Origin of the sequence: Endozoicomonas sp. ISHI1 (assembly GCF_024606225.1) — a bacterium.
In the GTDB taxonomy this organism is placed as follows: Bacteria; Pseudomonadota; Gammaproteobacteria; order Pseudomonadales; family Endozoicomonadaceae; genus Endozoicomonas_A.
On sequence record NZ_JAGRPU010000001.1, the window covers coordinates 57672 to 173014 of the forward strand.

A 115343-nucleotide genomic window follows, 5' to 3' on the forward strand; every position below is an offset into this window, starting at 1 on the left:
GTTTTGAGTTTACAGCCATTGCACTGGTAGTTCTGATCGCTGTGCTGATTGGTACTGGTGTCAGAATGGTTCCACAGGGCTTTCATTACACTGTAGAACGTTTCGGTAAGTACACCCGAACACTTTCTCCCGGTCTGCACGTCATAGTGCCTATCGTTGATAGGGTTGGTAAGAAAATCAATATGATGGAGCAGGTTCTTGATATACCTTCACAGGAAATTATCTCTTCCGATAATGCTCAGGTAACGACAGACGCCGTTTGCTTTTACCAGGTGCAGGATGCCGTTCGTGCGTCCTATGAGGTCAATGAACTCTATCGGGCGATGCAAAATCTGGTGATGACAAACATTCGTGCTGTTCTCGGGTCTATGGAACTGGATGAGATGCTGTCCAACCGTGACCGTATCAACAACATGCTGCTGGTCAAGGTTGATGAAGCCACCAGTCCCTGGGGGGTGAAAGTGACTCGAATCGAGATTCGGGATATTGCTCCTCCGGGTGATCTTGTGGAGTCGATGGCTCGCCAGATGAAAGCGGAGCGTGAGAAAAGGGCTCAAATACTCGAAGCAGAGGGCAGCCGGGAAGCTGCTATTAAGGTCGCAGAGGGTGAAAAGCAGGCTCAGATTCTGCAAGCAGAAGGAGAACTGGAAGCAGCCAAGAGAGAAGCTGAAGCCAGAGAAAGACTGGCGGAGGCGGAAGCACGGGCAACTGAGGTGGTTTCCCAGGCTATTACTAACGGGGACGCCCGGGCTATTAATTATTTTGTTGCGCAAAAATACGTGGATGCATTGCAATCTGTTGCTGCTGCGGAGAACAGCAAGACCATCATGATGCCGCTTGAAGCTGGTAATGTGATTGGTTCGCTGGCGGGTATTAAAGAACTCGTGGATGACTTGAAGAAAACACCCTGAGAGGATCTGATTGATCAATGAACTTTCTGAACACTCTTCAACCCTGGCACTGGCTGATCGTTATGTTTCTGTGCCTGGGGCTGGAAGCTCTTGGGGCAGGTGGCTTCCTTCTGGGCAGTGCTGCAGCGGCTTTATTATTGGCAGCGATAGTATGGCAGCTACCTGAAACAAGCTGGGCCTGGCAGTTGGTCTGGTTTGCACTGGGCAGCCTGGTCTTTACAGTGGCTTACTGGAAGTTTTTCCGCCGGGTGAATGAAAAAAGTGATTACCCTCAGCTGAACCAGCGTTCTGCCCAATTGATCGGTCGGGTGCTGGTTCTGGAAAATGACCTGCCAGGCGGACAAGGGAAGATCCGGATAGGTGATACCCTTTGGTCCGTGAAAGCGCCCGGAGATCTTGAGAAAGGCTGCTCAGTGATCGTCACCGGCACAGAGGGGATGACACTTCTGATCGATAGACGTAGCTGAACATGGAGGACAGGCATTGGGAATGCTGAAGACAAGCCTGCATTTTATTAGTCAGAATCTGATGAAGTTGAGCTGGCTAGCTCTGCTTGTTCTTTTGCTACTGCTATTTCTTGGCAGCTGGTTGTTAATGTTTCTGTCCGGAGAAGCCGAACTGAGTGCTCCGGAGACCTGGTTTTATTATTTTGTGACAACGGCGACTACGGTGGGTTATGGTGATTTCAGCCCACAGACATCGGGCGGAAAAATGGTTGCTTCACTCTTGGTCATGCCGGGCGGCTTAGTGGTTTTTGCCGGTTTTCTCGGCAAACTGTCTTCATTTTTTGTTGAACTATGGAGAAAGGACATGAAGGGGAAAGGCGATTATTCAACATTGACCGGGCATATCGTGATTCTGGGCTGGCATCCCGAAAGGACAGCCAAAATGATTAAACTAATTTTTGGGGATATCCGCAGAGAAGACCGTAAGGTGGTACTCTGTGCCACAGAAGAAATGGATAACCCTTTTCCTGATCAGGTGTTGTTCATTCAGGGTAAGAGTTTGAGTGATTATGAGCTGCTCAGCCGGGCAGGAGTGACCGCCGCCGACCGGGTCATCATCTACCGTTCCAACGATGACAAGACACTGACTAGTTGTCTGACCGTGACGGCACTGACCAAATCCGCCCATATCGTGGCCTGGTTCGAACGGGAACATATGGTAAAACTGCTCAAGTCCCATTGTCCGCAAGTGGAATGCCATACCAGTGTTTCCATGGAAATGCTGGTGCGATCAGCCCAGGACCCTGGTTCATCTCGCATCCAAGGACAGTTGCTGTCAACACTGATTGGTCCGACACAATACAGTGTTAAAGTCCCTGAAGACTTTGGTGGAGTGAGTTTCAATCGATTGCTGGAATTTATGAAGAAACAGCATGAAGCTATTGTTCTGGGAGTCGCTGAAACGGCTACCGGTGATGATCTGGTTCTTAACCCCAATGGTGAACAGCGAGTCAGGGCAGGTCAACTGGTGTATTACATGTCGGCACAGAGAATTCGCTCCGGAGAAGTTCGCTGGAGCGATATTCATGAATAAATCCCTATCCGGATCCGTGATGGGGAGATCCGGGTCATTGATTCACTCATGGTGGTAATGAACCTGGCCTTTCCGGAACGCAATGAACTCTCCGGATTTCATAATGTTCCAGTTCTCGTTGGTGGTCAGGGGTTCGGTGGCGACTACGGTGACAACATCGTTTTTTGTTGTCACCTGCTTAAAATCAACACTCAACGTATCATCCTTCAAAGTCGCTTTTTCAAAAGGCGCCTTCCGGGTGATCCAGCTTAGTTTGGTTGAGCAGAAACAATAAAGGTGTTTTGAATCCGTTAACAACATATTGAACACTCCCAGCTCTCTTAGTTCCAGTGCCAGCTTGTGGATATAGCGATGCAGTGTTGCAGCCCGGGCAGGGGGGCTGGGAAAGCGTTCCCTGAGCTTGCACATTAGCCAACAAAAGGCATATTCGCTGTCAGTGGTGCCTACGGGACGGTAATAGCAAAGCGGTTTTTTCTTGATGCCTTTAAGCTGGCCATTATGAGCAAAGGTCCAGTTTCGTCCCCAGAACTCCCGGGTAAAAGGGTGGGTGTTTTCCAGAGCAACCCGTCCGGCATTCGCCTGACGGATATGGCTGATCACAATATCGCTCTTGATCGGATAATTCCTGACCAGCCTGGCAATTTCTGACTTACAGCTGGGATGGGGGTCTCGAAATTCACGGACCCCCGCTCCCTCATAAAAGACGATACCCCAGCCATCACTGTGGGGACCGGTGCGTCCACCTCTCTGCATCAAACCACTGAAACTGAAGCAGATATCGGTTGGTGTATTGGCACTCATGCCCAGCAGTTCACACATTTCAACGGTCCGTTCTTATTGTTTCTTCGCACTTTCCGTCCCAGGGGGCACGAAATTTGATCAACAGGTGGGTTCCTGCCTTTTGGATTGTTTCCGGTTGCCAGAAGGCTCTGGTGCTTGTTCATTTGTTTTCTTGTCTTTACCTGTTTTTTTTACCGGCAGAATAATGGCAACCAGAGCCGCCGACCCAGCGGTGATCGCAGTGATCAGTCCTGCTCTGGTCATGGTTTCAAAGCCGTGGGTCATGCCATCGTATACCATCGTCAACAGTGCAGGAGAAAGCAGATCGGAACCTCTGGTTAACCACCAGGGTGTATAAAGCAGGACGGCGGTTGTTAAACATAATAAACGCCTGAAGCGGACCGGCAGTCTTCCCGTAATCATAATCAGGGACACCAGACAACCCGTTGCACCTGCCAGGTAGGCTGCCCAGCCTAGTATAAATTGTGAACTTGTCATCCTTTCTCCTATTGGCGATGGCACCGGGTAAAGCCCAAGCTGGAATGAAAAAAGCCGATAAGAAAAATTCAGGTGGTCGATCCTGAGGTGCCGGCCGATAAAACTGAAACATTAGTCTATATTAATGCTGGTGTTAACCAGTGAACGCTGAGCCCGAAGCAGTCATAGAGTCTCAAGTTGAGGCCACTTTAACATATGTTTTCGGCATTTTGATCTTTTCCGGGCCAGAGGCTGGTGTTGATTTCGCTGTCATGACCATCGGGATGCATTAGACAAACTGTCTTATCGAATGACAACAATAACCCAACAGGATGGACACTATGGTCAATCTATCTGGGATTGCCTCCTGGTTTGACTGGCTGGCTCTCCTCTCGCTGATTTTACTCTGGGTAGGGTATACCGTTTTTGCCTATCGCAAAGGACAAGCGACGTCCTGCCTGGCCAGCGTGCTGGCACTCTACAGAAGGGACTGGATGTACCGATTGCTTGGCAGGGATAATCGAATAGCCGATGCGAGTCTTCTCGCGAGTCTTCGGGCATCTGTCAGCTTCTTTGCTTCCACCAGTATTCTGGTCATGGCGGGTCTGGTCACCGGCATTGCAGCATCAGAAGAAGCTGTAGGTGTTCTGTCGAGTATGCCTTTTGTGTCGACCAATACCCGTGAGCTATGGGAACTCAAGGTATTGGTGATGCTGATTATATTCGTATACACCTTTTTCGAGTTCACATGGAGTCTCAGACTATACAACTTTACTTGTGTTCTCATGGGGAGTGCTCCCCTGATGCAGGATATCAGTGGTAATAAAACGGAACAGAAAGTATTTGCGGACAAGGCGGGTTTTATTATGACGCTGGCGGCCAACCACTTTAACTATGGTTTGCGTGCCTACTATTTCTCTTTGGCCACACTGTCCTGGTTTATTCACCCGTCTCTTTTTGTTATCAGTACGGTTATGGTGGTGGTCATTCTCTATCGTAGGGAGTTCCATTCCAAAGTGCTCGATGCGCTGTCCGTCAACGAAAAGGAGTCGTAAACGAAAAGGAGCAGGGACTTAGATTAATATTCAAAAAAATCCATAATTCTGTCTTGAAATCAAAAAACCTGTCCCCACATTAATTTCAAAGTAATTTATGATCAGGCTGAGCGCTCAGAATAACTGTTCTGAACGCTGGCCTCTGCCAGAAAACAATGTAGAGGGTCAAATGACTGTCGAAGCTAAAAAAGAAACACTGGGTTTCCAAACCGAGGTCAAGCAACTTCTTCACCTCATGATCCACTCCCTGTATTCCAACCGCGAAATCTTTTTACGGGAGTTGGTCTCCAACGCTTCAGATGCTGCTGATAAACTGCGCTTTGAAGCATTGCATAACGATGGCTTACTGGAGAGCGATCCTAACCTGGATATCCGTGTGGATTTTGACCAGGAAGACAAGACCATCACCATTGCTGACAACGGCATTGGTATGAACCGTGAAGATGTCATTGCTCACCTGGGCACCATTGCCAAGTCCGGCACCGCTGATTTCCTGAAACAACTGACCGGTGACCAAAAGAAAGACTCACAGCTGATTGGTCAGTTCGGTGTCGGTTTCTACTCTGCTTTTATTGTTGCGGATAAGGTGACTGTAGAAACCCGCAAGGCCGATGCATCTGCTAAAGAAGCCGTTCGTTGGGTATCTGATGGTTCTGGTGAATTCACCGTTGAAGGCATCAGCAAGGAGAAGCGTGGTACCTCCATCATCCTGCACCTGAAAGAGGATGCTGAAGAATTTGCCGACGGCTGGCGTCTGCGCAACATTATCCGCAAGTATTCTGACCATATCTCCATGCCGATTCTGATGGTCAAGCAGGATATGTCTTCAGAAGAAGAAAAGCAGGAAGACCAGGCGCCTGAGTGGGAAACGGTGAATACTGCCAAGGCCCTGTGGACCCGTTCCCGTTCCGATATTTCTGAAGACGAGTACAAAGAGTTCTACAAACATATCAGCCATGACTTTGCTGATCCCATGAAGTGGAGTCATAACCGTGTTGAAGGCAAGCTGGAATACAACAGCCTGCTGTTCATTCCTGCCAAGGCCCCCTTCGATCTGTATAACCGTGACATGCAGAAAGGGCTGAAACTCTACGTTCAGCGCGTTTTCATCATGGATCAGGCTGATGAGTTCCTGCCCATGTACCTGCGCTTTATCAAGGGTGTGGTGGATTCTAATGATCTGTCTTTGAACGTATCCCGTGAAATCCTTCAGAAAGACCCGGCTGTAGACAGTATGAAAGGGGCATTGACCAAGCGTGTTCTGGACATGCTGGAAAAAATGGCCAAAAAAGAAGAAGAGCAGTATGCAGAGTTTTGGAAAGAGTTTGGCCAGGTTCTGAAAGAAGGTCCTGCTGAAGACTTCGCTAACCGTGAGAAAGTTGCCAAACTGCTGCGTTTTGCGTCCACTGAGAGCAAGGGTGTAGAGCAGGATCAGTCGCTGGAAGGTTACGTTTCCCGGATGAAGGAAGGTCAGGACAAGATCTACTACATTACTGCCGAAACCCACAATGCTGCAGCTAACAGTCCTCACCTTGAAGTCTTCAGGAAGAAGGGGATCGAAGTTCTGTTGTTGAGCGATCGTGTAGATGAGTGGCTGATGTCCCACCTGAACGAGTTTGATAGCAAACAGTTTGCTGACATTGCCCGTGGTGATCTGGATCTGGGTCAGCTGGACGACGAAGGCGACAAGAAAGCCCTGGAAGAAAGCGCCAAAGAGAAGGAAGACCTGCTTAAGCGTATCAAGGATGCTCTGGTGGATCAGGTTGAAGAAGTGCGTGTAACGCACCGTCTGACGGATTCACCCGCCTGTCTCGTCGTGGGTGAGCATGATATGGGCGCCCAGATGCGAAAGATCATGGAAGCTGCTGGTCAGGCCATGCCTGAATCCAAGCCTATCTTTGAAATCAATCCGGAGCATCCTCTGATTAGCCGTCTTGATCAGGAAGCTGATGAAGATCGTTTTACTGACCTGTGTCGTGTGGTCTTCGATCAGGCTAACCTGGCTGCGGGCGGCCAGCTGGATGATCCGGCCAGCTACGTTCAGCGTTTGAACAAGCTGCTGCTGGAAATGGCGGGCTAAGACAGTGTTGGAGCCGGAACTTTATGTAAGTTCCGGCTCCTGACTGTTACTTGGTCAGTTTTTTCAATGCTGCCTTTAACTCCTCTCTGATATCCAACAAGCCGTTTTTCAAGCCGTGCTTCAGCTCATTCACCTCTTTTCTCACCGTCAATTTAACGCGCTCAGATCTTGAGTCCGTTTTCTTCCGTTTAAAATCAATGCTGGCCTGATTTGCCTCGTACCTGAGATCGCTGGCGGATCTCATGAAGTTCTTAAGCGTGAGCACCTGACAAAGGTAGTCGCTGACGGGCTTGAACTCCATGGCTACGTCCTCAAAAAACTCAGCTAGTTGATAAAGCAGGCTGCCCAGGCTCGGCATCAGTTCAACATTACGACTTTGGAAATGCCCTCTGACGGGTTGTTGAAAGTTGTTAGTCTCAGGATGCAGCCTTCCGGTGGGTTGACCTTCTACTTTCATAAACGATACCTCCCTGTTCGTTTTAATTCCTATTTGATTATAGAGCTGTTTAACGCTGTTTTGATGCTGTTCCGTTAGTTCAGATAACCAGTTGGTTATCATTATGCCGGTTAAACATTTAGATAACCCAGCTAAAATATACGGTTATAGTCGTAAGTATTAAGGCTGACTTCGCTAAATTACTTCAAGTTCAGTTCATCTTTCCGAGTTTTGATCTACGCTGTATTGAGTCTGATACAGGTTTTTCTGGTCAGTTCCCCTGTGACAGTGGCATTCATTCATGAAATCCTGTCGTAATGTTTTATTGTCAGAATGGCTGGCGATTCTGTTAGCACTTCTTGTGTTGTCGGGCTGCAGTATGCAGTCTTCTCCCATTCTTTATCCAAAAGGGCCGGTTTCAGAAACTGAACGGGATTTGTTGCTCTTGGCCACAGCCATCATGCTATTTACTTTGCTGCCCGTTTACCTGATTACTTTCTGGTCATGCTGGCGTTATCGAGCCAAGGGTAAGGGGGCCTATCAGCCAGATTGGCACAAGTCCATTTTTGTAGAAGTGTTTATTTGGGCCGGTCCGCTGGTCATTGTCGTTGCGATCAGTATTCTTGTTGTCATATACACTTACCGACTCGACCCCTACAAGCCTCTGGTCACTGGTGAAAAAGCGTTCAGGGTTCAGGCTATAGCACAGAACTGGAAGTGGCTTTTTATCTACCCGGATCAGCAGGTAGCGGTAGTCAATGAGCTGGCTTTTCCCAGTGAGAGGCCGCTGAATATTGAAATTACATCAGACACCGTCATGACGTCGTTTATAATTCCAGCCTTGGGTGGTCAGATTTATGCCATGGCCGGAATGACTACCTACCTGAATCTCAGGGCCTACGAACCAGGTCGTTTTTCTGGAAGAAATACCCAGTTCAGCGGTCGTGGCTTTCCCCATATGGTGTTTGAGGTCCAATCACTGTCTGAAGGCGACTTTTCGCAATGGCTCGATAAGGTCAAAAAAGCCAATAAACGACTGGATTCGATCAGTTATCAGAAGCTGCTCAAACCTGAGAGAAAACACCCGGTGGAATATTACTCCTGGGTTGAACCGGAGTTGTTCCGTCAAATCATTGCTAAATACACCGGAGCCAGTGGTGCCTTGCCCCTGCAAAAGCCCAGAAGTCTGGAGTAAACCATGTTGGGTAGACTGACCATTGACGCACTGCCACTCTACAGCTGGATCGCTGTGGGAGGTGCTCTTGTTACCGTGATGGCTGTGCTTTTGACGGCTCTGATCGTGACTTGGGCTGGCAAATGGCGCTACTTATGGGAAGAATGGCTGACCAGTGTTGATCATAAGCGGATCGGCATTATGTACATTCTGCTGTCGCTGGTTATGCTTGTCCGGGGTGTTATTGAAGCCATCATGATGCGAACCCAGCAAGCTATTGCTCTCAACAATGAAGGGTATTTACCGCCAGAGCATTTTGAGCAGATTTTTACAACTCATGGCACCATCATGATCTTTTTTATGGCTATGCCATTTCTTACCGGCCTGATTAATGTCGTCGTTCCCCAGCAGCTGGGTGCCAGAGATGTGGCCTTTCCCTTTATGAATTCAGTCAGTTTGTGGCTGACTGCTGCAGGGGCCGGACTGGTGGGGATTTCTTTGGTACTGGGCAAATTCTCAACGGCGGGTTGGACTGGGTATCCGCCTTATTCAGGCATTGGCTTCAGTCCGGGTGTTGGGGTGGATTACTGGATCTGGGCACTGCTGGTCAGTGGTGTGGGCAGCACCATGACCGGCATCAATTTCATAACGACCATTTTGAAATGTCGGGCTCCCGGCATGGAACTGATGCAAATGCCGTTGTTTGTCTGGACCGCCTTTTGCACCAGTATCCTGATGGCATTTGCTTTTCCTGCGCTGACGGTGGTGGCGGCTCTGCTTGGGCTGGACCGGACGTTAGGGATGCACTTTTTTACCAATGAGCTGGGTGGCAATATGATGAACTTTGCCAACCTCATCTGGATCTGGGGACACCCTGAAGTCTATATTCTGATTCTGCCAGCGTTTGGTGTTTATTCTGAAGTAACGGCGGTATTTTCCAAGAAAAGGCTGTTTGGCTACCGCTCTTTGGTCTACGCCACCATGGCTATTGGACTGTTGTCGTTCACGGTATGGTTGCACCACTTCTTCACCATGGGCTCCAGTCCAAACGTCAATGCCATATTTGGTATTGCAACGATGATTATTGCCGTTCCCACTGGTGTTAAAATATTTGATTGGCTGTTCACCATGGTAAGGGGGCGGATTGTTTTTCATCCTGCCATGCTGTTTACCATCGGTTTTATTATTACCTTTGTAATAGGAGGTATTACCGGAGTATTGCTGGCCATACCTCCGGTAGACTACCTGATGCACAACAGCACCTTTTTGGTGGCGCATTTTCATAACATGCTGATACCCGGTGCCTTGTTTGGCTACTTTGCCGGCACTCAGTTCTGGTTCCCAAAGGCCTTTGGATTCAAGCTTAATGAGTTCTGGGGCAAGGTGGTGTTTTACTGCTGGTTTATCGGTTTTTACCTCGCCTTTATGCCGCTCTATGCCCTTGGGTTATTGGGTATGCCAAGAAGGCTTGAGCAATATACTCATCCTGATTGGCAACCTTTCTTGCTGGTGGCCTTTACCGGCGCATGTTTTGTCTTGCTTGGCCTTTTCAGTGTCTTTATGCAGTTTTATGTCAGTATCAGAGACCGTAACGAAAACCGGGATCTGACCGGCGACCCATGGGATGGGAGAACCCTTGAGTGGGCCACCTCCTCACCTGCAGCACCCTACAACTTTGCTGTGATTCCAGACGTTAGCAACGTTGATGCCTTTTGGGAGATGAAAAATAAGGGGGAAGCCTATCATTTTCCTGATCAATACAAACCCATCATAATGCCCGCTAATACCGGAGCAGGCGTTTTGATTGGTCTGTTCGGGTTTTTAGTAGGATTTGCTTTCGTCTGGTATATATGGTGGCTCGCTATTCTCGCCATGATCGGTGTTATCGCAACACTGATCGTCAGAAGCTGTAATGATTATGGCGAGGAGATCATCACATCAGAAGCTATCATGGCCATCGAGAGTCAACGTAAAGCCCAATTGATGTCTCAGGGCAAATTGTGATTGTACGAAGAGCCCTCAGCCAGAGGAAAGCCTTAAGCCAAAGGAAAGCCTCATGAATCAGGATATGCTCCGACAAGTTATGTCTGAACACCGTGAAGACTGCCTTGATAACCGGGAATTCGGATTCTGGCTCTATCTGATGACAGATGCGATTATCTTTGCTCTGTTGTTTGCAACCTATGTCAGTATGTTCAGAAATACTGCCAATGGTCCTGAACCCATTCATCTTTTTGATCTCAAACATGTTTTTTTTGAAACCGCCTGTCTGTTGATCTCCAGTGTAACGTTTGGTTTTGCCTGGTTGGCTGCTATGAATAAAAAACGACCATCAGTGATACTATGGTTAATCATCACCATCGTTTTTGGTGTTGCTTTTGTCTTTCTCGAAGTCGTTGAGTTTTTAGAAATGATTCAAGAGGGAGCAGGCCCTCAAGCCAGTGGTTACTTGTCGTCATTTTTCACGCTGGTTGCTACCCATGGTATTCATGTGAGTATTGGCATGATCGGTATCCTGACGATGACTCTACAGGTCTTCATGAAAGGGCTGACGCCTCAGGTCTGCTCCAGATTGTTTCGCCTTGGTTTGTTCTGGCACTTCCTGGATATTGTCTGGATCGGGATTTTTTCTGTGGTCTACCTGCCGGTGTTCATATAGGAGGCAATCGTGCAAGCACATGAGCATAGCCTGAAGGACTATCTCAAAGGGTTGGTTCTGGCGATTATTCTGACGGCCATTCCTTTCTGGGTCGTCTGGTCTTCGGCTTTCCGGGCAAGAATACTGTTTGCCATTATCGCCATTTGTGCTCTGATTCAGGTGATGGTCCACTTACGCTTTTTTTTGAACATAAGCCTTAAAAATACGGGCAAGGACTATCTGACAGCCCTTTTTTTTGCTGGAGTTCTGATATTCATCATGGTGGGTGGAACCGTATGGATACTGTTTGATCTGAACTTCAGAATGATGTGAGTGAAAAGAGGGCAGAAGTCGTTTTACTACTTCTGCCGTCAGGCTGCCTCTGCGCCAGAAATAGAAGCATTCATTTTGATCAGTGAGCCAATGGCTGCCGCAGTAGCAACAAAGTCGCGGATGCCCCGGGTATTATTGCGGGAGATGAATCGAGTGTAATAAGCGAGTACCGCCGGGATAACACCGGCTGCACCATTATTAGGTGCAGTGACAACCCGGCCTCCACAGGCATTTTCTTCATTGACGGACATGGCAAACAGGGTAACCCAGTCCAAGAGGTTGGCCATTTCGGGAGAACGATCAAAAGAATAGTTGCAGTGAAACTGTGTCCTATCCTGATTCAGGTTATAGAAGCAACAATAGAGTCAGGGTGATTATGACACCTAAACCAGTAATCTTTATGGCTTTGCCCGCAGATGAAGTGGGAACCTTGGTGGTACTGGAAGTCGAAATGGTACTGGAATTCATAATGAAACTGGAATCCGTCTTGTCAACTTGAGCGTACTCTGCAATGAGTGACGAGCAGACTTCAGAGTCAAAGAATAAAAGACCTTCCAGATTGACCAGTCCACTACAGGCAGTGGCTGTTGAGCCATTGATGGCACTCCAGATATTCGCGACCTGACCGGTTGTATAGAGGGTAGGTGTTGCTGTTAATACGGTTGGATTCAGGTTTGGCATGACAACGGATGAACCCATCAATTTTGTGCATTCAACTGCTGCCTGTGGCCATGGATGAATGGCTTTCAGACTGAATTCTTGTTTAAATTGTTGCCACGGAATGACGGCCTGCAGGTGATTGCAAGCCAGGGCCAGTTTAAGGGGGGTAAAGACGGTTATAGCTGTTCCTTTTACCCAGATCTCATTGCCTGCCAGATTATAACGAGAAAGTTCTGCATTAATATCTTTATGTCCTATAAAAACGAAACCTCCCTGTTGGGCAATAGCGCCGAGTAATGTGGAGCTGGCAATGTAGACCGTGTTTCTGAAGATATCCATACTGGTTCCGGGCCCAAGCATAAATTCACCCGCTTTTGCCATTTTGCCCCGGAAAGTGTTCCCAATAACAGCAATCCTCTTTGACTGGTTCCTGATGGCAGGAAGGTTAATATTTATCACCTCATCGGGAATGTATTCGCTGGTCGGCGTGTTGATAGTAGTACCTATGGCCGTGTTATTGATGAACCGCAGGCCCGGACCCGGGCGCATTGGATGAGCCGACGCATCCAGAGGTTCTTTGCAATCAAGGTCAACTGCCGCCTGGTTAGGAAGATTGAACTCGTTGTTTTCTAAAATCAGTCTCCGATTAAAACACTCTGCGAATAAAATAGTGTCAACTGGCCTGCGATTTCCGGTTCCAGTTGGCAGGAAAGTAATGTGTCTTATATGGCTGTCTTTTGTTTTTCTAAAATGGAAGTTGTCAGTGGCTCCAGCCCTGACCATATATTTTTTATTATAAGTTGGGTGAAGCATGATAACGATTTCAAAACCGTCATCAGCAGCGCCAAGAAGATCCTGACCATCCTTCAACACTATTTCTCTTCTAATAAAGTACTTAACCTGGATTTTTTCCGTCACGGGAGAAGCTGATGGAGAAGGTGTCACTGCCTGGACAGTACCGGACGAGAAGAGTATAACGGTGTTCTCAGGAATCTGTTTTATCTTCTGGTCCAAATCATCATCCGGGTTGGGAGTGAGAACAACGCACTGTCGATTGCGAACAAGGTGGCTGTATTGTTTTAACTGCTGCTCAACTCCCGGCGTTTGCTTTGTAAGAGACTGGCAGGAAACCGTTGGAAAGGGGTTCGTGGTTGGGGATTGAGTCGTAGCCTGAGCCCGTATGTTCAATGCCTGTAACAGGAGTATAGGAGCCATCAACCTGGTCAGATAATGCTGCCGCTTGATCATATACACGACTCCCGGGAAAGTGCGATAGGAGATCGGGAAGGCTGAACGGTTCCCCCGATTGGACGACCCCGTAGCGAGAATGGCAGAAAATTGAGCATAAAATTCCGACTTGTTAAGGTGAATCGTGGATCAACTTGCTGAACTAGGAGGGATTTTTAGACCAATCTGATGTCGCCGCAGCAGAGCAGTCTATTCTTGGTCGGTCTCCCGGATGCTGTCTTCAAACTTCTGCAATGGCGCATGACCAGCTCCAAGAATAGTATAAACAGCAAGAAGTACAAAAAGAGTGAACAGCGTTCCCTGGCCAAGCCCTGCAAAGATAAAAACCCCTCTATACATCCTTGATATGGTCCCGACCTCTGTAGGGGACAATTTCGAGACAAAGCTTGATATGAAAGTGCGAATAATCAGCCCCCGGGGCTCGCTGGGTTTACGGGGGAGCTCCCTGCAAAAGTTGCCCGTTAAAAGATCAGTGCACAGTGAACAAAATGAACAGGCGAAGAATAATTCGCTTTGCGGTGGATAACTATAAAGATGCCTTAAGGGAAATCAAACTACACCCGGGGGCTAAAAAGGTATTCAAGCAAAGAAGGACAATGCCTGAACCTCATTACCTTATGTCAGTAGAGTGGGGGCAAGTCTGGTAAATGGCTTCACTGAATTTGATCTTTTCAGGCAGGGGTTTAAAAAAGCATTGTCATTTGGTGTGTTCTCCCATAAAATAACGTCATATTTCGGAAGTTATTGGTTTTAAAGGCTTTTATCTGAAATTAAATCTGTAGAGGCGAGTTAGCAAAGCGGTTATGCAGTGGACTGCAACTCCATTTAGACCGGTTCGACTCCGGTACTCGCCTCCATTCTCTCTAAAATATCGCTTTACTAATCACTCCCGAACAATGCATGCCATCTTAGTATGTATGACTATTATCTATTTCTTTTTTAACCTTTCGATAAGTTTAACAAGAATTGCGCAGCCATTCAGTGATAGAAGAAGGCAGACCAACGGGTAGGAAACTCTCGCCGTTCCTTGATAAATTGCAACAGGGTTTTCAAGGGCATTAATTTCAGGGAGGCTCTGGCTTTCTGAAAACCGAGACCGTAGATAGGGTCGTCACTTGTTTCTATGGCTATTCTCCGGAATTCTGCATCTTTTGTGGCCTGATTTTTCAACCAGATGTACTCCATCATGACACACATGCCTTCTTCGACTTCCAGTGGCAGGTCACGATAGTTGTTATAGAAGAGCCAGGCGTGGGTTAACTCATGGATGGCTACGGTTCGAAAATGTTCCTCCGGCAAATGCTTTTGAATCAGAATATCGTTGAACTCTCTGGCGATCACCTGGCCATTGGGTGTTGTAGAGGTACTCCATCGGGTTAGTCCCAGTATCGGCCTTTCATTATGAAAGTTATGTCGGCTGGCTTCCCGAAGTTCATCACGGCCACAGAGTGTTAGTGGGGTATTGGATTGATGTAGATTCAATCCTACAGAAGATAGGGCAGAGCGCATCTGCTCCATGATTCTGTCTCCCTGTTCCTGGTTGACTACGCCGCGTAGATTGCAGAGGTTGCAAATCACCAGTCCATCCGGGAAGGACATTCCGCCATCGGTGATGTTTTTGCACACTATCCGACTGCAACTTGAGCAAGTGGTGTAGTCCTGGTGTGTGTCGCAAAAGGTATTACCCCAAAAATCCATTAAATAATATTCATGGAGGGGCTTGCGACAGACGGCACAGAGCGGGTTATTCTGTTTTTGGTAGCAGTCCGGATGCCAGGGCATACCATCGTTTTCTATGTATCTGTCGTTGATGGTTTTTCGGCATCCGGGGCATTTCAGGCAGCGTGGATGGAAAGGTCGGCCATTAAAGCCAACAAATGATTTGTTTAGCAGAGGCTTTTTGCAGGTTCGACAATTAAAACAGTGCAGGTGCCAGTGACTGCCCAAGGCTTCCAGGCCATTTCCATGGATTGGCTTTCGGCAGCTCTTACAGAAATTCATGTCCTTCCCTGGCCATGTGATGCTCTCTCAATAACTTTAGCAGGAGCGGATTAAGGCTGTTGGTGATTCAGAGAAAATGAGTTTCCGTCATTTGTTTCAATCTCTTGGCCTCGGTGTGATAGTACTGGCTGGTGGTGTTGATGGAGTCATGGCCCGCAAAAATGGCCAGATCCTCTATCTTCATGTGACGGGCAAGGTGTGTCAGTGCAGTATGTCGCAGAGCATGGAAAGGCATAACTTTAAATCGGGTTGCCTGCTGGCTGTTGTCTGATTCAGAGGCGCAGAAATCCATAAAACTTTGCCACCAGAAACGCAGACCTCTGGAGGAAAGTCCGCCTATTTTGCCCTGAATTCTGCGCGTCCTTGGGGCCAATGGGAAATTGTCCCCTGACAGACCTTCACACTGAACACTATGTCTGAATGCCCTGATCTCTTCAATGAGCTTATTGTTTAGTGGTAGCTGACGGCGCTTTCGACCTTTCCCCAGGATGCTGAGAAAGTAGCCTCCCTCAATACCTGGATGAATATCATTACAGCTGTGTTCGGTCATTTCAGACTCTCGAAGCCCGAGGCTGTAGCCCAGCATGATGATATAACGTGTTCTTGCTGACTCTGATTTGGATACGTGCTCACTTTGCGTTTGTAGCTCGAGGCAATTCAGCAAGTGTTGCCATTCTTCTTCATGGAAGAAGCGGATAGTAGAAGTACCTCGGGCCAGCTTTTCTCCGGAACGAATCAAAGAAACAGCGGGATTGCCCAGCGTGTATCGATTTTTCTCCAGGAAAGAAAAGAAAGATGAGAGTACATCAATCACCTGATCGGTGCTTTTTCCGGGTTTGATAGACGCTTTAAAGAGTATTCTTTCGGGTTGCCCGGGGAGAACACCTTGCTCTAACCAGCGATCCGGCAGATTTTGTATATGATGAAGATACATCTGAAGATGCTTTAGACGAACTTCCTTATAGCTCGCCCCAATATCTTGATATAACCAGGCGCTGAAACGCAGGATTTCTCTCTCGTAGCGTCTGAGTGTCTCGTTAGAACGAGCTGCGGATTTGTTCAAAAACAGAGTAAGAATTTCACTGTCATTGACAGCGCCTGTCATATCAGTACTTAACGATGATGGGTTGTACTGATGGTCACTCCCGGGAAGATTCAGAAGTTCTGAAAGAGCAGGTAAGTTCATGACTTATTTTCTTTGTTTTGTTCAATGGTGAGTTTTAGGGCATCGTTATAGCCCTTGAGCCGTGCAACTTCATGCTCCAGTGTTCTTGTTGAATCAAGCTCTTTCTGTAATGACAGGTTTTTGAGCTCAAGGGCTGCTTGCTGCTTCCTGCACTCTTTAATAGCATCCTGATCATGCCGGGCCTTATGTTCTGCATCTAATAGCTGCCGCACTGCGCTGGAAAGGGCCTCGGCAGGGAGGTTCAGAAGCAATGTTATTTCCTTGATAACTTGAAGCAGTGGCTTTGATTCTTTGACGATGGCCTTGTAATGATTCCTTTCTTCGCAGGCTTCGAGATGAGCTTTGGACTTGGCTTCCAATCGATATTGGATTTCATTATGCGCCTTTTCGGCAGTCAGCCCGGACTCTTTTTGTTTCACAAGCTTTGATTCAACATTGGCTCTTAGTCGACGCTCATTGTCGACGGTTTTGATCCAGTGATTGATTTGTGCCTGGTACTGGCTGTCAAGCTTTGTCTCCAAAGAGGCGAGGGCTTGGGTATGTTCTTCTTTGCTGGAAGCAATCACTGCCTCATGCTTCTTATTTTTTTCGATCTCTGTGTTTAGCTGTTCCTTCAACTGAATGATGCTTTTCTCATGCTCAGACTGTTGTTGATTTAGCCTCTCTCCACTTTCTCGTAACACCTTATTTTCATCCGTCAACTGCTCCAACTGCTGTTTTAGATTCATTCCTTCCTCAGTCAGCTTCTGTACTACTTGTTGTAGTTCATCAATTTCCTGGTTGGCCTGATCTTCAAAATCACGTTGCGAGGCGGTTGCATCATGTTTCCATTGGATGAGTGAGCGTTTTAGCACACGCACCAAATCAGCAGGGAGCTCATCATCGACCTCTTTCTGGGCATCATCCAGAAAGCGCCATTCATTGTAATAGGGCAACACCGTCTGTTTCCCCATTTTGGCAATTCGGGCCAGCTTATCGGCATTAATACGTTCGCCTCTGGTTTTGAGGTCGTCCAGAACTCTGAAAACAAGCTCTCTACGCTGAATATCCTTCTGATTCTCGCCGTTGGCCTTGTTATCCATGATTTCATACCCGTTTCTGAACCATTAATACCAGTATTATAATACTGGTATTAATGGTATTAAAGTTTTTTAATTACTACCGGTAACTGAACTTACCGGTAGTAAGAAATAGTTTTTTAGAGAAAGAAAAAGATCTGCTTTGAATTGGATTGCGTACAAAAGAATTCTGTCAAACGACACACGATGAGGACTAAAAATGGATAGAAGAAAGTTTATCCAACTGGGACTGGTTTGCGGCTTAATCCCTTTAGTTGTAATCGACACTGCTGCAGCACCAGCCCCTACAGACGAAGTTCAGGAAGACGAGCCACAGGCTAAAGCACTTAACTACGTAAAGAAGGCTTCTGAGGCCAAGGGTAATCCAAAATATAAGGAAGGGGATGTCTGTAAAAACTGTATGTTCTTTGAGTCCGCTAAGAATAATGGCTGTACACTGTTTGCCGGTCGCAGAGTAGAAGAGGGTGGCTGGTGCGCAGCCTGGGCGGCAAAACCCAACTGATCAGACTGACTGGGTATACGCTTTGATGATTAGGGCCTGCTTAAGAGAAGCTCGGGAGAGTCATGAATTAAGCAGGTACTAAAGATCCATCTGGTGGAACCAACAAAAAACGGGCGTAAGGCATACAGAATTGAGGGCTCAAGCTGGAATATCGTACTAGTTAAAACACCCATCAGCAGCATTCCTGAGCCCAAAAGGAAGCGTCATTTAATATAGCGCGCTTTTGATTTTATTTTCTCGACCAGCTTTTTACCTTTGGGGGTTAAGGTCAGCTTGAAATAACGTCCATCGTCCTCATGTTGAGCTTTTTTAATAAGACCCAGACCAGGACGGTCGTGACGACCTTCACCCAGACGCTTCACACTGACAGCGATATCACTGGGCGTGCCGCAGGTCAGCTTTTCAGCATTCACCAGGTCAGTTATAGTTTCACCGGGATTTTCAGCCACTACCAGTAAGATTTGCCACTGGATAATAGTTAGTGGGTATTCCTGAAGTAGGTGGGTAAGTTTAATCAGACCTTTAAGTGTCATTATTAATCTACCTTTAAGTTAGGTTATGGGTACGCTGTGAGCTTAAGGCGTCGTATACTTCTTTTTCTTCGGCCTCTAAAGCAATACTGCACAACGGGTGCAACAACAGAGGTACCAGAACAAATATTAGACAGTTTTATACTGATCTGGCAAATTTTAAGAGTCAGGTCGTCTATTTTAATACAAAGATAACGTGGCTGTTATGCTTTGAAACAACCAAGGGCACTGTTAACCCATGATCAAGAAATGCCTTTTTCCTGCCGCTGGTTACGGTACGCGCTTCCTGCCTGCGACCAAGTCTATGCCTAAGGAAATGATGCCCATCGTCAATAAACCCCTGATTGAGTATGGCGTTGACGAAGCCTTACAAAGTGGTCTGCATGAGATTTGCATCGTTACAGGCCGTGGTAAACGGGCTCTAGACGACCATTTCGATATTAATTATGAACTGGAACACCAGATTCAGGGAACAGCCAAGGAAGAAACCCTTTCGGGTATTCGAGGCTTGATGGACGAATGTACGTTTTCCTATACACGTCAGCGTGAAATGAAAGGACTGGGTCATGCCATCCTGACCGGAGAAACCCTGATTGGAGATGAGCCGTTTGCTGTCGTTTTAGCCGATGATCTTTGCATTAATCTTGAGGGAACAGGTGTTCTGTCCCAGATGGTTAAACTTTACAAGCAATTCCGTTGCAGTATCGTCGCCATTGAAGAAGTGCCTGTCGACGAGGCTTGCAAGTATGGGGTCATCAGCGGTGAAATGATCAAGCCCGGGCTTTACCGTGTTGAAGATATGGTTGAAAAACCAGCTCAAGGTGAAGCACCCAGTAACATGGCCATTATTGGCCGCTATATTCTGACGCCTGACATCTTCGATATAATCAGAGAAACTCCGCCTGGCAGTAATGGTGAAATCCAGATTACAGACGCTCTGCGTGAACAATGCAAGACCGGTCTGGTTCTCGCCTATAAGTTCAAGGGAACTCGCTTTGACTGTGGCAGTATTGAAGGTTACATAGAAGCGACTAATTTCTGCTTTGAGAATGTCTATAAGGCAGAGTCCAGGTAAATCGGTGAAGTGGAAGTTCATCTTTTGAGATCGGCAAAGACTGAGAGTTAAGAGAAATTCCAGATAATGACACCGGCATGCAGTGCCGGTTTCTTTGATAATCATAAGTTCGCATAATATATATTATGTTAAATAACTAATATCAGCCGAAAACTGATTTCCCCGCAATGTTCGTCAGACATTTCTTAGTAACCAGTCCCATCAAGTCTGCCATGGCTCAGTGTCAAGCGTTTCGTACTTGGATATATTCAAGACACCAGATTCTCTTCTTCTGCTCAACCGTCAGTTCTGCAACTCTTTTTTTTGGAACTTTCGTTTAATTCACTGGTCGATATTTACAAGCACTCTTTGAAAGTAACTTACCTTCGTACTGAGTAAAAATTGGAGAAAAACGATGGATCGATTAGCTAATACCCCATGTGATCAGAGAAAAAATGCCTCTGCTTACACTGCTAAAGGTGCTGCTACAGTTGATGCTACAGAGAGTACAGGCAATCTCTCCGGTAGACCTGTCAGCACTGTCGGTGATGAGGCATTTGAAGTCAATCGCGTAAATTTCGCACCAGATACCGTAACAGGAACATCCTCAACGAATGCAGACTCGAAAGCTGCGGTAAGCCAAACGCCCTCTCTAAAGGTGTTTCACCAATGGTTTGAGGAGAAACATGTTAAGACTGCGCTGGAGATGCGCAAACTTGAAAGGTCTGAAAAAATACTGCTGAAAATGAGTCACAAGCAACTTGATACCAGTGAGGACAGGCTCACCCAGCCCTGTGGGGATTTTAAAATCGACTCGGCTCTGGTGGATCTCTGGAAGTCGATGGACAAACGTGAAAGGGCTGCAAAACTGCAGCAGAACATGATGGCAAGCACATCGCGACAATGAGGACAGCCTGAGCCGGTCCTGTCTTACTGAGAACCCACCTCCTCTGCCTGGCCTGGCCCACTGAGGCGTGGTAGATACGTACATCTACTCCATCGTCAGAATCATCAGGGCGAAAGAACCCACTTGTTTTGCTACCCCTTTGTTGTGGAACTTTCGTTAAATTTGCTGGTCAATATGACACATGTTCTTTGTTCATGAATAAAGACAAATAAAGATGGAGAAAAAAACGATGGATCAATTACCACCATATCAGGGACAAAGTCCCAAACCGAACAGCGTTGAAGCCAGCACTTTAGATTACACTGCCATGAGTCAAGGCAATGCCTACGGCAAAACCGTCAGCCTTTTCAGAGGTGGGCCATCTGGGGTCAGTCAGGCAGATTTCACATCCGATCCTGCAGCAAGACAAAAAGATCAAAAAGAGACCGGAATTTCCTCCAGAGCAGTTGCTTTTGGTGTAAACGCTTTTGAAGCGGCTGAGCGCAAACCAAAACTGGACTTTACCGATTTAAAAAGTATTGTCCCTATTTACTGTCAAGGGATTTTTAAGGCAGAAGCTCATCCCGGCAAGAAGTCTGAGGTTAGTAGTAGACCAACTGAATGCCGTGATATTTGCGATATTTCAGAAGACTCAATAGTTGGATTAATCAATTATCATAAGTATATGGTTAAGCCTAAAGATCGCTTAGCCGGTGACGTCGTAACATATGTTCCATTATTGTCGTCAGAGTTTGATAAGGTTCGCAGTTTTCTTGAGGACGACTTAAATCTTGATCCAAAAGACACTGTTATCATTGATGCAGGATCAGGGCCTTTTTGTTATCACAGTGCGCTATTTGCCGTGGCTGGCTTTACTGTAAGACCTTACGACTATTCACCTGCCCGAAGTCTTTACTGTAAAGAAGATCATGGCGTAGCAGAGAAAAATCTTTCTCCATTTCTTAAGGTCAATGATAAAGATTTGACGAGCGATGATATCACTCCCTCGTTTTTTGATAAGAACTCAGTATTATTTATGAGTTTCCCTGACCTGCCAGGGCATCCTATTAGCTTGCCTCTGGTAAAAAAATACACTGAATCGGAAGCATTGAATAAAGTAGTTGTTCTTCTTATTGGCATTGATGACGAACATGAGTGTAACTTTGGTTCCGTGTCAAAAGAGACAATGGATTTTCTCAAAGAAAACTATGAATTACGTTGTAATTGTCCTACGCGAGGGGTTTTGTTACAGAGTTCACTGGCGCAAATCTATGTGAAGAGAGGAGTCAATCGCGCAGATTTCACATCGTGTCCCGTAACAAGGAAAAACACGAATATCGCTAAAGATAGAATGCGTAAAGCTTTCATAGATCTAGAAAAACAAAATTTTGGACATGCGGAAGGATTATTCCGAGAACTCTTGAGCGAAGACCCGCTTCAGCTGAATGATAGTGAATGCCAAAACATTTTCATAGGGCTTGCAAGTTCGCTTAAAGAGCAAACCCATGAAAAAAAGATGCAAGCCTCCTTTATTCTGGAAAAACTAAGGTTGATAACGATAGACTCGCTAAATAAATTCGGAGCCTCAACTATTCCCAAGCTTGACCTGGCCCTGAGACTTTGTGAACAGGCACTGGGACGGTACTGTGTGGCTGAAGCACGGCTGTTGGCCTTGAGAAATAAAGAACCCGATGCCAATGAGAGCGCACAATGTGAGCCATCTGGCAATTTTGACTTTGACCAGGCTCAGGTAAAAGTGTGGAAGTTGATGCATAAATATGAATTGGCTGAAAAACTGCAGCAAAACATGATTGGCAAGCTTCCGGGTGACAGTGAGAGCAACCCAAGCCAGTCCGCTGATAACGATCGCCCTGAATAAAGATTGGAGAAAAATTTAAATGGATATTTCATCTACGTCAAATCCAGGTGCAAACGCCCTGAATGAAAGTTTCTGGTTAGTAGGTGTAACTGACTCAGAGGAGAATGCTGCACCAACAACCGGAACTTTTCACTCACGAAAAACCACGAAAGAGCCACTTGGACTGCAGAATTTGAAGATCCGGGGATTTTCACAAAGGGAAATTAGTGCGGCAGAGAAAACACTTAAAGATAGAAACATCTCCCCCACCTATGAGGCCATATCCAACTTTTTGGGTGAAGGCTGGCGCAGTAACCGGTTTCCTCTTTTTCACCAGCTTAGTGAAGTCATTGAACAGACACCTGGCGTTCAGGGTAAAGCTCGGCTGGCCCAGACACTAATAGAATTTGTAGGATCATTAAAAGATGATGCAGTTAGAGAACTCGACCAACATTATGCATCCTTGTGGCCCGATAGACAGGAAATTGCAACTATCGTTGACCGCTGGCCTCCAGAGCTCAAAGAGCAAGCTCAATATATTAAAAGAAACTGGCCAGAACTGGTCGTAAAAGGCGACATGAAGTTTAACTTCGGTTCTACAACAAAGGTCTGCTCCAGCCACTATCGAGGCTATAGAAAAGCACCATCAGAGTTAGGATATCTGGCATTTTTCCGTCTTATCAAAGACATCTGGTTCGATGCTCTAAAAACGGACAATGCATGCACCATGAACAGAGTCTGTCATCTGCTGATTTCTTTCACCAAGGAAATATCAGGCAATACCATCCTGTATGAAGGTGCCAGTCGAAAAGAACAATTCGAAAATGTCATTCAAAGAGAGCTGAAAAAAGGCATCTCATCGACCTATGATATCGGCGCTTTTGCTTTTCTGCTGGTCGCAAATCCAGCATTATGGAGTGACCATAAACATGAGACGTTTCAGTTGATGACCAGCAGGGCTTTTAATAGCAAGGCCGATGAACTGGCTCACCTATATTCGCACTGGCAGGAACCAGCTAAGCAAGATCAGGTCTGCAAAACTGTCGAGGCCGAGGTCATCCCTGAGATTGCCATTACCTTGCATTACCTTGGTAGCATTTATAATTACCTGATGAGCTATAGATCACAGGTTACCTGGAGGAACAAAACACTCAATGAAGAACTAGCCAGTGGAGACTATTTCGACAGCACCACTAATCAGTTGGTGCACCCAATTCAAGTAGCTGAATGGAAAACATTACCCCCTCTTACTGAAGTAAAAGAAATACTTTCTCAATTTTATAACAATCCCAGCCATCAGAAACTGTTTTTAGGAACAGAAGAATTCAAAGCATTCCAGCAAGAACAAAGGCGACTGAAAGCCAGACAACGGTTTGCTGAGGCCATTCAAACCACAACAAATCAGATTAAAAAAGAGAGAGCAGACCTGATTAAAAAGCAGTTCAAAGAACAGGGATTTACAGCAAGAAAGGATGATCAGGGTAATATCAGCTATGGAGAGGCCTATTATCAAGCGCGCAAACAATACATGAGTCACCTTAAGGAGCAAAAACTGGCCGTTGAACAACACATTGGTGTCCCTATTCCTTTTAAAGTGACGGCTTTGCAGTTGAACCAGACGCTTGAGGCATTTGATGAATTACCCACTGCTGAGCAACGATACTGGAAAATGAGCCGAGCTTACGCTGAGAGCACTGCCATTCCAGAATTATTAGCTGACTTATCGCTGACGCAGGATTGGGAAGATACCGAGTCTTCGGGAATGCTGGCCCATGAACACGAAAAACTGAAGGAAAAACAAAGCAAATTTATCACTTGCCGCTGTTCAGAATGCACCGTCTGCGAAGCGACCCGTTATCTCTGTGAATGCCCGGATGGGTTGAACCAGAGAATTGCCAGAAGAGAGAACAAACAAAAAGATTACATCCTGAAAAAAAGAATTATTAAAAGCGTTGAGGCTTATTATGCTGAAAATTTCTGTAAAGAAGGAACCCCTGTGTTGGCGGAAGATAATCAGACAGCCATTCCCGCAGTACAGACGCAAAACCCGAAAAAGAGAAAACGCGAAAATTTCCTTGTTGATCGTGATATAAGCCCCCTTTCCCGTCCAGCTAAAATGCCTCGTTTTGAGCACACACTCACGGATGGAAGCCTGTGTGAGAAAAAGCACCACTCAGAATCCTTGATCGATAGGCACAAGCGCGATTTTATAACCAAGGTAATACATAAAAAAGTGTATTCTCCAGAAAAATTTCACCGGCGTCACCAACGATCAGCAGAGCCTGCCGGGCAACGAAAATATAATAAAGTGCTGAGGCAACTCTATAAAAGCTATGCTGACAACCCCTCCTCCCGAATAAGCATTACTGAAATCCTTGACTGCTTTGATAAAAACCCGAAACAGGCAATCGCTGCTGTTAACGATTTAAAGGAAAAACCACAAGAGATAAGGTCACTGTTTAAACCGGGCACTCTGGAGTTGGCTATACCTAAATCACTAAAGGCCATTCCATGTCAGGTGATCTATCACAATATTGAATCATTTAATAATCACCTCCATGATCTGGCAGCGGGAAAGGATAATAATTTCATTCCTCTGGATAAAAGGAAAGTGAAGGGGTTATACCTCCATAAAACATTCTGCCTTGCCTGCCGGACTAATTTTGGCCAGAAGCGCGAGCTTCAGGCCCATTTAAAAGAGACGCATCAGGCAACCATGGAGAACACGTTTGAGCGTATTCGAGCAGGGCGACTTGAGCCGACGAATGATGCCGCCATTGCCCCCCCTGAGTCGCCCATCGAAAATAGGGAGCCTCAAACCATTGAACAGATGCCCTTCGATCAGCGACTACAGGCAATCCCAGCGCTCTTCGAGCATGAAAGCGTATAGATATGCGATCTATCTGTATCTATCATGATGTAGAAATCAGCGAACTGTACGAGCTTGCCATTTCCGGGAGATCATCAGTAAACAGGGGGTTACCAGCAGTGTTAACAGCGTGGCAAAGGTTAGCCCCCCTGCTATCGAGGTCGCCAGCTGATTCCACATCTGGGTGGAGGGCGCTCCAATCTCGATTGAATGGTCGAACATATTAATGTTCATCGACAATACCATAGGCATCAGGCCCAATACGGTCGTGATGGTGGTCAGCATGACGGGTCTGAGACGCTGGGCACCGGTTCTGAGAACCGCTTCCCGGGTACTGTGCCCTTCTTTTCTCAGACTGTTAAAGGTGTCAATCAAGACTATGTTGTTGTTCACAACAATACCCGCCAGGGCAATAATGCCGATGCCGCACATTACGATGCCAAAGCTCTGATCGGTGATCATCAATCCAAGAAAGACACCCCCTGTGGCCAATATCACGGCTGACATGATTAATGCAGCCTGGTAGAAACTGTTGAACTGGGTTACCAGGATCATGGCCATGACAAACAGCGCAATACTGAATGCTTGCATCAGAAATTGTCCGCTCTCTTTCTGGTCCTCTTCTTCGCCCTTAAAGTCAAAGCTGACACCCTCGGCAAAATTGGCCGCTGCCAACTCCTGGGTCAACAAGGGGATTTGCTCTGAAAGCAGCGCTCCATCGATCAGGTCAGCTGAAAGTGTGATGGTTCGTTTACCGTCTATACGCTTGATGTTGTCGAGCTTGCTGCTGACTTCCCGTTCCGTATAGTTACCAATGGGCACCAGTCCGGAAGAGGTCATTAGACGCAGTTGGTCAATACTTTCCAAGTGTCGTTCACTTTCAGGGTAACGGATGCGTATGTCCACCTCATCGTCAGAATCATCAGGGCGATAGGAGCCCACTGTTAATCCGGATGTCACCATTCTTACCATGCTGCCAGTGGTTGCAACGTCGGCTCCGTAGCGAGCAGCTTCAGCACGATCAATACTCAGACGCCATTCGTAACCGGGTGCAGTCCCTGAATCCTCAATATTGGTAAAAGAACCAACATTCTCGAGCAGGTTTCTTGCCTTAGCCACTGAATTGTAAAGAGTTTCGAGATTATCGGCTCTGACAATCAGCTCCAGAGGCTTACTGCCTGGAGGGCCATCCTTGACTCGTTCAACGGCTATATCCAGCCCCGGGAAAACGGCCAGTCTTTGCTCAGCATCCTGAGCTACGGCCAGTGTTGTGTCTCGGTATTGCCAGCCTTCAAGATTGATTCTTAATGTCCCCACAACCTGGTTATCTCCGGTTCTGGCATAAAGTGTTTTCATGCCAGGCAGGTCTAGCAGGCGGGTTTCTATCTTTTCCATCAAGGCATCTTTTTCATCAACAGAAAGGTTTCCTGAGTTCACTTTCACGGTGATGATGATGGCGTCAGTATCCACATCAGGGAAAAACTCGACGCCACGGGAAGTCTTAATAAAGAGCGTAAAAATCAGCACGACCGTCATGCAGGTAAAGAGTAAAACCCTGCCAGGGTTTTCTATCGCACGGGCTAAAACCGACACATATCGTCCGGTAAAGCCGGTTGTCTGAGCAAATTCGCCTGACTCAACAGCCATCATGGATGCTTTTTCTCTGGCACCCAGTGAGCGGGGTTTGCCAATCATGGCACCCAGGGTCGGGATGAAAATCAGGGCCATGATCAAAGAAGAAGCCAATGTGGCGATGAGAGTAAGGGGTAAGTACTTCATAAATTCCCCCATCATTCCCGGCCAGAACATCAGCGGAAAGAATGCTGCCAGTGTTGTGGCAGTAGAGGCAGTGATGGGCCAGGCCATTTTTCGAGAGGCTTCGAGATAAGCCTGTTGGCGATGAATCCCCTCCCCCATTCTTCTGTCAGCATACTCAGTGACAACAATAGCGCCATCAACCAGCATGCCTACCGCCATAATCAGTGAGAAAAGCACGACCATATTAATGGTCAGGCCCATGATTTGCAGAATCAGGATGCCCGACAGGAATGAACCGGGTATTGCGATGCCCACCAGAAAGGCACTCCGAGCCCCAAGAGCACCAATAATAATGATAACTACGAGAATCACTGCAGACAGGACGTTGTTCTGCAAGTCAGTCACCATCCTTTTTACTTCTTCGGACTGATCACCCACGTAGTCCACTTTCAAGGTTCCGGGTCCCAATGCAATGCCTTGATTGATGATGGCCTTTGCGATTTCTATGGCTTCAATAATGTTCTCACCGGGTCGTTTTTTTATTTCCAGGGCAATACTGTTTTCGCCATTCAGGCGGGCATAACCGCCGCCCTCTTTAAACGTGCTCAGGACGGTAGCGATATCTGCAAAAGTCACCACCCGGTTCTCTTCTGCTTTTACCGGCTGGGAAAGAATATCCGCCGGCGTTTTGTAGACGGCAGGCACTTTAATGGAGTAGCTGCCCTGACCAGTATCCAAACTGCCTGCGGCAACCAGCTGATTATTCTGTGAAACAAGGTTAATGACATCAGCAGGAATCAGGCCATAACTTTCCAGTTTCATCGGATCGATAATGACGTCTACGACTTCTTCCCTGTCACCGGCGATGTCTACTTCCAGGATCTCCTTTCGGGCTTCCAGCTTATCCTTGAGAGCTCGTGCAATCTTTACCATGGCTCTTTCAGGAAGATGGCCAGAGAGGATAGCCGTTATCACAGGGTTTACACTGGCCATGGTAATCTGTTCAATGACAGGCTCATCGGTACCGTCGGGCAGTTTACTTTTTGCCAGGTTTACTTTGTCGCGTACATCGGCGAGAGCTTTATCAAGCTCTACCCCAGCCTCAAACTCAAGCGTGACAGAGGCGTGGGATTGAGAAGCGGTTGCCGATAGCTCTTTGACGCCCTCAAGTCCCTGAAGCTCTTTTTCCAGAGGCAGGATCAGTAATCTTTCTGAATCTTCTGGTGAAATGCCTTCATAGTTAACGGAAACATAGACGTAGGGAATAGGAACATCAGGCGAAGATTCCCTGGGAATCGTCAGATAGGAGAGCATCCCTGAGATAAGAATCAGGAAAAACATCATCAGAACCGTACGACTGCGGTTCAGCGAAAGGCCAATCAGACTGCTCATGGTGTATCCCCTGCTAGCTTGTCTCTTTTAACAGCAAGAGTCTGCACAGGGTCAACAATTACCCGGTCCCCTTCTCTGACAAAACCATGCCCTCGGGTGATGAGCCTGGCACTGGCAGGAATACCGGTAAGCCAGATACCGCTGGCTTCAGATTTGACAATATCGACGGCAGTGAAGTTCACCTGATCCCTTTCATCCACCCACTTGATGCCGGGATTACCGGTCTCATCCAGACTTAACAGGGCCGGTGAAACCTTGATGGCTTCAACTTGCTCCAGTTTAAGGTCAGCTTCAACACTCAAACCGGCTGGAGTCTCCATGGCTGTATTCGCCAGACTGAGTTCTACCTTAAAGGTTCGAGTGCCTGACTCAGCCAGTCGGGCGATGTTGCGAACTTCTGCAGAGGCTGTTTTTCCGGTAGCAAAACGGATATCTGCTCTGTCACCCAGGGTGACTGAAGCGATGTACGACTGGGGAACATTGACAGAAACCACCAGAGGATCAAGATCGAGTATCTCAGCGACGGGTTTCCCCATTTCAATATAATCGCCCTGCTCAACAAACCGGTTGTTCAGGATGCCGGTCACCGGAGCACGGATTCGGGTGTTATCGAAATCGATTTGCAACGTTGAAAGCGCTGACCGAGCCTCACTCAGGGCCACTTCCAGTTGCGGTAACTCATTCTCAGCAATCAGGTTTTTAGTTTTCAGTGACAATGCCGAGTTATAGTCCAGCTCAGCTTTTCGGACTCTGGCTTTGGCAGCAGCAATCCGGGCCGGTAATGCCCCCTCTTTTAAGGTGACGATAGCTTCTCCACTTTTTATGAACTGCCCTTTCTGACCCGATGCGGCCAGGACTCTGGCAGAAATTTCTGCACTGATCGTTACTATTCTGTCAGGCTGAGTTTCTCCAAATAAGGATAGGGTTCGGTGAATGGATTCAACGGGAAAAATTCTGGCTGAGACCCTGGCCAGTGGTAATTCGACAACAGGCTCGCTTTTCGCACGAAATGAGGAATTACCTTTATCGGACATGGAAGTTATATCCGCCGTCAGCAGATAGACGCCTAAAAGCCCCGCCATTCCTCCAGCAAGGATCCAGGATCGATTAATGTCAGGCATAGAGTGTTCGCAATGTGTCGTGATTGTTCCTATGATCTCGTACGGCCCTGTACGATTCTGTAATAGAAACTATAAAGAAGCTGGGTGGTAAGCAGCAAGTAAAGGCCAATATTTTTCCATTCTCTGACCTTCGAGCCAGATGCTTCGGCTTATAACCCGAAGGCTTTTCAGCTATGATGCAGCTCATACTCCTCAAGGAAGCCGTTTCAAGGTCATGAAAGTCATCACATTTAACGTCAATGGAATCCGTGTTCGCCTGCATCAACTCAAGGCTCTGATCGAAAAGCATCAGCCGGAGGTCATTGGACTGCAGGAGATCAAAGTCACTGATGAAGATTTTCCCGTCGAAGCCATTGAAGCTTTGGGCTATCACGTTGAGTATTTCGGACAGAAAACACATTATGGTGTTGCTCTGATGAGTCGTCAGAAGCCTGTCAGGGTTGAGAAAGGTTTCAAAACTGAGGGTCCTGATGCCCAAAGACGCCTTATCACTGCAGAATATCAGACACGCAGCGGCCAATCCTTTACTGTCATTAATGGTTATTTCCCCCAGGGCGAGAGCCGTGACCACCCTACCAAGTTTCCTGCCAAACAAGCTTTTTATCAGGATCTGATGACCACCCTGGATACGGAGTATTCACCGGATCAACCTTTGCTGGTCATGGGTGACTTCAATATCTCCCACAAAGATAGCGACATTGGTATTGGTCCCGAAAATGCAAAGCGCTGGTTAAAAACAGGGAAATGCAGTTTCCTGCCGGAAGAAAGAGAGTGGTTTGACCGTCTTCTGGCCTGGGGATTCACTGATTGCTTTCGTGTATGCCCTGAAAAGAGCAGTGAAGAACTCTATAGCTGGTTTGACTACCGCAGTCGTGGATTTGACCGTGAGCCCAAAAGAGGCCTTCGAATAGACGGGGTTATCGCAACGGACTGCCTGATGAAGCACTTCAGGGCAACGGGCATTGATTACGATATTCGTGGCCTGGAGAAACCTTCAGATCATGCCCCTCTCTGGGTGAAATTCGACCTCTGATTATCGTTGTCCGATACAAAATAGCCTCTTACATCAAGAGGCTATGGTATTTTATTGATGTTCTTTGAGACTATTCAATAATCTCAACAGCGTCGCCTAAACGGATAATGCCTTCTGATTCATGGATCAGGTTTTGTCCAAAAATGACACCCATCTCTGTTCTTCTGTAGCCTGACAATGTCATTAACGGATCTTTTCCTGTCTTAACGCCTTTTACCGGATCAACCGTTGTCATGACACATCGACTACAAGGCTTGGCTACCCGGAAAACCACTTCACCGATTTTGATTCTTTTCCAATGATCTTCTGCGTAGTAACCGGCACCCTGAATGACAATATTAGGCCTGAAACGATCCATAGTGATCGGAGTATCAAGGCGGCTGTTAAGCTCCTGCAATGAAGCTTCTGTGGTAAGAAGAAAAGGGAAACCATCGGCAAAAGCTGTGTTGTCGCCTTTGTTGGCAAAACGAAGATCCACCTGACGATTCACCTGCTCTGAGAACTTCACCATTCTGCATGGTACGCCAAGAGATTCAGTGAGCCACTGGGATGCCGCCTCACCTGCATCAAGCGCTTGCAGTTCATCTTTCCAAACCACAACCCGCACTTGAGAGACCTCAGACTGTCGCTCCGGGTCTTTGATAATGAGATCATCCATTCCTGAAGCTGACAGGGTTAATCCATCTTCGTGGGGAATGGCAGAAATCAACGCCATTTTTGGATAGTGGCGCTGGGTCATAAATTTGCCATCAGGTTCGACGACCAACCAGCGTCGGTCATTCACAAATCCCATACGATCAATGACAGCCTGGTCCACCGAAATCTTCTTGAGTGACTTCACCGGATGAATAGCAAGATGGGAAACAGTCAGGGAAGAATGAGTCATTAAAGTCTCACTATCATTTTTGTACATTTAGCGAATTGGCTTATTGCCACGCCCATCAGATTTTGGAGAGAATGTACCAGATTTTTACCTGACACTTCGAGTTATTATGAAGCCTAAGCTGGTGGACATCGGTGTAAATCTCACTGATGAGCAATTTTCAAAGGATCGGGATCAGGTCATGGAGCGTGCCATTGATGCTGGCGTAAATACGATGATTCTTACAGGAACCTCTGTTAATGAGTCTCAGCAAGCTTTGGAGCTGGCCCAACAGTATTCAGATTACTGCTATTCAACGGCTGGCATTCATCCCCACTATGCCAAAAATACTACAGACTCCTGTTACGAAGACCTGAAATTGCTCTTTCAGGCACCGAAAGTGGTCGCTGCGGGTGAAATGGGCCTGGACTTTAACCGGGATTTTTCTCCCAGACCGACTCAGGAAACCGTTTTTCAGAAACAGTTGCAACTGGCTGTTGAATCGGGCCTTCCCGCTTTTTGCCATGAGCGCGATGCAGCAGACCGTTTTACAGCCATTGCCAGAGAGTTCAGAGATTATCTGGGTGGACTGGTTGTTCACTGTTTTACAGCAGACAAAAAAGCGCTTTATCAATACCTGGATTTGGATTTGCACATCGGTATAACCGGCTGGGTCTGTGATGAAAGGCGTGGTACTCACTTGCATCCATTACTGAAAGATATTCCGGCAAACCGTTTAATGATAGAAACAGATGCCCCATGGCTTTTGCCCAGAAGCATGGACAAAAGACCAAAGAACAGAAGAAATGAGCCTGCCTATTTGTCCTGGGTAGTGAAAACCATTGCTGAGCAGACAGGCAAAACCTATGAGCAAGTGGCCAGAGAGACATCAGAAACGGCCAGAAACTTTTTCAATTTGGGTCCAGATGGACAATCACGTCGGCATTGGGAAGGAGTGCGATAATGGCATCTTCCGCTGCCTGCCCAATATCATGCGCATCGTGTAAGCTCTGATCACCATCAAGGTCAATGTGCATCTGGATAAAGGGAACCCGGCCAGAAATACGGGTTCTCATCTCATGAATGCCCTGTACCCCTTCAATGGCCCGCACAATGCGCTCAATGTCCTGAACCTGCTGCTCTGGCAGGGAATGATCCATGAGCTGCTGAACCGCACTCCATGCCATCTTGCCAACACTAACTAGCATATAAATCGCTATCAGGAGAGCAAATCCCGGATCAATATAGAAATAACCCAGACTGGCACCAAAAAGCGCGATAATGACAGATACATTGGTGAGCAGATCTATCCGATAATGCATCGAGTCGGCAGCAATGGCCGTAGATCCGGTTTTCTTCACAACATAAGTCTGTATGCTCAGGAGTATCAGAGTAGCCAGAATCGAGAAAAGCATGACAACCATGCCCACTGATTCATTGCTAACGCTGCCCTCCCTCACCAACAACTGATCAATGGCGTTGAGAAAAAGAATAATAGCCGAACCTGAAATAAAAGCTGACTGAGCCAGAACAGCAAGAGACTCTGCTTTGCCATGACCAAATCGGTGCTCTGCGTCGGCGGGTTCAAGAGCAATTCTGACAGCTACCAGTGTAATAACTGAGGCGATCACATCCATGACTGAATCCAACAGCGTTGCCAGAACGCTAAGAGAGTCGGTCATAAACCAGGCGGCAATTTTAACGAATATGAGGACGGCGGCAGTTGTGACAGAAGCCATTGAAGCCAGCTTCATCAACTTTTCATGGTTTTCGGAGATGTTCTTGGAGGGTGTAGACATACGATCCATCGATGATTAAGTTGATTCCCTGATTCCAGAATACTGAAACTGCACTGAAAATCCTAGCTGCCTGTTGGACTTAAGACTGTCCTGCCCGGCAACTGCTCCTGCGTTGCTCTGGCTCCTGCATCCATGCAGTTGTGAGAAAAGGGTCTAAAAATTCCTGCTCTCTTGTCAAATAGCTCGCTATTCCCCTCGGAATCAGAAATTTTTATCCTAAATTTCTCACAATCCTGGTTACGGAGACGCTTAAGTCCGACAGGCTTCCAGAAGCCCGACTAAATTGTCATTAGCACTATGATGAATGTTCATTGAGATGGTTATAGATCCACTCACCAAGCTGCTCCATTTCAAATGGCCAGCTTATCTCGTCACCCTGTTCAGTAGCGATCACCGGGATCTTGACACCGTATCGTACGATTAAATCCTCAGATGCACTGATTTCAACCGCAGACCATCGGAATTGACTATTAAGTTGAGGATGTCGGCCGAGAATATTAAGAAATTCTTCAGCATGATCACACAGGTGACAACCAGATGTGGTATAGAAAGATAAGTGCAGCACAAATTTTCCTGAACAGCGGGAGATTAAGTCGGATACAATTGTAACCGTTCATTCAGCTCACCCCAAACTATTGAGGTGCTACAGAGCTGCATTTTCACTGTAAAAAAGAATAATCAGGCCTGATAAACGATGGACTTTACCTTTTTCAATCAATTGATGTTAATCCTGGCTCTCTCCGTGGGAGCCATTGCACTGTTTCATCGCCTGAATCTGCCAGAGAGTCTTGGCTACCTGGCCGTGGGTATCGTACTTGGCCCTACCGCCACAGGTTTGATTGATCATAGCTTTGATATCAGCCTGCTGGCCGAAATTGGCGTGGTTTTCCTGTTGTTTACCCTGGGTCTTGAGTTTTCGCTCAAACGAATGAAGTCCATGAAGCGGGAAGTGTTCGGACTTGGGGGCGGGCAGGTCCTGTTATGTGGGGCAGGAATATTTGCGGTTCTGCTGTTGGTTGGAACATCAGTAAAAGAAGCTTTGATCGTTGCAGCCGCTCTTGCTCTGTCTTCTACTGCGATTGTTTCTAAAGAGTTGACCCAGAGTAATGAAATTCGCAGTCGTCAGGGCCAGATGGCGATTGGCGTGCTGCTATTTCAGGATATTGCAGCGGTTCTATTCCTGATTCTGGTACCAGCGCTGGCGGGTGCGGGTGATAAGTCAGTTTTCACCACCATCAGCATGGCTCTGGCCAAAGGCCTTCTTTTTGTTCTTCTCATGATGGCTGTTGGTAAATGGATTCTGCCCAGGGTCTTCAACGAAGTGGCCAGGGCTCGTTCTGAAGAGCTATTTGTATTGACTGCGCTCATGATTGCCCTGATGGCTGCCTGGCTAACCCATGTTCTGGGTCTATCTATGGCTCTGGGTGGCTTTATTGCCGGGATGATGATGGGAGAGAGTAACTATAAGCATCAGGTGGAAGCGGATATTCGTCCTTTCCGGGATATTTTACTGGGACTGTTCTTTGTCTCCGTTGGGTTGATGCTTGATCTGAATATTCTGCTGAAGTTCTGGCCAGCAATTATTCTGGGTACCTTGGGTCTGGTTCTCTTCAAACTGGGTATCATTACGCTACTGGCAAGAATGCTTAGAGAGAAAAAAAGCACTTCACTAAAAACTGGCCTGGCGCTGGCTCAAGGGGGCGAATTCTGTTTTGCCCTCATTGCCCTGGCTACTCAATATGGTCAGACGGGAGGGGAGAGAGCTTCTGTGGTGTTGGCTATTACCATTCTTTCCATGATTCTGGCGCCGTTGCTCATCAGAAACAGCAGCAAAATTGTCAATCTTCTATACAAGAAACAAGAAGCTAAACAGTCTCAAATTGATCAGGGCGATATTGAGCAGCAGGTCTCTCACATCAGGCAGCATACCCTGATTTGTGGCTACGGGCGCGTGGGACAGACTATAAGCCGATTCCTGGGGCAAGAAAAGCTGGCTTTTGTAGCAATCGATAATGACCCTCTGCATGTTCATGAAGCCGGGCTTGCAGGTGAACCCGTCTTTTATGGTGATTCTCGTCGATTAGAGCTTTTGGAGTCGGTCGGTTTGAAACGTGCCAGACAAGTGATTATCTGCATTGATCGCAGTGAGAATGCTCTGGAAATCGTCAAAACGATTCGCTCCCATTATCAGGATATTCCTATTCTGGTAAGAACTCAGGATGACAGTCTGACAGCCTCACTTAAAAACGCTGGTGCCACAGCGGTTATTCCCGAAGTGCTCGAATCCAGCTTGTTGATTGTGAAGCATGTTCTGTTAATGTTGGGCATGGATCCCAATCAGGTTAGGGGCAAGATCAATAAAGCCAGAGAACAACAGTACGATATTCTCAATGGTTACTATCCGGGCTATGAAGATGTTCTGGCAGATAGTGAAGAAACCTCTCTGCGCCATGCCGTTAACGTTTGTCGGGGTAACACCTGTGAAGGATTGGATCCCTGTGATTTACCACTTGAACAAGATGTTTCTGTTGTTGAAGTGAAACGAGACGGCCAAAGTTTGGATCCGGAAGATGTGGATGCTCTTAAACAAGACGATATTGTTATTCTGACGGGACCTCTCGCACCCATGCAGCAATCTGAAAAGAACCTTATCTGATCCTGTGGCAGCCATGAAATATGGGCTGCCACTTTCTTAAAAAAATCTTAAAATTCTTTCTCGAAATTAAACTCTGTCCAGAGTTAGATAACTGCCTAACGGTAGAAATAATCCACAATATAATAAAAATAAGTTCATTAATTTCAATATGATACAAGAATAACTTAATAACCGTTCGAACAGGCACTATAATAGTATTTGTGAAAGGAATCTCGGAAAAAACAGGCGGTTAACAATAACTTATATAAATAATACAGGTGAACTACTATGGCCACTCGATCGACTCAGTGCTCTCTCTCTTTGCTTTTTATGCTGGTGTCGGTCCTGACTGTTAAACCTCTTGATAGTCACGCCTTCTTCCTTGAGTTCTATATGCCTCCCTACTTTTCAGGTATGGAAGCGCGCCCAATTGCTTATAAATCAGAACCGCCCCAGAATGCTTCTCTTATTCAGCAGGAAGAGCCTTTTTTCTGCAATGACTACGAGACAAATTTTAATTATTTTAAAAGTCTGCCATCCACTGCATTAATAAAGCTTGGTGGCTTTGGATTATTGGGAACAGCTTTAACCCAATCAGTATCAGGCGGAGTGAATCCTCGTAATTACTGGCACAAGCCTATTTTTCTATTGAACCTGGTCACAATTCTTTCCTGGTCCATACCTCAGGCAAGCTATACCAATGAATACACTCTATCTGCTGCGCAATACCAAAAAGCTGAAAACAAGTCAGATCGCACAACAACGGCAAGCAGCAACAATACTCAGCTTTATGAGGAAGAGCCTTTCGCCGGTTACGCGATGACAAGCCTGTCATTTGTCAGCCTCAATTTACTCGCTGAATTTTATAATGCCAACAATCCGTCCCCAGGACCCGGGGTGAATATACTGGAAAATTTTGCCATCGGTGCGAAATCGATTGGTGTTACCAGCAACGTGGCGTCAGCCCTGAGAACTCACCTCAAAAATGGTTATCTAAGTAAGGGTTATACAATCTATGAAGCTGCTGCTGCTGCATCAAGAGATGTAACCATTATCTACACAGCTGTTCTGGCTGGAGTGGTAAAAACTGGTCTGCTTAACTCAGCAGCTATGGACGGCGTAAACGCCAAAGATATTGAGCAATATTCATGGGCCATGGCTCATTACGTCGGTCGAAAATACTACCATGTATCCCTCTCAGCAGGAATGATGATCAGTGCGGCCTATGAATCGATTGGCTCTCTTGAAAATTACTGCATGGCAAACTTTGATCAGGTTTTGCCCCATGCTCACTATGATGAAGCAGAAAAGCTGGTTTTTTGTAAAGGTGTAGCTTCTGTTTCGATGGCCAGCATCGGCGGTCTGGCTTTATTGAAATATTCCAGTGGTCTGACCTGGATTTATCTCGTAAATGCTGTTGAAGCAGCGGGTCTGATTAATACAGAAATGGCAATCACTCTGGGTCGAAATCTTTTCGATCACCCGGCCGCTAAAGATACAGCAGGACTTACCCTGGGAGGAACAATTACGGCAGGTTCGCTTTTCCTGAACCTCTATTACTTCCCCGGAATAGTTATGACGAGCCTATTCCAGGGCTCCGGGCTAATCATGATATATGAAGGCGGTTCTACACTGGTCAGTCATTCTTATCCTGCTGCAGGAAAAATATTGGCTCTTGGACACAGCTTAATGGGGAATTATGACTATGTCTGTAAACCAAGAGCCAAAGGTCTCAACCATCTTGACCCATAACTATTTGTGCGGTTCTGTTATTTAGGGATGCTACATGCAATCATTGATCAAGCAGTTTTTTTTTCTGGTTTTATTGTTTTGCTTCACCTCTCTTTGTGCCGCTCAGTCGAAGTTCAATCTCAGCACTTCTCTTTACACTCCTTCCCTGAATTCTGACCCGAAACCAGGGCTTGAACCAGAAGTGAATGTGAACCTTTTCTGGTCTCATCAACCATTCAGCGTGGAGCTTCAAAAACAGCATGAATCTGGAGAATTTATAATAACTGAGCTACCGGAAATGGATTTGCAAGAGGCAAGAACATTTCTGGATACGACATTATCCAACCAGCTTAAGGAAAGAAGTCTGGATCATGAAATTCGAGTACCCTGTAATAGGCAAAGTCGCAAATGTGATGTTGAGGTTTACCTGTTCAATCAGCGGGAATCATCAAAGCAGCTGACAGAGATTATACGATTTACGGTACTTCTGAATTTAAGGCCAGCCACAGTAAACACAGACTCTTATCACTCATCGAAAATCGATAAATCAGGTAGTAACGCACATTCTGGCTTAGAAGAAGAATCTGATTCACACTGTATTGCAAGTATGTCTTGTCCTTCTGCTTCTGTTTCAACAACAGAAACAGCTTCATTACAAGAATCAGATCTACCTGACCTTGATCAGGACTGGATGGATCGAGTTCATGTCTATCGAAATCAAGAGAATGGAGACAATCTGGTCATAAGGGATAACATTGTCTACTACACCGGTAAATCACTGACTGTTATTCTCAGTCTATTCAATACGCTGCTATTCCAGTCGGGCCCCATTGATACCAGTGACGGATATTATGGGCATTTCACCAACGCCCACGTATTGGCAGAGGCCCTCGCAATGGGGGATACAATACCGCTTTTGATCAGAGATCATAAGTTGGCTTACGTTACACCTCAGTTAGATGCTACCGGCTTCGCTCTGAGCCTCGCTATTTATGTTACCTACGTATATTACTGGGATAATTTGACTCTGGACAAGAGAAAGATGTCGGGGGCAGATGTGCGGGTATTTTACGCCTGGAAGCTGTTTGCAAATATTGCGACCAAAGCGATTGGCGAGGTCGCAGAACAGAGAGTATTTGCTAATGAGACCGACAGTGATATTCATAAAATAAAATCCTCGCTGTTTACCAGCCTGATAACAGCCCTTCCCTACGGGACAAAGTTACTGGTAACAGCTTTTACAGGAAATAACTATGCCAACCACTTATTGATGGCTGTACCGGCCGATCACCTGCTCTCATGCTCGATCAGTGTGAATGGCGTCTGCATTCAACTGTTTTTCCATCGTATTCTGGGAGAAGCTGATATGACCATTGTTCCTGCTACATCACTGGAACCGGCTAAAAAAGTGACATCTGGCCTTTCTTATATTCCGTCAGCGATGACACAGGTTGCCATAGGAAAAGCTTTGAACGCGCTGGGGATGACTGTATGTGGTGGACATTACATAAAAGGCGCCGGGTATGCATTGGTTGACGGTGTCGATAAATATCTGATTGCCCAAGGTGCCAGCGATCTTAGCCGGTATACAGCGTTAACGGGTGGTGCCCTTTTTATGAGTTACAGTAACTATTCATTCAACAGGGCATTTGCGTCTGGATTCAGTTACCGCTACGCAAAATATCTGATGATTTTGGCAAGTACGGCTTTTATGACACTGTCTGAGTTTTACTTTCATACAACTATATTAAGGTGATTTTAACTTGATTGCGTCATGGTAGGTCTTCTCTTGTCAGATCACTTGTGATTTCATCGCAGGGATGCAATAAGATGACACAGGCACGGAATGGAGAACTATGATGGCAAATGGCACAGGCTTTCTTTCAACGTTGCAGAGCACTCTGGCGTCGGCGTTTGGTGTACAAAGTGAAAAAAAACGGAAGCGTGATTTCTCTCAGGGGCGTCCGGCGCACTTCATCATCGCCGGTATGATTGGAACACTTGTTTTTATTCTGATCTTAATGCTGGTGGTGAAACTGGTGCTCAGTCAGTCTGGGTAGACTTATTGATGACTGACCCAATATACGGCAGTAACAACAACCAGCATCACGATTGAAACAGCTGCAATAGCATCAACAGTACTGTCTTTCGTGGGTTTTCCCTGAGCCATTCATCATCCCCTCAATCAGTTACTTGACATTCAGTTATTTGATAGCGCTACTCCAAGCTAGCCGATTATCAGTCTTTGGGCAACTAGCAGTTGCCCGGCTTGATGATCCTTTTCCACAACATAGGTCTTGATTGAGGCATTCATCTGAAATAGTGTACCCGTAGCTTGGAATCGGATCGGTATCATCAATCTCTCTTATGCATAGATTCGTTCGGATATGCTGTTTTCATCTAGTTATATAAAAAAATTTTTTATTACAAATTCAAAAATACTGGTATCTTTTGTATTCTCGGTCGTGGCTGGAATCTGCATCGAGCCTGAAACAGATTTCCTGAGGCCTAACGGAGACAGGCCATTGGATAGCTCGCCAACTCAATTAGAAAATTATTCCCATGTATAAATACGATGAGTACGATCAACGCATCGTCGACGAAAGAGTGAGTCAGTTCAGAGACCAGACTCGACGTTACCTCGCCGGTGAGATCGCAGAGGACGATTTTTTGCCCCTGCGTCTGCAGAATGGCCTCTATATCCAGCGTTTTGCTCCCATGTTGCGGATCGCAATTCCTTACGGTTTATTGAATACCCGCCAAGTCAGAAGACTCTCTGAAATCTCGCGCAAATACGATAAGGGCTACGTGCACTTCACTACCCGTCAAAACGTTCAGTTGAACTGGCCTCTGCTTGAGCAGGTTCCTGAAATTCTCGCTGATCTTGCGGAAGTTGAGATGCATGCAGTGCAGACCAGTGGAGCCTGTATTCGTAACACGACTACCGATCAGTTTGCCGGTGTTGCCCGAGATGAAATTGTAGATCCAAGACCCTGGTGTGAAATCATCCGTCAGTGGTCCACATTCCATCCGGAATTTGCCTTTCTGCCCCGAAAATTCAAAATCGCCGTTTGTGGTTCTGAAGAAGATCGTGCTGCCACTATGGTTCATGACATTGGTGTTCATGCCTTCCGAAATGAGAATGGCAATGTTCGATTCAAGATACTGGCCGGTGGTGGACTGGGACGAACACCCATGGTGGCAAGTGTCATCAGGGAGTCCATAGAGCCTGAGCATTTGTTGACCTATCTGGATGCCATTCTGAGGGTTTATAACCGCTATGGTCGTCGTGATAACAAATACAAGGCGCGCATCAAGATTCTTGTAAAAGCAATGACACCTGAGGTGTTCACCGAGAAAGTGGAATCAGAATGGGAGCAGATCAAAGACTCTGCATCTCTCTTGCCTGAAGCCGAAATAGAGCGTGTCAGCCAGCACTTCATTGATCCGGAATACAAAGGTCTGGTGGATCAGGACTTTAATGATCTTGCTTTGCAAGCACCGATAGGTTTCCATTCCTGGCTGAAGCAGAATGTATTTGCCCATAAGAAACCGGGTTACTGTGCCGTTACTGTGACATTGAAAGCTACCGGGGAGGCTCCTGGTGATGTCTCTGCAGAACAATTGGATGTGATTGCTGATCTTGCCGATCAGTTCAGTCTTGGAGAGCTCAGAGTCAGCCATGAGCAGAATCTGATATTTGCAGACGTCGAACAAACGGCACTGATTGAACTTTGGGAAAAATTGTCAGCTGTCGGTCTGGCGACGGCCAATCGTGGCCTATTAACCGACATGATCTGCTGCCCGGGTGGTGATTTCTGTGCACTGGCCAATGCTCGATCTATTCCCCTGGCAGAAGAGATTCAGCGCAAGTTCGACGATATCGACTTTCTGCATGACGTCGGTGAGCTGGACCTGAACATTTCAGGTTGCATGAATGCATGTGCCCATCACCATGTGGGTCATATAGGTATTCTGGGTGTTGACAGAAAAGGCATTGAATATTATCAGGTTCAGGTCGGTGGCTCTGCTTCAAAAGGGGCAACCCTGGGCAAGATTATTGGACCGTCCTTCAAGCGTGAAGAAATTCCTGACGTGCTTGAGAAAATCCTCAATGTTTACATAGAGCAGCGTCGTGAAGATGAACTGTTTATTGATACCTGCCAGCGCATTGGCATAACCCCTTTCAAGGAGCGTGTGTATGCCCAGGCTGCTTAAAAATAACGAAGTTTTTGAGGATGATTACCAGATTCTGGATTCTGAATCTGAAGATCTGGCATTTACAGGGACACTGTTGATCCCGGCCAGGGAACTCGATCAACATGAGAAACTGCTTGAACAAAAGCAGCAGCCAACAGGCTTGTTCCTTGATAGTGATGACAATGTCGAAAGTTATGCTGACATACTGTCCAGCTTCGACTTGATCACCATTAATTTTCCCAAGTTTATTGATGGTAGAGGCTATTCTCTCTGCCGCATCCTCAGGGACCGTTATCATTACAAAGGGGATATCAGAGCCGTGGGTGACGTGCTTATCGATCAGATTTTCATGTTGCAGCGTTGTGGCTTTTCAAGTTATTACCTGAGAGAAGACCAAAAAGCAGAAGATGCTATCAAGGCATTGGATACTTTTAGCCTCAGGTATCAGGGAAGCAGTGATGACCCTGAACCACTCTATAGAAAAAGAAAGGTATCTTAGAAGAGCCTGATCCATCTTGTTAAGGGCTGCAATCCAATCTGCAGCCCTACCCTTCTCTTGTTTACCGGACTCCCAACCTTGGGTATATACTTGGTCTTTTAGCTTCAAGCAAAATGCGGGCTGGAATAGCCCTTTTATAAACAATCATTTATCTGGCGAGTCTAATGGAAAGTGGTTCCCTGCTCTTCTCTTTCTTTCTTATCTTCAGTGGTGCTGCAATACTCGCTACTGCCGCGCTATTTACCCGTCAACCTCTTCTGGTTGCCTACATCGTACTGGGTGCCTTCCTCGGCCCCTATGGCATGGAAATGGTTACGGATACCGGGCTTTTAAATGATATTGCTCACGTCGGAATTATATTCCTGTTGTTTTTGCTTGGACTGGATATGCAGCCTGCTCACCTTGGTCATCTGCTCAAGAAAACAGCTACGGTAGGACTCATCAGTTCGATCATATTTGCACTAACCGGTTATGGACTGGGGCTGGCATTTGGTTTCAGCCAAAAAGAAGCCGTCATAACCGGTGCTACAATGATGTTCTCCAGTACGATTATTGGTATCAAATTATTGCCAACCACGGTACTGCATCACAAACATACCGGAGAGATTCTTGTCAGTCTGCTGCTTTTGCAGGATCTGCTGGCGATTCTGGTTCTCCTGTTGCTTTACAACTTTGATGGTGGATTTGCTAACAGTAGAATGGACGTTCTGATGGCTCTCGCCGCATTACCCATGATCATAGCTGCGGCTTTTCTGGCAGTTCGTTATGCTCTGTTGCCATTGATGGCACGCTTTGACCGGTTTCATGAATACATGTTCCTGTTAGCCATTGGCTGGTGTCTTGGCTTCGCTGAACTGGCCCATGCCTTGAATCTTTCCTATGAAATTGGTGCCTTTATTGCCGGGGTCAGCATTGCTACCAGCCCGATTTCTCAATACATTGCCATTAATCTAAAGCCATTGAGAGATTTCTTCCTGGTTCTGTTCTTCTTCTCAATCGGTGCCAGCTTTAACCTGAATTTGTTTGGAGATGTTTGGCTACCTGCCCTGATCATGACAGTTATTTGTCTGCTTCTTAAACCCGCCACATTTGGTATTTTGCTGAGAGCCAATGAGAAAAAATCAACGGCATGGGAAGTAGGTTTCAGATTGGGCCAGACCAGTGAGTTTTCTATTCTGATTGCAGTACTGGCAACGGGACAGATGTTAATCGGGGAGATAGCAGCTCACGTCGTCCAGGCAACTGCCATACTGACTTTAATCATCTCTTCCTACGTTGTAGTGTTTAATTATGAATCACCCATAGCTGTGTCGGAAAAGCTGAGAAGAGACTAAATCGGGATAGGGCGTAGCCTCACAGCTACGCTCTATCCCGATCAGACAACTTTGGAGCAGTTAAGAAAAGTATCGACCCTGAGACAATCTTTCCCAGATTTTTCCAAAGGCATTATCGAGAGTCGTTTCAGCGGCCAGGCCCAGTTTGCTGGCCATTCCCTTTTTCACTTCATAGCTGACCTGAATAATGTCTACTGAGTCTACCTTGCTATAGATATATTCATCACTGGTCATGACTTGATCAATCAGGTTTTTCGCAATTGCCTGACGGCCATACCAGATTTCACCGGTGGCGATCTCTTCTATGTTCACCTGCTCACGTTCTTCCTTGATGAAATCTTTGAACAGCTCATGAGTATCCTGAATATCCTGCTTGAACTTATCACGGCCCTTTTCAGTGTTTTCACCAAGAACTGTCAGAGTGCGTTTAAATTCACCGGCAGTGTGCAGTTCAATATCAACGTCATGTTTCTTAAGCAATTTGTTGATATTGGGCAGCTGAGCCATAACCCCTATGGAGCCAATTATGGCAAAAGGCGCAGCAACAATCTGATTAGCCGTACAGGCCATCATATAACCACCACTGGCAGCCACTTTATCGACTGCAATGGTGAACTTAACACCACGATCTCTGATACGTTGTAACTGGGAAGCCGCAAGACCATAGGCGTGAACCATGCCTCCAGCACTCTCCAGCTTAAGAAGTACTTCATCCTTATCTGTGATAACAGAGAGTACTGCGGTGATCTCTTCCCGAAGAGACTTGACCGCAGAAGCTTTCATATCGCCATGAAAATCAAGGACATACAGGCGTGGTTTTATTTCCTTTTCTTTATCCTTTTTCTTTTCCTTGTCAGCTTTCTTTTTTTCCTTAGCCAGCTGCTTCAGGCCTTCCTTGTCGAGAGTCGCATGCTGAAGATCATCCTTCAGGTGCTGAAAGTGTTCATTCAGTTTCTTGATTTCAAGATGCCCTTTACTGATCTTTTTGGATTTTTCTCCCATTGCTGCTACGGCAACAATGATGATCAGCAGTGCCACAACAAATGTGACCACTTTGGCAAGGAATAAGCCGTATTCCGCCAGATACTCCAAGAGAGCCTCCCATGATACATGTCAAAATGAGTGCTTAAGGATACCTGAAAAAGAGAATTTGTTTTATGGGTTTAGGCAATGGTTTACATTTCCAGTTGTCCAGACCAAAAACAGACACCTCTGAAGCTCTTGTAAGCAGCGAGCCCAAAAATAACGTTATCAGCGTCGATCACATGAGATGGGCAGCACAGGATTCATCTGCACAGGGGCCACAAGAGCGATAAAAAATCCTATAGATCCCGAAGATATTCCCTGAAAAGTGCTCTGATTTAACGTAAGCATGAAACTGTCGAGTGGTTCAGACCTCACTCTCAAGTTCCTTAGTCTATGCTACGTGCAGGCACTAAACATGATTTAGTTGAGTGACTATGATCAAACGACACATGTGTACCGTTCTGCTTGTCTTAAGCTTACTTTGTAATCACGCCCTTGCTGACACAGCTTGTGAAGTTAATAATGGCAAAAATCAAGACTTCAGAAATTTTCCTACAACGCCTGATGATACGATCTTAAACAGCCGTAATGACGGGGTTGCAGACATTTGTGTTATAAACGGCGAACAAATAAGAACATTTGACTATAGCAGTGGCCTCACCGTTAATATCACCAAATCACCCATTCAATTGCTTTATATGAACACATATATTTTTGGTGGCCTGACCGTTAATGGCAATGACTCCAGCAATGGTCTGTTTATCATTGGTTCTGAATTTGGATCTACTATCGAAGGTGACGTCAACATTATAAACAAAGGTAAATTAGAGCTTGTCAGCTTCAATAATAGCTCTTCAACACCTCGATTTCATTATGATAACGCCATTATTAATATTGAAAATGACTCAGCCTTACAAATTGATTACAACACATCGAATATAACTGGTTACTACATGTCATTAAGGGCTATTACAGGTGAAGGTGAAACCGTCATGAATAACTTTGGCCCTAAAAGGGATTTCGAGCAAGGGAGCTTATATATACACACAAAAGATAATGACAATTATGTCTATAATGGCGATTTCGTTACTTCTAATGGCAAGCCCATAGAAAGTTTACATATCGACGGCCCAGGAAAGTGGACATTTACAGGTGATATTAGAAATGCTGGAACTGGTGGCACCATAGGTTTCACAGATGGTTTTGAATATATTGAAGTGAACCGGGGCAGTACATTAGAGATCACCACAAAGCCTTTTATTTATGGCAGCAGAGTCGATATTGGTGGCACGCTGATCTTTAATCAAAGTTTTGACGGCACTGTATCAGGCGCTGAGTTCAATGGTGACGGGAAAATTATTAAAAAAGGGACATCCAATGTCAGTTTAGCGGGAATTAACAGCAGTTTTCGTGGTGATATTCATATTGAAGAAGGCACTTTAAGCTTGATAGGCAGCGCCAACCTTAGCAATTCGGGTTGGCTCTATATCAACGATGGCACCACTCTCAATGTCAGCCAGGGAGGCAATACCCGTGCAATTAACAGGATTGCCGGCGCAGGGCGTATTGAGTTAGGCAATAGCACTGTATATAGAATCATTCAATTAGCCCCTGGCGATAACGGCATAGGTGTTTTATATGTCAATGGGTCAGGCACACTTGATTTTTCAAATACTAAAATTTCCATTGAATTAGATCCGACTTTAAGTGCTATCCCAAAAGAAGGCCTGACTCACGACAGCGTCATAGCTAACTCAAAAATCAATGTAAATAAAACGACCACAATCGGTCTATATAACCTGCAAACAAATGCTTCACCTGATGAATTTCTTCATGGCAAACGGTTTACCGTTTTAAGAGCTGGTTCAGGACTATCATCTTTGACCGAGACTCAGATAAATGAAGACCCCCAAAGCTTTAATCCCTTTATAGAGGTAGACACATCTAAAACCACAATCACAGATACTGATGTCACTGTAGAGTTTGGTGTAAAAACCGTTCAACAAGCCACAGAAACCATAGCTAGGATTGATACAAAAGCAGTTAATGGAGCTTCAAAAAATAAACAATTGGCTGCTGCTCAGTATATCGAAAAAGTTACGGGCTTAACAGGCACTCAAGCCCCTTCAGAAAAACAGATTGAAAACAATAGTTTTTTTCAAGGGCTGACTGGCTTGGATTTAGCTAATATGGCTTCTAATAATAACCCTGAAGCTTATGCCTCTAATATGAGTGTTGCTCTTGAATTTAACAGTTTGGTTGCTAACGCCGTCTTTGATAATGGCTTGAGTAAAATCACCTCACGCAACCTTACCCAAGTGATTAACCCTGACACCAAAAAACGTTTATGGCTTTCTACATTAAACACCAACGGTAAAGTCGATGGGGACTCAGGAAAAACTGGGAATTATGAATACAGTCAAAGTTTATTGCTTCTTGGTTTAGACGCTTTCAATCAAAGCCAACAGACTCTTGGTTTTTTTGTAGGCACAGGAAATCCCGAATTAAAAGAGCACGATCATATCAATCAAAAGTTCAACGCTGATAGCTGGCTAGTAGGCAGCTATTTTAACTGGCAATTTAACTCAAGATATAGAATGAACACCATGATGTTTCTGTCCCAGAATGACTTTGAATCCAAAAGAGCTAATATCAATACAAGTGGGCAAAGCACAAGCGCTTCTGAATCACAATACAAGCAAACTCTTCTCACCCTGGGCATTCAAGTTGAAGATGTATTTAAACAGTCTGACAGCTTACTGTTGGCTTCAATATTTGGGTTTAACTACACCTACCTTGATCAAGGTGCTATTAAGGAAAGTCGCGGAGGTGAAGATTATGACTATGAAATCGATAGTGCAGACGCTCAATCTCTAGTTCTGGTAGCCGGGTTAGATACTTTGATTGAAGCTTCAATTGCAGAAAAACCCGGTTATGTCGACTTTAGAATTCGCTATGAGTTTGACATAACAGCTAATCGAAAAGAAACTCATGACTTAGATGCAGGCTTAGCTGGCCAGAACAAGGACGAATTTTCCGGGCAGAACCGAGGCCCGCATGCTCTGATGTTTGGAGCAGGCTATAACATCAATCTGACAAAGTCATTTAATCTAGGTACTGATGCAAGTTATACCATTAGATCGGAGGGGCATGATTATCGCGCTGGGCTTAATCTGGCTTATTTATTCTGATTATTGAATCCTCTCAAGGTAGATCGTTGCAATGGTTTTATCAGTCCCATGTTTGGTTTGATTGCCAATCCTTCACATTGGACTCAGACGACTGCGTGCTGTTTACTATTGGTTCGACAGTATTTTCTGACTGTTTAGATTTTTCACGGAGCGTTTAGTTGTTATTCTTTAAAAGTATGATTGTATAATATTATTTATCTATTAAATGCCTGGCTATTGTGAATTTAGGCGGAACGTCCGGTAGGTTATTTCTCTGGAACCATTCAGCGCTCACAAGTTCTTTCTCTTCAAGAAAAATCTCCCCTGATTTATATTCGGCGTGATAGCCCAGCATCAAGGCATGAGGAAATGGCCAACTCTGACTGAGCTGGTACTTTATTTCACCGACCTCCAGACCGACTTCTTCCCTGATCTCTCTCACTACAGCTTCCTCTGCACTCTCTCCTGGCTCTATAAAACCGGCGATAACCGTATGCATTGTCGTATTTCGCAAATGTCGTCTATGACGAACGAGCAATATTTCATCACCTTTGTGAATAAGAACAATGATGCACGGAGATATCCTTGGATAGTAAGTCATCTCACAAGCTGGGCAAGACATTGCCCAGTCCCCTTCGCCTGACATGCACGGGCTACCGCAGCGGCCACAGAATTGGTGGTCTCTCCTTGATCTCAAGATTTGAGCTGCATGGCTGTATAATGCCACCATTGATTCAGGCTGCATTGCCATATACTGTCGGGCGTCAATGGCACTGCCCTCATCTGGAATACGGTCTGTTTTTATAACCGAGACCGAATACTTGTCCAGTGTTCCGGTTCTGATCGCTTCGAGGCCATCCATCCAGGAGCGATTCTCCCAGAGGAACCCGCCATCAGGATTCATCACGATGTCATGACCAGAAAGAATCAAAAAACGATCAGACTGATCTCCTTTCTGAGTCCAGCCACTTGCAGGTTGGTATGGCATAAATGTCACAGCTCTCGTTGATGAATCAATCGTTGGCCATTGCAAACTTCATTTATCAAAAGCAATCACCAGTCTTGCTGACCTATTTTTTGCAGTTTTTCCTGATGCAGTTTTAATTCAGCATCGGTCGGTTTGATGATTTTCAAGGCAGGCCTGTCTGAAGATAAACGTCTGATAACCGTTACATCATCCTCTGTCCCCTCTCCTGCTCCACCCAAGAGCAGCGAAGTCTGGCCACCGGTCATGGCGAGATATACTTCAGCCAATATTTCAGAGTCAAGAAGCGCCCCATGGAAGGTACGGGCTGAGTTATCGATAAAATAACGTTTACACAGTGCGTCCAGGTTATTTTTCTGACCTGGGTGTTTCTTTCTTGCTATGGCAAGGGAGTCGGTAATTTTACTGTAGTCCTCTACCTGTCCGAGGCCGGGGTCCAGCCACTTGAGCTCATGGTTGAGAAAGTTAACATCAAAGGGGGCGTTATGAGCAATCAGTTCAGCATCCTTGATATAATCCAGAAAGTCTTTGGCCACTGCTGCAAAGAGCGGTTTGTCCCGAACAAATTCGTTGGTAATACCGTGAACCTGAATAACCTCATCATCCATATGCCGCTCAGGATTGATATAGACATGATAGGTATTGCCCGTCAGCTTCCTGTCAATCATCTCCACACAACCGATTTCGACAATTCGGTGGCCCTGTGAAGGGTCGATACCGGTGGTTTCCGTATCCATTATGATTTGGCGGCTCATTGATTCTTACCTTCAATAATCTCTTGGGCACCGCGACAGGCGAGTTCATCGGCCATTTCATTTTCCCGATGTCCTGCATGCCCTTTCACCCAGCACCATTCAATCTTATGGCGGGTATTCTGAACATCAAGCCGCTCCCATAAGTCCTTGTTTTTTACGGATTTACCTGCTGCTGTTTTCCAGCCTTTGCGTTTCCAGCCATTCAGCCATTCGGTAATACCCTTTCGTACATATTGGGAATCTGTCGTGACACGGACCGTACAGGTCCGTGTCAAGGTTTCCAGTCCCATAATAGCGGCCATCAATTCCATACGGTTATTGGTGGTTTCCTTTTCACCGCCATACAGTCCTTTTTCAGCAGTGCCATAACGCAATACCACCCCCCAACCTCCGGGGCCAGGGTTTCCTTTACAGGCACCATCTGTAAAAAGCTCAACTAGCTTGCTCAACGATTATCTCCCACCCGGCTGGACCCTGTAATCGGCTTTCCGACCAGGGATTGCCCCACTGAGGACCACACAGGCTTGATCGGTGTCATGCCTGGCACTTCCCGGGTAGCAACTATGATGTAAAAACTGCCAAAGGGCAGCATCCAATTGTGACAGCGTTGTTCAATCACTTCCGTCTTCAAACCCATTGCAGAGTGGTTGGAGGGGAACAGATAGGCACCATGAATCACTTTCTCAACACTGAATCCCAGCAGGGTTAACCAGTCTTTCATCCGGCTGGGACTGATGAACTGAACCCCACGGAACAACTTTCGATAACCCGGAAGTATCATCCGCTTGATATTGCAGAGACTCAAAGGGTTAAAACCCACTACAATCATCTTGCCTCCGGGTATGATGGTATGACCGGCTTCGCTGAGAAGCCGGTGCGGACGATCAGACACTTCTACCATATGATGCAGCAAGACTAGATCCAGGCTGCCCGGAGCAATCGGCCAGTGGTAAGGATCAAGCAGTAATGAAGACACTGGTTCAGTGTTCAAAGGGTGAAACCGGAAGTTCCGGCTGACTTGAGAGCCTGACAGCAGAGAAGAAGTCGGGGATACGGATAACTCGACAGCGTGATAACCAAAGATATACTTTAACTCATGTTCTATGTGACAGCCTTCTGCCTTGAGCACAAACTCTCCTGCGCCGGACTGCATCCACTCCTGCAGGGCCCGCAACTTTTGAGGCATTTCAGGTCCGGTCGATTTTTTAAACCATTGCATCAGGCTTTTTCCATGTATGCTGTAGTCAAATCAGCAAAAACCTCGAGCCAGAATATAGTCCTGCTCAATTACACATCTTATCTGGCACGGCAGGATTCGACCAGCATCGGTGTCATCCCTTATAACAATGGTAAAGAAAACAGTACAGACTTTATACGCAAAATCTGTAAAATTGATTGTCTGGCCATTCCAGACATTAGAATGTTATTGACTATCACCCGACAGAATGTCCTATGATCCACATACAAGCTATCAAGGCTTTTCAAGATAACTACATATGGCTGCTTTCTGAAAGCGGCAGTCAACAGTGCCTGGTTGTTGATCCCGGTGAAGCTGACGTGGTTGAGAAAGCAATGAAAAGTCTGAATCTGGCGTTATCGGGCATTCTGATTACCCATCATCACTGGGATCATACGAATGGTATACAAGCGTTGACAAAAGACCGTAATATTCCCGTCTATGGCCCTGATAATGCTGAAATTTCCGGTATTACATACCCCCTGAATGGCACAGAGACACTGACAGTGCTCGGCACCGAATTCAACATTCTGAAAACGCCTGGTCATACGCTTGATCATATTGCCTATTTCGCCAATCCAGATCAGGACGACCCCATCCTGTTTTGTGGCGATACCCTATTTTCAGCTGGCTGTGGTCGACTGTTTGAAGGGACTGCTGAACAGATGCTGAGCTCATTGAATAAACTCCGTTCTCTGCCCAAAAACACCCGGGTATACTGTGCACATGAATACACTCTGGCTAACCTGGCTTTTGCCCGGGCCGTAGAACCCGCTAACCCCTCTATTAAGGAGTATCGCAATAAAGTCATTCAGCTTCGCGAACAGGGCAGGCCAAGCTTGCCTTCCAGCCTGGAGCTGGAATTTACCATCAATCCATTCCTGCGTATTGACCAACATAGTGTCATTACTGCAGTAAAGGAGCACGCCCCATGTACTGTCCTGTCAAACGATGCAGAGGTATTTGGAGCATTACGTCATTGGAAGGATCAGTTTTGATGACGATAAACATTGTGTTCCTTCACGATAAATAAATTTTTTATGTCTGAACCTTTGAATACAGAGCAGGCGTCCGGTCGTTATACCGGACCTCAAGTTAAACCCCTGGTTCGAGTCCTTGGCGCCGCCACACTCGTTATGACTCTTACAAGCTGTATGAGTACTTCTACAGAACAAGCGGGTACCAGTTCACCGGTCAAAGCTGAGCAAAATGTTACCAAAGGCAAAATGGCCAAGAAAGCGGTCAGAAAGCAGGTAGCCAAGCAACCAGCAACTGACCTTTGGGACAGGACCCGTCGAGGTCTCGCCATGGACCTGGATAATAATCATCCCCGGGTATTGGCAGAATTGCGCTGGTATAAGAAAAACCAGGGCTACTTTGACCGGGTTTCTGATCGCGCCAGTCCCTATTTCTTCTTCATCCTGATGGAAGCCGAGAAACGTGGCGTTCCTCTGGAACTGGCATTAATGCCCATAGTGGAAAGTGCCTTCGATCCATTTGCTTATTCCCATGCAGGTGCATCCGGCTTGTGGCAATTCATGCCAGCTACTGGAGAACATTACGGACTAAAGCAGAACTGGTGGTATGACGGTCGTCGTGATGTGGTTGAAGCTACCCGCGCAGCACTCGACTATATGGTCAGTCTCAACAATATGTTTGATGATTGGGAATTAGCGCTGGCTGCTTTCAATTCAGGGCCCGGACGGGTTATGAATGCGGTCAACAAGAACAAGAGACAGGGTAAATCGACTCGCTTCTGGCATCTTGACCTGCCAAGTGAAACCACCGCCTACGTCCCTAAGCTGATCGCCTTGGGCAAGATCGTTCGTAATCCGGCAAAATACGGTATCAAGCTGAAGCCTATTCCGAACAAACCACATTTTGCCAAGGTTAAAACCGGTGGTCAGCTTGACATGGCCAAGGCAGCCAAGTTGTCAGGTATTAGTCTGAATGAGTTATATCGATTGAATCCCGGGCTTAATCGCTGGTCTACCCCACCTTCTGGTCCTCACTATCTACTGATTCCTATTGCAAGGGCCGAATCCTTCCAAACTGAACTGGCTCGATTGCCTACGGAGAAACGTATGCAATGGCGCCGTTATTCCGTGAAGTCGGGTGATAGCCTCAGCAAGATTGCCAATACCTTCAATACCAAGTCCAAATTCATCAAGGAAGTTAACAAGATGGATACAGACTTGATCAGGGTTGGGCAGAGCCTGTTGATTCCTGTCCCCGCCAGAGAGAAGGAAAAGTATGCCCTGACAGCATCACAGCGTCGCATCGCCAAACAAAACACCCAGCGCACCGGTCGGCAAAGATTGAATTACTCCGTTAAATCAGGAGACAGCTTCTGGAGCATAGCTAAAAAGTACAACACTGGCGTTCAGGAACTGGCTCGCTGGAATGGCATGTCACCCAGAGATAATCTCAGAATCGGACAGAAACTGGTGGTATGGAGCAAAACCAATGCTGCCCGGAACGGTGTTGTTCGCAAGGTCAATTACAAGGTTCGCAGTGGTGACTCCCTGTCCCGTATCGCTGACAAGTTCAATGTAGCGGTAGCTCAGATCAAAACCTGGAACACCTTTGACAGCAAATACCTGCAGCCCGGCCAACGATTGACTCTCTACGTTGATGTGGCGCGCGCTTACGAATAATCAGCCAAGATGCCCAGACCCGATTTTTCACGGGTCTGACATCCTTCCCTGTAAAGCGCTCCCTTGAATTGTCGATGTCAAGTTCATTCGGTTTAATATTACCGGGGAGCATCATTGAAACCACTGACGCTATTTTTACTGCTCTATTTACAAGGAATGCTGGCAATTGCCAAAAGTGAGCAGTGGCAACACCATCTGTCCATCATGGACGAACCGCTCTATAAAAAAGATTTTAAGCACTTCCAATACGTCAACCCTGAAGCCCCCAAAGGTGGCCATTTGCGATTAGCAGCCCTGGGAACCTTTAATACTCTGAATCCATATAGTGCAAGTGGAATAGCCCCCACACAGGCAAACAATACTTACCGCTTCGGCTTTCTGGAGTTAAACGAGCCCTTGATGGTGGGCACTGGCCCTTATGCCCCCTCCATGGAACATAAAAGTACGGCTTATGGTCTGATAGCTGAAGCGGTGGCCTACGATCCGGAAAAACAAAAGCTCTCATTCAAGCTGAGAAAAAATGCCCGTTTCCATGACCAGCACCCGATTACCACCGAAGATGTTGAGTTTTCCTACAAGATACTGCTGGAACAGGGACACCCAAACTTCAAACTCGCACTGGAGCAGGTTGAACGCATCCAAATTGAAGATCGGTACATCATCCACTTCTTTCTGAAACCCTCTTCCTCTAAAGCACTCCCACTTAAACTCAGTGAGCTGCCTGTGTTACCAAAACATTACTGGCAGAATCGTGATTTTTCAAAAACCACACTCATACCACCTTTACTCAGTGGTCCATACAAGATTGCCAGGGTCAGACCGGGTGCAACCATCGTCTACGAGCGAGTCCCGGACTATTGGGGAGCCGAGCTAGCTGTTAACAGAGGCCTTTATAATTTTGACAAAGTCACTCTGAATTTTTACCGTGACCGTCATGTCAGCTTCCAGGCTTTTAAAAAAGGCGAGATTGATGTCCACTACGAAGGTGAGGCGAAAAACTGGGAAACAGGTTATGACTTTCCAGCCATGCAACAGGGCAAGGTTATCAAGCTGAATATTCCGGACAAAATGCACTATGGCAGAAGGTTCTTTGTTTTTAATCTCAAATCCCCACTGTTTCAGGATCGAAGAGTCAGGCAGGCTATCAGCCTGTTGTTCGACTGGGAATGGTCTTCAACAAAGCTCTTCTATAACGCCTATATCCGAACCACCCATTTCTTTAGTGCCCATGAGAATAATACTTCTGCCCTTCCCACACAGAACGAACAGGAACTGTTTAAACCTTTTCGATCGATATTGCCACCGGAGCTCTGTTCCAGGCCATTCGAGCTCTCAAAAACAAGCGGGGATGGAAATATCACAGCTCAACGAAGACAAGTCCTTAAACTCCTGAAAGAGGCCGGCTGGCATTACCATCAGGGGCAATTATTAAACGCTCGAAATGAACCCTTCCACTTTACATTTCTTCACTACTCAAAACTGGCTGACCGTTTCATACTCCCTTTTGCCGCCAACCTTGCCAGTGTAGGAATCAAAATGGATTTTCGGGCTACAGACCTGAGCCAATACCAGCGAAGACTGAGAGAAAGGGATTTTGATATGGTTCAAACAACCCTGATGGTACCTTATCTCCCCGGCGAACACCTCAAAGGATTATTTCATTCAGAATCTGCAGATATTAAAGGCAGCCAGAACCTTGCCGGAATTCATAACCCGGCCATTGATGCCTTGATTGATCATGCGCTCTCAGCCCATAGTAAAAAGGATCTTTATACCGCGATGCAGGCTTTGAATCGTCTTTTGCTCTGGGAGCATTACTTCATTCCTAACTGGCAGGGTCGTTTTATAAGAATCGCATACTGGCAGCACCTGCAAACTCCTGAAACTTTCCCACCCTTTGGTATTCGTCTTACGTCATGGTGGATGAAACCCAAATCTTCAGCTGGCTCAAAACAGAGAACAGAATGACTATTAAACCATGGGCACATACTCTTATTGCTCTGATTCTTGCCTGCTTTTACGCTTCTGCTCAGGCCGGTATTCAGCAACCTTATCACAACAGTCATGCTATTAACCTGATCGGCACTCCCAAATATCCTGCTGACTTTCAACACTTTTCCTATATCAATCCTGATGCTCCCCGTCAGGGCAAGGTCAGACTCGCTGCTCTTGGTACCTATGACACTTTTGACCTCTTTAGTGCCAAAGGACTACCTGCAGCCGTTGGTCCTTACATCTATGACAGCCTGATGTATGCCAGTCGGGATGAGCCCGGCAGTCTTTATCCTCTGATCGCCGAACGTGTCGAATACCCTGATGACAATCGCTGGATACGCTTTGTTATTAACCCAAAAGCCCGTTTTGCCGATGGCAGCCCAATTAATGCCGAGGTCATAAGAGATACCTTTCTTCAATACAAAAATGGTGATTTCTCCAACTTTAAACACCTTTTAAAGGATGTTGATCAAATAAAAATTGAACCCGGAAACCGGGTAAAACTTACCCTGAATACCCCTGAAGACAAGAAGTTGCCCTTTCGACTGGCCCAGTTACCCGTAATTCACAACAGCTACTGGCAACAGTCCCGGGGAGACGATCATACGATCCATATTCCTGTCAGCTCAGGCGCTTACAGCATCAGACAATACGAGCTTGGCAAGAGCGTGTTTCTTGAGCGAAACAAGCATTACTGGGCTGAAAAACTGCCAGTGAATATTGGTCGAAATAACTTTGAGCAGATCAAATTGGAGTATTTCAGGAACTCTACCCTCTCTCTGGAAGCTTTTCTTGCTGGGCAATATGATATCCGAGTCGAGAATCTGGCTAAAAACTGGACTTATGCATACAAGGGAAAAGACATAGATACCGGGAAGATTATCAAGAAAAATTACCCGCGCAAGAGCTTTCAGGTTCAGTCGTTTATCTTTAACAGTCGAAAAGACCTCTTTCAGGATCAACGCGTCAGAGAAGCGATCAGTCAGGGTTATGATGCAGCCTGGACCAACGCTAACCTCCTTTATGGTATCTATTCAGTGCCCGGGAGTCTTTTTGCCGGTACGGAGTTTGCCCAAACAGGAATACCCGATAAGGCTGAAGTCAAACTGCTTGAGCCTTATCGAAATATCCTTCCTGAGAGACTGTTTAAACAATCCTGGACAGGCTTAAAAACGGATGGCACTGGTAATATTCGGAAGCAACTCAGTTATGCCAATCGCCTTCTAAAACAGGCAGGCTGGGAACTCAAAAATGGCAAAAGGGTCAACAAGGAAACCGGCGAGCCACTGAAGTTCGAACTGATGCTGGCAGTGCCAGAACAGGAACGTGTTGCCATACCATTCAAGAGTAATCTGAAGATACTCGGTATTGATATGCAGATCGTCTCGGTGGATGTCTCCCAGTACGTTCGAAGAGTGCGCAATCAGGATTACGATATGCTGCTCAGAACCTTCCACCAGCCTGATCTGCCTGGCAACGAGCAAAGAGAATACTGGAGCAGCAGCAGTGCCAATGAGCAAAGCACCCAGAATCTGGCAGGTGTCAATCACCCTGCTGTTGATGCCATGATTGAGCATATTATCAAGGCTGAATCGATCGACCAGTTACAAACAGCCACAAGGGCTTTGGATCGTATCTTGCTCTGGGAAAATTACACTATTCCCCAGCTCTATCATCGTTACTGGCGGGTAGCACACAGACACCGTTACAACTATCCTGAAAACGAAGGTCTATACGGCCCCATAGACTTGAGTATCTGGTGGGAGGAAGAGCCAAAATGACACGTCTGGTCATGGGTATACTCCTGATAGTAACAGCCTGTTTCGCATGGGGATCTGACAAGATCCCTCTGAAGCATGCCATCAGTCTCTATGGCGAACCAAAGTACCAAAAAGATTTTGAACACTTTGACTACGCCAACCCGCAGGCCCGAAAAGGCGGTGAATTCAGACAGGCAGTGATTGGCCAGTTTGACAGTCTTACACCTTTTGTAGATCGCGGTTCAGCAGCTGCTGGCAGCGACTTGCTCTATGACACCCTGCTGCAAAGATCCTGGGACGAACCTCTAAGTAAATACGGTTTGATTGCTCAAGCCATTGAGTTAGACCCGGATAACCACTGGGTTGCCTACTACATTAATCCCAAGGCCCGCTTTAACGATGGCCACAGTGTGTCAGCCAGTGATGTCAAATTCACTTTTGATCTCTTAAGGGAGAAAGGCTCAACGTTCTACCGTCATTTCTATGATGATATCGAGAAAGCTGAAGTCACAGCGCCCATGAGGGTTCTATTTACCTTTAAAAACAACAAAAACCGTGAGTTGCCACTGATCCTGGGGCAAATGCCCATACTTCCCGAACACTACTGGAAAGACAGGGTTTTTCCGGCGCCCGGGCTTGAAGTCCCCATCACCAGCGGCCCTTATCAAGTGGCTAAAATCAATCCCGGACGATCCATCACTTACAAGAGAAACAAGGATTATTGGGCTCGTGAACTGGCTGTTAACCGGGGTCGGTATAATTTTGACCGTATGGTGTACGAATATTACGGAAACGAATCTGTGCTCCTCGAGTCACTCTTCAGTAATCAATATGATTTCAGACTGATCACAGATCCAACGATCTGGAATACTCAGCTGAGCGAGAACCGCATTAAAAAATACCGTCTGATACAAGAAGTTATAAAGAACCATAACCCCCAAACCCTGACGTTAACCTACAATACACGGCGACCTTATCTAAAAGATGCCAGAGTCAGGGAAAGTCTGGGATATGCTTTTAACTTCGAGCAGATCAACAACCATCTTTTCTTTGGGATGTATCGACCTGCTGAAAGTTTTTTTGCAGGCTCTGAACTGGCGGCCAGTGGTACCCCTTCTGCTGATGAACTCAAATGGCTGACTCCCTGGCAACAAGAACTTCCGAAAGCTCTCTTCCATGAACCTTTCAAAGTACCTGATAGTCGACTGGCATCGGGCGACCGATTGAACAATGCAAAAGCGCTCACGTTGTTAAAACAGGCGGGCTGGCAGATAAAGAATAATCAGCAGGTTAATGCCAGGGGTGAACCACTGGTTCTCAATGCTCTGGTGGCCAGTGAAGAGCACGAAAAAGTTCTGCTTTCCATTAAGGATGGACTGAGTCATCTTGGTATTACCTTGAATGTTCAGCGTACAGACCCACTTCAGATGGTAGCCAGATTACGTGAACTGGATTTTGAAATCATACTGCACACCTATCGACACACCGCGTCACCCGGAACTGAACAAGCATCTTTCTGGGGATCGGAAACCGTTCAGCAACCAGGAACCAGAAATCTCTCGGGCGTGCATTCACCGGTAGTCGATCAATTAACTAACCTGATTCCATCGGCTACCAGCCGTAAAGAACTGCTTTCCATGGTTCATGCCCTGGACAGAGTTCTGTTATGGGGACACTATTCTCTGCCTCTCTGGTACTCTCCTTCCTGGAATGTCCTCTACCGGGACACCCTGAGGCATCCTGTGATTACACCGCTCTATGCTCTGGATCTGACTACATGGTGGCATGAGACAGAAAAACCACCAACAGCCTCTGCTAATGATGGTCCGAACCATCACTAATAGTCTGAAGACGACTTTTTTAGAGTGTGAATCGGCTGGGTATCCGGCCTGAAAGATTGCTTTTAGGTCACATTACAACTTTAAATGCCATCCAAAGATATCAATAATTTTTTTCTGTTGAATTAGACCTTGCCTGTAGGGATTGATCGGTGTTTAAAATACTGTCAGGAATCGAAATAACTCCGCAACAAGCAATACCTATAGTCAAGGAGCCGACTATAGTTTAGAGGCAAAAGTTATAACAATGCGATCCAGGCGAACCATGAATCATACAGTGATGATAAAAAAATCGTTAAAGACAACGATTTTCCAAGCCCTTCCCATTGCGACCCTCTTTCTTTCCCTGTCCATGATGCCTGTCCTGGCAGAGGCAGAGAACGCAGTTAATAAATCCCCTTCCCTTTCCTTATATGGCGACGGTAAATACTCAAAAGATTTCAAGTATTTTGACTATGTGAATCCCAATGCTCCCAAGGGGGGGACACTGCGGATGGCCAGCATGGGGACTTTCGACAGCCTGAATCCTTTCATAGAAAAAGGGACTCCGGCTGAGGGGATAGGTCTGATTTACGACACTTTGATGACCAGCAGTGCGGATGAACCTTTCTCCATGTATGCCCTGGTGGCTGAATATGCAGAGCCTGCCACTGATAACAGTGGCATCACTTTCCATTTGAATTCTAAAGCCCGGTTTCACGACGGACAACCGATCACCGCTAACGATGTCGTTTACAGCTTTGAACTGCTCAGGGATAAAGGCTCACCGTTTTACCGGGCTTACTATGGCGATATTGCCAAGGCAGAGAGCTTGTCCAAACGCAGTGTCCGCTTCGTTTTCAAACACAACCGTAACCCTGAACTTCCCCTGATCATTTCCCAACTCCCGGTACTTCCAAAACACTTCTGGGAAACACAATCGAATAACTTTGAAGAGGCCAACCTGACTCAACCTTTGGGCAGTGGCCCCTACAAAATCCGTTCTGCCGAAGCGGGTCGCAGCATTGTCTACGAAAGAGTTGATGACTACTGGGGTAAAGATCTGCCGGTCAGCAGAGGCCGTTACAACTTTGATGTGCGTCGTTACGACTATTACCGGGATGCCAACGTAGCACTGCAAGCCCTGAAAGCCGGCGAATACGATCTTCGCTTTGAAAATATTGCCAGGAACTGGGCCACCGCCTACGACTCTCCGGCGGTTAAAAAAGGTGACCTGATTCAGGAGTCCTTTCCAACCAAAGCCCCTCAGGGGATGCAGGGATTTGTTTTTAACCTGCGCAGAGATATTTTCGAGGACGTGAGAGTTCGAAAAGCTTTGAATTACGCTATGGACTTCGAGTGGCTTAACAAGAATCTGTTCTACAACAGCTACACCAGGACACAGAGTTATTTTGCCAACTCTGATATGGAAGCAACGGGTATTCCCGAGGGTAAAGAACTGGCTTACCTTGAGCCCTGGCGAGATCAACTGCCCGCTGAGTTATTCAGCGAGTCCTTCAAACTGCCCAACACGGATGGCAGTGGCAGAATCCGAAGTCAGCTGAGCCAAGCTCTCTCTTTGATGGCACAGGCAGGCTGGAAACTGGAAAACGGTTCTCTCAGGAAAAATGGCAAGCCTTTCGAATTTGAGATTCTTCTATACGATTCAAGTATGGAGAAAGTAGCCCTGCCTCTGAAGAAAAACCTTGAGGCCATGGGGATCAATGCTAGTCTGCGAATCGTGGATATTTCACAATATATAAACCGGCTCAGAAGCTTCGACTTCGACATGCTGGTCAGTCGCATTCCTCAATCCAGTTCGCCCGGAAATGAGCAAAAGGACTTCTGGAGCAGCGAATCAGCGGATCAGCCAGGAAGCCGAAATCTGATAGGCATTAAAAACCCGGTGGTCGATGGTCTGATCAAGGAAGTGATTAATGCCGGGTCCAGAGAAAATCTCGTTGCCGCCGTTAAAGCTCTGGATAGGGTTTTGCTCTGGAATGCATACATGATTCCCCAATGGTATCTGGCCAGTAACAGAATCGCCTATTGGAAACCGCTCAAGCATCCCCTGAGCACTCCTGATCAGGAACCACTTTACCAGTTTGACCTGGACTCCTGGTGGATGGAACCAACAATCATCAGGGCTTCAGACACAACCGACGATGGCTCAAACAAAGATGAGGACAATAAAGGCATGCCGGTCTGGCCTGCTGGCATTCTGTTAGCCATCCTGATTCTGGGTTGGTTGATACGTCGTTCAAAGCGTCAGATCTGATTATGAAAAGCTATATTCTGCGCCGACTGGCGTTAATGATTCCGACACTATTCGGTATTTTGTTATTGAACTTTGTCATCATTCAGGCCGCACCGGGTGGACCTGTTGAGCAGATGATTGCCAAACTGGAAGGTTTTGAAATCAATGCCATCAGCCGTATCGGAGGTTCAGGCAGTGCTGAGATCCAACAGGTAAGCGTGGACGAATCCGGTGAGTACCGCGGACGGCGGGGACTGGATCCGGAACTGATCAAAGACATTGAAAAGCTTTACGGCTTTGACAAACCGGCCTATGAGCGTTTTATCCAGATGGTACTCAACTATGCTCGCTTTGAGTTTGGCGACTCTTTTTTCAGAGATGCGAAAGTCGTTGACCTCATCAAAGAGAAATTACCTGTCTCCATCTCTCTTGGATTATGGAGTACCTTGCTGATCTATCTGATCTCCATTCCTATGGGGATTCGAAAAGCATTAAAACATGGTAGCCCGTTCGATGTCTGGACCAGCGCGGTCATCACTACGGGGTATGCCATTCCGAGCTTTCTACTGGCAATCCTGCTCATCGTGCTCTTTGCCGGTGGCAGTTACTGGAATTTCTTTCCATTGCGCGGATTAACATCGGAAAACTTTGACCAGCTTAGCCTTATTGGCAAACTGGCAGATTATGCCTGGCATATGGTTCTTCCGGTTTTCTGTATTGTTATTGGTGGCTTTGCAACATTAACAATGCTGACTAAAAACTCTTTTCTCGATGAGATTCATCGCCAGTATGTACAGACAGCCCGGGCCAAGGGTCTGGATGATCATCAAGTACTGTACGGCCATGTTTTCAGAAACGCCATGCTGCTGGTGATATCCGGATTCCCGGCGGCTCTCATTGGCATTCTGTTCACCAGCTCGCTGCTGATTGAAATTATTTTTTCACTGGATGGCCTTGGCCTGCTCGGATATGAAGCCGCCATTAATCGAGATTACCCCGTGGTCTTCGGATCTCTCTTTATCTTCACCCTGATAGGCATGGTGGTAAAACTGCTGGGAGATCTGACCTACATGCTGGTTGACCCGAGAATTGATTTTGAGGCGAGGGATTAAGATGGCATCGTCTCAAATCATAAAACCTTCCCGTATAAGCCCTCTTAACCAGCGACGCTGGAAAAGCTTCAAAAGCAATCGACGGGGCTATTACTCTCTCTGGATTTTCAGTTTCCTGTTTTTCACCACTTTATTTGCCGAGCTGATTGCCAACGATAAGCCGCTTCTGGTTTATTTCAAAGGTGAAATCTATACCCCCATTTTCCATATCTACCCAGAAACAGCGTTTGGTGGCGAGTTTGAACTGGAAATGGATTATCGTCAGGACTACGCAAAAGAACTGATCGAGCCCCACGGCTGGATGCTCTGGCCACCAATTCATTACAGCTACGACACGATCAACTATGCCCGTGTTGCCCCGGCACCTCCCACGCCAGAGAATTTGCTGGGGACCGATGACCAGGGCAGAGATGTTCTGGCCCGAGTCATTTACGGTTTTAGAATTTCTGTGCTTTTTGGACTGATTCTAACGCTGTTCAGCTCTCTCATAGGGGTTGCCGTTGGCGCTATGCAGGGATTTTACGGCGGAAGAACAGATCTTATCGGGCAACGGTTTATTGAAGTCTGGTCAGGTATGCCCAGCCTGTATCTGCTGATCATTCTTTCCAGTTTTGTCGAACCCGGCTTCTGGTGGTTGCTTGGGATTATGCTGATGTTTTCCTGGATGGCTCTGGTCGATGTGGTTCGTGCGGAATTCTTGCGCGGACGAAATCTGGAATACGTCCGGGCCGCCAGGGCACTTGGGATGACCGATGGCAGACTTATGTTCCGCCATATTCTACCCAACGCCATGATAGCAACGATCACTTTCATGCCCTTTATTCTCACCGGAGCCATCACCACCCTGACGTCACTGGACTTCCTGGGTTTTGGCCTGCCAGCCGGATCGCCTTCATTGGGTGAGCTGATCGCCCAGGGCAAGAACAACCTTCAAGCACCATGGCTGGGAATTACAGCCTTCATGGTGATGTCAGTGATGCTGACCCTGCTGGTGTTTATTGGGGAAGCTACCCGTGACGCCCTTGATCCACGCAAATACGTTACAGGTCACTAAACAATGACAAGTTCCCTGCTCGAGATCAAAGACCTGAAAATTCGCTTCAATCAGGGCGGCGGCAGCAGCGATGCGGTAAAAAGCATCAGTTTTGAACTGTTTCCGGGAGAGACGCTGGGTCTGGTGGGCGAGTCCGGCTCCGGTAAATCCATTTCTGCCCTGAGCATACTGCAACTGCTTCCTGAAAATGCCAGTCACCAGGGTGAGATTCTGTTTGATGGTACAAACCTGTTGGCCTTATCAGAAAGGGAGATCAGAGGCGTTCGTGGAAACCAGATCGGTATGATTTTTCAGGAACCCATGACCGCCCTTAACCCTCTGCACACGATAGATAAACAGATCTGTGAAGTACTCAGTCTGCACCTGGGCATGCATCCTGAACAGGCCAGTCAGCGTGCTTTGGAGCTGCTTGAACTGGTGGGCATTCAGGAGCCAGCCAAAAAGCTTTCAGCCTATCCCCACGAACTGTCGGGTGGTCAGCGTCAAAGAGCCATGATTGCTATGGCTCTGGCCTGCGAGCCAAAAGTCCTGATTGCCGATGAGCCCACAACTGCACTGGACGTGACGGTACAAAGACAGATTCTGTCGCTGCTGGCCGAACTACAGCAGAAAATGGGTATGGCCATTTTGTTTATCAGTCATGATCTAAACCTGATTCACCATGTTGCTCATCGAATCTGTGTCATGAAAAACGGAGAACTGGTGGAAACCGGTGCCACGGGAGAAGTGTTCAATCAACCAAAGCATCCTTACACCGTAGAACTGCTCAATGCCGAGCCATCCGGTGAACCGGAACCTGTGTCCCGGGCGCAGAATAAAATCATTGAGGGGCGGGATATAAGGGTCTGGTTTCCGGTAAAAGCCGGATTCTTCCGCAAAACCGTCGACCATATCAAAGCTGTAACGGACCTCTCTATCTCAGTCGCTGAAGGTGAAACACTGGGTATTGTAGGTGAATCCGGTTCCGGAAAAACCACACTCGGGATGGCGCTCCTGAAACTGCAGGAGAGTCAGGGTCAGATCTACTTTAAAGGTGATGCCCTTCACTCCCTGAGCCAAAAACAGTGTCGTCCTTACCGACGACAGATGCAGGTTGTTTTTCAGGACCCTTACGGCAGTCTGAGCCCGAGAATGACCATCGCTGACATTATTGGCGAGGGGCTGGATATCCATCAGCTGGCTAGCAACGGAGAACGAGACGAGCTGATCATAAAAGCCATGACAGAGGTCGGTCTTAATCCTCAATGGCGACACCGTTATCCCCATGAGTTTTCTGGCGGACAGAGGCAGCGCATCGCCATAGCCAGAGCTCTGGTCCTCAAGCCCAGACTGATCATTCTTGATGAGCCCACCTCTGCTCTGGACAGGACTGTCCAGTCTCAAGTCATAAAGCTATTAAGAGATCTGCAGAAAAAACACAATCTTAGCTATATCTTTATCAGCCACGACCTTGCGGTTGTAAAAGCCATGAGCCACAGGATTCTGGTGATGAAGGACGGTGAGATTATTGAGCAGGGCTCAACCGAACAGATCTTTCACCATCCTCAAACGGAATACACCTGCGAGCTGCTTGAAGCCGCTTTCGAAAGCTACTAGCAGCCTGTCGGACTTAAGCGTCCGTAGCGAGGATTGCAACCGCAGTAGGACAGCCTTAAGTCCGACAGGCTGCTAGATAATGTCTGCATGTTGAGGGTATTTCATCATTCTCCCATCGAGCGGGTGAAATACTTCTCTCATTAATTAATTGTTATCAGTCGCTTTTCAACTATCTTCACTTCACCTGCAGACGAATTCCGTTGGAGTGAGCAACATGTCCCTGTTTGAACATTACCAGCAAAGATATGACTCAACCCTGGAAGAAGAGATGAGCCTTCAGGCTTTCCTGGAGCTATGCAAGCAAGAACCCGGAACCTATGCCAGCGCAGCCGAGCGCGTGCTTGAAGCGATTGGCGAGCCAGAACTTGTCGATACTTCAAGAAACCCGAGACTCAGTAGAATATTTTCCAACAAGTTGATCAAACGGTATCCAGCGTTCAGCGGGTTCTTTGGTATGGAAGAATCCATTGAACAGATTGTTTCTTATTTTCAGTATGCTGCCCAGGGGCTGGAAGAAAAGAAGCAGATTCTCTATCTGCTTGGCCCGGTTGGTGGTGGTAAATCCTCGCTGGCGGAAAAACTGAAAGAACTGATTGAAAAAGTACCCTTCTACGCCATCAAAGGATCGCCAGTGTTTGAATCACCTCTCGGTCTTTTCAACCCGGAGCAGGACGGAGAGCTACTTGCGAAAGAATTCGGTATACCCGACCGCTGTCTGAGATACATTATGTCCCCGTGGGCCGTTAAGCGCCTCGAGGAATACAAAGGTGACATTACTCAGTTCAGGGTCATCAAACTCTATCCTAACCGACTGAAGCAGATTGCCGTTGCCAAAACCGAACCCGGCGATGAAAACAATCAGGATATCTCCAGCCTGGTGGGCAAGGTGGATATACGACAACTGGAAGAATATTCGCAGGATGATCCCGATGCCTATAGTTTCTCGGGGGCACTCTGCAGGGCCAATCAGGGCATTATGGAGTTTGTCGAAATGTTCAAGGCCCCGATCAAGGTACTCCACCCTTTGCTGACAGCCACCCAGGAAGGTAATTACAACAGCACTGAAGGCTTGGGCTCTATTCCCTATGAAGGCATTATTCTCGCTCACTCGAACGAATCGGAGTGGCAAACATTCAGAAACAACAAAACCAATGAAGCTTTTATTGATCGCGTCAACATTATCAAAGTGCCCTATTGCACCCGCATGAGTGAGGAAATCAGAATTTATGAGAAGCTGCTTGAACACAGTTCTCTTAACAAAGCTCCCTGTGCCCCGGATACATTGCGGATGCTTGCTCAGTTCAGTGTCCTTTCCCGGATAGCCGACCCGGAAAATTCCTCTATCTACTCCAAGATGCGGGTCTACGACGGTGAGAATCTCAAAGACACCGATCCTAACGCCAAATCGCTTCAGGAATACAAGGATGCGGCTGGCGTCGACGAAGGGATGGAAGGATTATCGACCCGATTTGCTTTCAAGATACTCTCAAAGGTCTTTAATTTTGACCCTACCGAAATAGCTGCTAACCCGGTTCACCTGTTGTACGTTCTTGAGCAACAGATTGAACAACAACAGTTCCCCGAAGCCATTGAAGAGCGATACATCAGCTTCATCAAGGGGTATCTGACGCCAAGATACGTGGAGTTTCTGGGTAAAGAGATTCAGACAGCGTATCTGGAATCGTACTCAGAGTACGGTCAGAATATTTTTGATCGCTACATCACCTACGCCGATTTCTGGATTCAGGATCAGGAGTTCAGAGATCCTGATACCGGACAGATACTCGACCGGATAGCTCTCAATGATGAGCTGGAAAAAATTGAGAAGCCCGCCGGAATAGCCAACCCGAAAGACTTTCGCAATGAGGTGGTCAATTTTGTGCTCAGAGCCAGGGCTGATATGCAGGGCAAGAATCCCATCTGGCTCAGTTACGAAAAGATGAGATCCGTGATTGAGAAAAAGATGTTCTCCAACACAGAAGACCTGCTGCCTGTCATCTCATTTAATGCAAAGGCTTCCCATGACGATCAGAAGAAACATGCCGACTTTGTGGACCGCATGGTACAGCACGGCTACACCGAAAAGCAGGTCAGACTGCTGTCTGAGTGGTACATCAGGGTCAGGAAGTCCCAGTAACCTGTCTACCGGGTCTTCCGTCGTCTTTTCGAAAAGGAAGTGAAATAGCCATGAATAGCCAGTACCTTTCAACCGGCTCCGAGTGGACCTTTGAGCTACTTGACGCTTATGACAGGGCCATTGGCCAGCTGGCAGAAAAGTTTGAATTGGATACTTACCCAAACCAGATTGAAGTCATAAACTCGGAACAAATGATTGATGCCTACACTTCGTTGGGCATGCCGCTCATGTACCATCACTGGAGTTTTGGTAAAAAATTTCTTACGAATCTTCAAAACTACAGACGTGGTCGAATGGGGCTTGCCTATGAAATTGTCATCAATTCAAACCCCTGCATCGCCTACTTGATGGAGGAAAATTCCATGGCCATGCAGGCTCTGGTGATTGCCCATGCCTGTTACGGTCATAACTCTTTTTTCAAAGGTAACTATCTATTCCGTCAGTGGACCAATGCAGACTCGATTGTCGATTATCTGCTGTTTGCCAGGAACTACATTAATCAGTGCGAGGAAAAATACGGTGTTGACGCTGTTGAAGTGATTCTGGATGCCTGCCATGCGTTGATGAATCAAGGAGTCAATCGATATATGCGCCCTTCCGCCATTTCAGCAGAAATGGAAAAGAACCAGGCGAGGGAGAGAGAAGAATATATTCAGAGAAACATCAATGATCTCTGGCGAACGGTCCCAAGCAAAAAGGAAGACCCTGCCAAAGTGAGAAAACGATTCCCTTCAGAGCCGGAAGAAAACATTCTCTACTTTGTTGAAAAAAATGCACCACTGTTGAAAACCTGGCAACGGGAACTGATTCGAATTGTCCGTAAAATAGCCCAGTATTTTTATCCTCAGCGGCAGACCCAGGTGATGAACGAAGGTTGGGCCAGCTTCTGGCATTACACGCTGATGCATGAACTCTATGCAAAAGGTCTGATCAACGAAGGCTATGTGCTCGAGTTTCTGCATTCTCACAGTAATGTCGTGTTTCAGCCGGATTTTGATGATCCACGTTATTCCGGCATAAACCCTTATACTCTGGGCTTCAATATCTATCGCGACATTCGCCGGATATGCGAAAATCCTACTCAGGAAGACCGGCTATGGTTTCCTGACCTCACGGACAGCGACTGGCTGAAGGCCCTTCATCACGCCATGGCCCAGTACAAGGATGAAAGCTTTATCCTTCAGTTTCTTTCTCCCAAAGTGATGCGGGATATGAAGCTCTTCTGCATTCACGACGACCATTCAAAAGCCTTTCTCGAAGTCAGCGCCATACACGATGAGTCAGGTTACAAAGCACTCAGACAGTCACTGTCCAACCAGTATAATCTGGGTAATCAGGAGCCTAATATTCAGGTTTTTGATGTTGATGTAAGAGGAGACCGCTCCCTGACACTGATTCATTCCATGCATAGGGGTCAGAACCTTCACGCTGATAGCGCCATGGAAATCCTCAAACACCTGCACCTGTTATGGGGATTTGACGTACGACTGAATTCTCTGGACACTAAAGGCGAAGTTCAGCACAGTTACTGCACCTCGGAAATACACGATGCATCCTGAAAAAGCGCATATGATGGCTTTTTCAGGATAGGGTCCATTCCATCAGCTATTGCCATGAATGACGGATGGCCAATGCCTGCTACTGAACAGGCACTGTTTTGTGATGATTTCCGGTCATATGCTGCAAAATACGGTTAACCTGACAGCTGTATCCAAACTCATTATCATACCAGACGTAAAGTACACAGCGGTTGCCATCAACAATGGTGGCCTGACTGTCAACAATGCCCGCATGACGGTTGCCGACAAAATCACTGGATACCACTTCAAAAGAGTTCACATAATCGATCTGCTTCTTCAGATCAGAGTACAGCGCCATCTCACGGAGATAGCTGTTTAGCTCGTCTACAGTGGTGTCCTTAGACAGATTCAGGTTCAGAATGGCCATGGACACGTTGGGTGTTGGCACCCGGATGGCATTACCAGTCAACTTGCCTTGCAACTGCGGCAGTGCCTTCGAAACAGCCTTGGCCGCTCCGGTTTCGGTGATCACCATATTCAAGGCTGCACTGCGACCGCGGCGAGAACCTTTATGGTAGTTGTCAATCAGGTTCTGGTCATTGGTGTAGGAGTGAACGGTTTCGACATGACCGTTCTCAACACCAAACTTGTCACAGATCGCTTTCAGTACCGGAGTGATCGCATTGGTGGTGCAGGAGGCAGCAGAAATGATCTGATCTTCATCATTGATGATGTCATGGTTAACGCCAAACACAACATTTTTCAGGTCGCCCTTGCCAGGCGCTGTCAGCAGAACCCTGCTAGCCCCGGTAGACTGAAGGTGCTGACTCAAACCCTCCTGATCACGCCACACACCAGTATTGTCTACGACGATGGCATTGTTAATACCATAGCTTGTGTAATCGATAGAATCCGGAGAGTTGGCATAGATAAACTTGATAGCTACACCGTTGGCGTAGATGATGTTGCTCTCTTCATCTACGCTGATGGTGCCATTGAAAGAACCGTGCACCGAATCACGTCTCAGCAAACTGGCACGCTTTTGCAGATCGTTTTCAGCTTTCCCCTTCCGAACGACAACCGCTCTCAGGTTCAAACCGGAGCCACCTGCCCGTTCAATAAGAATACGGGCCATGAGGCGACCGATACGACCAAAACCATAGAGGACAACATCTCTGTCATCATGGCCATGGCCATTTTTGCCATCCACCAGTTCGGAAACCTGACTGCGAACGTAATTTTCCAGAGTCTGCTTGCCTTCACTCTTCTCGTAGCCGGATGCAAGCTTGCCAATATCAATGCGGCCCGGAGCCAGGTTCAGCTTGCTCAGCACTTCAATGACGGGGAATGTTTGACGTACACACAAGGCAGAGCCTTCTACCTGGCGAACGTACTTGTGAGATTTGAGGATATCAATTACAGAACGATTGATGATTGAGCGGCCATAGACCGAAGTCACAACGTTATTTTCACGATACAAGCGGCCGATCAATGGAATCATGGATTCGGCTAAGGCTTCACGTTCTCTCCAGTCCTGAAAATGGTCTTTTTCCATGGTTCCAATCCTGTATTTTTTATGTGCTCAAGGCTGTTAATCAGCTCAAGGCTGTTCACTTCTGTCAGACTGCCACTCTCAAGCAACTGGCTGGTTACTTCAGGCGGCACAGGTCACGTTTATATGCCCTTAGGCTTCGGGGCTATTATCCAGAGTTCATCCTCACTTGGCAACAAAGTACAACAAACTTTAACACTTCATTTAATCATTCTTTGTTTGTACGAGGCTGCAAAGACGCTATTGCATGGTATATGCCGTTCTGAACAGCTACAATTGCGGGTTTAGCGTATCCAGAACAAAACACCTTTCATGTCGCAGGCCAATTTGAACTCATCTTCCTTCCAGCTTCCAGAGACTCCGGGGCATAAAACCTTCTGGGGTCAGCTGAGCCAATCAACCAGCTCATTCGCCATAGCCAGTGCCGCCCGGTTAACCCGTCGCCCGCTACTGGTTATTACACCTGACTCCGCTCAGGCAAATGCTCTTGAAGAAGAACTGAGTTTCTTCCTGAAAGATGATCAGTCTACCCGCATCCTGCACTTTCCCGACTGGGAGATATTACCCTACGATGCCTTTTCGCCCCATCAGGACATCATTTCCCAGCGGTTGAAAACCCTGTACCGACTACCCCGCAGCGAAAAGACCCTGTTGATAATATCGGTTTCCACCTTGCTGCACCGTCTGTGTCCCCGTGATTACCTGGAATCCAACTGTCTGGTTTTGAAACGGGGTGAAACCTTTCTTATTGCCGAGAAAAGGCAACAATTGGAACAGGCGGGTTATCGCTGTGTTGATACAGTCTACGAGCATGGCGAGTTCGCTATCCGGGGTTCACTCATGGATATCTTCCCCATGGGATCTGATACCCCCTACCGGATTGACCTGTTTGATGACGAAATCGATACGCTGAGAATCTTTGATCCGGAAAGCCAGCGTTCCATTAATCAAGTTGATCACATAGAACTGCTCCCGGGACATGAATTCCCGATGGACAAGACCTCCAGGGATCGCTTCCGAAGCCTGTTCAGGGAAGCGTTTGACGTGGATCACCGCGAGTGCCCCGTGTACCAGGATATAGGACAGGGGCTGGCAAGCCCGGGTATTGAATACTACCTGCCCCTGTTTTTCGAGCAGACAGCCACCCTGTTTGATCATCTTTCCAGTGAAACAACGATCATTCAATATCAGGGCGTGCAGGAAGCGATAGAGCAATTCTGGCAGGATCTGACAGAACGCTACGAGAACCGGAAAGTCGATCCCAACCGCCCGCTTCTGCCTCCCGTAAAGGTTTTAATGCCTTCTGAAGAAATCAATCGAGCTCTGAAACAATACCCTCGCATTGTGCTGTCAGACCAGATCGTTGATTCTTCTGACGGCTTCAACCTTAATCACCAGCCATTACCTGAGCTCACTCTGAATGCCCGTGCCGATCACCCTTTGCAACCTCTTGAAGATCTGATTGAATCGGGACCAAGGATTCTTCTGGTGGCTGAAAGTGCGGGTCGTCGGGAAGTTCTGCTGGAAATGCTCGCCCAGTCTGACATTCGCCCCAATACTTTCAATAGCTGGTCCACCTTCCTGAGCAGAAAAGAGACGCTGGGTATTACCGAAGGTACGTTAGCGTCAGGCTTTTTTCTCAACGACCTGAATATTGCCCTGATTCCAGAGTCTCTGCTGCTGGGTCAGAGGGTCATGCAGCGCCGTCGGCGAAAAGGAGAGACAGAGACCGACACCGATCAAACCATCCGTAATCTTACCGAGCTGAGAGAAGGTGCTCCAGTGGTGCATATTGATCACGGTGTAGGACGGTATCGTGGTCTTGATACCTTGTCTGTTGATGGTCAGGAGACAGAATTCCTGACTCTGGAATACGCCAGCGAAGCCAAGCTTTATATTCCGGTAGCCTCTCTGCATCTCATTGCCCGTTACACCGGTACAGATGATGAGCATGCTCCGCTGCATCGTCTTGGTAGCGAGCAATGGACCAAGGCACGTCGCAAGGCGGCTGAGAAAGCCAGAGATGCCGCGGCAGAGCTGCTGGATATCTATGCCCGACGAGAAGCCAGAAAGGGTTTTGCCTTTTCGGCACCGGATCAACAATATCATGCATTCTCTGCCGGCTTTCCTTTTGAGGAAACGCCTGATCAGCAGCAGGCTATTGTCAACGTGATAAAAGACATGTCCAAAGGTAAGCCCATGGATCGCCTGGTCTGTGGTGATGTCGGGTTTGGTAAGACCGAAGTGGCCATGAGAGCCGCCTTTCTGGCAGTACAAAGTGGCAAGCAGGTGGCGATTCTTGTACCGACTACCCTGTTGGCTCAACAGCATTATGAAAGCTTTCGTGACCGTTTTGCCGACTGGGCCGTTGAAATCGACGTAGCTTCACGCTTCAAGTCAGCAAAACAGGTTCAGGCACTCAAAGAGAAAGTCACGGAAGGCAAACTGGATATTATTATAGGTACCCACAAACTGATTCAGGGTGATTTCAAGTTCAAGAATCTGGGTCTGTTGATTATTGATGAGGAGCACCGTTTCGGGGTCAGGCACAAGGAAATGCTGAAATCCATGCGTTCCGAAGTCGATATTCTGACCCTGACGGCAACACCTATCCCGCGGACACTCAATATGGCTATGTCGGGTATTCGTGATCTCTCGATTATCGCAACTCCACCCGCACGACGCCTGTCAGTTAAAACCTTTGTTCGACAAAGCGACAAATTACTGGTCAAAGAGGCTATTCTTCGTGAGTTACTGCGCGGTGGTCAGGTCTATTACCTGCACAACGAAGTTTCCAGTATCGATAAGGCTGCTTCTGATCTGCAGGAACTTATTCCTGAGGCGCGTATTGCTGTGGGTCACGGTCAGATGCGTGAAAGAGAGCTGGAGCAGGTCATGTCCGACTTCTATCACAAGCGACATAACATCCTTGTCTGCACCACCATCATAGAGACAGGCATTGATATACCTAATGCCAACACCATTATCATCCACCGTTCGGACAAGTTCGGTCTGGCACAGCTGCACCAGTTGAGAGGACGAGTTGGCCGATCTCATCATCAGGCCTATGCTTATCTGCTGACACCTGCGCCAAAGTCCATGACCAGGGATGCACTGAAAAGACTGGAAGCCATTGCCGAAGCTCAGGACCTGGGAGCTGGATTTATGCTGGCATCCAATGACCTGGAAATTCGGGGAGCAGGAGAATTGCTGGGTGAAGATCAGAGCGGGCAGATTCAGAATGTTGGCTTTACACTTTACACCGAAATGCTTGAAAAAGCGGTGGAAGCGATCCGTAACGGTGAAACACCGGATCTGGACAAACCTCTGCATCAAGGCAGCGATGTGAACCTGCGGCTGCCGGCCTTGCTACCAGAAGACTATATCCATGATGTCCACAACAGGCTGATTCTCTATAAACGAATTGCCGCTGCGAGTAACGGCGAAGACCTGAAAAACCTTCAGGTTGAACTGATTGACCGCTTCGGCCTGTTACCGGACCAGGCCAAAAACCTGTTCCGACAGACCCGTCTCAGGTTAAAAGCTGAAAAAATGGGTATTATTAAAATCGATGCCGGTGCCGGCAGTGCCCGAATTGAATTCAACAGTCAGCCAGCCATCGATCCCGTTGCGATCATTCAGCTAATCCAGTCAGAGCCGCACCTTTACAGACTGGAAGGTAGTAGCGTGTTGAAGTACAGTGGCCCAATGGAAAAAGCCGAAGCGCGATTCAAGCTGCTTGAACAATTACTGGATCGACTGGCCACATAATCGCCCCTGGAAGCAGTCTTAAATTTTCTCGATCTATGATTGCTTCTGCGTCTCTGAGTCTTTAAAACTGTATACGAAACTGCATGATCACACTTTTGAAATCCACCTCTCAGATATCTCAGCGGCGGCGTATAGCAGCCCGCCAGACTGAAGGTCAACGAGGCACAGGATTGAGCGGGGATTTTATGAAAAGCCTTGAGCTAAAAAAAATGAGTGTTAATCACAATGTCGCCTTTTGCAGAATTCAAAGAGCGATCGGTAGTCTGCTTCTGAGTTCGGTCTCGATGATGGCCATGGCGGAAGGTCAAAAGGCAGAGACTCAGTGGTATCAGGCCGACATGATTGTATTTCTGAACGAACAAAGCATGAATAGCAGTGAGAAATGGCCAGAAATAACAACTCACTCTCTACCCGCTAACGCCGTCAAACTGAAATCGTCCGACTCTGTAACAGACACTGGTAACCTAACCAATAGGCTGGGTCAGTCTGAAAAAAAGCCCGAGATAGATCTGGAACGGGATGCCTTTGTCTCCCTACCCTACCCATCACAGTTGTTACAAAAGGAAAGCAGTGCCCTGAGCAGAAATGGCAGCTACCGGATTCTGGAGCAAAAAGCCTGGCTGATGCCAATCAAGGACGGCAAAAGTACGAAGCCTGTCACAATTAGAACTTATACTACACAAAGCAAAAAGCCCGGTATGCTGGAAGGCACCGTTACAGTCAGTTCCAGTCGATATCTGCACGTAAAAGTCAATCTCTGGTACAGTGAATTGGCGTGGGAAGCACTGGCAAAAAACATGGGAGGATCTCAGTCGAACCCAGACTCTCAGAAGAAACCGACCACAGATGGAAAGTTACAACTGGTCAAAACGCCTGACGGCCAAACCATGAAAATTTCCCGAAATTTTCATATGCAGGAAAGTCGCAGAATCACAAACATTGACGAGGTTCAGTACCTGGACAGCCCTGTCATCGGTGTTCTGTTCAAACTGACGCCGTATGAAAAGCCCGACAAACCTTCACTGCCAGAAATGGAATCTGATCAGGATAAAAGCCCGGAGCTGGGTATTTTACCAGGAATCTTCGAACAGGAAGACAGCTGATCCAAAGTAAAAAAGAGCTGTCAGTGGCGCAGCTCTTTTTTCATGATAAAGCTATTCTTGTCCTGGTTTGACTCATAGGTCACCTGGTCCATAAGCTTGTTCACAATATGCAGGCCCCGACCACTGCATAACCAGACTTCCGGCTGCTCCGGATCAACCACCATTTCAGTCTTATTCTGCATGACATCATCGGGAATGCTCTGCCCCCAATCACTGACAGAAATATTCATCGTAGTCTTGTTCATACTGACACATACTTCTACCGGATGACCCGCTTCATTGTCGTAGGCATGTTCAATGGCATTATTGACAATTTCTACCAGACACAACTCTAACCGGTTTATTTCAACAGGAGAAAGCGTTGTCATAGCGCAGACTCCTCTGACCGCCATAGCCACCAGTCTTGTATTGGATAACTGGCTGTCGATTTCCAGCTTCAGCACCTGTGACATGTCAACTCCCTTTAACGGCCTCAGCCACAGAACCATGGAGTTTGAACAATTTATCCATGGACGTAAGATCAAACAGATCTCTCACCGCAGGCTGAGCACAAGCCAGACTGAATGAACCATTACCCGACAATTTCTTGAGACCCGCTACCAGCACACTCAGGCCAGTACTGTCCATGAAACGCACTTCAGCAAGATCGACAACTATGTTGGACCTGCCCTCTTCAATCAAATCAAACACATAGGTTTTAAACACTTCGGCAACGGAAGCGTCAAGACGGGACTCATCAATCCGGACCACCGTAAAGTGGCCTTCCTCGTGGTTTTCAAACGCCATGCCATCCTCCTGGCTTTCAGGGTTTCCATTCCAGTAAAAGGTAAGTTACATCGTCATCGAAACGGTCGAGTTCACTCCAGTCTCTGACATTTTTCTCTACCTGGTCAATAACTGATTTTAAATCATCATTTAAAGTATCTTGCAGACATTGCAGCAATCGGGTTTCACCAAACTGCTCACTCTCAGCGTTTTCACATTCTGTCACGCCATCAGAGTACAGAAACAGACGGTCACCCGGCCGAAACTGCAAAGTGCAGGAGGTGTATTCCATGTCGGGCATCATACCAATAGGCACTCCTCCACCTGCTACAGGTTCTACGTAGGCCTTTTCACGATGAATCCATAAAGGTTTCGGGTGACCCGCCTGAGATAAGGTGACTTGACCTGTGCGACTGTTAATGAGTCCATAGGCAATAGTGAAATAAAGCATTGATTCCGGTGTCACCTGAAACCGCCTGTTCAAAGAGGCCAAAACCTTTTCGGGCGCACGCACTTTATAAAAAGGCTCATGATCCAGTGTTTCTTTGATGATGGAGCCCCTGCCCGATGTTTCTGAAAGAATGTTATTCAGGGTAAATGAGAAGAGCGCAGAGGGAATGCCATGCCCAGCCACGTCCAGTTGATAGAACCCCAAAGTTTCACCGTCTATGGCTTGGTAACCAAACATATCCCCACCCAGGATTTTGCTAGGTTTGAAAAACCAGTCAAAGGCAACATGTTGAATAGTTGTCGGCTGAGCCAGCAGAACTTCCTGAGCTTTGGCGGCTGATTCAAGATCTTTCTCAACGGTCTGAATCGCTTCAATCAATTGCTTGTTCTGTTGTTCAAGCTGCTTCTCAAGTTCAATGATACGAATCCCTGCTTTGAGGCGGGCAGCCAATTCATCAAAATTGACCGGTTTGGCAAGAAAGTCGTCCGCCCCATCATTCATACCTTCGACAACAGCTTCATGATCGGCATTACCAGTGAGCAGAATGAAATAAATATAACGACCAAGATCTGTTTTTCGGGTCTGCCTGAGCAGTTCCAGGCCATCCATCCCGGGCATCATCCAATCGCTGATGATGATTCTGACATCCTGATATTCCTGAAGAATCTCCAGAGCTTTTATGCCATTCTCAGCTTCAAGCACCTGATGCCCTTGTTTTTTCAACACTATGGAGAGCATTAAACGCTGGTCACGGGCATCTTCAACAATAAGAATATTCATCCAGTCCTTATCGGCCTGCTGTTATTTCATCTTAATCAGCGGATCTCCTTATTTGGAGATTTGCTTACTTCCTTTTCAACATTCGCCTCATGAATCACTTTCATTACCGGATAGGCAAACTCTGCCCCTGCTTTTTGTACCGCAGAAGCAATGATCAACATGACACCTTCCTGAACTCTGACAAAGTCAACTCTTCCCTTGGGAATCACATGTACTCTGACTTGACACTCCAGTGATGAATCTCCGTATTTGAGAAAACGCGCATAATAGGGCTCTGAGCAATCCAGCTCAGGATGCTGTAGAAAACCTTCCGTGACCTGATTCATGATGGCTGGAATCTTATCCAGATCCTCATAACGAATACCAAAGTTTTCAACAACCCGTCGGTTACGCATCCTGGATGGGTTTTCCAGGACAATACTGGTGAAGACCGAATTCGGCACAAACACGGGCCTGCGATCAAAATTTCTTATCTGGGTTAACCGCCAACCAATATGTTCTACGTGCCCTTCTATCTGTCGGTCCGGAGAACGAATCCAATCGCCTTCCTTAAAGGGTTTGTCCAGCATCAACATCAAACCGCCAAAAAAGTTTGCCAACCACTCCCGGGCAGCCATACCTACAATCAGGCCACCCACCCCCCCAAAGGTCAGCAGCGCAGAGAGCGAGTAGCCTAACTTTTGCGCCAGAATCATGACTGCCAGAACAATCAGAACGATATGAATAAACCGGGACAGGGTTCTTGCCAGGTCGAGATCTTTATCCTGAACCCCGGAGATTATGGCAATGTTCGGTATTTGCCTGGTGAGTCTCAGGACAATCCAGAGAGGGAGTAATACAGAGGTGACAGTTTCTGAGATCTCCAGCCAGTCATGGCCTTCCTCTTCAGTGTGATCAATAAACCAGTGGGCATAATAAAAAAAACAGATAAGCCAGGGCAGAAGCAGCAGCGGTGGACGAAAAGCCGAGGCCAGACAGGCCCTTATCGATTGATTCTCGGATTGAGCCCATCGGCTGAGGAAAATGTGGCTAAACCAGGAAACGATAAGTGCAGCTAAAGGCGCTGTTAGTAGATGGACGTTATCCCCCTTAAGAAGATCTTCCCAGAACATTGCCTGCTCCTCGTACAAGAAAAACCCAATGGTAAGGGGAATATCGGCTGTCACCCTCCCAGTTATATTTAGACCATTGAAATTATTCTTGAGGGGTAAAATCTGAAAGCATTTTACCCCGCTTGATTTCACTGCATAAACAGAAGAAATTAACTGGCCGTACTCAGAAGGTTAAGCCGGTTTTGCTGGTGCCTGCTCTGAATAACTGAGCCACTCTTCCGGAAGATCAAGCGTTTGGGTCGGGAAGGCAATATCAGCATCATATGAATGGATAATACCCATTATCCTGACCAGAACTTCCTGTTTCACCCTGAGGTACTCTGCCCAGTCTGTGGTGCAGGTAAAGCAATAGATAAAGATATCAAGGCTAGAAGGACCAAAGGCATTAAACGACACAAGAACTATCTTGTCTTTGGCGATTTCATTGTTATCTTGCAGGTACTGACGAATTTCCCCGACGATCGCTTCCACCTGATGGCCGTCCTGATACCTCAGACCGACAGTTTCCTTGATTCTTCTATTTTCCATACGTGAAGGATTCTCAACGGAAATGCTGGCGAAAGTGGCATTGGGAACATAGAGTGGTCGCTTTTCAAATGTCTTGATGCGGGTTTGTCTCCAGCCAATGTATTCCACATAACCTTCAATGTTTTTATCCGGCGAACGAATCCAGTCACCTACGCGGAAGGGTTTATCAAGATAGATCATCAGACCACCAAAAAAATTGGCCAGCATATCCTTGGCAGCGTAACCGACCGCCAAACCACCCACACCACCAAACGCCAAAAGACCTGAAATACTGTAGCCAAGTGACTGTAATATAAAGAGAACACAGGTAATGATGATCACGATTCTGATTAACCTGCCAATGGCTACAACGGTGGTTGGATCATTAGGTTTATTAGAAGTCAGATCAGGATTCAGGAAGTTTCGTTCCAGCTGACGAATGAAACGGATTATGCTCCAACCCACCAGAGTGATGATAATGACATCCCTCAGATTACCCAGTCCGTCCAGCAACACAGCATCCGTAGCCTTGGCAATAACATCGACAGCCCAGGAGAAACCGATGACCCAAATCAGCAGTGTCACAGGGGTTCTGAGCCCCCTGATAACTGCATCATTCCAAGGTGTTAGATGAGTGCGATCATCCCTTGAAAGATGGGCAAACACTCTGGAGGCGATTAGATTGATAACACCTGAAATGAGCACGACAATAACGACCTGGATAACCCATTGAGGAATATCCAGTTCCTTAAGAAAAGGGAGAGAAAAAGACATTATTCGACTTCCGGATAGTAAACAGCACACTTAACAGTGAGCATGATTCTATCCCTATGAGAGAAATCATTCTATCAAGTCTGTATCTTGGAGAGCGGAAAATAACCACCCTATGGAGCACAGAATACAACAGAAAATTGATCTCGTAATGACTGTTCACAGTGATGTGCGAGCTGCACTGCAGAGAGAAGTTTTTGCTGGTTTGCGAAGCCAGAAGCAACTGGAAGAATTTGATGAAAAATTCCCAAGCCCTAAACCTTATTCAATTCTACGGATCTGAATCGCTTAAAGTAAACGACTACGCCCACTGTCACAGCCGCCACCAAAATGCTCACAGCGGCCAGTGTGCCGATTACAACCCCGGTCGTGCCGCCCGCTGACATACTACTGTCGTCAGATTCTACAGGGAATGGGGTGCCGGTAAAGATCACCGACGTCACCAACGACACGGGTACTGTATTGGGGGGCATGGCTTCGCTGGAGGTACTGCTTATGGCTTCGCTGGAGGTACTGCTTATGGCTTCGCTGGAGGTACTGCTTATGGCTTCGCTGGAGGTACTGCTTATGGCTTCGCTGGAGGTACTGCTTATCACTTCACTGAAGGTGCTGCTTATGGCTTCGCTAAAGGTACTGCTTATCGCTTCGTTGAAGGTGTTAACCGAGGTGGCTTTAGGCGTCACAGAGGTACTGCTGACGGCGTTATTTTTTTCTGCCACCTGATAGATCCTGACCTTTCCATCAGCCCCTCCAGCCACCAGCAGGGTTCCGTCGGGGTGGTAGGCCAGGCTTCGTATCCAGCCTGTTGCATCGTCCAGAGTGTACAAAGGCATGGCCGGGTCGGTGCCATTATAGAGTCTGACTTTTCCGTCATGCCCTCCAGCCGCCAGCAGGGTTCCGTCGGGGTGGTAGGCCAGGCTTCGTATCCAGTCTGTTGCATCGTTCAGAGAAAACAGAGGCATGGCCGGGTGGGTGCCATTATAGATTCTGACTTTTCTGTCTTTCCCTCCAGCCGCCAGCAGGGTTCCGTCGGGGTGGTAAGCCAGGCCTCGTATCAAGCCTGTTGCATCGTTCAGAGAAAACAGAGGCATGGCCGGGTGGGTGCCATTATAGATTCTGACTTTTCTGTCATCCGCTCCAGCCGCCAGCAGGGTGCCGTCGGGGTGGTAGGCCAGGCTTTGTACCCAGTCTGTTGCATCGTCCAGGGTGTACAGAGGTATGGCCGGGTGGGTGCCATTATAGATTCTGACTTTGTCATCCTCTCCAGCCGCCAGCAGGGTTCCGTCGGGGTGGTAAGCCAGGATTGCTATCAAGTCTGTTGCATCGTTCAGAGAAAACAGAGGCATGGCCGGGTGAGTGCCATTATAGAGTCTGAGTTTTCCGTCATCCCCTCCAGCCGCCAGCAGGGTGCCGTCGGGGTGGTAGGCCAGGCTTCGTATCCAGTCTGTTGCATCGTTAAGAGTGTTCACCAACAGGGGGCTCTGAGGGTCGGTCATATCAAAGATCAGCACAGGGCCTGTATAACCACATTTGCGATCCCCTGAACCTGAACCTACCCCCACCGCCATGTACCTGCCGTCCTGACGCCAGACAATGCTGAAAGCTCCGTGTGGTGCGCAATGGTTCTTGTTAAGAGTGGGCGGTGTGATGGGTGGCTGATTGGGGTCCAGGGTAAGGGTGTGGATCAGAACCGGGTCGATGGGTACCGACGCAATCGCGGTCGGTGCCGGGCACAAAAGGGAAATAGCCAGAACCGGAAAAAAAGCGTATTTATACAGGCTCATGTAAACAACGCATTATAAAAAGAACCAGATTTTGCGATTAAAGTTAGGATTTCGCGTTCAGTCAAATTTTTCCCATATATAGCGATCTGGAACTATTTTCAACAATACTGGCTTCACCTTTTTCCTGCGATGTCCAGTCGTTCACAGTGTGTTCGAATCCACCGCAAGATAGAAACCGTCATAAGTCAATTGGCCAAGTATTTTGATAATGAGTCCTGCCGCTGTCGGAACACCTGAAAAAGTCACACATGGTGTTATAAAACTGAAAATGTGCTGCTTTTTATCCGACATAGGGTCATAGCTATTTTCAGAGGTTGAGCGATAGTTATGGTGAATAAAGAGAGAAAGGAATGAACATGGACACCAAAGACAACACCCACTGCATATGACGCATTATGAACAATCATTTGAATCGTTCAGAAAGGTAGTCCAGTCTGTCCTTACAACTCAAATATCGATCCAGAGTAACCAGTTCTTCCAAAGCTCGACCGCCGCTGGCCTCAAGTGAAGAAAAATCAGGCGGACAGAAAGAAGACTCTTCAAGCCAGGGCAGAACTTCCCGGACCCCCTTCCTATTGCTGAGTAACAAGAGATCACAACCCGCATTCAAGGCTTTTTCAACCCGGAGAGTATAACTTCCCGCTGAAGCGGCACCTTCCATAGTCAAACAGTCGCTAATAACTACTCCACTAAAACCAATCTGCTCTCTAAGAATATCTTTCAACCAGATTGAAGAAAAACCACAAGGCTGATCATCCACTTCAGAAAAGACAATGTGAGCGGGCATAATCGCTTCTATACCCTGCTCTATCAACGTTTTGAATGGCACCATGTCTTGCTGCCGGATGGCGTTTAGCGAACGGTTGTCCCGAGGCAGGGTCAAGTGAGAGTCTTCGTTGACACTGCCATGGCCTGGAAAATGTTTACCGACACAGGCCATTCCTGATTCATGGACACCGCTGCACCATGCAGTAGCCAGTTTAATGACGTTTTCAGTCTCACTGCCTAACGCACGATCGCCCACTATTTCGGTCAGCCCAAGATTCAAATCCAGTACTGGAGCCAGACTGAGGTCAAGACCGCAGGAAAGAAGCTCTTCTGCCATAAGCCAACCGCAATCTTCAATCAACTCGAGCGCTTTCTGAGGATCGCAATTGAAATATCTGGCGTAATGTTCTGCCGGCGGCAGACGGGTAAAGTCGTTCCTGAAACGCTGCACCCTGCCACCTTCCTGATCGACCATCAGAATCAGATTCTGCCGGATACTTCTGATGTCACTGACCAGGTCACACAACTGTTTGCGATCTTGAAAATTTCTGGCGAAAAACAATACGCCAGCAACGCCAGGATGCAGGAGTAATTCCCGCTCTTCGGGTTGGAGTGTCTGACCTTCAAGGTCAATGATCAGAACACCATTATTTTTCGCATCGTTTTGACCATGCGTATTCATACTTTTCCTGTTCTCCTGACCTGACTGCATGCGATAAGACTACTCTGGCAGAATATCAATGGTAGTTCCCGGAACAACCCGGTCAAATAAATCAATCATGTCATGACCATGCATCCTAACGCAGCCTCTTGAACCCGGCTCCCCCATCACAGCGGAATCAGGCGCTCCATGGATATAGATATATCGTCGCATAGTATCGACATTTCCCAAACGGTTGTAACCGGGTTCCAGGCCACTTAGCCAGAGAATGCGGCTTAAGATCCAGTCCCGACGTTCAGAGTATTGTTGTTGTAGTTCCGGAGAATAAATCTCACCCGTGTATCGCCTTCCTACAAACACTGCATTGAGAGGAAGGCCGTCACCTATTTTAGCTCGAATAATATGATGACCAAGGGGAGTCTGCCAGCTACCTTCCTGCTGACCTGTCCCCTTACTGGCAGTGGAGACAGAGTAACAGATCGTTTCTACCCCCTCCTGCATCAACTCCAGAGTCTGTGAGGCAATTCGAACATTAATATGCACAGCTGAATCTCGTATTGATTGGCTTCGCAGTGCCTCAGGCTTAAGAGCCTGCATGCAGAATAAACATTATCGGCCACTATCATGGGTGGCATGAGCACGCAGACCGGCTGCCATAAACGGCACCATTCTTCTCATGATATTCTCAAGATTGTCATCAATGTCGTAGTCTCTCTTGGCGATGGACAGGAGCGCATCAGCACCGGATACGGAGAAGACAGCAGAACCGAGACTAAAGTAGGTACGCCAGAATTTATCGGCAATCGGAAGGTCAGGACAGGCCCTGAACAGTAACTCAAAGTATCGACTGAAGACAGTTCCATAGGTTTCGGTCAGATAACGTTTCAGGTGCCCCTGGTTCTGGGTGAATGCCAGCCCCATGAGTTTCATGAAAATAGAGATGTCATCCGGCCTTCTGGGTTTCACAGCAAGAATATGGTCAACCAGTATCTGAAGCACTGTTTCAAGATCAGGTTGCTCACTGTGATCTGACCACTCATCCAGAGTGGTATTCAGCCCCTCCATAAATGGAGCCAGAAAACGCGCAAATACTGCCTGTATCAACGCTTTTTTGGAGCCAAAGTGATAGTTCACTGCAGCCAGGTTAACCCCTGCCTGTCTTGTAATGGTTCTTAAGGAGGTTTCTGCGAAGCCATGTTCGGCGAAGAGCAGCTCGGCTGAATCCAGAATTCTCTCTACGGTTGAAGGTTGTGCCATGATCCGGGGAATTTTATAAGATTAATAAACGACTGTTTAGAACCTACGTTTCTTACCCTCAGCTGTCAAGGCCACTAGTAGCAAAGCCTCATCGAGTTAACCCAACGAGTCAGTGGTACGGACCATTGCTCAACACTATTACAGGGTGCAAATTGTTGCCATCACTAACTTATCGGTTAGTGATTTCATCGACGACAAACACTTAACTAATAGTAATCAGGCAACCCATAATCTACGGCAATCTGCAAAGCATGTTCTTGCCGCAAAACAGGGAAGCACAAAGCATGGAAGCAGTGAGTTTATTCACGCTAATCAATTATTATCAAGTGATGGAGAAACGACTATGACACCTATTGGACACTCAATCAAATCAATATCAATGTCTTCGCAGCCATTTAATCTGCAAGACACACACACCGGGACCACACTACAGGCTTCTGATATTGCTAAAAAACTCATTGATAAAGTATCATTCGGGATTCTGAACAGTGAGGGCAAAAAAAGCACGGTAGCGTCTCCTACCAGCCTGACTCCGGTTTTGGGCATGCTTCTGGCGTGCATAGATGACAATGCCAAAAAGGAATCAATTTTGGGAATCCCCAAAGGAACCTTGACTGAAGAGCTGGAAACTGAAATCCATAAAGAACTCGGTAAATTCAGCAAAGACAACCCTTACGGAGGCCATCCTGAACAGTTAATCTCTTGCGCTAACTTTATCGCTTCTGCTTTTCATGTCAGGGATGAGCAATTAGAAAAAATACTCTCTGAATGTTATCAAACCCAAAAGCTGGAAAGTAATCAATGGAACGTTGCTGAAGTCACAGAAGATTTTGTCAAGGAGAAAACCAAAGGAAAAATTAAAAATTTGTTTGATGACATGAATGAAGTTACAGCGACAATAGGTAATGTAATGGAATTCCGGGGTGTCTGGGAGGATAGTTTTTCTCCAGATAAAACCGCTCCTCAAAGCTTTCTATGCGCAGATGGAACTCGTATTAACAACGTAAAAATGATGGTTAAAACTGAAACGGTTCAATGTGCTTCTAACAGCAAATTTGCTGCCATCGCCAAGGAATTCAAATCTTTGAATGGAGAAGATCTTAAACTGGTCGCAATAAAACCGCGTAAAGAAAGTGCCACAGCGATTAACAATCTTGATTCTGAAACGATTAATGAGCTGACTAAACAATTAAATTATAAAGAAGCGAAATATCAGCTATCGCTACCCAAAATAAAAGTAGAAGACAGTTGCGACACTCAGTTACTCGAGAAAATGTGTGAGGCATTAGGAACCGACATAGTAGCAGGAGATCTGACAAAACTAGGCCTACCGGCAGATCAGGATCTGGAGGTGCTTCAGAAGATCGTATTATCTGTTGATGAAGAAGGTGCTAGCGGTAAGATGGCGACTGTTGCAAAAATTTTAACAAGGTGCGTATCTGGAACTTCTCATTTTGATTTTGACTGCCCTGGCTACATTGCCATTGTAGACAAAGAAGGTAATCGGTTAATTGAGCTGGTCATAAAGGATGGCAGCTTTTTGGAGTTTGATGGTGATCCTGTAATCAGCACCGCTGGAAAACAGAGTTCTAATTCTAAAAAACTGGCAAGTTCCAACCCTTTTGATATGTATGATAGTGATGATGATCTATTTGATAGCGATGATGATATATCTGATAGCGATGATGATAGTTCTAATAACCCGTTCTTAAATAAACAGGAAGAAGTACAAAAAAACTTATCTCTAATAAAAGATCTGTCTTTTAGAACTTTTGAAACTGTTGATGTGAGCACTTATATAAATAAATTTTATAATCCAAATGGGTATTTAGATATTCAAAGTGCTGATGCAAACAATACTAATTTAACAGTCAGTTTTTCTTCTTTGGATAGTGCTAAAAAGTTTAAAGAAAGTGTATTAGAATCAATTGGTGAAAAAAATGGGAATTTAATTCGGGTTAACAAAAGCTTTTTTTCTATTGAAGTATATGTTTCAATTAGAGAATGGGATAAAATGATTGATAAAATAACTTCTGAATCCACTGATTTTTATATTTCTGACAGCAAAGATAATCCTACAATTATCCCTGCTGAAAAACCGAGCTCTGATAATCTGGTAACTTTTAACGATTATGATATGTCTGATAGTGAAGATGACAGTTCTGATAGCAAAGTTTATACGTCTGATGATCAATTCACATCTAAAAAAGAAGTAACCGATCAAACTCCAATGGGGAGTGTAAGTACTTTAATACAACAGAACTATAATCCGAATGGGGAGTTTGATATTCAGAATACTAAATCAGATCATATACAGCTAACACTCACGATGTCTTCTTTGGAAGAGGCTAAAAAGCTTAGAGAAAGAATATTAAAATCAATTGGAGACAAACATTTTAAATTTGTCAGGATTTTTGGTCGTGATTCTCCTTTTCAATTAGAGGTTTCTTTTCAAGCCTGGGACGCGCTGCGTGAGAAGTTAACTTTTAATCAACCATGAATCAATACAATGCTAAATCCGGAGATTAATCACCTCCGGATTTTTTTTAACAAAAGCCTCACAGAATCAGTTTGCGAATATCGGTCAACCATTCACCAGTAGGAAGGTAAAGCTTGCCACATGCATCATTGACGGCCCTTAGTTCAATTGCTGCTCATCATCGCGGCCCGACCTGCGCGGCCCGACCTGCGCGGCCCGACCTAACATAATGACTTGCCAGAGCAATATTACTGTATATAATCACAGATACTGTATAAAAAAACAGATTGAGTGACCATGATCAAACTGACTAAACGGCAATCCGAAATACTGGACCTGATCAAGTCTCATATCGAAGAGACAGGTTTCCCACCCACCAGGGCAGAAATCGCCAAGACCTTCGGTTTTCGTTCACCCAATGCGGCAGAAGAACATCTCAGGGCACTGGCCCGTAAAGGCGCCATCGAAATTACCCCCGGTGCTTCACGAGGTATCCGAATTCCAGACAGCCAGCCTGAAGGCCTTCCGATCATTGGACAGGTGGCTGCCGGTAACCCGATCCTCGCCCAGGAACATATCGAAGACCACCTGATGCTCAACCCCGGCTTCTTCACCCCAGCCGCTGACTTCTTGTTAAGAGTCAAAGGGATGAGCATGAAAAACATCGGGATTCTTGATGGTGACCTGCTGGCCGTTCACAAGACTACAGAGGTTCGAAACGGTCAGGTTGTCGTCGCCAGGATAGAAGACGAAGTCACCGTTAAACGATTCGAGAAACAGAAAAACAAGGTATTACTCCATCCGGAAAACGACGAGTTCGAAACCATTGTCGTCGATCTCACTCATGATATTTTCGCGGTCGAAGGTTTAAGCGTCGGGGTGATCAGAAATCAGTCCTGAAACGGATGTTGTATGAGCACCTGTACACTTGAGTGAGAACACCGAAAAGCGACCGGACCATGCCAGGAGGAAGGATTCATGCTGTACCGAACAAGCAGTGAAAGGCACAATTTTTCAACATCAGGCTTTCAGAGCAACACAGTTCGCATAAACCGCTCCAGCCTGAAAAAAACGTTACCAGAGAAAAATAAAAGCTCTCCCAGTCCCAGTATTAATGAGCTCATTCTGTCAGGACAACCCTGGCAGGCCGAACAACTCCTGACACCAATGCTCAGTCAGCTTTCCAGTGACAGTGAACGCTGGTTGACTCTGATTCTGGCAGACAAATCGGATACCAGAACCTTGCAATGGTTAAAGAATTGCAACCTGAACCATGACAAGGTGCAAATTTTTAGCGCTAACGATGATCACCAGACACTGGAACTCACCCGGAAAGCACTGGCATCCGGAACCAGCCACACCGTCATTAGTTGGCTGGGACACTTGGATAAAGGGTGGCTAATCAAGCTTGAAAGCGCTGCCCGCAATGGACAGTGTCAGGGACTGGCTATTCGCAGCAGGCAGGTTGCATGAAAACCTGTCACTGCCTTGAAGATAGAGTCAATGCAGCACTCTGTTCTCAGGAATCTCTTCTTCAGAGGATTGGGGACGAGTCAGTTCAGCAACTTCCCGCATTCCGGCGTCAAACATGACCTTTGCCACTTGTAGATACTCTCCTTCAAGATACTCCTTGGCTTCCCCGGAAAATTTCATGGTCAGCAGGGGCTCGCCCTCTTCATCACTGCGTCGCAAAACAATCTCTCCTGTTGGAAGTTCCACAATTTCCAAAAACGATGCAGCCATATTTCGTCCCATAAATAGCGAGTAAGAGGTGGAAATCATGCAGCATTGTGCATCATGATGCAACAGGTCAATGCAGAGTAATGTGAAAGGATGATTAACCAGCATACTGGTAGACATACCTGCAGAACAGCACAGCATGATCTTTGTCATAGGGTACCTCTGTCAAACCTGTCTGAATCGCACCTACAGAGCCCCCCCCTGGCTCATTGAGTGTTGACCCCGGCTTATATAAGACTTTGTACCTATATCCCTCCCTGGGCACAAGATACTCCCCAGTCTATGGCGATCCCAACGGTTGAACGCAGAATGAGCAGTAAATGATTAAGTCACCATTCGAGATTGAAATTTCTGAAGTGGCCCACCAATTCCTTGAGGGAAGCAAGAATACTTTTGGCACTTTCCGGTGTTTTAACACCTCTTGTACTTCCAGCACTGTCCGAAGCAATCATGGCAGTATTGATTTTATTAGAATATGATTGTATATCATCGTCTAAAAGTGAAATTTCGCCATAAGCTTTGAGTAAATCTGCCAGCCAGCTGTCAGACAACTCTAATTGTTTTAGCTGCTCGAGTTCAGAAACATCACCTTCCTGCTCACTTACCAAGTTGTAAGCTTCTTCCAGAGACATCAGACGGCTTAACTGATGACCATAAGGAGACAATATCTCTGCCAGCATGGAGAAATATGCCTGACGAGCATGCAACAAAAATGCTTCGCGAAAAGCTTCCTGCTCGAAAGGTTCTGCTCTTTCCCAAGTACCCAATTGTAAACGGGCATAGTGCAACTTCTTATTGGTATAGGCTCGCCACTGCTCAGACATAATCATTCTCACAAATAGAAAGACCCTCACGGATCACCGCGAAGGTCTTGTTTTTGAACAGGCCAGATCAGGATTTTTTGCGCTTTCTGGTGACTTTTTCTTCCCACTTACCTTCCTGGAAGGTAGCACTCCACCCCGTCGCCTTACCTTCTGACTCACTCATAACATACTGAGTCTTGGTTTTACGACTAAAGCGGATTATCGCTGGATTGCCTTCAGCATCCTGTCTCGGAGCATCCAGAAGATAATGATATTTAGGATCAATAGCCGCCTGATGAGGGATCAGTTCACTGACCAGAGGAGCACGGGTCTCACGATTCTTTGGAAATTGGCTGGCGGCCAGAAAAAGTCCGGAGGCACCGTCCCTGAGAATGTAGTGATCATCCACTTTCAGACACTTAAGTTCGGGCATGGGCACCGGATCCATTTTTGGGGGGGCCGCTTCCCCACTCTTCAGCAGTTTACGGGTGTTTTTACACTCACTGTTGGTGCAACCAAAGTATTTGCCAAAACGTCCCGATTTCAGCTGCATCTCGGAGCCACATTTGTCACATTCAAGCACAGGGCCATCATAACCTTTGAGCTTGAACTGACCTTGTTCCACTTCATAGCCGGAGCAGTCCGGGTTATTACCACAGACATGAAGCTTGCGCTGCTCATCAATCAGATAGCTTTCCATCGCTGTAGAACACTTGGGACAACGATGCATAGCTCGCAAAGCGTTAACTTCAGCATTCTCATCGTCAGCATCTTCAACCTCTTCTCCAGGCACCAGATTAATCGTACATTTACAACGCTCCTTCGGGGGGAGCGAGTAACCGGAACAGCCCAGGAAGACGCCAGTACTCGCTGTACGAATCATCATATCCCTGCCACATTCAGGACATTTGATGTCGGTGGGAGAAGGGTCATTGGATCGCATGCCATCACTGTCGTTTTCAGCCTGCTCCAGCTTGTTGCTGAAATCACTGTAGAAATGGTCCAGCAGATCCTTCCAGTTCTTGCCACCTTCAGCCACCACATCGAGATTTGACTCCATATTGGCGGTAAAGTTGTAATCCATAAGATCATGGAAATTTTCAACCAGCCGGTCTGTGACAATATCGCCCATTTTCTCGGCATAGAAACGACGATTTTTCAGAGATACATAACCACGATCCTGAATGGTCGAAATTATGGAAGCATAAGTCGAGGGTCTTCCAATTCCGCGCTTCTCCAGCTCCTTAACCAGAGCCGCTTCACTGAAACGGGCCGGCGGCTTTGTAAAGAGTTGTTTCGGGTCCAGTTTTTTCAGATCCAGGGGGTCACCTTTGTTCAGGGCGGGCAGAATGATGTCTTCACCCTTCTTGGCAATAGCTGCCATGACACGAGTGTAGCCATCAAACTTCAGGGTTCTGCCTCTCGCCCTCAGATCAAAGTCATCCACTCTGACCGTCAGGGAAGTGCTCAGGTACTCCGCGGGCGTCATCTGACAGGCAACAAATTGTCTCCAGATCAGCTCATAGAGTCGCTCTGCATCCTTCTCAAGTCCGGATATAGAACCCGGCTGAGCAGTCACAGAGGAAGGACGTATTGCTTCGTGTGCCTCCTGAGCGCCTTCTTTGCTGGAATACCGGTTTGGCTCCTCTGGCAGATACTTCGCACCGTAGGTACCATTAATAAACTCCCGGGCACTCTCCACTGCTTCCTGACTCAGATTGGTGGAGTCAGTACGCATATAAGTAATATGACCCGCTTCGTAGAGGCGTTGAGCCATCATCATGGTTTTCTTGACACTGAATCCAAGACGGGTGCTGGCTGCCTGCTGTAGCGTTGAGGTAATAAAAGGGGCAGAAGGACGACTGCGGGTCGGCTTATCTTCTCGCTCTGTCAGCTGGTAATCAGCACGTCTCAGCTTTTCCAGAACAACTTCAGTGGAGGCCTCACTGGTAGGTCTGAAGGCGTCACCGGCTTCTTTGGCGACTTGGAAGCGAATAACTTCCCCACTCCCGGTAGTCAGGTCAGCATAGACTTCCCAATACTCTTCCGGGATAAAACTTCTGACTTCACGCTCCCGCTCAACAATTAACTTAACCGCTACAGACTGGACTCGCCCTGCCGACAGGCCACGGGCAATTTTCGCCCAGAGCAATGGGGAAACCATATAACCCACTACGCGGTCGAGGAACCGCCTTGCCTGCTGGGCATTGACCCGGTCAATATTGAGAATACCCGGCTCCTTGAAGGCTTCCTGGATGGCATTCTTGGTAATTTCATTGAAAACGACCCGCCGATATCGATCAGGCTCTCCCCCTATGGCCTCCTGAAGATGCCAGGCTATAGCCTCTCCCTCACGGTCCAAATCCGTTGCGAGGTAGATTTTGTCAGCAGACTCGGCAAGGCGTCGAAGCTCATCGACCACTTTCTCTTTGCCAGGCAAAATTTCGTAACGGGCTTTCCACCCTTCTTCAGGGTCAATGCCCATTCTTTCAATGAGCTGTTCTTTGGCTTTGCGCTTCTTATGGATGATTTTCTGCTCAGGAGATAGCTTACGTGTCTCAGCAGCGGCCCTTGCCCGAGCTTTGGGATCCACAGGCTTCTTGGAGCCACCCGCGGTGGGCAGGTCACGAATGTGACCAACACTGGACTTAACAACAAAGTCCTTGCCCAGATATTTGTTTATAGTCTTCGCCTTGGCCGGCGACTCGACGATAACTAGAGATTTACCCATGCTACCTTACACGTCCTGTAATCAGCTCCATTGTTCCGGTTATGCTGACAAGCCTGGAAAAAAGATTAAAAACACTCAGTGCTGCCTGCGACCAAAACAAGAAAGGTCGGGAATTGAAAATTGTTTCAATATATAAGGTCAAGAAAAACATCGGTCAAGCAAAACTCTTCAGTGATGGCAATTTTTTCTTGAACGACCCTCTTATTTATCGTTTCACAGCCACAATGATTAATCCACCCGGTTATAAGCAATAATTACCTTGAATATCAAAAGATTATTTAATTACTGCGAAGCCTGACAGATTTCAGGATGATTATTCACGGGAAAAAACCGGCTTTTTTTGTCGACAAAGCGACTCAAGCAAACCTTGTCAGAGATCCCCATCAGAGAAGTAGAGCCTCTGCATAAAAATACATAAAAGCAGGATACCCCGAAATGACATTCCGGGGTAAATACGTTCAGGCAGGATAAGCCAGGCAGGCACGCCTGGCAAAGGCCGACGTATTACAGACGCTCAAAGACCGTAGTAATACCCTGACCCAGTCCTACACACATCGTAGCCACACCGATCGTACCGTTGTTTTGCTTCATCACGTTCAGCAGGGTACCGGAGATTCGGGCACCGGAGCATCCGAAGGGGTGACCCAGAGCTATTGCCCCACCGTTCAGGTTCACCTTCTCGTCCATCTTCTCCAGCAGGTTCAGGTCTTTCAGAACAGGCAGAGCCTGAGCAGCAAACGCCTCATTCAGCTCAACATGATCAATATCATCGATAGTCAGGCCTGCACGCTCCAGTGCTTTTTTGGTGCTGGGTACAGGTCCATAACCCATGATGGACGGATCAACACCAGCAACCGCCATGGAACGAATCACGGCCATTGGTTGAAGACCCAGATCCTGAGCACGCTGTGCGGACATAACGATCATGCAGGAAGCCCCATCGGTAATCTGGGAAGAAGTACCAGCTGTGACTGTACCTTTCGGGTTAAAGGCTGGCTTCAGTTGAGCCAGTCCTTCAAGCGTGGTTTCAGGACGGATCGTCTGATCTTCGGTGAAGACTGCCAGGTTGCCATCATCATCATGCCCCTGCATGGGGATGATCTCATCCTTGAAGTGACCGGCTTTGGTTGCTTCCCAGGCTCTCATATGAGATCTGACACCAAATTCATCCTGGGCTTCACGAGTAATACCGTGCATCAACCCCAGCATTTCTGCGGTCAGACCCATCATGCCTGCCGCTTTGGCAGCATATTTTGACAGACGTGGATTAGGATCCACTCCATGCATCATGCCTACATGTCCCATGTGCTCAACACCACCTACGACAAAGACATCACCGTTCCCGGTTTGAATAGCCTGAGCAGCAGTGTGCAGTGCACTCATGGAAGAACCACACAGACGGCTGACAGTCTGGGCAGAAGAAGTATGAGGGATCGGAGTCATCAGGGATGCCATACGGGCAACGTTCCACCCCTGCTCCAGAGTCTGGTTAACACAACCCCAGATGACATCTTCAACTTCTTCAGGGTTAACACCAGGGTTACGGTTCAGAACCCCTGTGATGAGGTTTGCAGACAGATCATCGGCACGGACATTTCGATACATGCCACCCTTGGAACGACCCATGGGGGTCCGGCCATAGTCTACGATTACGGCGTCTCTCGGATTAAGGCTCATAGTCAATTCTCTCTTAAATCTGTTGATCGTGATTAGCCACTTTTTTTGTGGCTCAAGGCTGTTTACGCGCCGTAAAACGTTTTGCCTTCACGGGCCATTTCCCGCAGCTTTTCAGTAGGCTGGTACAGAGGACTGATATGAGCGTACTGATCAGCCAGCTCTACGAACTTGTCGACACCCATGCTATCGATGTACTTCAGGGCACCGCCACGGAAAATCGGGAAGCCGATGCCGTTGAGCAGAGCCAGGTCCGCCTCTGCTGGGGTATCAACAATGCCGTCTTCCAGTGTGCGAACGGTTTCCATACACAGTGGAATCATCATGCGATCAATAATTTCCTGTGTTTCAAACTCACGGCTTTCACCTGCCACTTCAGAGAGAAGCTGATAAGCCGTTTCGTCAACCACTTTCTTGGGCTTACCTTTCTTGTCCTGCTCGTATTTGTAAAAGCCGACGTTGGTCTTCTGTCCGTAACGCCCCTTCTCATACATCACATCAATAGCGTTCTTCCAGTCACGGGACATACGATCCGGGAAGCCTTCAGCCATCACTTTTTCAGCATGGGAGCCTGTATCAATACCGACAACATCAAGCAGGTAGGCAGGACCCATTGGCCAGCCAAACTTCTCCATAACTTTGTCGACTTTCTGGAAGTCAGCACCGTCTTTCACCAATGAAGCGAAGCCGCCGAAGTATGGGAAAAGCACACGGTTAACCAGGAATCCGGGACAGTCGTTAACAACGATAGGCACTTTGCCCATCTTCTTGGCATAGGCGACAACGGTTGCAACCGTTTCTTCGCTGGTTTTCTCACCACGAATCACTTCAACCAGAGGCATGGCGTGAACCGGGTTAAAGAAGTGCATGCCACAGAATTTTTCCGGTCTTTTCAGATCCTTAGCCAGTTCTGTTATAGAAATGGTTGAAGTATTAGAAGCCAGAACAGCGTCTTCACTGACGTGATTTTCTACTTCACCCAGTACCGCTTTCTTGACATTGACATTCTCGACAACCGCTTCCACAACGACATCGACATCACCAAACTCACTGTACGACAAAGTTGGAACAATGTGATTGAGAACCTCACCCATTTTCAGAGGGTCCATACGACCACGGGCTACTCGCTTGGACAGCAGTTTGCTGGCTTCGGCCAGTCCCAGGTTCAGACCATCCTGAGCGATGTCTTTCATCAGAATAGGAGTGCCCTTGTAAGCAGACTGGTAAGCAATGCCACCGCCCATGATACCGGCACCCAGAACAGCGGCCTTCTCAACTTTACCCGCCTGCCTGGTCAGTTCCTTGGTCTTCTTCTTGAGCATCTGGTCGTTCAGGAACAGTCCCACCAGAACATCAGAGACAGGTGTCTTGGCCAGTTTAATGAAACCTTCAGCTTCGACTTTCAGAGCTTCATCTCTTGGCAGCTCAGCATGCTTTTTGATGGCTTTAACAGAAGCCGCGGGCGCTGGCATATGTGGACCGGCCTGCTGCTTGACAACCGCCATGGTTGTTTCAAAAGCCATCAGAGATTCCAGCAAAGGTAGCTTGAGTGGTGAACGTTTTTCATCTTTACGGGCATTAAAGTCCAGTTCACCTGCCAGACAACGTTTGATAATGGCTACAGCAGAATCCACTAGCTTTTCGGTTTCAACCACTGCATCTACAGCCCCTACTTTCAGAGCTGCTTCAGGCTTCTGCTCGCGACCAGCAGCAATCCACTCGACAGCGTTATCTACGCCGATCAGACGTGGCAGACGGACAGTCCCACCCCAGCCCGGGTAGATGCCCAGTTTGACTTCAGGCAGACCGACACCACCTTTGTTGGACAGTACACGATAATCAGCGCACAGGCAGATCTCAAAACCACCACCCAGAGCGCTGCCATTGATAGCGGCAACCGTTGGCATATCCAGATCTTCAAAGCTGCTGAAGACCTGGTTAACACCCATGACCATTTCCAGCAGCTCACTTTCTTCCTGACGGAAGTTGGAGGTAAACTCCTTGATGTCGGCACCAACAATGAAGACGCCTTCCTTGCCACTGGTCAGAACGACACCCTTGATGGAGTCGTCCGCCTTGATGGCCTGAACTGCACCATTCAGATCTTCTATGGCCAGCCGGTTGAACTTGTTCACCGACTCCCCTTCCAGGTCAAACCTCAACTCAGCGATGCCGCTTTCAAGTGCCAGAACCTTGAATGCTTTCCCCTGATATATCATTTATCTCTCTCCGGACGGATTGAAAAAGGTTGCGTTAATGACTGACGTCTGTACAAATGGCGTCAGGAGCCAGACTGAGAATAGCGGCCCTATGGATAATGGCAGTTTATTCTCAGTCTGGCTCCTGATGGATGCATCTTAGACAGTGCTCGCCAGAAATTCATACAACCGTTTGAATTTTTGAGCCTACCTTCTTTGAATTCTGTGCCAAAGTCAAGAAAATGAACACCAATAAATCCGCAAATATACTGATTCAGAGCAAATACTTACCAGAAATTTACTTGGACAACTCAAGGTACAGCCATACAATGTAAGCGTTTGGTCTATGATGCCTGCAATCAATCGTATTTTCTTATGGTTGATATAAAGAGAGCACAGGTGGTCGAACACCCTTTAGCATTTAAGGCGATGAGTACACAAGATAGTTACTCGTGGCCCGATGATAAAAACATCGACACAGCCATGATCCGGAAATGCAGCTCACCGGCTCAGATGATAAAAATGGCTATGCAACTGGAATGAGCTGCATTTCTTCATAAAACATCCGGGAAGAGAGAAACAGTCTATGAGTCAATATAACCATATTCTCGTTGCTATTGACCTGTCTGATGAAGCAGACGATGTATTGGATAAGGCCAAGTCTCTTGCAGAAATCTATCAGGCCAGACTGACCCTGGTGCACGTGGTTGAGCCGTTGAGTGTCGCTTATGGCAGCGATATTCCACTGGATCTTACAACCCTTCAGGATGAAATCACCCAGCAGGCCAGAGAGCGTATATCACGTTTGGCTGAAAGCATTCACCTGGACAAGGGTGAACAGCACGTCGTATACGGGCGCCCGGAAAGAGAAGTACATCGCATCGCTGACGAGTCTGACGTTGACCTGATCGTGGTTGGGAGTCATGGCAGGCATGGTTTGGCCCTGATTCTCGGCTCAACATCCACCAGCATCCTGCATGGTGCATGCTGTGATGTTCTGGCGGTAAGAGTGGGAAAAAACAACAGCAAATAAGAACAAAAGCGGTGAGTTAACAGTTGGCAGATAGCCGTTCTGACCGCACACTGACGACAGCTGACTCCCAACTAAAAAAGGAACGTCTGTTAACTCATATTTTCAAGTACTTCTCAACGTTCGATCTTTTCTTCGATGTCCTGGTTGGCGACTGCCAGGCACACCAACGTGGATTGAATGACGTCATGATCGCCCTTATAGAAAGCAGATCCAGCGATGATCTTTTCCCACTGAATCAGTTCTTCTTCCAGTTTTTCAAGCTCTCCTCGTAAAGCTTACAACTCACGATGAAGCTTGTTAGTGAGATTTTTCTTTTTCGGTTTCGACTGCGATTATTTCAATTACGAGTTACGCCTTCCGGAATGTCAACGTCATCCCCGTCAAAATCATTCATGTCAGAATCAGTCACTTCAAAATCACTCTTACCATGAAGACTTTCAAAATCACTGCTGTCAGTATCAGTTTTTTCAGATTCACTGCTGTCAGAATGATCATTACTACAAAGGCAATACTCGAGCCATACGACGAGTTTTTTTAAGTACTTTATCCGTTTTTCCTGATGTTTTTTCCTCTTCTCTTCTTCGCCAGGCTCTTTGCCTCCTTGCCCCTTAGCTGCCATGTCATGCATGACTTGATCACCCTGCCCAGTGTCATTGGAGCCAATAGCTGTATCAGGAAGCAGTGCCAATAAATCATATGATTGTTCCAATAGGGCCCTAAATCCTATAGCGAGGGTCTCCATTATGACATCGCAATCATTTTCAACAGTAAACGTTAAGTGTAATTGTTGCGCTAAATATATTTTTAGGTATACAAACAATTTTTTAAATGATTTAACATCTTGATTTCCTTGTTCAAGTGTCGCATCAACCAGAACTTTTTTTATTTCTTTAAATAACTCATTTCTTTTTCTTCTACCGGAATAAAAACTCGTCCTCTTACCTGATTCTCTAAAATAATTCTCTATGCTTTCAATATTTACATTCGGATATTCGCATTCCGGTGCAAAAGGGTTAATTATGAGTCTAATAACATCAATTAAATTCAAAAACTGATAGTTCCAGGCTACTAATCCTGGTTCATCTTCACCATATTTTTCTATAAGTTCCAGCATTCGTTCAGCTGATTTTAGCTGTCGCTTATAACTCGACATTCCGTTCCTATCAATGCCATCGTTGAGCAGTTTGGCAGCGTCTCTAAGTAATGCATCAACTGACTTACCGGATTGCTCAGACTCTAAGGAATCCTCCAATTGCTGTAAAAACTTAATGCGTTCTGTTACTAAATCTTTTAGACCAGAAAATACTAAATATGATATTGCAACATTTTCTTTTAAAAGCTCTTTATCTTTAATCGGCTTATCTCTGCCTAATAGTTGAGCTGCGTGCAGGTGGTGGAGAAATCCACACATTCCTGCCATGTCAGCGGCGTGAAGCAGGAATGAAGTAAAAAAAGCATGGGCACTTTGTGAGGAAGCACTACTTGAATTTATGGCTGTGTAGTAAGCCAGCATTAAATATGCAAGACTCTGTTGATGTTGTGAACTGCCCGGATTAACAGGCGACTCGGTACCTTGGATATAAGATAGCGTTTCTAAGATTGCATTCTGATTTTGGTCAACGTTAATTTGAAGACTCGCCTTCACTTGCGCAATCATGCTTGCAATGGTCAGGCTATCACCGGGGGGCATTTCCGGAATATTGCTCAACAGAGTGGTCATAGTGTCTTCCGGAAGACCTAAATTCAAGTTTCGGATTATTTCAGCAATTTGTTCCCGGGACATTGGCGGAAGCGGAAGGTCCGTCAAAGGCTGCATCTGCGGTGCTCCGGCACCCTGCGGTTCTTCCTGATCCTCACGATTATTTACGTCATGCTCATTCCCAATGTTCATGGCAAAGATAAGATCAGTATCATTCGAAGTGACTAAAGGGAACCTCCCTATAAGAGTATTATGGTTGATCAAATTGGATAGGAAGTCAGAGTCTTTTGTTCCCTTTTCTTCAAAAATTTTCACATCCGCTGGCGTCAATAAAGGGGTTGCTGCCAACAATGTTGAGCAGGGACAAGCCATAATAATGAGACCAAGGGAAGCTAAGAATAGCTGCCTAGCCCTGCCAAGATGGAAAAATATCGATGACCCTGTTGTTTCTGGTAATTGAGACCCGGAGCTACTGATCATTCTACTTCCTTTAGTATCTGAATGCCTCTCGTAAAGTAGTCCAGGAATTGCAGCAATGCTCAACTTTAAGCTGTCGTCACCAATATCTGATCTGACACTCATCGGTTCATTGTCGTCTGTAGTGTCAGACCAGATACTGAAGACCAAACCTCCTTGAAAGTACGCCCTGCATGATTCAAAAATTTGCATGAGCGGCCGATCAGAGCAAGAAATTTTTACCCATTACAATAGGCCACTTCCAGCATGGCACTTTCTTTTCGTAAGTGTGAATATTTCAATTACTGAGTCACACCTTCTGGCGTGTCAACATCATCTCTCTCAGAATCACTTCCATCAGAGTAGCTCCTGGTATCATCACTCTCTGAATCACTATCGTAACAATGGTCAGGAACACATACACGCCTGCGAAAGAACCAATCGAGCCACTGCACAAATTCATTCAAGTAGTTCAGCCTTCTTTGAAGGTGTTTTTTCTTCTTCTCTTCTTTGCCAAGCTCTTTCTCTTGTTGTTCCTTTACAGCCTCGACATGCGTGACTTCGTCAGCTTGCTCAACGACATCGGAGCCAGTCGTTATATCATAAAGCACTAACAATAAATCATATGATTGATCCCGCAGGGCTCTGAATCCTGTACCGAGAGTAACCTGTATCACTTGATAATCATTTTTATCAGGAAAAGCTACGTGTAATTGTTGCGCTATATACGACTTCAGGTGTCCCAATAATTTTAGAAATGATTTATGCTCTTGATTTTCGTGGTCACGCATTGCGTCTGCTATTAGTTTTTTTATTTCTTTAAGTAATTTCCTTTTTTTGTCCATATAGTTATAAAAGGTTGTCCCCTTACCTGACTTTCTAAAGTAATCCTCTATCTTAACTATATGTGCATTCAGATCTACATATTCTGATGCGAAAGGATCAAGCATCAGGCCCAAGAGATCAATTAAATTCAAGAATTGATTATTCCAGGCTACTAATTCAGGTTCATTTTCACCATATTCTTTTATAAGCGCGAGCATTCGCTCAGCTGTTATTTGCTGTCGCTTATAAATCGATATTCCGTTCCTGTCAATGCCATCGTTGAGCAGCTTGGCAGCGTCTCTTAGTAATGCCTCGGCTGATGTATTGCTTTGCTCAGATTCTAAGGAATCCTCCAATTGTTGCAAAAATTTAATGCGTTCTGTTGCTAAAAATTTCAGTCCAGAGAATACTAAAGATGATTTTGCAACATTTTCTTTTAAAACATCTTGATCTTTTATCGGTCCATCTTCACCTAATAGCCCATCTTTTTGCAGATGGAGTCTGGGTATTCCAGCCATGTAAGCGGCGTGAAGCAGGAACGAATTAAAAAAAACATGGGCTCCTTGAGAGGAAGCATCACTTGAATTTATGGCTGCATAGTAAGCCAGCATCAAATATGCAAGGCTTTGTTGATGTTGCGAATTGTTCGGATCGACAGGAGACTCGGTACTCTGGATATGAGATAGAGTTTCCAGGATTGCATTCTGACTTTGGTCAACGTCAACCTGAAGAGTAGCCTCCACTTGCTTGATCATGCCTGCAATTGTCAGGTTGTCACTGGGGGGCGTTTCCGGGATGTTGTTCAGCAGAGCGGTTATACTGTCTTCCGGGAGGCCTGAATTCAATTTCCGGATAATTTCAACAATTTGTTCACGGGACATTGGCGGGAGCGAAAGGTCCGTTAAAGGCTGCATCTGTTGTGCTCCAGCTCCCTGCGGTTCTTGCTGTTCCTGACTCTTATTTACTTCTTGCTCATTCACGGGGTTCATGGCAAAGATAAGTTCAGTATCATTCGGGGTGACCAAAGGGAATGCCCCCATAAGAGCATTATGGTTAATTAAATCGGATAGTAAGTCAGACCCTTTTGCTCCCTTTTCTTGAAAAAACCTCTCATCTACTGGCGTTGGTAAAGGGTTTAATGCCAGCAAGGTTGAGCAAGGGCAAACCATAATGAGACCGAGGGAAACTGAAAATAGTTGATTGGTCTTGCTATGATGGGAATGTATCGATGAACTTGCCGTTCTCAGTGATTGAGGCTTGGAGCTGCCGATCATTTTACTTAAGCCCGTGTTTGAATGCCCCCGAAAAGTAGTCCAGGAATTGCAGCAGTGCCAAATTTTATTTTGTAGCCACCAGCATCTGACCTGACACTCACACGTTCATTGTCGTTTGTAACGTCATGCCAGATTCAGAAGACCTGCTCTATTTAAAGTGTACTTTGCCTGATTCCAGAATTTACACGGGCGTCCGATCACAGCACATTTTTCCTGACGGGTTCGCTCTGGCTTAAATAACACCTTCGCCACATGCGTTTTGAACGCGGCAAAAAGTCTCTCTGGATACTCCCACGACTTTGCACGCACGGAAAACATTATTGAGCTGATCAGCCAGTTTTAATGATACTGGCTTGTGATAAATAGCAGGATAGTAATACCGTTTCATTGGGGGTTAGCTGCACAATGACATCTGCTAACTCCCAATTGAAAACGGAACACCTGTTAACTCATATTTTCGAGCTCTTCCCAACGCTCCATCTTCTCTTCGATATCTTGATTGACGGTTTCCAGACGTGCCAGAGTGGTTTGCACAACCTCCTGATCACCCTGATAGAAAGACGGATCGGCGATAGCCTCTTCCAGCTGGATTAACTCTTCTTCCAGTTTTTCAAGCTCTCCCGGCAAAGCATCCAGCTCACGCTGAAGCTTGTAACTGAGCTTTTTCTTTTTCGATTCTGGCTGAGTTTGAATATTGGGTTCAGCTTTCGTTTGTGGCTTACTGGTTTGAGGCTCAGCAACCAGCTGATTTACCTCCCCTCCCTGTCTGAGCCAATCTTCAAAGCCGCCGACATATTCTTTAATCTTGCCATCAGGCTGGAATACGAGGGTACTGGAAACCACATTATCGAGGAATTCACGATCGTGACTGACCAGCAGCACCGTGCCCTGAAAGTCCACCAGCAGTGACTCAAGCAACTCAAGTGTTTCGACGTCGAGATCGTTGGTAGGCTCGTCCATCACCAGCAGATTAGCCGGCTTACTGAAGAGTCTCGCCAACAGCAAACGGTTTCGCTCTCCACCGGACAACGCCTTAACAGGAACACGACAACGATTAGCCGGGAAAAGGAAATCCCCGAGATAGCTGATTACGTGTCGACTGGCTCCGTTGATCATGATGCTCTCACGACCTTCAGCAACGTTGTCAATCACTGTTTTTTCAAGGTCCAGTTGATTTCTCAACTGATCGAAATAGGCCACTTCCAGCTTGGTACCTTCCTTAATGAAACCGGAATCCGGTTTAAGCTGCCCCAGCAAAATACTCAATAGCGTTGATTTGCCAGCACCATTGGCACCAATCAGACCGATCTTGTCTCCCCGGATCACTCTGAGATCAAAGCCTTTAATGATGTGCTGACCTTCCCAGGACTTTGCAATGTCCTTAGCTTCCAGCACCAGCTTGCCGGAACTGCCGCCCTGCTCCAGAGAGAAGCTCGCTTTACCCTGAACCACCCGACGCTCCATCCTTTCGCTTCGAAGTGCTTTAAGCGCTCTGACCCGGCCTTCATTACGGGTTCTTCGAGCTTTGATACCCTGACGAATCCAGGCCTCTTCCTGAGCCAGTTTTTTATCAAACAGAGCATTCTGTTCCGCTTCCACTTCCAGCGCGTGAGCTTTTCTATCCAGGTAAGTTTTATAATCGCAATCCCAGCTGGTCAGGATACCTCGATCCAGCTCCACGATTCGGGTAGCGAGAGACTGCAGGAATGAACGATCGTGGGTGATAAACAAAAGAGCCCCCTGAAAATCAAGCAGCTGTTTCTCAAGCCAGTCAATGGCAACAACATCCAGATGGTTAGTGGGCTCGTCCAACAATAACAGATCAGGTTCACACACCAGTGCCCGGGCCAGCTCAACTCTTCTGCGCCAGCCACCGGAGAGTTCTTTCATCTTCTTCTCTTCAGGCAGACCGAGTTTCTGAATCACTTTGTCCACCTTCTGCTGAAGACTCCAGCCATCGGCCGCTTCCAGTTTTTGCTGAACTTTTTCCAGCGCCTTCATATCTTCATCAGACTGGATATTCTGGGACAGTTCATGAAACTGACTGATCCACTCCCCCACTTCTTCAAGGCCAGAAGCCACGACATCGTAGACTTTTTTCTCATCCTGCTCAGGAAGATCCTGGTTCAGAATGCCAATACGCATCCCGGGTTTTCGCCAGATGCTGCCATCATCCGCATCGATTTTGCCGGATACCAGTTTCATCATGGTGGACTTGCCCGCACCATTTCGCCCCAACAAACAGACCCGTTCACCTTTACGTATCTGAAAATCGGCTCCATCCATCAGGGGCTGATCACCATAGGCAAGGTTTATATTGTCAAATCTCAGTAACGGCATTATCAGGTTAACCTGTCCTTTTCAATGTCCTGCAACGGCAATGACACAGAATTAATAATGCCGCAAGCATACCTGCTAAAGACTCATGAGCCAAAAAAATCAGTCGTGAATACAATGCAGAATAAACTTCTGACACCCATGCCATGGGAAGCACGAAAAGGTAGAATTAGAGTAGATCGTAAACAACCAAATCGGTTATGAGAAAGATCATCCTAAGTGGCGCAGGACAGAATGATTTCAGGGCGCCACCATCTCAATCAATGTTGCCAACCCCGGTCCTGGCAGCTCCATCTCAAGTACTGCTGCATTGCCGGTCATAAAGCCAGGTCCCTGATGAATCGCTCCTTCACAGAGCAAACTGGTTAAAGCCCCCACCAGAGGCATATGACTGGCCAGTGCGATATTCCCTTGCACAGGCAGTTCTGAGATCACGGCCATCGGATCAGCGTCGGGAGTAATGCAATCCAGTGTTTCCAGAGTACACTCCAGAGTTTCAGCCAGAATCCTGCCAGATTGCTGAGCCCTGAGATAAGGACTGGCCAGTACCCTGCTGATGCCGAGGTGGGTCAGCTTCGAAGCTGTGCTGAGCACTTCCTGCTGACCCACTTCCGTTAAAGGCCTTTCCTGATCATTTGGCGCTGACCAACTGGCTTGCCCATGACGCATTACGATCAGTTTCATTATTGGGTACCTGCCTGCTTATGAGTGCTGATATACGACCAGGTATACGAACGACTATAGATAAACCAGAGTGACTCAAGCCGATTTCAGACACCTTCCTGGTCATTGACTGGCTCTTTCTCTCCCGGCCAGTCGCTGAACGGATAAGGCTTGGTGTCATCATTGTAAGTAACAAACTGGATAATCTGATAAAAGTATTGATTCAGACCTGCACTTAAATCCAGTAATCGTGAGTTCGGTTCAGATTTAATAAACCCATGCACCACCTGAATAATGGCAATCAATAAAATCAGAAATCCGACAATATAGGCCAACATGTAAAACAACACCATGAACAATAGCCTGAGCCACCGAGACTCTGATTTCAGATTATCAAACACTTTCTTATCCATATAAAAACCCTCACCGTTTTTGTTAATGGATATCCACCATTAGTTGAAAGTAACTGGAAGAAAAGTCTTCCCGACCTTCATCTGACCATAAACTCGACGTCGGTTTTCTGCTCCCGGAGCATCATACCGCGCACCAGCTGATTGACATTAAACTCTTCGAAAATAACCATGTGCAATGCCTCAACAATCGGCATATAGACTTCAAGCTCAACCGCTTTCTGTCTGACCTGTTGTAAAGTGTTCACTCCCTCAGCTACCTGACCCAGCTCAGCTTCTGCCTCTTTCAGGGTTTTCCCCTGACCCAGAGCATAACCTACCCTGAAATTCCGACTGAGGCTGGATGTACAGGTGGCGACCAGATCCCCTACCCCGGACAGCCCCAGGAAAGTCATGGGATCCGCACCGAGCTTGACAGCAAAACGACTCATTTCTGCCAGGCTGCGAGTTATGAGCATACTTTTGGTATTCTCACCCATCCCCATAGCCGCCCCGATACCTGAGACAATGGCATAGATATTTTTCAGAGCACCGGCCAGCTCGACCCCGTAGACATCCTGGTTGGAATAGACCCTGAAATAATCCGAATGCAACACCTTCTGAACAATCTCACACAACTCAACATCTTCACTGGCAATCACTGTCGCCGTTACCGCCTTGGCAACTATTTCCCTGGCCAGATTGGGGCCACTGAGAACACCTACTCTGACTGAGTTAAGTTCCTCATTCAGAATTTCACTCATCAAGTCAAAGGTGACCGGTTCAATCCCCTTGGTGGTGCTGATCACCATTTTACCTTCCAGTGCATCACCTGCCATCTGAACCACTGAACGGAAGGATTTACTGGGAATGGCAATCAGAACCAGATCGGCAGATGAGACAGTGGCCTTGATATCGGTCGAAGCCTGAACGGAAGGATGAATGGTAAAATCCGGCAGGTAGCGGTGATTGATATGATCCTGATTAATTCCCTTTACCTGCTCTTCACTGCGCATCCAGAGTTTAACCTGATGACCGTTATGAGCTGATATATCAGACAGTGCTGTACCAAAGCTGCCTCCACCCAGAATGGCTATGGTATACTGCTTGCTATCGTTATTCGGCGTCATCATCATATTTCCGACTGTATTTCTCTTGACTCGTTTATTGGTTAGTAATGCTATCATCACCCACAGTGACGGTCCGCCACCAGGGCAAAGGGTTCGTGGTCGTGATGCAAAGCTCATTGCCAGGCAATGAAATGCTGTCTTTTCTGATTCGTTGCAAATCAGCCTTTTGGATAGGCCGGGAGTAAATAATCATCTTTCAAGCCTTAAAAGCGATGAAAAATGTTTCAGACAAATAATACAATACCTGAAGCGTATAGTGCATAAGGTTAGTGTATTAAGGGTAATGCATTTCTCAAGGCACAAAAAACCTGACCTCTCAAGCCAGGCCTTGATTTAATGTCACCGGATCCGCAACATCTGTTGTTTTTTTGTTAATTTCAGCAGAATACGCTGATGAGAGTCTGAGACCGGTGGTATAGTGCACATCGGAACGATAGTAATGAATTCCCGTGATCAGTGGTCAGCCTGACAGGGAGTCGACATACCCATGTCACCCCAGCCTTGGCGGGCGACCATGGCATTTTCCAGGAATAATGAACGAATGAAGCAACAATCCTTCGATAAAGACGACCTGCTCCGCTGTTCACAGGGTGAGCTTTTCGGGCCAGGCAATGCCCAACTGCCAGCACCCAACATGCTGATGCTGGATCGTATCGTTCGGATCTCTGAGGAAGGCGGTAAATACGGCAAGGGCGAAATCACTGCCGAGCTGGATATCACTCCGGATCTCTGGTTCTTTGACTGTCATTTTCCGGGTGATCCGGTCATGCCAGGTTGCCTGGGTCTGGACGCCATGTGGCAGCTGGTCGGCTTTTATCTGGGTTGGATGGGTAATCCCGGTCGCGGCAGAGCCCTGGGCAGTGGTGAAGTCAAGTTCACCGGCCAGATCCTGCCGACTAACAAGAAAGTGACCTACCAGATCAATATCAAGCGTATTATCAGTCGCAAGCTGGCGCTGGGTATTGCTGATGGCATTGTCAGCGTCGACGGACGTGAGATTTACACCGCCGAAGGGCTCCGGGTAGGCCTTTTCCAGAGCACCGACGCATTCTGATTCATTCGGATAATTCAGGTTAGATAAATGAAACGTGTTGTAGTTACAGGGATCGGCATCACCTCCTGCCTGGGTAACACCCAGAACGACGTGGCCGACAGCCTCAAACAGGGAAAATCCGGCATCAGCTTTAACGAAAGCTACGCTGAAAAAGGTTTTCGTAGCCAGGTTTCCGGCTCTGTCGACATTGACCTGAGCGAGCATATCGACCGCAAAACCCAACGCTTTATGGGTATGGCGGCTTCTTACGCCTACATTGCCATGAAGCAGGCGATTGAAGATTCCGGCCTGTCTGAAGAACAAGTTTCCAATCCAAGAACCGGCCTCATTGCTGCTTCCGGCGGTGCCTCTTCAGAAAACATTGTCGAAGCCGCAGACATCATGCGCGAAAAAGGCGTCAAACGTGTAGGCCCATACCGTGTAACCCGTACTATGGGCAGTACAGTATCTGCCTGTCTGGCTACCCCATTCAAGATCAAGGGCGTGAACTATTCCATTACTTCTGCCTGTGCCACCAGTGCTCACTGCATCGGTAACGCAGTAGAACAAATCCAGCTGGGTAAACAGGATGTTGTCTTTGCCGGCGGTGGTGAAGAAGAGCACTGGTCACAAACCGGTCTGTTCGATGCCATGGGAGCCCTGAGCACAAAGTACAATGAAAACCCGGACAAAGCCTCCCGTGCTTACGATGCTGACCGTGACGGCTTTGTCATAGCCGGCGGTGGTGGCATGGTAGTTCTGGAAGAACTGGAACACGCAAAGGCCCGTGGTGCCAAAATTTACGCTGAAGTCGTGGGCTACGGCGCCACTTCCGACGGTTATGACATGGTTGCTCCTTCCGGTGAAGGAGCTTCCCGCTGTATGCGTCTGGCCCTGGAAACCGTTGACGGTCCGGTTGACTACATCAACACCCACGGTACATCGACTCCTGTTGGCGATGTGGCAGAACTGAAAGCACTGAAAGAAGTGTTTGGCGACAAGATGCCTACTGTCAGCTCGACCAAGTCCCTCTCCGGTCACTCACTGGGAGCGGCTGGCGTTCAGGAAGCTATCTACTGCCTACTGATGATGAAACACAGCTTCATTACAGCTTCAGCCAACGTAGAAACCCTGGACGATGAAGCCCGGGATCTGCCGATTCTGGTCGGTGAAGCTCGTGAACAAAAGCTAAACCGCATCATGTCCAACAGCTTCGGTTTTGGTGGCACCAATGCTTGTCTGGTATTCCAAAACTACGAAGACTGATAGAAAGGGATTCAAATTTCCGGGTGCTTCAGAAAAATACAAGCGGGATGGGGTGTAGCTTTGTGGTTACTTCCCATCACCCCGGGGAAACAGGAAAGCCGCTTCGAAGCTAAATGCTCGTATCAAATTCAGATAAACGACGGTTACGCTTCCTGCTGATAGAGAGTGCCTTCTTCACAGTCAAAAATGAATATTGGCAGTTTCGAGCCTAATGACTGCTCCGCTTTCTGTTTAAACACAAATCCATCGTTAATGATCTGGTTTCTTTCATAGTAAAGCTTCTCAGTTCGATTAAAAGTAATTAATACAGCCAATACTGAATCAGTAGTATATTCGCATACGACTTCATTATGATTTAATCTGGATTTAATTAAATGAGCTTTTTCAACCATATAGTCTTTTAGTTGTTTAGTTGTTTTAAATAATTTATTGCATTCAGGATCACAGTCCAAAACGAATCGACCAGTAGAATCGGGATTGACAATTTCACCTTTTCGAATAGATATTTTCTCATAGTCCTGTTTTGTTTTATCCCATAACAACCAATAACCTTGACTATCAACAGGCATTGAACCGACATCACTGTCGGCGATGACATGAATTTTCGTTTTCTCTGCATCAACGAGAAAGCCAATATTTCGATATAGCTTCTGCTTTGGGCAGGGGGCCAAAAGTGAGGTTGCAGCACACCTCACAACTTTATCACGGGAAGTAAGCTGAACAAGCTCCCGATCTAATCTCGAAAAGCCTTCATCGTCTATAGAATTGACAAGCATTTTTGCCAATAACTTTCCATCATGCAGCTTTTCATTAAATAAGCTATTTAAGTCTGAAGGACAGGAAGCAGAAACGCCTACTTCTTTTTCGGTTATTGAAAAAAACACTCCTGATTCAGCTCTTTGAATTTGAGCTATTTGATTGATACTTGAATTCATAAAATATCAGCCCCTGAATTTATATATCTATTTAGACCGTAAAAATATAAATTCATTGAAGCTAATTCTAACTAAGGGGTAAGAAGGCATAACAACATTCCCGGAGAAGATCACACCTCTGCGTCAAAATAGTTCTCCCTATCATTATGCCCGACAGCTTCGGTTTTGATAAATTTAACGAACAATACTGAGATAACGCTTTAAGGCTTGCTCTTCTGCTTCAACAACCATTGTTATGTAATCTTGATAGCACTTACCTGTATGGGCTTTATCCAAAGCCTCATAATAGACAAGACGATTCTCCGCCTCAATAATGACGGGTAAGTAACCACTGCTCAATAAGTCGAAGTTCATAAGCAGGCGAGCTGTCCGACCATTCCCATCGACAAAAGGATGAATTCCTACAAAATCAACATGCAGTCTCGCTGCCCTCTCCACAGGGTGACATGCCTGATTTTGATAGCAATCGATCAGTTCTGTCATCAATGGCTGCACGTGCAGATGCTCAGGCGGTATGTGTTGAGCACCCGCAATAATTACATTTTCGTGTCGGTAGCAACCCGCATTAGTATCATCAATATTTTTTAATACTAACTGATGAACAGACTTAATCAGTCGTTCACTGAATGGCTCATTTCGTGCCACTACCGATTCTACCCACTCAATGGCTTCCCGGTGATTGATCGCTTCAAAATGCTCCCTGATTGACTTGCCTCCAACAGTAATACCTTCAAGAACCACCTTCGTTTCCTTAAGTGTCAGAGTATTGCCCTCTATCGCATTGGAGTGATAAGTCCACTCCAATACCATTGCTTCATGGAGTGACTGAACACTGTTTTTTGGCAAGGGTCTGAGTGCATCCAATTGAGCTTTAAGCGCATCAATGGTTTCAAACATACTGTAGGTAATCCTTTCAAATAGTGGTTGTGCCTATTATATGGTAAACAGGATAATTTAAGAAAATTTCACCAGCCATGTACTGTGAAATCAAACGATTCTGCACTATTTATACACCATTTCGCAGACTCATCTATTCTTTGCATTTCACTTGGCATCAGTAACAAAGGGATAAGCATTGAAATTTTTTTCAGTCGCCCTTCTGCATTTCCTATTTTCTATCACTCCCTTGCAGTCAGGCGCTTCAGGCTTTGCTGCTTCGAATGTCGCCATCCCCCCCACAGGATAAATCTCTGCATTGTCTGTACCTTTACCAGTGCTTGATCTGATATTCCGGCTCTCACTCATCCTCCTCAACATCACGGTAGCGAGAATGTCCCAGGCTCAGGTTCCAAAAATGATCAGAACCCCACACCCCCTAAAGCCCCCCCATAACCTGTAATCTTGTTTCCTGAGCCAAATAGATCTCATTAATGACTCATTTTCTCAGGTGGGCCTCAAATGACCGTTCATTATGATGGTGGAGAGAGGGTTTGAATCTGGAATTTACAGACGGAACAATTGCTACAGGTGAACTTGCAGCTCAATCTACCGTTTGAGAGGATGCCTCTGTTGATAGACTGAATATTGGTTTGATAGATGCATCCATGCAGTAGTACCTCCCTGATCAAATTACATTAGACCTACAGAGCCATCTTCTTCAAGAAAATTCATAACAATAATGACAGTACACCTAACAAAAACCTCAACGAAAAGTGCTACCCGCTCAGTCGATAAAATTGGCGTTTTTACTGAGCCGTAGAATCTCTCAACAAGCTTTAAAGGTATTAATCCTTTTCTAATCTGTGTCTTAGAAATATTTTCAACTCAAAATGAATTTATTGGCACGCTTCACTATCGGAACATGGCAAAATCCAGCTACCATTTGTTCAGCCATATTTTAAATCATAATGCTGAAAATAATGAGAGAGGTACTACATTATGCCAGTGATCACTTTATTAGAAGGAACTGAAATCCAAAAGCCAGTAAAAATCTGGACGGATGAAGTCAGCCCACAGGCACTTGAGCAGATGCGCAAAGTCGCCAGCCTGCCCTTTATTCACAAACATGTAGCCGGGATGCCTGACATCCATCTCGGAAAAGGCGCAACAGTAGGATCAGTTATCGCTACCACTGAAGCCATTATCCCTGCTGCCGTTGGCGTGGATATTGGCTGTGGTATGAATGCGGTTCAGTTATCACTGAAAGCTTCTGATCTGCCGGAAAACCTTTTGGCCATTCGAAATGGTATTGAAAAGGTTATTCCCCTGGGAGCAGGTGGACAGCACAAAGAAGCGCAAATAGCCGGTGATTCATCGGTTGCCCTTGGCTTAAAACGTATTCTGGAAAAGCATCCGAATATCATCCAAAGAGGCAACCGGGACAAGTTTGTTCGTCAAATGGGCAGCCTCGGTTCTGGCAACCACTTTATCGAACTGTGTCTGGACGAACAGGACAACCTATGGGTCATGCTGCATTCCGGCAGCCGGGGTATCGGTAACCAGATAGGTCAGTACTTTATTCAGCTGGCTCGTAAAGACATGGAAAGGCAACAGATCCATTTGCCCGACAGAGACCTCGGCTACCTGAAGGAAGGTTCAGAGCACTTTGATGACTACGTTGATGCCGTTGCATGGGCACAAAACTACGCCCTGCTGAACCGGGAACATATGATGAACAGTATTCTTAAAACACTGCGCCTGCATCTGAAACCCTTCACCGTCATTAATGAAGCCATTAACTGCCACCACAACTTTGTTGAGCAGGAGTTCCATGATGGCCAGCAAGTCTGGGTGACTCGTAAAGGGGCTATCCGGGCCAGAAATGACGAGCTGGGTATTATTCCAGGCTCTATGGGCGCCAGGTCTTACATTATTCGTGGCAAAGGCAACCCCGAAGCCTTTTGCAGCTGTGCCCATGGTGCAGGACGGACGATGTCCCGTACCGCTGCCAAAAAAACCTTCACTGTTCGTGATCTTGAAGATCAGACACAGGGCATAGAGTGCAGAAAAGACAAAGGCGTACTGGATGAAATTCCCGGTGCTTACAAAAATATCGATAAGGTCATGAGCCTGCAGAAAGATCTGGTTGAGGTCGTGCGAACGCTAAGGCAGATTGTAAATGTGAAAGGCTAAGTCATCACCGGACATTTCTGATGCCTGTGCTAATGGCAAGTATGTCCGACAATAAAGCTACCGTCAGGAGACTGAACAATGAAAAAACCAAAAAATGCTCATAAACGCCCGGCATCGGCAATACTGAAACTGATGCAAAACCCTATGTACCGCCAGCGCCGGGAAAAACTGAAAACCCGCTATAGCCGTAAAGAGAAACACCGTGGTCGTGCTGATAACAGGCTGCACCAGAAAGCACTGCAGAGGGCAGTGTTTTCTGGTGCAGCCTGATAAAACGAGGAATACAGGAGCTGTCACTGAGTGAGACTATTTTGTTTGCATTGACTCAAAGACAGAAACCAACTTTCTGCCCATTGCGCATTTTCCCGAATCAGAGCCCTGTTTTGTTAGTTTTACTTAACAACACGTTATGAACTCTTGTTCCAAAACCAAGTCTATCCAAGTGTATCCATTTTTAATGTATTTGTTAATTGAGGATAAAGGCTAACTTTCGGAAAACAAAATATGAATGGAATAAATAACAACTCTAACGCTTTAGGTTTACCCCCATCAACACCTAATCAGTCTCTATCCGTGGCACCAACGGGTGTCAGTATGGGCAGAGACATTACTGTATATAACCAGAGTAAACCGTCATTGCTCAATTTATCCTCAGAAGCAAGATCAGGGCAATCAACTGTCCTAAAGGAAGAGCCACCGCTTGTTCAGGATACTTTAGCTGAATCTGCCTGTGCATTTTCCAGATATGTCTCACTTCATAATGAGATAAAAGTCGACAGTGGTTTTTTATCCAATGTTGAGACTGAAACATTAGATCCAGATATAGAATGCATCTCCGAAAGGTCTTTCGTAAAAACAAGAGACACTTCTCCTTGTCCATTAGAATTGAGTATCAATGAACTTAGGCAAGAGACTTTATGTCACTCAACCAGAGCAGTTCTGGAAAAAAACTTCTCTAAAAGCTATTCAACATCTTATATTTTTACAGTTGACGATCAGGATATCTATAAGACATACATCAATGGTGATCCAGAAAATGATTACCTGTTTGTCCACAAGCTGATTTGTATATTTGATAAAAAAAAGGAATGTTTTCATGACTTCGTTATTCATAGAGAAGATAACAATTTTCACATCTTACAATCGATGGCCAATGCGTTTAGCCTTGAAGAATGGATTACGGGTGATTCTGACTCAATAATAGAAAAACAAAAAAAATTCAAAAGAGATAATGATTTGATTTTATTACATCGTGAAAATCATTTACCACCACCATTTTCTAAAGACGACGAAAACATGGTAATAATGATTAAGGAAGAATTAAAAAACACAAAACCATCCTTTGATAAAATTGTAAAAGCGAGAATAAACAAACCCTGTTCTAAAGCTATTTTTAACCAGAAGATTTTGCCTACATTATTTTCAGCCTTAAGAAATTCAGGTAATCATCCCTATTTCAGAATATTCTCAGTTTCAAGAAGATACTTGGATATTAAACCAGAATATAATATTTTTTTAGAAGTATACTATGCCAAATTATAAGTAGTTGATTATTTGAAACCTTATAAAATTGGCGGTAACTTTCAATAAAAATGCCGCCTCAACTTTCTGCTTATTCAGGACAAACCAGTTATGGAGCCCATAAATAACAATTCCTTTAATACAGGTTCAAACTTGTCACCACCTGAGGGAACAAGACTGGGCACACGAGAGGGTAACAATGCGGGTAGGACCATCACTGTAGCTGACAAGGAAAAAAAGAAAAATACATCATTACGGGACTTATCCTCGTTATCACTTTCCATGATTTTTAGCTATTTGAAACTTCGAGATATTCGCAGTTTAGAACGGACATGTACCTACCTTCACGCCGCTGTCAAAAAAGATAACGCCCTGGCAAAAGCATGGTATCACCAGTTTTCTTCTCCACACCAGTATCAACTTAGGATGACTATCACTACAAAAAATGAGAATCAACTCCATGATTGGTTGAAGTCATTCACGAATGATAAGGCGTTAATCGACTCACTGATGGAGCGCCGACATTGTAGTGTTCATGTACCTGCTGTATTGTATTTCACCAAGACTAAGCTGATGTCTGGGTGCAATACTTTTAAATTAGTCACAAAAGCCATCATTAATGAAAATACGCGAGTTAACTCAGCCGCCCTCAGTGCCGATGGCCGTCATCTGGTAACCGCTTGCGTCTATGAACCAGCGAAAATCTACAGCATCAAGACCGATGGATCATGGGTAAAAAAAACCATTATTCCCCATGACAACCCAGTCGCATCAGCCATTTTCAGCCTCGATGGCGAATATGTGGTGACCGCCAGCTGGGATGGCACTGCGAAAATATATGGCTTGGGACGCGATGACACATGGAAACAAAAAGCCATCATTTCCAATGAGTACAGTGTCTACTCAGCCAGCTTCAGCACCGATGGCCATCATGTCGTAACCGCCGGTTTGGATGCGACAGCGAAAATCCATAGCCAGAAGACCGATGGATCATGGAAACTAACAGCTACCCTTACACATAATAAGTCTGTTGAATCAGCCAACTTTAGCACCGATGGCCGCTATGTGGTCACCGCCAGTTACGAGAACAGGGCGAAAATCTATTGCCAGCAAACGGATGGTTCATGGAAAAATACCGGAACCATTCCCCATAATGACGCTGTTATTTCAGCCAGCTTCAGCCCCGATGGATGCCATGTAGTAACAGCCAGTATGGATTTTAGTGCGAAAGTATATGGCCAGAAGACGGACGGATCATGGGAAAAAAAAGGCACCATCTCTCATAGTGGTGCTGTCAATTCAGCCAGGTTCAGCCCGGATAGCCGCTTCGTGGTGACCGCCAGCCGGGATGGCACTGCAAAAATATATAGCCACACAGCTAATGGATCGTGGAAAGAAAAAGTCATCATTTATCATAAGTATTGGGTTCTATCAGCCACCTTCAGCCCTGATGGCCGCCATGTGGTAACTGCCAGCATGGACAGAACGGCCAAAATCATCGGTCAGCAAGACGATGGGTCATGGTTAGAGAAAGCCAGCATTTCCCATAAAGGCAAGGTCTTATCAGCTACCTTCAGCGCCGATGGCAGCCATGTGGTAACCGCCAGTGACGACGGTATAGTGAAGGTTACTGAGTTACAGGTTAGTGATTCATTGTTTGCTGTCACTGAGTAACGCTATTCAGCCTGTATTAAAAGTCAGAAACTTATCGGTCATTTTCCCGAATCAGAGACCAGTTTCGTTGGTTACCGTGAACAACCCGTTGTGAGCCTAACTTTGAAAAGATCGCCGGAAAGCAATGTTTAATTCACATTGACTGGCTCCCGCAGGCACAATTACACGTGCCGCCCTCACTTTCATCCTCATCATCTACCAGATAATCCACAGCATTGGGGTTTATAGCTACCCACTCCGGCAAATCGTCAAGTAACGCCTGTAACTGTTTCAGCTCCGGCTCCGAACCAAACTCGCTTCGCCTGAAACCACCCTCCTGCAAAGCACTGAGTGCCATTAACATTGCCCCAACCGTATCCTGGTCGATGGTAAATTCTGCTACCTGCTGCAG

The 115343-nt window shown here is 46.6% G+C and carries 92 protein-coding genes, 1 tRNA gene and 2 pseudogenes (2 of these 95 cut by a window edge); 51 read left to right on the plus strand and 44 right to left on the minus strand.

All coding sequences use genetic code 11. The features are described 5' to 3' along the window. The 3 genes in view from KBW69_RS00220 to KBW69_RS00230 are tightly spaced (at most 22 nt apart) and all read left to right on the plus strand, a layout consistent with a single transcriptional unit that may run on beyond the window. Nucleotides 1-911, plus strand: the 3' portion of a protein-coding gene (locus tag KBW69_RS00220) for an SPFH domain-containing protein (RefSeq protein WP_257254840.1). 4 nt of this gene lie to the left of the window's left edge; only the last 911 of its 915 coding nucleotides appear in the window; its start codon lies beyond the left edge, outside the window; the stop codon is at nucleotides 909-911. A gap of 17 nt (nucleotides 912-928) precedes the next feature. Beyond that, nucleotides 929-1378, plus strand: coding sequence for an NfeD family protein (locus tag KBW69_RS00225; protein WP_257254839.1), 450 nt, complete (start codon nucleotides 929-931; stop codon nucleotides 1376-1378). A gap of 22 nt (nucleotides 1379-1400) precedes the next feature. Then, the gene (locus KBW69_RS00230) at nucleotides 1401-2450 is read left to right on the plus strand and encodes a potassium channel family protein (protein ID WP_257254838.1); all 1050 of its coding nucleotides are present in this window, start codon (nucleotides 1401-1403) and stop codon (nucleotides 2448-2450) included. A gap of 42 nt (nucleotides 2451-2492) precedes the next feature. Here the strand turns inward: KBW69_RS00230 and KBW69_RS00235 are convergent, their stop codons facing one another. Together KBW69_RS00235 and KBW69_RS00240 are read right to left on the minus strand one after the other, a co-directional pair. Further along, a complete protein-coding gene (locus tag KBW69_RS00235) occupies nucleotides 2493-3269 on the minus strand; it encodes a class II glutamine amidotransferase (protein ID WP_257254837.1) in 777 nt (258 codons plus the stop codon). Between the two features lie 60 nt (nucleotides 3270-3329). Further along, the gene (locus tag KBW69_RS00240; RefSeq protein WP_257254836.1) at nucleotides 3330-3728 is read right to left on the minus strand and encodes a hypothetical protein; all 399 of its coding nucleotides are present in this window, start codon (nucleotides 3726-3728) and stop codon (nucleotides 3330-3332) included. A 320-nt stretch (nucleotides 3729-4048) separates the two neighbouring features. Here KBW69_RS00240 and KBW69_RS00245 point away from each other — a divergent pair, with 320 nt between their 5' ends. Beyond that, nucleotides 4049-4762 carry a DUF599 domain-containing protein gene (locus KBW69_RS00245; RefSeq protein WP_257254835.1) on the plus strand — a complete coding sequence of 238 codons (714 nt, stop codon included), beginning with the start codon at nucleotides 4049-4051 and terminating at the stop codon, nucleotides 4760-4762. A gap of 169 nt (nucleotides 4763-4931) precedes the next feature. After that, nucleotides 4932-6842 (plus strand): molecular chaperone HtpG, encoded by a 1911-nt coding sequence (gene htpG / locus KBW69_RS00250; protein WP_257254879.1) that lies wholly within the window; start codon nucleotides 4932-4934, stop codon nucleotides 6840-6842. A 46-nt stretch (nucleotides 6843-6888) separates the two neighbouring features. On the opposite strand, the gene KBW69_RS00255 is transcribed toward htpG, so the two are convergent. Then, complete coding sequence (locus KBW69_RS00255) at nucleotides 6889-7299, minus strand: hypothetical protein (protein WP_257279499.1); 411 nt, start codon at nucleotides 7297-7299, stop codon at nucleotides 6889-6891. 280 nt (nucleotides 7300-7579) lie between these two features. On the opposite strand from KBW69_RS00255, the gene KBW69_RS00260 reads away from it, so the two are divergent. The 4 genes from KBW69_RS00260 to cyoD are packed head-to-tail and all read left to right on the plus strand — an operon-like array spanning nucleotide 7580 to nucleotide 11423. Then, nucleotides 7580-8473: a COX aromatic rich motif-containing protein gene (locus KBW69_RS00260; protein WP_257254833.1), complete on the plus strand. Its 894-nt coding sequence runs from the start codon at nucleotides 7580-7582 to the stop codon at nucleotides 8471-8473. Nucleotides 8474-8476: 3 nt separating this feature from the next. Further along, nucleotides 8477-10456, plus strand: a complete 1980-nt coding sequence (locus tag KBW69_RS00265) for a cbb3-type cytochrome c oxidase subunit I (RefSeq protein WP_257254832.1) — start codon at nucleotides 8477-8479, stop codon at nucleotides 10454-10456. A 52-nt stretch (nucleotides 10457-10508) separates the two neighbouring features. Continuing rightward, nucleotides 10509-11111 carry a cytochrome o ubiquinol oxidase subunit III gene (cyoC, locus tag KBW69_RS00270; RefSeq protein WP_257254831.1) on the plus strand — a complete coding sequence of 201 codons (603 nt, stop codon included), beginning with the start codon at nucleotides 10509-10511 and terminating at the stop codon, nucleotides 11109-11111. A gap of 9 nt (nucleotides 11112-11120) precedes the next feature. Beyond that, nucleotides 11121-11423 (plus strand): cytochrome o ubiquinol oxidase subunit IV, encoded by a 303-nt coding sequence (gene cyoD, locus KBW69_RS00275; protein ID WP_257254830.1) that lies wholly within the window; start codon nucleotides 11121-11123, stop codon nucleotides 11421-11423. Between the two features lie 47 nt (nucleotides 11424-11470). Here cyoD and KBW69_RS00280 read toward each other — a convergent pair. Beyond that, nucleotides 11471-11701: pseudogene (locus tag KBW69_RS00280) on the minus strand (L-serine ammonia-lyase, iron-sulfur-dependent, subunit beta); the annotation flags it as partial. A 67-nt stretch (nucleotides 11702-11768) separates the two neighbouring features. Beyond that, entirely contained in the window at nucleotides 11769-13331 is a 1563-nt protein-coding gene (locus tag KBW69_RS00285; protein ID WP_257279500.1) for a hypothetical protein, read from the minus strand. 440 nt (nucleotides 13332-13771) lie between these two features. Between KBW69_RS00285 and KBW69_RS23565 the strand changes: the two are divergent. Then, nucleotides 13772-13978, plus strand: a pseudogene (locus tag KBW69_RS23565) (transposase); the annotation flags it as partial. A 136-nt stretch (nucleotides 13979-14114) separates the two neighbouring features. Next, a tRNA-Cys gene (locus KBW69_RS00290) sits at nucleotides 14115-14188 on the plus strand. A gap of 121 nt (nucleotides 14189-14309) precedes the next feature. Here the strand turns inward: KBW69_RS00290 and KBW69_RS00295 are convergent. From KBW69_RS00295 to KBW69_RS00305, 3 genes are all read right to left on the minus strand, one after another. Next, nucleotides 14310-15332, minus strand: coding sequence for a protein DA1 (locus KBW69_RS00295; RefSeq protein ID WP_257254828.1), 1023 nt, complete (start codon nucleotides 15330-15332; stop codon nucleotides 14310-14312). Nucleotides 15333-15399: 67 nt separating this feature from the next. Further along, complete coding sequence (locus KBW69_RS00300) at nucleotides 15400-16518, minus strand: tyrosine-type recombinase/integrase (protein WP_257254827.1); 1119 nt, start codon at nucleotides 16516-16518, stop codon at nucleotides 15400-15402. Further along, on the minus strand, nucleotides 16515-17600 hold the full coding sequence (locus KBW69_RS00305) for a DNA-binding protein (protein ID WP_257254826.1): 1086 nt from the start codon (nucleotides 17598-17600) through the stop codon (nucleotides 16515-16517). The genes KBW69_RS00300 and KBW69_RS00305 overlap by 4 nt, the downstream gene beginning before the upstream one ends. 196 nt (nucleotides 17601-17796) lie before the next feature. On the opposite strand from KBW69_RS00305, the gene KBW69_RS00310 reads away from it, so the two are divergent. Then, a complete protein-coding gene (locus KBW69_RS00310; protein ID WP_257254825.1) occupies nucleotides 17797-18099 on the plus strand; it encodes a high-potential iron-sulfur protein in 303 nt (100 codons plus the stop codon). Between the two features lie 203 nt (nucleotides 18100-18302). Here the strand turns inward: KBW69_RS00310 and KBW69_RS00315 are convergent, their stop codons facing one another. Beyond that, complete coding sequence (locus tag KBW69_RS00315; RefSeq protein WP_034841414.1) at nucleotides 18303-18632, minus strand: MarR family winged helix-turn-helix transcriptional regulator; 330 nt, start codon at nucleotides 18630-18632, stop codon at nucleotides 18303-18305. Between the two features lie 235 nt (nucleotides 18633-18867). On the opposite strand from KBW69_RS00315, the gene galU reads away from it, so the two are divergent. The 4 genes from galU to KBW69_RS00335 all read left to right on the plus strand — a co-directional run bounded on the left by galU (nucleotide 18868) and on the right by KBW69_RS00335 (nucleotide 25317). Further along, nucleotides 18868-19704: a UTP--glucose-1-phosphate uridylyltransferase GalU gene (gene galU, locus KBW69_RS00320; protein ID WP_257254824.1), complete on the plus strand. Its 837-nt coding sequence runs from the start codon at nucleotides 18868-18870 to the stop codon at nucleotides 19702-19704. Between the two features lie 394 nt (nucleotides 19705-20098). After that, nucleotides 20099-20590, plus strand: coding sequence for a hypothetical protein (locus tag KBW69_RS00325; RefSeq protein WP_257279501.1), 492 nt, complete (start codon nucleotides 20099-20101; stop codon nucleotides 20588-20590). A gap of 229 nt (nucleotides 20591-20819) precedes the next feature. After that, the gene (locus KBW69_RS00330; protein ID WP_257279502.1) at nucleotides 20820-22448 is read left to right on the plus strand and encodes a hypothetical protein; all 1629 of its coding nucleotides are present in this window, start codon (nucleotides 20820-20822) and stop codon (nucleotides 22446-22448) included. A 19-nt stretch (nucleotides 22449-22467) separates the two neighbouring features. Then, nucleotides 22468-25317: a hypothetical protein gene (locus tag KBW69_RS00335; RefSeq protein WP_257279503.1), complete on the plus strand. Its 2850-nt coding sequence runs from the start codon at nucleotides 22468-22470 to the stop codon at nucleotides 25315-25317. A 36-nt stretch (nucleotides 25318-25353) separates the two neighbouring features. Here the strand turns inward: KBW69_RS00335 and KBW69_RS00340 are convergent, their stop codons facing one another. Further along, nucleotides 25354-28446, minus strand: coding sequence for an efflux RND transporter permease subunit (locus KBW69_RS00340; protein ID WP_257279504.1), 3093 nt, complete (start codon nucleotides 28444-28446; stop codon nucleotides 25354-25356). Further along, entirely contained in the window at nucleotides 28443-29567 is a 1125-nt protein-coding gene (locus tag KBW69_RS00345) for an efflux RND transporter periplasmic adaptor subunit (protein WP_257279505.1), read from the minus strand. Before KBW69_RS00345 ends, KBW69_RS00340 begins: the two co-directional genes overlap by 4 nt. 214 nt (nucleotides 29568-29781) lie before the next feature. Between KBW69_RS00345 and xthA the strand changes: the two genes are divergently transcribed. Continuing rightward, nucleotides 29782-30600, plus strand: a complete 819-nt coding sequence (xthA, locus tag KBW69_RS00350) for an exodeoxyribonuclease III (RefSeq protein ID WP_257254818.1) — start codon at nucleotides 29782-29784, stop codon at nucleotides 30598-30600. Nucleotides 30601-30670: 70 nt separating this feature from the next. On the opposite strand, the gene KBW69_RS00355 is transcribed toward xthA, so the two are convergent. Then, on the minus strand, nucleotides 30671-31486 hold the full coding sequence (locus KBW69_RS00355) for an MOSC domain-containing protein (RefSeq protein WP_257279506.1): 816 nt from the start codon (nucleotides 31484-31486) through the stop codon (nucleotides 30671-30673). Nucleotides 31487-31592: 106 nt separating this feature from the next. Here KBW69_RS00355 and KBW69_RS00360 point away from each other — a divergent pair, with 106 nt between their 5' ends. Beyond that, the gene (locus KBW69_RS00360; RefSeq protein ID WP_257279507.1) at nucleotides 31593-32426 is read left to right on the plus strand and encodes a TatD family hydrolase; all 834 of its coding nucleotides are present in this window, start codon (nucleotides 31593-31595) and stop codon (nucleotides 32424-32426) included. Here KBW69_RS00360 and KBW69_RS00365 read toward each other — a convergent pair. Both KBW69_RS00365 and KBW69_RS00370 read right to left on the minus strand, forming a co-directional pair. Further along, nucleotides 32374-33261, minus strand: a complete 888-nt coding sequence (locus KBW69_RS00365; protein ID WP_257254572.1) for a cation diffusion facilitator family transporter — start codon at nucleotides 33259-33261, stop codon at nucleotides 32374-32376. The genes KBW69_RS00360 and KBW69_RS00365 overlap by 53 nt on opposite strands. Before the next feature lie 295 nt (nucleotides 33262-33556). After that, nucleotides 33557-33826 (minus strand): glutaredoxin family protein, encoded by a 270-nt coding sequence (locus KBW69_RS00370; RefSeq protein WP_257254573.1) that lies wholly within the window; start codon nucleotides 33824-33826, stop codon nucleotides 33557-33559. A 129-nt stretch (nucleotides 33827-33955) separates the two neighbouring features. On the opposite strand from KBW69_RS00370, the gene KBW69_RS00375 reads away from it, so the two are divergent. The 7 genes from KBW69_RS00375 to KBW69_RS00405 all read left to right on the plus strand — a co-directional run bounded on the left by KBW69_RS00375 (nucleotide 33956) and on the right by KBW69_RS00405 (nucleotide 43660). Then, nucleotides 33956-35917, plus strand: a complete 1962-nt coding sequence (locus KBW69_RS00375) for a cation:proton antiporter (protein WP_257254574.1) — start codon at nucleotides 33956-33958, stop codon at nucleotides 35915-35917. Between the two features lie 267 nt (nucleotides 35918-36184). After that, nucleotides 36185-37648 (plus strand): hypothetical protein, encoded by a 1464-nt coding sequence (locus KBW69_RS00380; protein WP_257254575.1) that lies wholly within the window; start codon nucleotides 36185-36187, stop codon nucleotides 37646-37648. Between the two features lie 670 nt (nucleotides 37649-38318). Beyond that, the gene (locus KBW69_RS00385; RefSeq protein WP_257279508.1) at nucleotides 38319-39383 is read left to right on the plus strand and encodes a hypothetical protein; all 1065 of its coding nucleotides are present in this window, start codon (nucleotides 38319-38321) and stop codon (nucleotides 39381-39383) included. Nucleotides 39384-39486: 103 nt separating this feature from the next. Continuing rightward, nucleotides 39487-39687, plus strand: a complete 201-nt coding sequence (locus tag KBW69_RS00390; RefSeq protein WP_257279509.1) for a DUF2970 domain-containing protein — start codon at nucleotides 39487-39489, stop codon at nucleotides 39685-39687. Nucleotides 39688-40189: 502 nt separating this feature from the next. Beyond that, nucleotides 40190-41845, plus strand: coding sequence for a nitrite/sulfite reductase (locus KBW69_RS00395; protein ID WP_257274352.1), 1656 nt, complete (start codon nucleotides 40190-40192; stop codon nucleotides 41843-41845). After that, on the plus strand, nucleotides 41829-42326 hold the full coding sequence (locus KBW69_RS00400) for a DUF934 domain-containing protein (RefSeq protein ID WP_257252622.1): 498 nt from the start codon (nucleotides 41829-41831) through the stop codon (nucleotides 42324-42326). Before KBW69_RS00395 ends, KBW69_RS00400 begins: the two co-directional genes overlap by 17 nt. 164 nt (nucleotides 42327-42490) lie before the next feature. Beyond that, a complete protein-coding gene (locus KBW69_RS00405) occupies nucleotides 42491-43660 on the plus strand; it encodes a cation:proton antiporter (RefSeq protein WP_257274353.1) in 1170 nt (389 codons plus the stop codon). Nucleotides 43661-43720: 60 nt separating this feature from the next. Here the strand turns inward: KBW69_RS00405 and sohB are convergent, their stop codons facing one another. Next, nucleotides 43721-44752 carry a protease SohB gene (gene sohB, locus KBW69_RS00410; RefSeq protein WP_257279510.1) on the minus strand — a complete coding sequence of 344 codons (1032 nt, stop codon included), beginning with the start codon at nucleotides 44750-44752 and terminating at the stop codon, nucleotides 43721-43723. Nucleotides 44753-45120: 368 nt separating this feature from the next. Between sohB and KBW69_RS00415 the strand changes: the two genes are divergently transcribed. Further along, nucleotides 45121-47877, plus strand: coding sequence for an autotransporter outer membrane beta-barrel domain-containing protein (locus KBW69_RS00415; RefSeq protein WP_257279511.1), 2757 nt, complete (start codon nucleotides 45121-45123; stop codon nucleotides 47875-47877). Nucleotides 47878-48067: 190 nt separating this feature from the next. Here KBW69_RS00415 and nudC read toward each other — a convergent pair whose 3' ends face one another. The 4 genes from nudC to KBW69_RS00435 form a co-directional block, all read right to left on the minus strand. Further along, a complete protein-coding gene (gene nudC / locus KBW69_RS00420) occupies nucleotides 48068-48844 on the minus strand; it encodes an NAD(+) diphosphatase (protein WP_257255640.1) in 777 nt (258 codons plus the stop codon). Nucleotides 48845-48909: 65 nt separating this feature from the next. Next, nucleotides 48910-49596 carry a DNA polymerase III subunit epsilon gene (gene dnaQ / locus KBW69_RS00425; protein WP_257279512.1) on the minus strand — a complete coding sequence of 229 codons (687 nt, stop codon included), beginning with the start codon at nucleotides 49594-49596 and terminating at the stop codon, nucleotides 48910-48912. After that, nucleotides 49593-50045 (minus strand): ribonuclease HI, encoded by a 453-nt coding sequence (rnhA, locus tag KBW69_RS00430; RefSeq protein WP_257279513.1) that lies wholly within the window; start codon nucleotides 50043-50045, stop codon nucleotides 49593-49595. The genes dnaQ and rnhA overlap by 4 nt, the downstream gene beginning before the upstream one ends. After that, nucleotides 50042-50749 carry a class I SAM-dependent methyltransferase gene (locus KBW69_RS00435; protein WP_257279514.1) on the minus strand — a complete coding sequence of 236 codons (708 nt, stop codon included), beginning with the start codon at nucleotides 50747-50749 and terminating at the stop codon, nucleotides 50042-50044. Before KBW69_RS00435 ends, rnhA begins: the two co-directional genes overlap by 4 nt. Nucleotides 50750-50827: 78 nt before the next feature. Here KBW69_RS00435 and KBW69_RS00440 point away from each other — a divergent pair, with 78 nt between their 5' ends. The 12 genes from KBW69_RS00440 (at nucleotide 50828) to KBW69_RS00495 (ending at nucleotide 68777) form a co-directional block, all read left to right on the plus strand. Then, entirely contained in the window at nucleotides 50828-51052 is a 225-nt protein-coding gene (locus KBW69_RS00440; RefSeq protein WP_257274564.1) for a hypothetical protein, read from the plus strand. Further along, a complete protein-coding gene (gene gloB, locus KBW69_RS00445; protein WP_257279515.1) occupies nucleotides 51049-51831 on the plus strand; it encodes a hydroxyacylglutathione hydrolase in 783 nt (260 codons plus the stop codon). Before KBW69_RS00440 ends, gloB begins: the two co-directional genes overlap by 4 nt. 42 nt (nucleotides 51832-51873) lie before the next feature. Further along, on the plus strand, nucleotides 51874-53490 hold the full coding sequence (locus KBW69_RS00450) for a LysM peptidoglycan-binding domain-containing protein (RefSeq protein WP_257255635.1): 1617 nt from the start codon (nucleotides 51874-51876) through the stop codon (nucleotides 53488-53490). A 114-nt stretch (nucleotides 53491-53604) separates the two neighbouring features. Then, on the plus strand, nucleotides 53605-55458 hold the full coding sequence (locus tag KBW69_RS00455) for an extracellular solute-binding protein (RefSeq protein WP_257255634.1): 1854 nt from the start codon (nucleotides 53605-53607) through the stop codon (nucleotides 55456-55458). Then, complete coding sequence (locus KBW69_RS00460) at nucleotides 55455-57266, plus strand: extracellular solute-binding protein (protein WP_257279516.1); 1812 nt, start codon at nucleotides 55455-55457, stop codon at nucleotides 57264-57266. Before KBW69_RS00455 ends, KBW69_RS00460 begins: the two co-directional genes overlap by 4 nt. After that, nucleotides 57263-59086 carry an extracellular solute-binding protein gene (locus KBW69_RS00465; RefSeq protein WP_257279517.1) on the plus strand — a complete coding sequence of 608 codons (1824 nt, stop codon included), beginning with the start codon at nucleotides 57263-57265 and terminating at the stop codon, nucleotides 59084-59086. Before KBW69_RS00460 ends, KBW69_RS00465 begins: the two co-directional genes overlap by 4 nt. 262 nt (nucleotides 59087-59348) lie before the next feature. After that, complete coding sequence (locus KBW69_RS00470; RefSeq protein WP_257255229.1) at nucleotides 59349-61340, plus strand: extracellular solute-binding protein; 1992 nt, start codon at nucleotides 59349-59351, stop codon at nucleotides 61338-61340. 2 nt (nucleotides 61341-61342) lie between these two features. Beyond that, entirely contained in the window at nucleotides 61343-62431 is a 1089-nt protein-coding gene (locus tag KBW69_RS00475; RefSeq protein WP_257255230.1) for a microcin C ABC transporter permease YejB, read from the plus strand. A gap of 1 nt (nucleotide 62432) precedes the next feature. After that, entirely contained in the window at nucleotides 62433-63485 is a 1053-nt protein-coding gene (locus KBW69_RS00480) for an ABC transporter permease (protein WP_257279518.1), read from the plus strand. A 3-nt stretch (nucleotides 63486-63488) separates the two neighbouring features. Then, entirely contained in the window at nucleotides 63489-65081 is a 1593-nt protein-coding gene (locus tag KBW69_RS00485) for an ABC transporter ATP-binding protein (protein ID WP_257279519.1), read from the plus strand. 214 nt (nucleotides 65082-65295) lie between these two features. Beyond that, complete coding sequence (locus tag KBW69_RS00490; protein WP_257255233.1) at nucleotides 65296-67218, plus strand: PrkA family serine protein kinase; 1923 nt, start codon at nucleotides 65296-65298, stop codon at nucleotides 67216-67218. 50 nt (nucleotides 67219-67268) lie between these two features. After that, on the plus strand, nucleotides 67269-68777 hold the full coding sequence (locus KBW69_RS00495; RefSeq protein ID WP_257255234.1) for a SpoVR family protein: 1509 nt from the start codon (nucleotides 67269-67271) through the stop codon (nucleotides 68775-68777). Nucleotides 68778-68856: 79 nt separating this feature from the next. Here the strand turns inward: KBW69_RS00495 and KBW69_RS00500 are convergent, their stop codons facing one another. Further along, a complete protein-coding gene (locus KBW69_RS00500) occupies nucleotides 68857-70293 on the minus strand; it encodes a glyceraldehyde-3-phosphate dehydrogenase (protein WP_257255235.1) in 1437 nt (478 codons plus the stop codon). 309 nt (nucleotides 70294-70602) lie between these two features. Between KBW69_RS00500 and mfd the strand changes: the two genes are divergently transcribed. Together mfd and KBW69_RS00510 are read left to right on the plus strand one after the other, a co-directional pair. Then, nucleotides 70603-74061, plus strand: coding sequence for a transcription-repair coupling factor (gene mfd, locus KBW69_RS00505; RefSeq protein WP_257255236.1), 3459 nt, complete (start codon nucleotides 70603-70605; stop codon nucleotides 74059-74061). Nucleotides 74062-74246: 185 nt separating this feature from the next. Then, entirely contained in the window at nucleotides 74247-75164 is a 918-nt protein-coding gene (locus KBW69_RS00510) for a peptidoglycan binding protein CsiV (protein WP_257279520.1), read from the plus strand. A 20-nt stretch (nucleotides 75165-75184) separates the two neighbouring features. On the opposite strand, the gene KBW69_RS00515 is transcribed toward KBW69_RS00510, so the two are convergent. The 9 genes from KBW69_RS00515 to KBW69_RS00555 all read right to left on the minus strand — a co-directional run bounded on the left by KBW69_RS00515 (nucleotide 75185) and on the right by KBW69_RS00555 (nucleotide 84020). Further along, nucleotides 75185-75616 (minus strand): ATP-binding protein, encoded by a 432-nt coding sequence (locus KBW69_RS00515; RefSeq protein ID WP_257279521.1) that lies wholly within the window; start codon nucleotides 75614-75616, stop codon nucleotides 75185-75187. A 1-nt stretch (nucleotide 75617) separates the two neighbouring features. After that, nucleotides 75618-75950: an STAS domain-containing protein gene (locus KBW69_RS00520; RefSeq protein ID WP_257255239.1), complete on the minus strand. Its 333-nt coding sequence runs from the start codon at nucleotides 75948-75950 to the stop codon at nucleotides 75618-75620. A gap of 16 nt (nucleotides 75951-75966) precedes the next feature. Then, complete coding sequence (locus KBW69_RS00525; RefSeq protein ID WP_257255240.1) at nucleotides 75967-77160, minus strand: PP2C family protein-serine/threonine phosphatase; 1194 nt, start codon at nucleotides 77158-77160, stop codon at nucleotides 75967-75969. Nucleotides 77161-77195: 35 nt separating this feature from the next. Further along, nucleotides 77196-78272: a mechanosensitive ion channel family protein gene (locus tag KBW69_RS00530; RefSeq protein ID WP_257255241.1), complete on the minus strand. Its 1077-nt coding sequence runs from the start codon at nucleotides 78270-78272 to the stop codon at nucleotides 77196-77198. A gap of 171 nt (nucleotides 78273-78443) precedes the next feature. Further along, nucleotides 78444-79553: a mechanosensitive ion channel family protein gene (locus KBW69_RS00535; protein ID WP_257255242.1), complete on the minus strand. Its 1110-nt coding sequence runs from the start codon at nucleotides 79551-79553 to the stop codon at nucleotides 78444-78446. A 251-nt stretch (nucleotides 79554-79804) separates the two neighbouring features. After that, the gene (locus KBW69_RS00540) at nucleotides 79805-81334 is read right to left on the minus strand and encodes a WD40 repeat domain-containing protein (protein ID WP_257279522.1); all 1530 of its coding nucleotides are present in this window, start codon (nucleotides 81332-81334) and stop codon (nucleotides 79805-79807) included. A 403-nt stretch (nucleotides 81335-81737) separates the two neighbouring features. Continuing rightward, on the minus strand, nucleotides 81738-82784 hold the full coding sequence (gene nagZ, locus KBW69_RS00545) for a beta-N-acetylhexosaminidase (protein ID WP_257279523.1): 1047 nt from the start codon (nucleotides 82782-82784) through the stop codon (nucleotides 81738-81740). A gap of 39 nt (nucleotides 82785-82823) precedes the next feature. Then, nucleotides 82824-83306, minus strand: a complete 483-nt coding sequence (locus tag KBW69_RS00550; RefSeq protein WP_257255003.1) for a L,D-transpeptidase — start codon at nucleotides 83304-83306, stop codon at nucleotides 82824-82826. 66 nt (nucleotides 83307-83372) lie between these two features. Further along, nucleotides 83373-84020, minus strand: a complete 648-nt coding sequence (locus KBW69_RS00555; RefSeq protein WP_257279524.1) for a TetR/AcrR family transcriptional regulator — start codon at nucleotides 84018-84020, stop codon at nucleotides 83373-83375. A 145-nt stretch (nucleotides 84021-84165) separates the two neighbouring features. Here KBW69_RS00555 and KBW69_RS00560 point away from each other — a divergent pair, with 145 nt between their 5' ends. From KBW69_RS00560 to KBW69_RS00570, 3 genes are all read left to right on the plus strand, one after another. Further along, nucleotides 84166-86520 carry a serpin family protein gene (locus tag KBW69_RS00560; protein ID WP_257279525.1) on the plus strand — a complete coding sequence of 785 codons (2355 nt, stop codon included), beginning with the start codon at nucleotides 84166-84168 and terminating at the stop codon, nucleotides 86518-86520. Between the two features lie 276 nt (nucleotides 86521-86796). Further along, nucleotides 86797-87399, plus strand: coding sequence for a transcriptional repressor LexA (lexA, locus tag KBW69_RS00565; RefSeq protein ID WP_306670710.1), 603 nt, complete (start codon nucleotides 86797-86799; stop codon nucleotides 87397-87399). 78 nt (nucleotides 87400-87477) lie between these two features. Continuing rightward, nucleotides 87478-87972: a SulA-like leucine-rich domain-containing protein gene (locus tag KBW69_RS00570; protein ID WP_257255006.1), complete on the plus strand. Its 495-nt coding sequence runs from the start codon at nucleotides 87478-87480 to the stop codon at nucleotides 87970-87972. A gap of 27 nt (nucleotides 87973-87999) precedes the next feature. Here the strand turns inward: KBW69_RS00570 and KBW69_RS00575 are convergent, their stop codons facing one another. The 5 genes from KBW69_RS00575 to fadB form a co-directional block, all read right to left on the minus strand. Then, nucleotides 88000-88392 carry a hypothetical protein gene (locus KBW69_RS00575; protein ID WP_257255007.1) on the minus strand — a complete coding sequence of 131 codons (393 nt, stop codon included), beginning with the start codon at nucleotides 88390-88392 and terminating at the stop codon, nucleotides 88000-88002. Nucleotides 88393-88568: 176 nt separating this feature from the next. Next, nucleotides 88569-89063 (minus strand): DUF6586 family protein, encoded by a 495-nt coding sequence (locus KBW69_RS00580; RefSeq protein ID WP_257255008.1) that lies wholly within the window; start codon nucleotides 89061-89063, stop codon nucleotides 88569-88571. A gap of 67 nt (nucleotides 89064-89130) precedes the next feature. After that, nucleotides 89131-91773 (minus strand): type I DNA topoisomerase, encoded by a 2643-nt coding sequence (gene topA, locus KBW69_RS00585; RefSeq protein WP_257255009.1) that lies wholly within the window; start codon nucleotides 91771-91773, stop codon nucleotides 89131-89133. Between the two features lie 504 nt (nucleotides 91774-92277). Continuing rightward, nucleotides 92278-93450 (minus strand): acetyl-CoA C-acyltransferase FadA, encoded by a 1173-nt coding sequence (gene fadA / locus KBW69_RS00590; protein WP_257255010.1) that lies wholly within the window; start codon nucleotides 93448-93450, stop codon nucleotides 92278-92280. Nucleotides 93451-93512: 62 nt separating this feature from the next. After that, nucleotides 93513-95666, minus strand: coding sequence for a fatty acid oxidation complex subunit alpha FadB (gene fadB / locus KBW69_RS00595; protein ID WP_257274718.1), 2154 nt, complete (start codon nucleotides 95664-95666; stop codon nucleotides 93513-93515). Between the two features lie 565 nt (nucleotides 95667-96231). Between fadB and KBW69_RS00600 the strand changes: the two genes are divergently transcribed. Further along, on the plus strand, nucleotides 96232-96678 hold the full coding sequence (locus KBW69_RS00600) for a universal stress protein (RefSeq protein ID WP_257254061.1): 447 nt from the start codon (nucleotides 96232-96234) through the stop codon (nucleotides 96676-96678). Nucleotides 96679-96701: 23 nt separating this feature from the next. Then, entirely contained in the window at nucleotides 96702-96950 is a 249-nt protein-coding gene (locus KBW69_RS00605) for a hypothetical protein (protein WP_257279526.1), read from the plus strand. Nucleotides 96951-97015: 65 nt separating this feature from the next. Here the strand turns inward: KBW69_RS00605 and KBW69_RS00610 are convergent, their stop codons facing one another. From KBW69_RS00610 to KBW69_RS00640, 7 genes are all read right to left on the minus strand, one after another. Next, nucleotides 97016-98857, minus strand: a complete 1842-nt coding sequence (locus tag KBW69_RS00610; protein ID WP_257279527.1) for a hypothetical protein — start codon at nucleotides 98855-98857, stop codon at nucleotides 97016-97018. Nucleotides 98858-99135: 278 nt separating this feature from the next. Then, on the minus strand, nucleotides 99136-100932 hold the full coding sequence (locus KBW69_RS00615; protein WP_257274714.1) for a hypothetical protein: 1797 nt from the start codon (nucleotides 100930-100932) through the stop codon (nucleotides 99136-99138). Nucleotides 100933-101376: 444 nt separating this feature from the next. Continuing rightward, nucleotides 101377-103272, minus strand: a complete 1896-nt coding sequence (locus KBW69_RS00620) for an ATP-binding cassette domain-containing protein (RefSeq protein WP_257279528.1) — start codon at nucleotides 103270-103272, stop codon at nucleotides 101377-101379. A 237-nt stretch (nucleotides 103273-103509) separates the two neighbouring features. After that, nucleotides 103510-103953: a phosphohistidine phosphatase SixA gene (sixA, locus tag KBW69_RS00625; RefSeq protein ID WP_257252631.1), complete on the minus strand. Its 444-nt coding sequence runs from the start codon at nucleotides 103951-103953 to the stop codon at nucleotides 103510-103512. 86 nt (nucleotides 103954-104039) lie between these two features. Continuing rightward, a complete protein-coding gene (locus tag KBW69_RS00630; protein ID WP_257252630.1) occupies nucleotides 104040-104345 on the minus strand; it encodes a DUF4389 domain-containing protein in 306 nt (101 codons plus the stop codon). 77 nt (nucleotides 104346-104422) lie between these two features. After that, nucleotides 104423-105457, minus strand: coding sequence for an NAD(P)H-dependent glycerol-3-phosphate dehydrogenase (locus KBW69_RS00635; RefSeq protein WP_257274712.1), 1035 nt, complete (start codon nucleotides 105455-105457; stop codon nucleotides 104423-104425). A 28-nt stretch (nucleotides 105458-105485) separates the two neighbouring features. Further along, nucleotides 105486-105644, minus strand: a complete 159-nt coding sequence (locus KBW69_RS00640) for a hypothetical protein (RefSeq protein WP_257274711.1) — start codon at nucleotides 105642-105644, stop codon at nucleotides 105486-105488. Nucleotides 105645-105992: 348 nt separating this feature from the next. Between KBW69_RS00640 and fabA the strand changes: the two genes are divergently transcribed. Beyond that, a complete protein-coding gene (fabA, locus tag KBW69_RS00645) occupies nucleotides 105993-106505 on the plus strand; it encodes a 3-hydroxyacyl-[acyl-carrier-protein] dehydratase FabA (protein WP_257274732.1) in 513 nt (170 codons plus the stop codon). A 27-nt stretch (nucleotides 106506-106532) separates the two neighbouring features. Then, nucleotides 106533-107750, plus strand: coding sequence for a beta-ketoacyl-ACP synthase I (gene fabB / locus KBW69_RS00650; protein WP_257279529.1), 1218 nt, complete (start codon nucleotides 106533-106535; stop codon nucleotides 107748-107750). 143 nt (nucleotides 107751-107893) lie between these two features. Here the strand turns inward: fabB and KBW69_RS00655 are convergent, their stop codons facing one another. Together KBW69_RS00655 and KBW69_RS00660 are read right to left on the minus strand one after the other, a co-directional pair. After that, nucleotides 107894-108685 (minus strand): hypothetical protein, encoded by a 792-nt coding sequence (locus tag KBW69_RS00655; RefSeq protein WP_257279530.1) that lies wholly within the window; start codon nucleotides 108683-108685, stop codon nucleotides 107894-107896. 174 nt (nucleotides 108686-108859) lie between these two features. After that, nucleotides 108860-109582, minus strand: a complete 723-nt coding sequence (locus KBW69_RS00660; protein ID WP_257279531.1) for a Fic family protein — start codon at nucleotides 109580-109582, stop codon at nucleotides 108860-108862. Between the two features lie 981 nt (nucleotides 109583-110563). Between KBW69_RS00660 and KBW69_RS00665 the strand changes: the two genes are divergently transcribed. The 4 genes from KBW69_RS00665 to KBW69_RS00680 all read left to right on the plus strand — a co-directional run bounded on the left by KBW69_RS00665 (nucleotide 110564) and on the right by KBW69_RS00680 (nucleotide 114952). After that, on the plus strand, nucleotides 110564-111757 hold the full coding sequence (locus tag KBW69_RS00665) for an RtcB family protein (protein ID WP_257275677.1): 1194 nt from the start codon (nucleotides 110564-110566) through the stop codon (nucleotides 111755-111757). A gap of 78 nt (nucleotides 111758-111835) precedes the next feature. Next, the gene (locus KBW69_RS00670; RefSeq protein ID WP_257279532.1) at nucleotides 111836-112027 is read left to right on the plus strand and encodes a hypothetical protein; all 192 of its coding nucleotides are present in this window, start codon (nucleotides 111836-111838) and stop codon (nucleotides 112025-112027) included. A 234-nt stretch (nucleotides 112028-112261) separates the two neighbouring features. Further along, complete coding sequence (locus tag KBW69_RS00675; RefSeq protein ID WP_257279533.1) at nucleotides 112262-113299, plus strand: hypothetical protein; 1038 nt, start codon at nucleotides 112262-112264, stop codon at nucleotides 113297-113299. Between the two features lie 132 nt (nucleotides 113300-113431). After that, nucleotides 113432-114952, plus strand: coding sequence for an F-box/WD40 repeat-containing protein (locus tag KBW69_RS00680; RefSeq protein WP_257279534.1), 1521 nt, complete (start codon nucleotides 113432-113434; stop codon nucleotides 114950-114952). Between the two features lie 133 nt (nucleotides 114953-115085). Here KBW69_RS00680 and KBW69_RS00685 read toward each other — a convergent pair whose 3' ends face one another. After that, nucleotides 115086-115343, minus strand: partial view of an ADP-ribosylglycohydrolase family protein gene (locus KBW69_RS00685; RefSeq protein WP_257275422.1) — the 3' portion only. Its footprint extends 960 nt past the window's final position; 258 of the gene's 1218 nt are visible here — the last part of the coding sequence; the start codon falls outside the window, past its right edge — the gene reads right to left on this strand; the stop codon is at nucleotides 115086-115088.

Coding starts and splice junctions, on each gene's coding strand:
- KBW69_RS00225 (WP_257254839.1), top strand. CDS start 929: ATGAACTTTCTGAACACTCTTCAACCCTGGCACTGGCTGATCGTTATG.
- KBW69_RS00230 (WP_257254838.1), top strand. CDS start 1,401: ATGCTGAAGACAAGCCTGCATTTTATTAGTCAGAATCTGATGAAGTTG.
- KBW69_RS00235 (WP_257254837.1), bottom strand. CDS start 3,269: ATGTGTGAACTGCTGGGCATGAGTGCCAATACACCAACCGATATCTGC.
- KBW69_RS00240 (WP_257254836.1), bottom strand. CDS start 3,728: ATGACAAGTTCACAATTTATACTAGGCTGGGCAGCCTACCTGGCAGGT.
- KBW69_RS00245 (WP_257254835.1), top strand. CDS start 4,049: ATGGTCAATCTATCTGGGATTGCCTCCTGGTTTGACTGGCTGGCTCTC.
- htpG (WP_257254879.1), top strand. CDS start 4,932: ATGACTGTCGAAGCTAAAAAAGAAACACTGGGTTTCCAAACCGAGGTC.
- KBW69_RS00255 (WP_257279499.1), bottom strand. CDS start 7,299: ATGAAAGTAGAAGGTCAACCCACCGGAAGGCTGCATCCTGAGACTAAC.
- KBW69_RS00260 (WP_257254833.1), top strand. CDS start 7,580: ATGAAATCCTGTCGTAATGTTTTATTGTCAGAATGGCTGGCGATTCTG.
- KBW69_RS00265 (WP_257254832.1), top strand. CDS start 8,477: ATGTTGGGTAGACTGACCATTGACGCACTGCCACTCTACAGCTGGATC.
- cyoC (WP_257254831.1), top strand. CDS start 10,509: ATGAATCAGGATATGCTCCGACAAGTTATGTCTGAACACCGTGAAGAC.
- KBW69_RS00285 (WP_257279500.1), bottom strand. CDS start 13,331: ATGATCAAGCGGCAGCATTATCTGACCAGGTTGATGGCTCCTATACTC.
- KBW69_RS00295 (WP_257254828.1), bottom strand. CDS start 15,332: ATGAATTTCTGTAAGAGCTGCCGAAAGCCAATCCATGGAAATGGCCTG.
- KBW69_RS00300 (WP_257254827.1), bottom strand. CDS start 16,518: ATGAACTTACCTGCTCTTTCAGAACTTCTGAATCTTCCCGGGAGTGAC.
- KBW69_RS00305 (WP_257254826.1), bottom strand. CDS start 17,600: ATGGATAACAAGGCCAACGGCGAGAATCAGAAGGATATTCAGCGTAGA.
- KBW69_RS00310 (WP_257254825.1), top strand. CDS start 17,797: ATGGATAGAAGAAAGTTTATCCAACTGGGACTGGTTTGCGGCTTAATC.
- KBW69_RS00315 (WP_034841414.1), bottom strand. CDS start 18,632: ATGACACTTAAAGGTCTGATTAAACTTACCCACCTACTTCAGGAATAC.
- galU (WP_257254824.1), top strand. CDS start 18,868: ATGATCAAGAAATGCCTTTTTCCTGCCGCTGGTTACGGTACGCGCTTC.
- KBW69_RS00325 (WP_257279501.1), top strand. CDS start 20,099: ATGGATCGATTAGCTAATACCCCATGTGATCAGAGAAAAAATGCCTCT.
- KBW69_RS00330 (WP_257279502.1), top strand. CDS start 20,820: ATGGATCAATTACCACCATATCAGGGACAAAGTCCCAAACCGAACAGC.
- KBW69_RS00335 (WP_257279503.1), top strand. CDS start 22,468: ATGGATATTTCATCTACGTCAAATCCAGGTGCAAACGCCCTGAATGAA.
- KBW69_RS00340 (WP_257279504.1), bottom strand. CDS start 28,446: ATGAGCAGTCTGATTGGCCTTTCGCTGAACCGCAGTCGTACGGTTCTG.
- KBW69_RS00345 (WP_257279505.1), bottom strand. CDS start 29,567: ATGCCTGACATTAATCGATCCTGGATCCTTGCTGGAGGAATGGCGGGG.
- xthA (WP_257254818.1), top strand. CDS start 29,782: ATGAAAGTCATCACATTTAACGTCAATGGAATCCGTGTTCGCCTGCAT.
- KBW69_RS00355 (WP_257279506.1), bottom strand. CDS start 31,486: ATGACTCATTCTTCCCTGACTGTTTCCCATCTTGCTATTCATCCGGTG.
- KBW69_RS00360 (WP_257279507.1), top strand. CDS start 31,593: ATGAAGCCTAAGCTGGTGGACATCGGTGTAAATCTCACTGATGAGCAA.
- KBW69_RS00365 (WP_257254572.1), bottom strand. CDS start 33,261: ATGTCTACACCCTCCAAGAACATCTCCGAAAACCATGAAAAGTTGATG.
- KBW69_RS00375 (WP_257254574.1), top strand. CDS start 33,956: ATGGACTTTACCTTTTTCAATCAATTGATGTTAATCCTGGCTCTCTCC.
- KBW69_RS00380 (WP_257254575.1), top strand. CDS start 36,185: ATGGCCACTCGATCGACTCAGTGCTCTCTCTCTTTGCTTTTTATGCTG.
- KBW69_RS00385 (WP_257279508.1), top strand. CDS start 38,319: ATGGATCGAGTTCATGTCTATCGAAATCAAGAGAATGGAGACAATCTG.
- KBW69_RS00390 (WP_257279509.1), top strand. CDS start 39,487: ATGGCAAATGGCACAGGCTTTCTTTCAACGTTGCAGAGCACTCTGGCG.
- KBW69_RS00395 (WP_257274352.1), top strand. CDS start 40,190: ATGTATAAATACGATGAGTACGATCAACGCATCGTCGACGAAAGAGTG.
- KBW69_RS00400 (WP_257252622.1), top strand. CDS start 41,829: ATGCCCAGGCTGCTTAAAAATAACGAAGTTTTTGAGGATGATTACCAG.
- KBW69_RS00405 (WP_257274353.1), top strand. CDS start 42,491: ATGGAAAGTGGTTCCCTGCTCTTCTCTTTCTTTCTTATCTTCAGTGGT.
- KBW69_RS00415 (WP_257279511.1), top strand. CDS start 45,121: ATGATCAAACGACACATGTGTACCGTTCTGCTTGTCTTAAGCTTACTT.
- nudC (WP_257255640.1), bottom strand. CDS start 48,844: ATGCCATACCAACCTGCAAGTGGCTGGACTCAGAAAGGAGATCAGTCT.
- dnaQ (WP_257279512.1), bottom strand. CDS start 49,596: ATGAGCCGCCAAATCATAATGGATACGGAAACCACCGGTATCGACCCT.
- KBW69_RS00435 (WP_257279514.1), bottom strand. CDS start 50,749: ATGCAGTCCGGCGCAGGAGAGTTTGTGCTCAAGGCAGAAGGCTGTCAC.
- KBW69_RS00440 (WP_257274564.1), top strand. CDS start 50,828: ATGTATGCTGTAGTCAAATCAGCAAAAACCTCGAGCCAGAATATAGTC.
- gloB (WP_257279515.1), top strand. CDS start 51,049: ATGATCCACATACAAGCTATCAAGGCTTTTCAAGATAACTACATATGG.
- KBW69_RS00450 (WP_257255635.1), top strand. CDS start 51,874: ATGTCTGAACCTTTGAATACAGAGCAGGCGTCCGGTCGTTATACCGGA.
- KBW69_RS00460 (WP_257279516.1), top strand. CDS start 55,455: ATGACTATTAAACCATGGGCACATACTCTTATTGCTCTGATTCTTGCC.
- KBW69_RS00465 (WP_257279517.1), top strand. CDS start 57,263: ATGACACGTCTGGTCATGGGTATACTCCTGATAGTAACAGCCTGTTTC.
- KBW69_RS00470 (WP_257255229.1), top strand. CDS start 59,349: ATGAATCATACAGTGATGATAAAAAAATCGTTAAAGACAACGATTTTC.
- KBW69_RS00475 (WP_257255230.1), top strand. CDS start 61,343: ATGAAAAGCTATATTCTGCGCCGACTGGCGTTAATGATTCCGACACTA.
- KBW69_RS00480 (WP_257279518.1), top strand. CDS start 62,433: ATGGCATCGTCTCAAATCATAAAACCTTCCCGTATAAGCCCTCTTAAC.
- KBW69_RS00485 (WP_257279519.1), top strand. CDS start 63,489: ATGACAAGTTCCCTGCTCGAGATCAAAGACCTGAAAATTCGCTTCAAT.
- KBW69_RS00490 (WP_257255233.1), top strand. CDS start 65,296: ATGTCCCTGTTTGAACATTACCAGCAAAGATATGACTCAACCCTGGAA.
- KBW69_RS00495 (WP_257255234.1), top strand. CDS start 67,269: ATGAATAGCCAGTACCTTTCAACCGGCTCCGAGTGGACCTTTGAGCTA.
- KBW69_RS00500 (WP_257255235.1), bottom strand. CDS start 70,293: ATGGAAAAAGACCATTTTCAGGACTGGAGAGAACGTGAAGCCTTAGCC.
- mfd (WP_257255236.1), top strand. CDS start 70,603: ATGTCGCAGGCCAATTTGAACTCATCTTCCTTCCAGCTTCCAGAGACT.
- KBW69_RS00510 (WP_257279520.1), top strand. CDS start 74,247: ATGAAAAGCCTTGAGCTAAAAAAAATGAGTGTTAATCACAATGTCGCC.
- KBW69_RS00515 (WP_257279521.1), bottom strand. CDS start 75,616: ATGTCACAGGTGCTGAAGCTGGAAATCGACAGCCAGTTATCCAATACA.
- KBW69_RS00520 (WP_257255239.1), bottom strand. CDS start 75,950: ATGGCGTTTGAAAACCACGAGGAAGGCCACTTTACGGTGGTCCGGATT.
- KBW69_RS00525 (WP_257255240.1), bottom strand. CDS start 77,160: ATGAATATTCTTATTGTTGAAGATGCCCGTGACCAGCGTTTAATGCTC.
- KBW69_RS00530 (WP_257255241.1), bottom strand. CDS start 78,272: ATGTTCTGGGAAGATCTTCTTAAGGGGGATAACGTCCATCTACTAACA.
- KBW69_RS00535 (WP_257255242.1), bottom strand. CDS start 79,553: ATGTCTTTTTCTCTCCCTTTTCTTAAGGAACTGGATATTCCTCAATGG.
- KBW69_RS00540 (WP_257279522.1), bottom strand. CDS start 81,334: ATGAGCCTGTATAAATACGCTTTTTTTCCGGTTCTGGCTATTTCCCTT.
- nagZ (WP_257279523.1), bottom strand. CDS start 82,784: ATGAATACGCATGGTCAAAACGATGCGAAAAATAATGGTGTTCTGATC.
- KBW69_RS00555 (WP_257279524.1), bottom strand. CDS start 84,020: ATGGCACAACCTTCAACCGTAGAGAGAATTCTGGATTCAGCCGAGCTG.
- lexA (WP_306670710.1), top strand. CDS start 86,797: ATGATCAAACTGACTAAACGGCAATCCGAAATACTGGACCTGATCAAG.
- KBW69_RS00570 (WP_257255006.1), top strand. CDS start 87,478: ATGCTGTACCGAACAAGCAGTGAAAGGCACAATTTTTCAACATCAGGC.
- KBW69_RS00575 (WP_257255007.1), bottom strand. CDS start 88,392: ATGACAAAGATCATGCTGTGCTGTTCTGCAGGTATGTCTACCAGTATG.
- KBW69_RS00580 (WP_257255008.1), bottom strand. CDS start 89,063: ATGTCTGAGCAGTGGCGAGCCTATACCAATAAGAAGTTGCACTATGCC.
- topA (WP_257255009.1), bottom strand. CDS start 91,773: ATGGGTAAATCTCTAGTTATCGTCGAGTCGCCGGCCAAGGCGAAGACT.
- fadA (WP_257255010.1), bottom strand. CDS start 93,450: ATGAGCCTTAATCCGAGAGACGCCGTAATCGTAGACTATGGCCGGACC.
- fadB (WP_257274718.1), bottom strand. CDS start 95,666: ATGATATATCAGGGGAAAGCATTCAAGGTTCTGGCACTTGAAAGCGGC.
- KBW69_RS00600 (WP_257254061.1), top strand. CDS start 96,232: ATGAGTCAATATAACCATATTCTCGTTGCTATTGACCTGTCTGATGAA.
- KBW69_RS00610 (WP_257279527.1), bottom strand. CDS start 98,857: ATGATCAGTAGCTCCGGGTCTCAATTACCAGAAACAACAGGGTCATCG.
- KBW69_RS00615 (WP_257274714.1), bottom strand. CDS start 100,932: ATGATCGGCAGCTCCAAGCCTCAATCACTGAGAACGGCAAGTTCATCG.
- KBW69_RS00620 (WP_257279528.1), bottom strand. CDS start 103,272: ATGCCGTTACTGAGATTTGACAATATAAACCTTGCCTATGGTGATCAG.
- sixA (WP_257252631.1), bottom strand. CDS start 103,953: ATGAAACTGATCGTAATGCGTCATGGGCAAGCCAGTTGGTCAGCGCCA.
- KBW69_RS00630 (WP_257252630.1), bottom strand. CDS start 104,345: ATGGATAAGAAAGTGTTTGATAATCTGAAATCAGAGTCTCGGTGGCTC.
- KBW69_RS00635 (WP_257274712.1), bottom strand. CDS start 105,457: ATGATGATGACGCCGAATAACGATAGCAAGCAGTATACCATAGCCATT.
- KBW69_RS00640 (WP_257274711.1), bottom strand. CDS start 105,644: ATGATTATTTACTCCCGGCCTATCCAAAAGGCTGATTTGCAACGAATC.
- fabA (WP_257274732.1), top strand. CDS start 105,993: ATGAAGCAACAATCCTTCGATAAAGACGACCTGCTCCGCTGTTCACAG.
- fabB (WP_257279529.1), top strand. CDS start 106,533: ATGAAACGTGTTGTAGTTACAGGGATCGGCATCACCTCCTGCCTGGGT.
- KBW69_RS00655 (WP_257279530.1), bottom strand. CDS start 108,685: ATGAATTCAAGTATCAATCAAATAGCTCAAATTCAAAGAGCTGAATCA.
- KBW69_RS00660 (WP_257279531.1), bottom strand. CDS start 109,582: ATGTTTGAAACCATTGATGCGCTTAAAGCTCAATTGGATGCACTCAGA.
- KBW69_RS00665 (WP_257275677.1), top strand. CDS start 110,564: ATGCCAGTGATCACTTTATTAGAAGGAACTGAAATCCAAAAGCCAGTA.
- KBW69_RS00670 (WP_257279532.1), top strand. CDS start 111,836: ATGAAAAAACCAAAAAATGCTCATAAACGCCCGGCATCGGCAATACTG.
- KBW69_RS00675 (WP_257279533.1), top strand. CDS start 112,262: ATGAATGGAATAAATAACAACTCTAACGCTTTAGGTTTACCCCCATCA.